The organism is Butyrivibrio proteoclasticus (genome assembly GCF_900115735.1).
Classification (GTDB): Bacteria; Bacillota; Clostridia; order Lachnospirales; family Lachnospiraceae; genus Butyrivibrio; species Butyrivibrio proteoclasticus_B.
Window position 1 is genome coordinate 1 of the sequence record NZ_FOXO01000019.1, and the last position, 81,668, is coordinate 81,668.

An 81,668-nucleotide genomic window follows, 5' to 3' on the forward strand; every position below is an offset into this window, starting at 1 on the left:
AAAGCTGCTTCTCCAGATCCGCATCAGTTGTGCCTTCAGGTAGCGGCCAGGAGATTCCTTTTTCTTCTGCGCTTTTTACAACCTTGGACACAGTGTTTCGCGAACATGGAACCGATAGAGCAATGTTCCGTTCGCTGAATCCCAGACTTTTAAGTCTTAGGATTTCTCGATATTTGGTCATAAACTTGACCCTCCTTAAAATGAATTTACGCAATAACGCGCATATATTCATTTTAGTTAGATCAAGATAGTGGCTCAATGACACCGGTAGAGTGGCTCATCCCAAAACGGAATGATGGCTCATTTTCACCGGACAGGCGGCTCAAATAGCCCCAGATTATTCAGATAAGATGACCGGTAGAATATTACTCTTTAAAATGCAGAATACCTGCTATGATTCGGTAAATGCGATAGTGGATTCTTTGGCATTGGAACTGAATCATAGAGGAATTTTGTGTGATGAGATAAACGTTTCACAAGATAGAGAAAAAGTCCTTGAGCAGATGAATGTTATTGAACAGGGAAAATATGATGTTGCAATTTGAGCATCTGAAGGAGAAGTGCTGTTTATGGATATACCACTATCAATAACTTCGACATCAAGCTGTTGGTTAAGCATTGCCCATAACAAGTCGTTATAAACTATTTCATTTACATATAATAATGCAAATTTCATATAACCTCCGTAGATGCTAATGGATACTTGTAAAGATATTAAAGCATTTCAACAAAGTGCAATGTGTCTTTATCAAATTGCTCTTTTTCTCCTGCTATAAAATCTCTATAGGATGAAAAAGCTTGCTGATGTGATGAGAAATTGTCGCAAATATCATGCAGTAGAGCATCTAATTCATCAAGGCTATTAGCCGGATCATTAAATTTATATTTTTCAGGGATGGGCACATCTTTATCAAAAGCTGCAGACCCATTTTTGTTAGTGATGACGCAGCACCCATCGGCAGCGGCTTCTCTGGGAATCCTGTCTTTGCCTGGATGATTCCCGAAATCAACATAAATTTTGGATGCTTCCATTAGCAGTACCATTTGTGAAATGTCAAGATTGACCAATGGTATCCACTTAATCCAATTTGCTTTTTTGATAAGAGGCTTTATATCAGCTAATCCTTTTGCAGGATTGTACAGAGCATAATCTTTTCTAAATTCAGGTGGATATATGAATTTACCGTGTTCTTCATTTATGTAGTCCGATAGATAGATGCCATATGCGCCAGGTAAAACTCTTTGCACATAATCAAGAGAATAGTAGGACTGGTATAAGTGAAGGAAAATAGATTCTTTGATTAAAGGAAGGTTCAATTCATTGGTTGATTCAATATAGTTGTCAACACTCATCCACCACAGAACTTTTCTCGCATGTTTTATTTGAGGAATGCTGTAAGTTAGTCCTTCCGGGAAAACTACAACATTTTCAGGTCTATCAATCTCGTTTATATCAGTGCATGAAGGGGTATTGTATTTTTCGTATATGTCAGGAGTCTTAGCTTCAACAGCAATTGTGTATGGGAAGTCCAAATCGGCATAGCACATATATGCTGGTATGTCAGTCAATCTGTTTATAGCATTGCAAAACTGATGGTTAAGCTCTGCCCCACCGCTTTTTCTGTTTTTTGGGGAAATAATATATATTTTCATGACTACGCCACCTTTTTGTAAAAAAATAAGCAATCAGGATTGATAAAATTTCAAGCATTTTCTTTGAGTTTTAAAATGTTTGTCATTTATGTATATTATAATATATAGTAAATAAAAAAACGAATAAAGAATTTATTGATGGCGATATGTATTTTTACTGAGGCTACTAGTATGAAAATATTATATTTGGATATTCCGATTTTTTTTGCAAATATGGATATGCTCGATGCTCTGGATAACTACAGGGACGATAATGGGAAGGTACTTGAAGTTGTTAGATATCATTATGACTATGATGAAAAGAAAGCCAGAAATGATGAGAATTTTGAAAAGAATTTTTCTGATACCTTAAGGCAGAATTCTCCGGATTTTGTTTTCTCTTTTAATTTTCTTCCTGTGGTTTCTAAAGTTTGTAATAAAGAGGGAGTTATTTACGTTTCGTGGATTTATGATAATCCTGAAAATCTGCTGTATTCTTATCAAGTTATAAATAAGTGCAATATTGTGTTGATGTTTGATTCGAAAGAATATGAGATATTTAGGAATGGGCGAATTGATACAGTGGAATATTTACCACTTGCTGCATCAACAAGGCGGTTGGACTCGCTTGTACCAAGTGAAGAAATAAAAAGAAAATATGAAGCAGATATAGCTTTTGTAGGATCACTTTATACTGAACGAAAGCAATATTATGATGAAATTGCGCCTAAGCTCAATCCTTATACACTAGGGTATATTGATGGTCTTGTAAGAGCGCAGCTTCAGGTTGACGGTATGAATTTTATAGAAGAGTGTCTCTCGAAAGAAGTAGTGAAAGATATGCAGAGGGCAAGTAATCTGTATCCTTACCCGGATAGTGCGGAGACTTTGGAATGGCTGTTTGCAAATTATATTATTAACAGGCGGGCAACAATTTTGGAGCGAAAAGAACTTTTGACCATGATCGGGGAGAGGTTTGGTGTTAGGTTGTATACGTATGGACAAAACTGCTCTTTTAACCCGAAAGGGGTTGAAAACATGGGACCGGCAGATTACTTTGAAGAAATGCCATATATTTTTAAGCTGAGTAAGATTAACTTGAACATTACTCTAAGAAGTATCAGACATGCTATTCCATTAAGGGGGTTTGACATTCTTGGAGCAGGAGGGTTTCTTTTATCAAATTATCAGGTGGATCTTGCAAGACATTTTGTGCCGGGAGAAGATTTTGTTTATTACGAAGATAGGAATGACTTAATGGACAAGATTGATTATTATCTGAACCATGAAGATGAACGGAATGCAATAGCCAATAATGCTCATGAAAAGATTAAGAAGGAGCATACATTTGATGTGAGAGTTGGGCAGATACTTGATCTGGTAAAAGCAAGAAGGTACTAATTGGAACTTGTGATGATCTTGAATATTTCCAGAACTCTGTTTAATACCCGGCCATTTGCACATACTTCTTCAAAGCCTCTTTGCGCAATTGTTTCACGCTCTTGAGCGTGTTCAAGGTAGTAGTGGATCTTGTCAATAAGTTCAGTGTAGTTATGATATGTAATCAGATGCTCGCCGTCCTTGAAATAAAGATCGATTTCAGGCTGATAGTTAGTGATGAGGAATCCCTTGCATGCTAAAACATCCCAGATACGCTGAGAAAGCCCGGATGTTATGGATCTTGTTGTGATGTTAAGATTTATTTTGCTCTGCCTGAATACAAAAGGCATTTCTTTTAAGGAATCAACGCCGCCATGTATCATCATCTTATCAGATAAAGTTTTTGTGTTACTTTGAGTAAAAAGATGGAGTTTATAACCATTGGCAGAATAATTGTTTTCTGCAATCATATTCAGAATTTTGACGCGTTCTAAATAAGTCGCATGAGGGCATAGATAGTCATTTAATGTAACATATTCTGAAATATCAAAAACGCTCATGTTAGATGGATAAAAATCCGGGTCTGCATTTTTTATATCTGATAGAACATTAGAGGTCAGTGATTCTTTTATTCTTTTATATCCAAATACTTCACTTTCAAGCTGAGAATTGATGGCAGCAGCAAATTGTTCTTTCACAGAGAAAGGTAAAGAGTTTTTAACAAGTAATTTTTCCAGAGGATCTTTTTCGTTATAAAGGGAACCTACAAAAGAGATATCATACCTATAATCAGATGTATTTCCAAGAAGTGTGCTTAATCTGGTACATGCTGCGCCCAGTGGCATATGGAAAATACAATCCGGGTTCTCATCATGAATTAAATTGTATTGTTCCTTGTCAAAAAGAAATAAGCGGTTAAACTTGCTCCTGACAGAGGTGTTGAAAATTTCAAAGACGGGACAATCAACAGTTACAGCCACATAAAATACATGCAGTTTTTCGCAGAGCATAGCGATAAAAGGGTAATAGTTGATTGAAAAGACAAAAAGAGGGTGGTTAGCTGCAATAAGGTTTCCAAGGTGAATGATTTTTTCATCAAGAGTAACGCTTGGAGACATTCCCTGGATATCCTCGATGACATCAATACCAAGAACTTTGAATGCATCTATAAAATCCGGTTCGCATATGCTTTTGTATCTATAAAAAATTATGTTCATGCGTTTCCTCGTTTTGTCATGAATGTATTTAATAGTATAATATAAGTATACTATTATTTCGGTAATTAGTAATGAGAAAACAGATTATCTTTTGATGTTGAATAATATGTCCAATGGTTTTGGAGAAAATGAATGAAGAAAGTAAGTGTAGTAATACCGGCGTATAATGCACATAATACTTTGGCAAGATGTCTTGGAAGTCTTGTTAATCAGACAATGCAGGATATCGAGATTGTTGTGATCAACGATGCATCTACAGATGATACATGGGAAATAATGAAAAGGTGTGAAGCACAGTTTCCTGACAAGATGGTGATCATAAACAGTGATGTTAATACCGGCTGCGGAGGTGCCAGAAGCATCGGACTTGATGCTGCAAGTGGTGAGTATATTGGTATGGCAGATGCAGATGATTACGTTGCACCAACTATGTATGAAAAGCTTTATGCCAGAGCAGTGGAGACCGGAGCAGATATAATAGACTCAGGTTTTTATAAGGAGGCTACAGATCAGGCACTTCTAAGTACAGGTGATGATACAGTAGGAATGCTTGATGATAATAAAAGGTCAAAACTCATTGCGGGAAGTGGCTATCTTGTAACCAAGATTTTTAAGAATGAACTTTTTAATGATCCACCGGTAAGAATGCAGTCCAATATGGCGGCACTTGAAGATCTTGAGATTTTAATATATATGTTCCTTAGATCAAAGAGTATTGCTACGGTAAAAGAGATTTTTTATAACTACTGTGATACAGAAGGCTCTAACACAAAAATGATGGATATGGACAGATATTTTGATGCAGTCTATAGAGCGATGCAGGGAACATATGATAAATGTCACAATATGCCGGCATATAATGGGTGCCGTAAGGCAGTAGAATTCATGATAGCGAATATCTACTCTTATGGAATAAATCGCTGCATATATGACCAAATTGTAAGGTATGGAGCAAGTGAAAAAAATATAAAAAAGTATTTTGATTGTGCAGGTTTGAAAGAGAAAGCTTTATTAAAAAAACTCTCTGAACTAAAAAAGAGCGTAATCGAGGTACCTTATAAAGAGAACTCTTATATAACAGATAGAATAACAAATCTTGACCTTATGATAATGGAAGAATGTGATAAAAGATTTTAAATTATTTCTATCTTTTTTCCTGTACTTTTAAAAAGTTCCATTGTACCACATGAAGCGCCGATATACTTATCGCTCAGTATTATCGCAGGAGTGGGAGTAGGAGTTTCGTCTAAAATACCTGTACTATTGTTTTTATAATAGGAAATTATTTCTTTATATTCTTCAACCAGTTCAGGTCGCAACCTGATCAGTACATTGATTATTTCTTTATGCGGACGCCATATAAGGAGGAACTCATTTTTAACAGACTGATAGTGCTTGATTGTGGTAAAAAGCTCTTTTAAAAAAGTGCGATTTCCTTCCAAAACATTAAAAATTGAAGTACACAATAGATGAGTTTCCTTTTTTGCGTATAGAAATTCATCCCATTCCAAAGGGTGAGGAACAGTTTCTTTAGTATATTTTTTTAATATATTAGTTCTTGGGAAGTCTTTCCATGTAATCTTTTTGTCCCATTCATTATAAAGATCGATATTTAGTCCAGCTATGCACTTTAGATACAATTGCTTAATTGACTCGGATTGGACTATTATGTGATCTATATTCATTATGTTTAATGGAATCAAAAATGCTTTTTTTTCTTCGATTTCTTCTTTACTGTCAATGTATGACTCGGGATGACAGTCGTAGGGAACATAAACAAGATTATCAGTGTATTGTCTTAGGTTTCCGGTAAAAAAGAAGGGGTTGACAAGGAAGGCACGGCAACCCAGATCCTGAGCATTTTGAATGTAAATGGTATCAGGATGTTCTTCCTGAAAATTAAAGGCATTTACATCGGTGATTTCTACTTCATCAGGGTAACCCGAGAGTGTATACTCTGTATCTGTTATGTTCCCGCTTGAATCTCTTTTATATGTTGGAACAGGGATGACCGTAACTACATTGTTTTTATTTTTTTTTGCTTCATCCCATAAGGTTTCAAAACCCTCCCACATATTTGGGGAGAGAGGTAAAAATACTATTTTTTTCATGTTCAATAAATGTCTCCCATTTGTCCAATCTTATTATGAAAAAGGATTTTCTTTTCCTGGAGCTTGAAATAAGGATAATCGTGACTTGCTGACCCTTTAATTGGCGTCATATAGCTGTTTCCATATTGCATTTTCAGAACTTCTTCATATCCGATGGGGATAGGAACCTTTATCATCTCAAACTCTACCCAGATTGTATCCGAATAAGCATCAAGCGATCGTTTGCGGTTATTGCCATACATGCCAAATTCGGGATACCATGTTACAAATCCTGCTTCATCTTTTTGAGTCATCATGGCAACGGCATCTGCAACTTTCCAGATTGAGCTTAGCATTTTATCGCCTTTTTCAATGGAAGTGTTTAAGGTGGTTTCGATTTGGTGCACAGATTCTTCTAGTTCACCGATATTTTTGTATTCATCAAAGTTAATTCCAAGGTAATACACTGCCTTGTATATTTCCATTAGCTGATTCCAATAGTCATCATCTTTTGGAATGAAATCCATGGGGAAAATGTCAATACCACAGCAGTAGGGGCAGCCCCACATTTTTTTTGTAAGTTCTTTTTCTTGCTCATCAAAGCCAACGTCTATATTTTCCCTATTTGATACGTAGGCCTGTGGCAGAGGGTAATCTTTTTGTGTATAAAAGCTCCTTACCATGCAGTCTTTAGGAAGTTCGTCTTGCAGTATAAAAAGTAATTTCATGTAGTCTTCCCTTAAAAGGCATAGGTCAATGTCATCATCCCATGGAATATAACCTCCATGTCGAACAGCACCAAGAAGAGAGCCATATTCCATCCAAATCGGAATATTGTGTCTTTGAGCAATTGTTAAAATGTCATTTAGCAATGTAAGCTGAATGGCCCAGGATCTTTTCATAGCTTCCGAAATAGTAAAGCCAAGTCGGACTTCTTCTTTAAAAAAAGTATCATCTATAGTAATCATATTTTCCTTTTACTCAATCATTCAATTGTTGCAGACCTGATCATGACGGGCTTTTTCATATCAGCGAATTTTAGAACAAGCGGAGATGAATCTCCATAGTATGCATCTATTTTATCAAGGAACTCTTTGCATGATATTCCGGTAACAACATTTCTTCCAAAGAGCAGTTTGTCGATTTTTGAGAAAGCATCATTATTTACGTTAGCCCATTGCTTTATATCTTCGGGGAAAAAGCAGATGAAAAGCTGAATTTTGTCGTTACTCTCATCAAATGTTTTCAGATTCGAGATAAGTTTATTTATCCCGGAATTTTCCATTTCAACAAGTGAACTGGCTCCCAGGCAAAGAAGAATGTGCTTTTTGCCTTTTTCAAAAATGAAATTCTCCATCAGTTCGTTATTGGTATTGTCATGGATAAACATATCATGACCATAATCATATAATATCCATGGGAATTCCTGATGCGGAACCAATGACCTAAGTCCTTTTTTGGCTAATTCCAAAGAGTGTATTGAACAAGTAAATTCATCATTGCACTCTATTTCTTCATTCCATCTGGTGTCAATGTTTGTTGCAACTATTGCGCTATGAATAAAAGAGGCATAGAAGTCTTTTCCAAGGTCCTCGCCACAGATGAAAGTTTCGCTTTCACCTGCAACAGAAAGTGTCCCATAACAATCAACATCCTCCATGATGCCATTCGCAGGAATATATTTACTTCCTATAAAACCAATCATAGCTACATCTGAGGCATTTTCAAATCTGTTAATTATGTTAAATAAAAAATAGGGATTTAATATCCTTACTCCTTCCCGTACATATACTTTGTATTTTGCCTGGGATGCTTCCATAGCCTCATTGTAAGCTGATGAAAGCTTGGACACACCGGTGACCTGCAGTGAACTTATGGTAATGTTTCGGGGAATATAGAGATTATTTATCCATTCCATGATCCTTGCATATTCTACTTCATCATCACTGCAGACTATAAAACATACCTCGGCAGCCTCTCTGTTTTTTTCTATGGTTTGATTTTCTGGAATTGTGAATAGGTTTTGTATCTCTTTTCCCTCGATACGGTCAAAAACTCTGTCAGCATTTATTGCAAATCTGCTTATAGCCAGAGACATATCATCCATGGAAATACTGTTTTCTTCCATGATAGTAATAAGATCTGCGGGATTGAAACTATCCAGGAACTCGGCACATTGAATTTGGTATCTGAGGAACTTCGTATCCATAATATACTCACCATGCAAATATAAATGTTATAATGTTAATAAGTTACCATTATTTTAACATAACTGTAATATATATTACAAAAAACAGATAAACTTTATGAAGGTAATTATGGAACAACGGATGCCATTGAACAAAATATCGTTCGCTAAAACTTTTTTTCAAGATGAAGTGAGAGAAGGCTTTCTCGTCATGACTATGATGAAAAGGTATTGGGCTGCTCAGTTAAAGGTATTGTCAGAAATCGTAAAAGTTTGTGAAAATCATGATATAAGGTGGTATGTGGATTGTGGAACGCTGATAGGTGCTGTCAGACATGGAGGATATGTTCCGTGGGATGATGACCTTGATATCTGCATGCTTAGAAGCGACTGGGTAAGATTTTTTGACGTGGCAAAAGAGGAACTTCCAAAAGAATATAAAGTTTTATCTTTGAAGACTGAACCTGAATATAGGGGCGAGATTGGAAGAATAGTGAGCAGTCATGCAATAGATTATTCTGAGGAGCATATGGCGGAATTCTACGGATGCCCGTATACGGTTGGGATAGACATTTTTCCGCTCGATAACATTTTTGATGATCCGGTGCTGGAAAAGGAAAGAGTTATAAGGGCTAAAAGAGCTATCGAGGCATACAAAAATTCGACGGATGAAAAGAAATCCAATAAACTTTTGCTGGAAATTGAAAAAACATATATGGAATGTCCGGACGAACAGGCATCTAAAGTAGCACTTATGCCTTTTTATATTCCTCAAGGAAACCATATTTATGATAGAGATTTTTTTTCAAAATGGGTAGATGTTCCATTTGAGAATACTTTTGTAAGGGTACCTTCAGCGTACAATAAAGTTCTCGAAATTGAGTATGGAGACTACCTCAGGGTGGTAAAAGGAGGAGGAGAGCATGGCTATCCTGTCTATGCTGAACAGGAAAATATACTTAGAAATGCTATCAAAAGAAATCCTTACAGATACACTTTTAATCCACAAGACTTTGAGTTGGCACTTAACAGATGCAGAGAAAAAAAGTTTGTAGAAGATAATGAAAAACGGCATAAAAAGGCAGTGTTTCTCCCCTGCAGAGCTATGTGGTGGAATTCTATGGAGGGGCTTTGGAAGAAGTTTAATGACAATCCGAATTATGAAGTTCATGTGATGCCTATAGCATATTATGATTGTGATTATAACGGGAATGTGCTTGATAAACATGAGGAAACAATGAATTTTCCAAAGTATCTGAACATAGAGAGTGTTTATAGATATGATTTTGAGAAAGAAAAACCGGATATTATAGTTATTCAAGTGCCTTATGACGAATGTAATAGTGCTATGACAGTACATGAATATTTCTATTCGAGAAATTTACTGCAATTTACAAAGGAACTTGTTTATATTCCTTATTTTGAAACGGATGATCCTGTAAGTTTTGAAGATAAGATAAGTTTTGCCATTTCTACACTGATTGAGCAGCCAGCTGTGATATACGCAGATAAAATAGTTCTAAAAACCAGGAAAGTGAGGGATTTATATCTAAAGAAACTTGATGATCTTTCATATGGGAAAAATAAAGACTATTGGCATCAAAAAATAATACTTGAAGAAGATTTTTAAATTATGTGATAAAATAGACGTATATACGTTTATTAAATCACTGAATCAACCAGAGGAATCATACATGGAAAATATTTTTACGCTATCAGCATCTATGATGTGCGCAGACTTTGGAAATATTGAAAAAGAAGTGCGAGAGCTTGAGAAAGCTGGAATAGATGCTTTTCATATTGATATCATGGATGGACGATATGTTAACAATTTTGCAATGTCGCTCTATGATATGAACTGTATTGCCCAGCTAACCAATAGGCCTTTGGAAGTTCACCTTATGATTGAACATCCGCGAAATAACATAGATCTTTTTTTAAAAGGTTTGCGTCGCGGTGATACTGTATATATTCATCCTGAAGCTGAATATCATCCATCCACTACTTTGCAGAAAATTATAGATGCAGGACTGCATCCGGGGATAGCGATTAATCCCGGCACAAGTGTTGAGACTGTAAAAGAAATGCTGCGACTTGCGGATCATGTTCTTGTAATGGCGGTTAATCCAGGAAATGCAAGCCAGATGTTTTTACCATATGTCGGAGAGAAGGTTGATCAACTTATTTCACTCAAGGAAAAAATGGGATTTAAGCTGTTTTGGGATGGTGCCTGCAGTGCAGAGAGGATAAAAACATACTATCCTAAGGGAATTGATGGCTTTGTTTTAGGAACAACGCTTTTGTTTGGAAAAGAAGTTGCGTATAGCGAGATTATCAGTGCTATACGTAAGTTAAATTTTGATTATTATTAATAAATGCTGACAGTGCTCGTTTTAGTAAAGATCGGGCACTGTTTTTATTTTTGCATTCCAATATTCTTTGGTGTCATCGCCTGAAAAATCTATTAGTTTTTTGGCATACTGTAACCTGATATTATCATATTGGACCCATACTTCATCAGCATGAAAAAGAGCCGGCATGGTAACGTAAAACTTTAGCACAATGTTTTCTACTTCATCTCTATCAGAAAAGTCTGCTGTTTGGGCGATTGGTATGTAAACAATCCTTGGTGCGAATTTTTGTAGATTGCCGGAATAGAAATACTCAGGTACAGTAAGAAGTGGATTCATATTATCATATGGATTTTGTATGTAGATGATATCGGGAGAAAGCTTTCCAATATCAGTATCTGCCCAACTAAGCAAATTAAGATTTTGAGGATATTCATATATTTTTGAGGCAGCGACAATTTCTTGGTCTGTCATGGTTATTCTGCCGAAATAATCTTTGAAGAGAAGGGGGAGTGGCATTACAAAAACATCTGCATCATTGGATGCAGATTCTTTTTCATATGTATTTTTAAAGCCTTTCCATTCTTTTGGCCCAATTGGAAGAAAAAGAATGGTTCTGCGTATTTTGCGGGATGTAGGTTTATTAGTGCAACAGTTTCGTTTTAGTAAGTCCTTAGAAAATGTGAAGGCAGGAAGCTTTTTGCCGGTGGCTTCTTCAAATGTAATTCGCTGATTATCAAAAGACGGATAACCGTGCCCGGCGACACCTTTGTGAATCTCATTGTAATTGCCGTATCGTTTTGATAAAAGCTCATGATAATGTGAAGGAACCGGGATGGTTGTATCTTCAAAGGGAATTCTTATGGCTGGCTCGTAACAGGCTTTAGGTTCTCCCTGCTGTCCTTTTAAGATCCAGGGAAAAATCTGTCCGATAGTATTAGAGTCATTTTTGTTGACACGTCCCATTATCTGCTCAGCTTTTTTGTAAAGCTCTATTGCTTTTTTCCTTTCGCCTTTATTTATGTGATTCTCGGCGATTACAAGGATGTGCATTATTTCTTGGCAACGTTCCTTTTCTTTTTGATAGTCATCATATAGATAATCTTTGACGAAAATATCTACGCTGGCAAGCCATGGGAAATTGTAATGTCTGTTAAGAAAATCTTCTGTAAATCCGTAGTGAGCATTGTTTACGATCCTGGACAAGAAAAGCCAGTGATCTTCATGTCTCTCATAGTCGTGAATTACATATTCAGAAGGCAACTCATCATCTGCGACAGCTCGAAATTTAATATAGTCATCTCTCTTCATGCATATATCAATATCATCATCCCAGGGAATGATTCCGCCATGTCTAACAGCGCCAAGGAGTGTTCCCCAGTCTGCGTAGTAATTGATATCGTGAGTTGTGCAGATTCGGTCGATTTCAGCTAAAACGTCAAGACAACAAGCCCAGGACTGTTTAACAGCCGTAGGAATGTAAAAACCGTTTCTTACTTCGTCTCTGAAAAAATCTATGCTGTGCATGAGTGTTATCCTTTGAATTTGATGAAGTGACAATATTGTGTTGTTACACTATTATTATTTTATCAGAATATAGTATGGTATAAAACGGCAATTTATCAACATTATTAGCTGTGATAAAATTGACATATAGGATGATTGGTGCAAAATAGGTTAAAAAGAATGAGGCGAGTATGAATATTCTTCTTTATGATTTTCTGAATTCTTATATTCAATATGATCTGGTATTTTTTCTGCAAAAAATGGGTCACAAGTGTAATAATGTGTCCTATCGTAAGAGCGTTGATAAATATAGCGATGATACATTTACAGAGCGCATGGAAGCAGATCTGTCATCCGGGAAATATGATCTTGTTCTTACAACAAATTTTTGGCCTGTGGTTTCAAAGGTGTGTAAAAAGCACGATATTAAATATGTTTCATGGTTTTTTGACAGTCCTCCAAATCTTCCAACAGCGGAGTGTATGGAATACTCATGCAATAAGATATATTTTTTTTCAAGGGCGGATTATGAGGAATATAGGGCAAAAGGACTCGATAATGTTTTTTATCTTCCCCTTGCGGTTAATACCGGGAGACTTCAAGGGATTATTACCGATAAAAAGAAATATGAAAGCGAGATTTCATTTGTGGGAAAACTCTATGAATCTATGCTGCCGGCACTAATGTCTCATATGACTGATTATCAGAAAGGCTATATAGATGGACTTGTAAAGGTACAGCTTCAGCTGTATGGAACATATATTGTGGATAATGTTGTAACAGAAGAATTTACGGAAGGAGTCAGAAAACGATACAAAGAGCTTTCAGAAAAAGCCATTCAGGTGACTAGAAAAGAATTATCCTGGGCGGTAGCCTCTTATATTACGCATCTTGAGAGGATGACACTTTTAAGCGTCCTATCCGGAAAACATCAGGTGAAGCTGTATACTTATGAACTTTCTGATGATGAAAAGAGAATGCTTCCCAATGTAGATTTTTGTGGACCGGTTGATTATCTTATTGATATGCCACAAGTTTTTAGCGCAAGCAAGGTGAATCTGTGCCCGGTTCTAAAGGCAAACAGATCAGGAATACCTTTAAGGGCACTTGATATAATGGGGTGCGGTGGGTTTCTGTTGGCAGGCTATCAACCGGAACTATACGAATATTTTGTCTATGGAAAGGAATGTGTGATGTATTCGTCTTTGGAGGACGCTGTTGCAAAGGCTGATTTTTATCTTTCACACGAAGAAGAAAGAAAGAAAATAGCAGGCGCAGGGCTTGAAAAGATCATACGTGATTTTAACTATGAAGACAGAATAAAGGTACTGCTCCAGTGAAGGGGGGAACGCTGAAGTAAAAGAATAAAAACGTTTAGTTGGATTGTGCTTGAAAGAAAGATGGAAGAGAGTATAAAATTAACTTTAATAGACTGCTAGGGGATAATTATGGGAATATATCTGAATCCGGGTAATGAAAATTTTAGAAGAGCGACAGTTGCCGATATATACGTTGATAAGACTATGCTCATCTCTGAGATGAATCGTTTTATAGATAAAGCAAATAATTATGTATGTGTGTCCAGACCAAGACGTTTTGGCAAGACGATTACCGGTAATATGCTTGCGGCATATTATTCAAAGGGATGCGATTCGAGAGCTCTTTTTTCAAAATATAAAATTGCCGGTACAGAGGATTTTGATAATAAACTTAATCAGTTCAATGTTATTCAAATAGATGTTAACAGTGAATATCAGAATACTAATGATAAGGACAATCTGGTAAGGATTCTTTCTGAAAAGATTATTGATGAGCTAAAGCAGGAATACAAGAGTGTAAAGATCAAAGATGAATATACTCTTGGAGAGGCTATCCTTGCCATATATGCGGCTACACAGGATACTTTTATCCTGCTTATAGATGAATATGATGTTCTGGTGCGTGAAAAAGTATCTAAAAAGCTGTTTGATGATTATTTAAGTTTTCTAAACGGACTCTTTAAAAGTAATACATTGCGCCCGGCTATATCTCTTGCTTATATTACCGGAATTTTTCCTGTTGTAAGGGATAAAATCCAGTCTAGGCTTAATAATTTCAGAGAATATACATTTATAAATTCGTCTAATTTAACAGAGTATATAGGTTTTACATCTAGTGAGGTAAAAAAGTTATGCGATATATACCAGGTTGATTATGAGGAATGTAAAGTTTGGTATGATGGTTATAAGCAGCGTGACATAGAAATATATAATCCGGAATCAGTTGTTAAATGTCTTGAAGATAAACAGTTTGAAGGTTATTGGAGTAAGACATCTTCTTACCAGGTAATTTCAGACAGGTTAAGCCAAAACTTCCAAGGCACAAAGGACGATGTCATAAAAATGTTAGCTGGAGAAAAGGTTGATGTTAATGTAACAGGATTCCTGAATACTTTGGATGCATTTGTTACTAAAGATGACGTGTTCACATATCTGATACATTTAGGATACCTGGCATATGACGTTGATGAAAAAATGTGCAGTATACCTAATAGAGAAGTCAGACAGGAATGGCTGAATGCGCTTGCAAGTCTTGATGATTATACTATTACCAATCAGATAATCAATAATTCGAAGCAGCTATTGCAAAAAACACTCGAGGAAGATGCAAAAGCAGTTGAGGATGCTCTTGATGTAAGTCATATACATGTGACCTCCAACAGAAGCTATAATAACGAAGATGCTTTACAGAGTGCGATATATCTTGCCTACATTTATGCACTTAACAAATACACTGTTATAAGAGAAATGACAGCAGGAAAAGGCTTTGCAGATGTGGTGTTTATTCCAAGAGACACCGATGATCCGGTTTTGATAATAGAGCTAAAGAGGAACAAAACAGCAGAAAGTGCACTTGATCAGATAAAAGATAAGAGATATTTTGAAAGCTTGGAACTTTATAAAGGAAAACTGTTATTTGTTGGCATTAACTATGATGAGACTAGTAAAAAACATAGTTGCGTGATTGAGCAGTTCATTAAGGAATAAAAGCTTCACATCTCATAGTTCGAGATCATCACAGGCTTTTTGTGCTCCGCAAATACTGGAACCAGAGGCGATGCGCTTCCATAGTAAGCATCAAAACTCATGGCAATTTCGTCAAGGTCGTTTCCTGAATACCAGAAGGGAAATGGAGATGTTGAAGTTAAAGTCAGAATGCTTAATATAAATTATGGGCATAACAAAAGGCTTATTCAGGAATGCTCTCCATTAAAGGAGTACTCGTGGTTAATTGACAGGATTAGAAAGTATAATTCTGAACTTGGAATAGAGAAGGCTACGATTAGAGCAATCAGGGAAATGCCATCGTCTTTTGAAATCAAGAATTTTTTAGTTTCACATATGTCGGAGGTAGCAGATATGATGTTAGCTGAAGATCAAGAAATTAATGCTTTAGAACTTGTAGGAAATGCAAGAGAAAAAAGGGGCATAGAGAAAGGAATAGAGAAAGGAATAGAACAAGGGATAAAACAAGGAATAGAAGCCTTTATTGAAGATAAGTTGGAAGATGGTATTTCTACTGACATAATAAAAAGAAAATTGTGTAAAAGGTTTGAAATCTCAGAAGAAAAGGCAGATGAGTATATAAACAAAGTAGTCAATAAAACAAAATAATAATGATTAACTCCCAATGTAAGGTGTAAAGTCTTATGTTGGGAGTTTTTTAGTAGATTATTTATAAAAACGGCGAGAAGTACATATGAAGGAAAAGACATTGACTCAGAAAAGATTTTTGTTACCAAGTAAGCGTTCAATGGTTTGAAATATGAAGCGTTATATTCAGTTTTTATATCAAGATAGGGCATGCCAAGATCATTGGACATGCCTACACCTCGTTATTGTTATATATAATAATCATTATAACGAATAATAGTGTATAATTAAATGGTAAATAGATGGGAATGGAGGGGTATATGAAAATATACATACTATGTCCGACAAAAAGAGTTACTGGCGGCGTTGAACTGGCTCATCAGCTCTGTTGCGCTTTAAATACATTGACGGAAATTGAAGCAAAAATGTGGTACACGGATATAGATGATACAAGGCTGGAAACCTTGGTTGTAAACGAGAAAGCACCGGTAGAGTATGCACTTTATCATACTGAATGCATAAGCGATTATTCAGTGGTAGATAAAACCGAAAATATTGTTGTTATTCCAGAAGGGCTTACCGGATATATCGATTTGGTCGATAAAGCCAGAATAGTATTATGGTGGATGAGCGTAGATAATTATATAAGTTCTACAAATGAGGCAAATCTTGATACGATTAAGAATAAAGTTGTTCTCCATTTATACCAGTCATATTACTCAAAAGATTATGTCGAAAAAAAGATTACTGGTGCGAGAGGTATTTTTTTATCGGATTATATCAATGATGAGCATGGCAAATTCATTCTTCCAACAGAATTTAGACGTAACATGGCTTTGTATAATCCATGGAAAGGATATAGCGAAATAAAGCCTCTTATAGATAAAACAAAGTGGATTGAGTGGGTTCCTCTTATTGGAATGGAAAGAGAAAAAATGATATTGGTCATGCAAATGGCTAAGATTTATGTAGATTTTGGAAATCATCCCGGAAAAGACAGAATTCCAAGAGAAGCGGCAGTTAATGGATGCTGTGTGATCACAAATAAAAAGGGTTCTGCTGCGTTTAGTGAGGATGTACCAATTCCTGAAGATTATAAATTTACGGAACCAAATGATATGCTAGATGAAATCGAGGCGTTATTGCGAGATATTTGTGATAATTTTGATGTGCATAAAAAGGATTTTGATAATTATAGAAAAACAATTAAGTCAGAAAAAGAAAAGTTCAATAATGATGTATTACGTTTTGTAGAATTCATGGACCGTTTTTGATTAAGTGTTGAAAGGAAAAAAATGGATAAACTTGCTATTTGTGTGCCAACTTATATGCACAAAGATGTCGTGGAAGAAGTTTTGCTTTATAGTCTAAGTTTCCTAAAAAAGTATGGTGTTGACATCTACTATTATGATTCAAGTGGGGATAATGAAGTGAAAGAACTAATAGGACATAAGAATGGGTCCGGGTTCGACAATGTTCACTTCGTATCTGTGCCGACAAGCTATCTGTATGGAGATAAGATTGACCTCATCTTTTCAAAAGAGGGGTTGACAAAAGAATACAATTACATTTGGCCCATCAAGGATCGTAGCATTCCAAATGAAACAATGCTTAAGGCAGTTTTGGATAGATGTGATGATAAATCAGATGTGATTATTTCACTTGGATTGGGAGACATTTATGATGGCGACAGATTTGATTTGAGGAGTCCAGAGAATCTATATAAGCTATTTTCAAAGCAGATAACTTCTCTTGAGACAGTGATTTATAATACCAGAACAATGCTTGAAGATTATCGGTTTGGTGGGAGCAATAACTGCTCTAAGGCTCAAAATGATTTTTGGCATTATTGGTTTTTGTTTGATAAATTAGCCCAAATTGATAATCCTAAAATTGCACTTGTAAGTAAAAAAGGTGCATACAATATGGTGAGTTCAGTTCAGACTGCCAACAATTGGAGAAAACGTATATTTGAAGTTTGGATAGATGAATTTATTGAAGTCAATTATTTATTACCGGATATTTATTCTCCATACAAAACTCAGGCTATCAAAGAAACAGTTTCGATTGGAGAACTTTTGGGAGAAGAAAGGACATTTATAGAATTGTACAAAGAAGGCATCTTAACAAAAGAGGTGTATGAAAAATATAGAGACTTCTGGGAATTTGTAACATGTGTTCCTTCGGATACTATCAGGCGTATTGCTTATGGAGAGGTGTAAAAGATACTATCAATTTGACTATGAAGGTTTGTAAGGCTTCGGATTATGAGAATTTTTTAGTTTTGCATATGTCGGAGGTAGCAGATATGATGTTAGCTGAAGATCAAGAAATTAATGCTTTAGAACTTGTAGGAAATGCAAGAGAAAAAAGGGCATAGAGAAAGGAATAGAGAAGGAAAATATGTCTTCTGAATTACCAATATTAGTATTTAAAGGTGATAGTTCGCTTTGTTATGGAATACTTACTTCTTTTAGTGAACAATTGCGAGATGCCCTAATTTCACTTGGCGAAGATGTAATATATGTAGATCCTGCAAAAGCTTCTATAGATGAGCTGATAGGAAAAAAATATAAGGCTATCATCGCTTTTATGGAGAACACTTTTTACAGTGTTCTTGATGATGGAAGCTTTTTATTTGATTCTTTTTACGGACCGAAGTTCAACTATTGGACTGATTATCCTGCGTTCTATTACAGATATGTTCAAAAAGTTCCAAAGGATTATTACATTCTGACACAGGATAGAAATTATGTTAATTTTATAAACAGATACTATAGGAATTTGAAAGCTTTTTTTCTTCCGCCGGGAGGCAGAAAAGCTGATAGGATTATACCATTTAATGCTAGAGAGTATGATCTGTCATTTGCTGGTTCATTCCTTAATTGGGAGGACTGCGTCAAAGGCTTTAATTCGGATGATGAAACCACAAAAATAATAGTGGATAACTATCTGGAATTTTTGGTTACAGAACCGGATTACACAACAGAAGAAGCTTTCAGAATAGTTCTTGAAAGGCTTGGGGCGCATCTATCAGATGATCAGTTTGTGCAGGAATTGTCCAAAGTGCACAGACTTGCCGACAGAGGTGCCGCAAGGTTATATCGTCAGGAAATAATTCAAACCATATTAAACAGTGGGATAACACTTGACGTATTTGGTGATAGTTGGAAAAATTCGCCTTTTGCAGACAATGAGTATTTACGGATTCATCCGGAGGTTTCTGCGGGTAGTGTTAGTTCCATATATGAAAACTCCAAAATGAGTCTTAATATCATGACCTGGCACAAAGATAGTATCACTGAGAGGGTGCTTGATGCCATGATGGCAGGAAGTATAGCTATTTCAGATTATACCCCTGCGCTGGATGAAAGTTTTGAGAATAGTAATGAAATTCTATTGTTTTCATTAAAAAATATTAACATGGTGCCTGATATAATTCAGAATAATATAGATAATGCGCTTGTGGCGCAAAATGGATGTAAGAAGGCTATGGAACAATACTCTTGGGATGGCTTTGCAAAACGATTTTTATATATACTTAATAATCTTTAGAAAGAAGTATTTATGGCATACTAAGTGGAGTAGAATTAAACTCCCATCTTTGACAGTCTAAATGCGAGGAACCGCAGTAATTATGCGGAAACCTCGCATTAGTTTTAGGGTAAAAGTGTAGCTATATATTATTACTTTTTCTTGGATTCACGGATGACTTTCTTCATGCTCAGGTCAGTCAGAATCTCATAGTCTGTGCGAAATCCAGCGGTCTCATGAAGCGCATCTGTCAGGTCTGTTCTTGTGTATGATGGGATATATCCGCGTTTTTCTCCAGGACGGTACATGTTCATGTCCCTGAGGGTGTGGACTATATCTTCGCAGGTATATTGTTTGCCCAATCTTTTTTCAAGCAGTCTGTATATGAAGAGTGATATAAAGCAGGTCAGGAAATGTGCTTTTATCCTGTTTTCCCGTTGAAGGTAAACGGGTCTTGCCTTGAACTCGGTTTTCATTATCCGGAAGCATTCTTCTATTTCCCAGCGTTTCTTATTGATGTGTATCACTTCAGCAACATTCATGTCATCAAGATTGGTACAAACTGCGTAGAATCCATCATATTTTTCTTCTTCAGCTATGATGTCTGTCTTGAGATATGGAACTTCTTTTGTACATGCCTCGCCATCTTCAGTCATGACTTCCTTTCCGATAAATCTGTGTGGATCATTCTGATTCTTGGGACGCTGTTTATATTTTCCGCTGTTGATAATAGCTGTTGCCCTGTCTACTTGCCCCTGCCTGATCTTACGCTGATAGATTTTGTATTTGGGAGAGTAGGAGACTATAAGGTGCTGCTCTAGAGGCTTTGCCCCCTGTCTTATTTTTCTTCCTGAAAGATCTTCTTTTATCCATCTGTCTTTGTAGAAAATCTTATCGTAGAACTCAGACTCATCAATCTCTTCGATGTTGTAAATAGTAGCGTCTCCAATGATGTGCCAACCGGAAGGGTCAAGAGCAAACTCCTTGAGGTGTTCAGGAAGCTGCTTGACAGACTGTGTTGTAATAAAGCTTCTCAGGCGCTCACCGTTGATGGATTTGTCATTGAATTTTCGATTGCTTTTGGAGGACAGTCCAGCATCTGTGCAAACAATGATCTGATCAAGTCCATAGTCCTTAAGAATCTTCTTTTCAAGAGGCTTTAGAGTAGGTTGCTCATTCTTATTTCCGGGATATATGTCAAATGCAAGAGGAATTCCATCATAATCCATAAACAGTCCCATTCCGACGATTGGCAGTGGCTGATGCTGCTTGGATTTGCCATATTTCCTTAAATCGTCAGCTTCTTCCAGCTCAAAGAAATAGTTTGTGCAGTCGTAATACAGTACGTCACTTCTGCGTTCTAATACTTTCTGGCTGTTCTTGTAGAGCTCAGCCTGTATAAAGTCGTTCTCCTCGGCGAGGATGGAAAGAGCACGGTAAATATCATGAAGTTCAAATGATGGCTGTTCAATGAATGATGCTGCAAGCTTGTTGGATGACAGCTTTGATGACGGGAAGATCACTCTTGCGTATACAAGTTTGGAAAGTATGTCGTTTAGATCATACTCAAAAAGGTGACGAGAAGATATCTTACTGCAAATCTTATCAAGGCCCAGGCTGTAGTAGATGTCCTGGAGGAAGAGATATCCGCAGTTGAATGTTTTCTGCTCGTTCTTTTTGATGAGTTTGGAAGGTGCATAGCTGAGGATTATTTCCTTCTGTTCTTCATACTCCTTGCGGTTTAGTTCGTTGACGTATTCCTGTGCCCAGGCGTAAGGATCCTGCCCTTTGGCTTTTGCCTTTACTTCATCAAGGTTGCCAAGCTTTTCTACGGTAACAGTTGTGACAGAGCCGTTTGACTTTCGGATAGTTTTCTGAACATAGAATGATGCAGAGTTTTTGGATTTGCTTACTGTTAGTTTCATACTAATATCCTCCAACCCTTATTATATCATATATGGCTACATATAGCTACATATAAAGTGACAAAATTTGACAAAAAATAAGACTGAAATATCAGTCTTTATGCGGGCTTGGGGGTATTATGAACTAAGATTTATGAGGCTGGACTGTCAAACTTTCGGAATGATTCATAGTCGGTAATCTCCTATGAAATTATTGTAACATTATTAACGAAATTAAACATATTTAAAGAATAGAACTATATTCGCTCAATTAGAGACGTAATACCACAATGAAGTGCAGAAGAGAAAAGAAAGGTGTAGAAAAAATAGAAAATCATAAAATATGAGATAAAAGGCTTGAACTATGATGTAAAATAGTGTATGCAATAGGATATTGCAGTATGATGTCTTAAAATATAAGATTATGTATTAAAATTCTTTGGCTAATATTGTATAATATAGAAAAACGGAAAGGAAGTAGGCAAATGACTTTATTTATTGAAAATTACAATTCATATATAGACTACTATAAAATAAAGCAAGTATATATTAGCAAGATGAGTGGAATTGATAAAAATAAGCTTTCAAGAATCTTAAAAGGTGCGCAGGACGAAACGGGAGCTGATATGGAAAAAATGGCCGGCGCACTTGGCAAAGGAATAGATTTTTTTGTGTCAAATGATTTTTCTATTCCTGAAGCGAGTAGCCGTACATTTGATAGTGTTGCATTTTACGCAGGTGAACCTACTGACCATCAGAAGGATATCGCGGAGAATTTGATAGAGATGATGGATAATATTGACCAGGTTCTCGGTGCAAAAAGCAGATTTATTGATATTGCAGGTATTTGATATATGGATATTAAAAAGTTTAGGAAGATTATTAAGTTTAGTACAGAAAATAGCGCTGATGTGAGCGTAAAAGTCAGGAAGTTCAGAACACTTGCAGGGATAGAGAATGACGCTGATGTTTTAGATATTTTTCAAATAGCAAGACCTGTATTGTGGAGAGCAGGGTATCAATTGTTTGAGATACCGCTTGTAGATAATGAGATTGGCGCACTCTGCTATAAGAAAAGTAAACAGGGCTATGTTGTCATCAACTCATCTCTACCAAGAGTTAATATCAATTTTGCACTTGCCCATGAATTGTATCATGTGCTGTTTCTTAGTGAAGAATATGTTACTGCATTGGACTTTACTGAAGAGTACTATGAGTCAGAAGAAGAGTTTGCTGCAAATCTGTTTGCCGGGATTTTACTTATGCCTGAACTAAACTTTACCAAGATGTTTAGAATGTTTATGCAGGAGTCAGATCAGAATATCAATGATGCCATATATAAACTAATGGCATATTATAAAGTGCCATATATGGCTGCTTTAATAAGATGTTATGAATTAGGATTGTGTAAGGCAAATACGATAGATACGGCTAAACTCAGTATATCAAGACAAGTATTAAAAATAGAGCTAATGAGATTATGGCTTGATGAGACAATTATTGATAGTCCTCTCAGGGACGATAGTGAGCGTATTATACAGATGGTAAAAGATCTTGGTGAAAAATACGTTGAAGATGAGTTCCTTGATCAAAGAACACTTGATAAAAATCTTGCGAATATTAAAAAGCTAAGCTGTATGGTCAAGGGGGAATAAAGATGCCTACGGCGTATTTTAAAGAGCCAAAAAACTGGGGTGAAATAGAAAACTTTGCGAATATTGATATTGGATTGATTAAACATGATTTTTGGTTATATGAAAAAATATTTTTTTATGATACATGTTCATTTAGATATCATGCTAATCTGTCAGATGATACAGTGAGGATATTGTTGGATTATTTTAAGAGTTGTAATGCTATTGTGGTAATAACCAGGGTAATACTGATGGAATTGTCATCTATAAGCGGTTTACTAGAAATGAATTACATTAATTATTTGAGACAAATTACAAATAATGGAATACCTGTTCATATACTAAATGAAGAAGATATATATGACATGATGTCAGAATGTTTTGCTTCTGCAAGTGCAATTAATAGCTATTTGTCATGGGCTGTAAGATATGTAAAGATGCCGGTAAGTACGATTACAACAGTGCTTATGAGAGATAAGTTCTTACAACAGGCTTTGATCAAAGGTACGGATCAGGATTCGACAGCTATATACAAATGCTTTTTTGCCACGTTGCGTGATAATAAAGAGAGTGGTGATAACCTTGGAGAGGAAATACTAGCCATTTGTATGCATCTTTTATCACATATTCCGGGAATTCAAGATGGGAAGCTAAACGTTATAACAGATGATAAAGGTGGAGCAGGTAAAATAGCATCTTTGATGAAAAAGACCAAATCTCACTATACGGGTTCTAGAATAATCGTATATAGCACCCCGAAACTTATACAAACCATGTATAAGTCAGGAATTAAGATGGATGAGAAATGTATAGTATCAATCCTATCAACTATCTCTACAAAACAGTTAAAAATAGTTGGGACTACAGAATATGATCTTGAAGTAGATGATTGTATAAGCGTAGATTCAAGAGAACTTGCGAAGTGGATAATGGAGCCCAATAAGATAAACATACTGTTTTAAGCATAACACTATATTCACGATGGTGTAGCCAATGCACGGTTTAAAGGAGTATTCGTGGTTAATTGACAGAATTAGAAAATATAATGCTGAACTTGGAATAGAGAAAGGAAGATGGTATTTCTACTGACATAATAAAAAGAAAATTGTGTAAAAGATTTGAAATCTCAGAAGAAAAGGCAAATGAGTATATAGATAAAGTGCTCAGTAAAACGGAATAATAATGATAATGACTCCCAATGTAAGGTGTGAAATCTCATGTTGGGAGTTTTTGTTTGCAAATTGTTGACATTACATGGTGCCAATGTTGCGATATCTTAGTAATTAGTGCGTGCTCAATAATTAATAACCACTGATATTCACTGACTATGCGGGCAATTCGTGAGATAATAGATGCAAGAAATATTTATGGCATACTAAGTGGAGTAGAATTAAACTTTTTCTTGAATCATGTTAGAATAAAACAAACTACACTTTGAGAAGGTATAAACAGTATGGGAATTTATTTAAACCCAAATAATGAAAATTTTAGAATGACTCTGGCAACCGGCGAATATGTTGATAAAACAGGGATGCTTTCTGTAACTAACAAATTTATTGATAAAGCAAATAACTATGTTTGTGTGTCAAGGCCACGGAGATTTGGGAAAACCATTGCCGGGAATATGATGGTAGCCTATTATTCTAAAGGGTGTGATTCGAGGGAATTATTTGATGATTTAGAGATTTCCAGTAGTTATGACTACTTAGAAAAGCTAAATAAGTATAATGTTATACAGATTGATATGAACAGTGAGTATCAAAACACTGAAGATAAAGAAAAACTAATTAAAATACTTTCGGCAAAAATAAATAGAGAGTTAAAAAACGAATTTTCTCAATCAGGGATAGATGATGATGAATCATTAGGAAATGCAATATTGAAAGTCTATTCTACTACCGGAGAGAAATTTATTATCATCATGGATGAATACGATGTGCTTGTAAGAGAACAGGTATCTGAGAGACTCTTTAACACTTATCTGGGTTTTTTGAATGGGCTTTTCAAGAGCAATACTCTTCGCCCGGCGATTGCGCTTGCTTATCTTACCGGTATATTACCAATTGTAAGGGATAAAGTTCAATCTAAATTGAATAACTTTAAAGAATATACTTTCCTCGATTCAAAGGAATTTACTGAGTATGTAGGATTTACTGAAAAAGAAGTAAGAGCATTGTGTGATAAGCATAAAATGGATTTTGATGAATGTAGAAACTGGTATGACGGATATCATCAGAATGGATATGAAATCTACAACCCGGAATCGGTTGTATGCTGTATGCATGACAGAAAGTTTGAGGGGTATTGGGGAAAAACTTCTTCATATCAGGTGATTTCAGATAGAATTGCTCAGAATTTTGCCGGGACAAAAGAGGCTGTTATCAGCATGCTTGCTGGTGAAGATGTTGATGTTAATGTTACCAGATATATGAATACCATGGATTCTTTTCATTCGAGAAATGATATTTTCACATATCTTATACATCTTGGGTATCTTTCTTATGATTACAATGAGAAGACATGTCGTATTCCAAATGGAGAGGTCAGACAAGAGTGGTTGAATGCGATTGAAACTGCAGATGGATATTCTACCACAAACCAAATAATAAGTGCTTCGAAACAATTGTTGGATGATACATTGCGAGGTGATGAAGAGGCGGTAGCCAAGGCACTTGATCTGAGCCATATACATGTGACTTCAAATCGTAGCTATAATAATGAAGATTCCTTGCAAAGCGCAATTTATTTAGCGTACATATACGCTTTGAACAAATATACTGTAGTGAAAGAAATGACCACAGGAAAAGGATTTGCGGATGTAGTTTACATTCCATATGTGCCGGATATTCCAGCTTTGATAATAGAATTGAAAAAGAATAAAACAGTTGAAAGCGCTATAGAACAGATAAAACAAAAACAATATTTTGACAGCTTATCTATGTACTATGGAAATATCCTCTTTGTAGGAATTAACTACGATGATAATACCAAAATCCATACCTGTAAAATTGAGGAGTACTATAAATAAGCAAGCATTTCCTGAACGCGTGTCATGAAGTTTTAGAGCATCGGTGATGATATCCTGATGCTCTTTAATTTCATACGGACAGATGCAGAATAAGACTTTTTTGAAATCGGGATATAAACAATTTTGGATGTAAATTGCTGCAAATAGTGAATTAGATTTAGTTATTGACTGCGTTGCTCATAAGGATTAGAATATGTAAAGGTCAAATACCGTAAGGTGTCCGGAGCATATCGCTCATTTTTCCATGTATTGTTTGTACGACAGTTGGGATTAGACTATAATGATATTAGGATTTTTTTTGAATTTTTGTGATTCTTTATTTCTGTATTAGTCTTGATGTTACCTTTATGGCATTTGATTAAAAACATAAAGGAGGACAAGGACTTGTCAGAAAAAGAAAAAGTAATAATTAACAGACAGCACAAGGACAGGCTATTTAATTTTATTTTTGGAAGTGAAGAGAATAAGAGGTGGACATTATCTCTTTATAATGCTGTGAATGGCTCAAATTACGAGGATGAGTCACTGATTGTATTCAATACATTACAAAATTACTTATATGTTAGTATGAAAAATGATACTTCATTTATCATAGCGGATACAATGAGTCTATATGAGCATCAGTCAACATTTAATCCAAATATGCCGCTTAGAATGTTAAGGTATTTGAGCAATTTGTATTCTAAGTATGTTAAAGAAAATGCACTGGATGTATTTGGCAAGGATATCATTGAATTGCCAGTGCCAAAGCTGGTAACGTTCTATAATGGTCTTGATGATGTAGAAGATGAGATTATACTTAAGCTGAGTGATTCATTTCCTGAATACCAGAAGGGAAATGGAGATGTTGAAGTTAAAGTCAGAATGCTTAATATAAATTATGGGCATAACAAAAGGCTTATTCAAGGATGTTCCCCATTAAAAGAGTACTCGTGGTTAATCGACAGGATTAGAAAATATAATGCTGAACTTGGAATAGAGAAGGCTACGATTAGAGCAATCAGGGAAATGCCATCATCTTTTGAAATCAAGATTTTTTTAGTTTCACATATGTCGGAGGTAGCAGATATGATGTTAGCTGAAGATCAAGAAATTAATGCTTTAGAACTTGTAGGAAACGCAAGGGAAAAGAAGGGTGTAGAGAAAGGAATAGAACAAGGAATAGAGAAAGGAATAGAGAAAGGAATAGAGAAAGGAACAATCAGCACTATTAAATTATTAAGAGGTATGGAGATTGAAGATGCCATAATAATAGATAGAATTAGTAAAGAGTTTGATGTTACTAAAGAGTATGTAAGGAATTTAATGAAAAAAGTTTGATTACCCAGTCTTTAAGAATGTGGCCGATGCACTTTTGAATGTGCATCGGCCTTTTAACGGAAAAACGAACTTAAATGATTGAATGAGTGCACAAAGAGCGATATAATAGAATATATACATATTTTAGTTAAAAGAAGTGCGAAGTAATGGTGAACCTTGACAAGTTCATACTTTACATCTGGGAGGGGATATACTGAATCCTTATATGTTTTTTACTTTGAGAGAAAACTTCCGGTAATTAATTGCAACGAAGCTCAAATTGACGACTTACTTGGAATTTATGAAAAGATTTTTCTGAGATTGAAGCAAGAGCAAGAAGCCAGCGACTTGTCAGCACTTTCCTATGATGCTATCATAAGGTTAACATATAGAGTTGCGTACAAACTAACGATGAAACAGGACAATGTTCAGAAGAAAGTGGGTGACGTTATGGGTGGAAAAGTATTAGATCTACCATGCTTCAGAGCATATGATCAAGGATTAGAAGAAGGTATAGAACAAGGCATAGAAGCCTTTATCGAAGATAAGTTGGAAGATGGTATTTCTATTGATATAATAAAAAGCAAACTGTGTAAGAGATTTGAAATCTCAGAAGAAAAAGCAGATGAGTATATAGATAAAGTGCTCAGTAAAACAGAATAATAATGATAATGACTCCAAATGTAAGGTGTGAAATCTTATGTTGGGAGTTTTTGTTTGCAAAATTGTTGACATTACATGGTTCCAATGTTGCGATATCTTAGTAATTAGTGCGTGCTCAAAAATTAATAACCACTGATATTTACTGACTTTGCGGGCAATCCGTGAGATAATAGATGCAAGGAAATCATTACTATTGTTTCAAAAACCTTGCACCTTTCGCGGAGAATCCCATGTACAAAAAGAATCAAAATCGTCAAATAACACTCAAGGATTTTGATCAGCCACTTTGCTTGAAGCTAAATCCTGAGAACAAATGGATAAAGAAAGCTGCCATGATATCATGGGATGACATCGAAGAAGAATACGCTGATCTGTTCCCATCAGGTTGTGGGATGCCGTCAAAGCCTTTGAGGATGGCTCTTGGTGCACTTCTCATTCAGAAGAAATATGATTATTCCGACAGAGAGTTTGTAGAGCAGATCCAGGAGAATCCGTATTATCAGTATTTCAACTACCGGGATTCCATCTAGAGCAGCCATTTGCACCATCACTGCTTGTTGAGTTCCGTAAACGCCTTACTGATGAAAAGCTTGCCGAGATCAATGAAATGATCATCAAGAACAATAAACATGACGATGACAACACTCCATCTGGTAGTAATGGAGATAACCCGGATAATCATGACGATGCAGGCAATGGCAATGATGGAACACTCATCATTGATGCCAGCTGCGCTCCACAGAAAATAGCCTTTCCTCAGGATGTTAATCTTCTGAATGAAACCAAGAGAAAATCTTGAAGGAATTATCGAATCTGTCTGATATGAGTACAATCTCAAAAAAACAAGGATGTACAAGGAAAAAGCCAGAAAGGACTATCTTGCTCTGGCAAAGAGCAAGAAGAGATCTTCAAAGAAGATCCGTAAGTCAATAAAGAAGCAACTCCAGTACATACGCCGAGACAGGAATTACATCAACTGGCTCTCAAGCTATGGATACTATCCTGATGAAAAATAGCTGGAACACCTTGAGGTACTGGATAAGCTTGTTGAACAGCAACAGTACATGTACAACAAGACTCATACAGTAGAGAACAGGATTGCCAGTATATTCCAGCCATACATCAGACCTATTGTCAGAGGAAAGAGCAAGGCGCCTGTTGAGTTTGGCGCAAAGCTTGACCTAAGTGTAGAGAATGGTCTTGGCAGGATAGAAAAGATATCCTTTGAAGCTTACAACGAAAGCGAAGTGCTGATTCCAGCAATAGAGAACTACTACAAGCGTAATGGACATTATCCCGAAAGAGTTCTTGCAGATAAGATATACAGAAACAGAGTCAATCTTGCGTACTGCAAAGAGCATGGGATAAGGCTTGCTGGTCCAGCTCTTGGAAGGCCTGGCAAGGATACAGTCATCGATAAGCATACAGAGTACATTGATAGCGTAGACAGGATCGAAGTTGAGCGTAAATTTGGATTATCAAAGCACAGTCATGGACTGGGCTTGATCATGACAAAGCGCGAGGATACTACACGCAGCTCAATAGTGCTGTCGATCATCTCAATGAACCTGGATAGCCTGTTAAGGCTTTCTTTGTTCCAAAAACTGATTTTGATATTTTCAAGGTACAATTGTTGTTATTTTTTATGCAAAAGCATCGGCTGAAAAAACAGCTGGTTGCTGAGCATACACTAATTCAAAGACGGGCGAAAGATGCCACGCACAGTTTCCTGAAGGATATGTCAATGACGTAAACTATGGCGGCAGTGTCAAAGCACTTGCATTCATCCTTGATAATGAATGCTGTGTTTCTATAGACAAGACCATAAAGCTTATTTCAGATCTCACTGACGGAAAACTGAGTATTTCAAAAGGCATGGTCAATGGTCTTTCCAAAGAATTCTCCATGAAAACGGATAAGGAAAAGAAAGAGCTTTTTGTATCACTGATGCAGAAGCCTGTACTCCATACAGATAACACCAATGCCAGAAGCAATGGAAGCAGCCGATTTGTATTTATTGTTGCTGCTCCGGATGGGACCGCCCAGTATTACTTCAGGGAAAACAAAGGCCATGCAGGAATAAAAGATACCCCTGTCGACCTTAACCAGTCAGCGATATTTATACATGACCATGACACCACCTTTTATAATTATGGCAGTGGCCATCATGAATGTATCGCTCATATCCTGAGATACTGTAAAGACAGCATACAGAATGAACCTGACCGGAAATGGAATAAGAAGATGTATAAACTTCTGCGGGAAATGGTTCATTACCGGAACGGTATTGGTGAAACTACGGGATTTGATGAAAAAACTGTCATGGCATTTGAAGAAAGATATGACAGCATCCTGGAAGAAGCCCGAGAAGAATACGAATACATTCCACCCAGTAAATATTATAGAGAAGGCTATAACTTATACAGACGTATGAAGAAGTATAGGTCCAGCCATCTGCTATTTTTACATGATATAAGAGTTCCGCACAACAATAACATGGCGGAACGCCTTTGGCTTGCCTATAAACGAAAGCAGCATCAAGTCATGAGTTTCCGCTCGGATGCGAGCATTGATTACCTCTGTCAGAGCATGCTTCTATCATTAAGGCAGGATCCAGAATCCAGCGTGTATGACAGCGTATCGAAGATCTTCGATAGACAAAAGGCCGGTAGATTGACTTGATGAATCAAGTGTAGTCTACCGGTCTTCTTATCTCAAGCTAGGGTATGAACTGTAATGATAAACGGTATTGCATATATGGTTGTTCGTGGTAATGTTGACACTATAAAAAAATATGTGTTAACATATTTTTAGAATAAATTTTCGGACAAAATTAATTTTACGAAATATTGTTTGAAATTTTTTTCTTTATGAAGCATTGTCATGCATTAGGCGGTGAGTACCGATTTTGATGAAATGTGGACATATTGAATTTTTTTCACATCTGTATGTGAAGTGGCGAAGCTCGGTCAAAATCAGTGTACATATATAGAGTAATGTTTTTTTCATAATTCTAAACGTTGGAGCAAACTATGTGGTATGTAATTCAGTCAAAAACAGGTGATGAAAATAAAATCAAGCTTCTCTTGGAAGAACTCTTGGATAAAAGCTGTTATAAAAGGTGTTTTGTCCCGCTTTATGAATCTGTAAGACATAGACAGGAAAAAAGTCTGATTATGATGAAAAAGCTACTTCCCGGATACTTGTTTGTGGAAACTGATTATCCGGAAAAAGTTCATCATGTACTAAGAAGCCTGCCTGATTATGCGGATGTACTTGGTGCCAGGGAAAATCGTGAAAAAGAAAAGTGCTTTGTTCCAGTTGGTAAAGAAGATGAGAGCTTTTTTGACAGTATACTTGAAGACGGAATAATGCATGTCAGCTACGTTCATTTGTCAAAGGCAAACAGGATAGATAAAGTTGTCGGACCCTTAAAACAGTACAGAAATTATATTACCAAGATGGAATTCAGGCATAGATATGCTACTGTTGAGACAGAAATTTTCGGTAAAAGAAGAAAGCTTCAATTTGGATTATGGTCAGACCAGGATCCCAAGATGCCCTGGCTGGAAGAACAAAAGGAAAAAGAAAACATTAATACAGTCAACGGGAACATTATTAACAGTCACACTTTTAATATAGGAATCAATCCCGGTGATAAAGTTGAATACCCTGAAATATATGGGGATACGGTGTTTGTGGTTGATCGCGTGGATCCTGCAAAGAGAATCCTTCATACAACTATAGATTTATTTGGTAGTGCGAGAAGCATTGAAATGTATGTGGATGATGTGAAGAAAATAGGATAGGAACTGTAAAGCTGCTGTTTGGTGAAACGGCAGCTTTATTAAATTTATTAAACGGAACTTTATTGTGTGGTTTCGTAGAATATGGAATCTGAGAAAATGTATGTCAGAATGCATGATCTTAAGGATTTTGGTATACATAACGAGGAAGTGACAGCATCTGTTGGAGCTGATGGGAAGATGAATGAGTTTTCTGCGATTATGGGATTGTGTAATCGGAGACATTTAGGTAATGCTATAAATGCGAGAGAACAAGCGTTTAAAAGATATGTAGAGGAATAGGACGGAGAAAAGGAGTACATCATAAACCCGGAGGTTCCTCGAAAAATGGGATGTGAGAGTGGAAAGATGGAACACTTGAAATCCGCAATTTATAATACTTTGACGAATGAAGGGAGATGAATTCATATTGCATCTGTATAGTTGCAGAGAGGAATGTTGGAAAGATGGAACGGGAACGGGAACGGGTAATGTAAACCGCGGAATAGAGGCATTTTAGAGCTATACCGCCGCATTTTTCCGTTCTATACCTACGAGTAGGTTAGAGGGATGAAACGGAGACGGACGTCTCTTGGTTCAGTGTTTATAAGGGTTGGCGAGGCTTCAAGGTCCAAACTCCCAAAGGCTCCCAACTGAGGTTTTAAGAATGGCTTATCAGTGAAGTCTACAAAACAGTCCAAACTTCCAAAGATCCCTAACTGAGGTTTTGAGAGCAGTTTATCAGCGAAGTCCTTAAAACCGATCCAGAACTTCCAAAGGATCCCAACTGAGGTTTTGGAGAGGGTTTATTAGGGAAGTCCTTAAAGCAGCCCAAGGGAGATATGTCAATATCGCTAGATGTATTGTATCATCTGGTTGAACCCAACGTTTATGAAAACTATATGAATAATCTGTTTGGGAGTAGCAACAAATGGGTCGGAATATATTCTTACGATGGAAAATTAGATTTGCCTATGGCAAGTCATGTCTTATATAGGGAGCATAATGATTATATAAAAGAGCACTTTAAGAATTTTCGTCTAGTGGAAATTATAAAGAATCAGTATAAAAGAACATTATCATCGGATCCAGAAACAACGTCGTGGTGTGATTTTTTCTTTTATGAGAGCGTATGAGAATATTTAGTTGCCGCATTCGAAATTTAGATTATATTGGAGCTTCCCATATGCTTAGTTTCCTAGTTTTGATTAACTCGGTGTATTGCAAAAATCTTGTTTTATGACAAGTGCAAGGACAGTTAGAAATGAGGTCCGCCGGAATAGAAAATAATAGTGATAAAGGAAAAAAGATGATAACTGAAGATTATTTGTTGAATTTTCAAGAAGCAGAAATTATTGGTGACCGAATTATTTTTTGGGCGCTAAATTCAAATGGTATTTTCTCATATGATTTGAAAAACAAAACATTGGATTGTTTGTCTAAAACTGAGAAATATGATAATGCAGAGTTTTTATTTAATGGCTGTGCAGCTTATAATTCAAAGATATTTTTTTCACCTTTTAATAGCAGCTCGATCTGCATTTATGAAACTGAAACTGATGAAATAGAATATATTAAACTAGAAAAGAAGGGGCTTTTTTCAAGTGTATTTGTTTACGGAGATAAGATATATTTTTGGGGATTTGGAAAGAATAATGTAAAGGTTATGCTTTATCCAAGTCATATATTACAAGACTTGGATGAGCTCACAGATGTCAGTATCACATCTAAGCCGTTAATTGTGGAGAATAAAGTGTACTTTACAATAGATGAAATGGGCGGGTTTTGTGAATATGATTTGAGTGATGGATCAAAGTTTAGAGTGCATAAATTGGAAAGTGATTGTAAATTTAATACCATTTCATACGCAGGAGATTGTCTTTGGTTTTCAGGCGATAAGAAGAAAATTATTGCATGGAATACTATAGATAATGAGGTGCAGAGTTATCCGTTGACGCTAACAAATGTGAACCAAGATATAACATGGAATGAGTTCTTTTTTGATAATAGCTTTGTTATGGGAAAGTACGTATATTATCTTCCTAAAAAAACAAATGAAATAATTCGAATTAGAATTGATAGCGGAACTATTGAAATTGTTTATGTAATTGATGGAGCAAATGGAGGGAATTTTATAAGAATTAGTGATGAATATGGCTTGATAGTTGTTGAAGGCGGTAATCATGATGCGATTTGCGATATTTTTGTTGAAAAAAGGGGTACGTTAGTCCGAAATGACGAAATTAAGGTTCCGAAGGGATCTGAACTTGAAAAGTATATCTGTTGGGGGAGTTTAGAATCTAGATTCAACACACTAAACAGATTTATTCGTTCTCTGACACAGACAAATTTGAGGTGAAATATTGATGAAGGTATACAATACAAGACATATTCGACGGATATTTTTGTGCTTCTTTCCAGTCTCTGTGGTGTTTATTATCAGTGTGGTTGTGATTCGAAAGTTGCTGAATTATATATCAAAAGTAAATATAGATATAGAAAAGAAGATTTGTTATATCAATCTATACAACATGTGGATTAGTCAATATATACAGCAAAAGAAAATCTCAGATTTTGTTGTAAAAAATGGATATAAAAATATTGCTATATATGGATGGGGGGATTTGGGAAAAAGATTATATGATGAATTGATACAGAACAGCGAAATTAATCTTAGATATATTGTTGATAGAGCTGATATTAAGGAAATAAATAGCTTGTGTAAATGTGTAAAAAATGCCAATGACATAAATGAAAAGATAGACTTATTAATAATCACACCATTTATTGAATTCGATACTATCAAAGATAGTATTAATAATGACAAAATCATGCAGATATTCTCTCTAGAAGATTTAGTATATGAAATGTAAGGATGATTGGTGGACTGTATGATATGTTTTTTACAAATGTTAGATTACTTCCTATACAAATTATGTAGGAAGTATTTTAAATATAGTTATGATAGGTATTCTGCATGTTTATTGAAGTTCGTGAAAATATGGATAGGGATAACAAGAAATATATCATGGGGAAAAAAAGGTAATAACCCGTTAAAAAAACGGTTGATAGTGAGCATGACAACAATTCCAGAAAGAATCGATACTGTTCATTGGTCAATTGAAAGTCTTTTGAGGCAACGGATTAAGCCTGACAAAATAATAATATATATTTCTGAGAAAGAGTTTGACGGGGTAAGAATACCAGATGAGATAAAGGAAAGAGAAGAAGTTGAGATAAAATATGTTGATAATTTACTGTCACATAAAAAATATTATTATACCATGAGGGATTATCCTGAAGATTTTACAATTACGGTTGATGATGACATTATTTACTCGGAACAATTGATAGGTAATTTGCTGGATGCGTATCAAAAAAATGTGAACTCTATTATTTGTAGCAGAAGTAATATTATTAGACGTTTTAATGGCATCCCTGTAAAATATGCTAGGTGGAAAGGCTTTGAAGAGTATGGAATAAACTTTCAACCACACCCTAGTAATGTTTTTTTTACGACAGGTGGGGGAACTTTGATACCTAATTGGCTTATGCCAAGAGAAACGTTAAATATTGATTCTTTTATGAATATATGTCCTACAGCTGATGATGTTTGGTTGAATTATATGGCAAGACTTGGCGGGGTCAAGATTGTTAATACTTGTTCGTATGATTGTCATTGCTTGTTTGAAATCAATAATGATGGAAAGAATTTGTCTGATATTAATATATATGACGGAGTAAACGATAAGTGTATAAAGGAAATGGCTCGAGTGTACAGAATAAACCTATAAATTAACTGATTAAAATAGTTTATGGTCTGGTTATGTGATGGTTGAATATGAATGAATTGAAGTTTAAATCACAAGATAAAATACTAATTGTAGCTCCCCATCCGGATGATGAAATTATTGGTTGCGGTGGCTTGATATTAAGTTATCCAAAACAATGCGATGTTTTGTTATTAACGGATGGAAGTAAGGGACATAGGCTGTGGAGCCCATCTCGAACGGCTAGAATAAGAAAAAGAGAATTTGAGTCAGTTATGAAAAAATGCAACGTTTCTCATTATGTTTCACTAGGATTCAATGATCGAACGTTAAGCAGAATCGTTAATTGTTATCATGGACAGAATTTAGATAAGTATGATTATGTGTTTGTTCCAAATAAATGTGAGACACATACTGATCATAGGGCATCTTTTTATCAGTTAGTATTAAACAGATTTATTAGTTGTAGTAGATATAAAGTGTTTCAGTACGAGGTTTGGTCTCCGCTTTCTAACCCAACTCATATTCTTGATATTACAAGTTGTATGAATAATAAATTGGAAGTATTGGAGTTGTATCAAAGTCAAATTAATGAACTAAACTACATTGGAGCAGTAAAGGGGCTTAATCAGTATAGGGGGTTATTGAATCATTTTTCGTTTGCGGAGTGTTATCGCGAAGGGGTTCTATAATGAAAAAAAAAGACATACAAAATTATGATTTGTTAATAAAAGAGCTTTTGGAGAGAACCGGTATATATTTTGTAGATGCTGATATTGAATGTATCAATGATTTTTTAAAAAATATTGTTGATATATTGACTGAATTGTTTAGATGTATATGCAAAGCCGAAGTAGTTATTAGGGGTGGTGGCGAAGAAACTAAATTCATATTGGAAACTCTTTACAGTGTAGATAAGTCTGTTTTGTCCAATATAACAGGTGTAATTGATAATTATTCGAATAAAAAAGAAATGTACGGTATTCCAGTATTTGATATAAACGGTGTCTCGTTAGATGGCATTAATAAATGCATAATATGCAGTTTTAATTATAGATATGAGATGCGATGTGAGCTGGAAAGCAAATATCCTAGTATTGAGATAATAGATATTTATGATGTGTTGGCAAGCGAAGGATTCTTTTTTGACTCATCATTTTTTAATAGAATTGACCCAAGATGTTTTTACTTGAAAATAAACTATTTTCGGAAACTATCTGAAAGCCAAGAGGGCGAAAACCCTTTATTTCTTAAAAAACTAATTTGCGCTTATATAAGCATTAGAGATTTTTATAATGCAATTAAGTATATAGATAAGTATAATAGATTGTTTTGCGATGGATTATTATTGTTTCGCAATGAGTTACAAGAATTGATGAATAGGTTGAAGGAGGATATTCTCAATATTGAAGGGGAACATATAGTTTGGCTATGGTTGGATCAACTAAGGTATTGTGATTTAGACCATATGGAGTATACGAATTCATTAAAAAATGAGTGTGTATCATTTGAAAAGTGCTACACCGAGAATTTGCAAACGTCAACAACTTTTAAAATGATGTTTTCGGGAAAGGATGTATTGGATGGAAAAGCGTATGAAATAGATACTATTAATTCTGATAATAGTCCCTTATACAATTACTTAAAGCAAAAAGGATATGACTTTAGATATATTGGGTGGGGGAAGAATAACATCTATTTTGATGGGATAAGTTCATATTCTCTAGAAAAAGATAATTGTATAATCTCACTGAATATCTGGAAAATGTTAATGGATATGCTTCGGAATAATACAGGAAAATCCTTGTATCTATTACATAGTTTTGAGTCTCATGAACATCACTATTGCGGAATGATGACACAATCATTATATAATGTGTGGGATTCATCATTTGAAGCATTTTGTGATCGTTATTATGAATGCATTCAATATATAGATGCTCAACTTATGTTTTATATGCCAATAATTAAGAAGAGGTTTTCTTTTATTCTTATGAGTGACCACGGTCAGGAATTGGAAAACGTTTATAAGTTCGATGAGAATGTAAATCCATTAAAGGAAAAGTACGTTATTGGTAGATGGAGTGAAAATTCATTGCATACTGTAATGATTGTGAAAAGTAAGTATTTCGGCCATAGAAAGTTTATGAGTTTATTTTCACTGGTTGATTTTCTACAGATAGTTAGAAGTATTATAGATGAAAAATGGATGGTTGAAGAAAAAGAATACATAAAAATACAGTCTATGCCGTTCTATAACGAGGGAGGACTGAAGAAAATAAAAGAAGCGAAAGATTACAAATTTGCAATGCTTGTGAAAGGGATATTAAAAGGAACGGGAAAATATTTAAAATATGCTTCCGGTGAAGAGGAATACTATGTTAATGGCGATGACTACTCAAATGAAATAAATGAGCAAAAGTATAAGGAAGAGATAGATTGCTGTAGAAAACTATGTGGTGAAATCGATTATACGATTTTTGATGAGGATAAGTATTGCAACGCGTTTCGATTGCTAAAGGAATATGAAAAATTACGAGTTTACAATGAAAAGGGTGGTCAATAGATGAAAAAGCCTTTTCTTTTGTATTTGATAGGCACCAGTGGAAGCGGAAAGACGACCATTGGAACTAGATTAAATGAATATTTTAAGACTAATGATGACAGAAAAGTCCAATTCATTGATGGTGATGACATCAGAGCTAGGTTTGGTGGCATGTTCGGGTATACCAAGGAAGAACGTATGAAATGCAATCAGGCTACAAGGACGGTTGCGGAATATCTTCTTGAAAATGGTATTTCGGTAATCCTAACTGGTGTTGTAGCTTATGAGGAGATGAGGAATCAAATCAGGCAACAGTTTGGTGATAAATATATTCAATGTTATGTCAAATGTTCCTTAGAGGAATGCATGCGACGTGATCCCAAAGGATACTATAAGAAGTTTAAAGAAGGCCACATGAGCAATTTGAACGGAGCTAATGATACATATGAAACTCCGTTACAAAATGAAATAGTAGTTGATACTGAAGAATTATCAGTGGAAGAATCAATGAATCATATACTGAATTATCTGTCAAAGTGGTGAAAAGTATGAAGGCACTTATACTTAACTCTGGCATGGGTACTCGGATGGGAGTACTAACATCAGAACAACCTAAATGCATGACAGAGGTTTCTAATCACGAAACCATATTGTCGAGACAATTGAATACATTATCTCAGGTTGGGATAGATGATGTAATTATCACAACAGGATATTATGACGGCGTATTGGTTAATTATGTCCAGAGCCTTGAACTCCCGTTGAATATCACATTTGTAAAGAATGAGAAATACGATAGTACCAATTACATTTATTCAATTTATTGTGCCAGGGACTATTTGGATGATGACATTATTCTAATGCACGGTGATATGGTATTTGAGAATTCCGTGTTGAATGATGTTGTGGCCTCAAATGCTTCTTGTATGGCAGTAAGCAGTTCGGTTGCTCTGCCTGAGAAGGACTTTAAGGCTGTACTTAAAGATGGACGTATCAAGGAAATAGGTATTGAGTTTTTCAGCGAAGCTGTGGCTGCCCAACCGTTATATAAGATTAATAAAGCTGATTGGAAGGTGTGGCTGGATAGGATTACTGATTACATCGAATCCGGAGAAGAAAATAAGCAGAAATGCTATGCCGAGAATGCATTTAATGAGGTAAGCAAAGAGTGTATCATCACACCGCTTGATGTACAAAACCGTCTTTGCAATGAGGTTGATACTACTGAAGATTTAGCTGTGGTATCAAGTCGTCTTCATGAAATTGAAAATAGAACAGTCTATATGTGCTTCAGCACAGATATGTTACATGGTGGTCATATCAGTATTATCCGAAAAGCGCAAAAATTGGGTAAATTAATCATCGGTGTGATGTCTGATGAAGCAGTAGCAAGTTATAAACGATATCCTTTGATTCCTTATGAGGATCGTAAGGCAATGTTTAGTTCTATAGCTGGAGTATGGAAAGTTGTAAAGCAGGACAGCTTGAGCTACAAGACAAATATAGAGAAATATCAGCCGGATTATGTTGTACATGGGGATGATTGGCAGTGTGGATTTCAGAAGCCTGTACGAGATGAAGTAGTATCAGAATTGGCTGTTTATGGTGGGCGATTAGTTGAATTCCCATATAGTTCAGAGCAGAAATATAAGGATTTAGAAGCAAGAACGAAGACGGAACTATCTATGCCACATGTCAGAAGGGGCAGATTAAAGAGGAGTATGGAGCTACAAGGGCTTATCACAGCTATGGAAGCTCATGATGGACTTACTGGATTGATAGTGGAAAATACCATTGTTCATGACAAGGGTGAAGCTCATCAGTTTGATGCTATGTGGGTTAGCTCTTTATGCGATTCTACGGCTAAAGGGAAACCGGACATAGAGCTTGTAGACATGACAAGTAGATTCCGCACTATTGAAGATTTAATGGAGGTAACGACAAAACCTATTATCTTTGATGGTGATACTGGCGGAAGGAGAGAACACTTCACTTATACAGTAAGAAGCCTTGAGCGTCTTGGAGTTTCGATGGTAATCATCGAAGATAAAACCGGTCTAAAAAAGAATAGCTTATTTGGAACGGAAGTTGAGCAAACTCAGGATAGTATAGAGAACTTTTCGGCTAAAATCAGGGCAGGAAAAGCTGCTCAACAAACGAAAGAGTTTATGATCTGTGCCAGGATTGAGAGCTTGATACTTGAAAAAGGCCTTGATGATGCGCTGAATCGAGCCAGGGCGTATGTAGAGGCTGGAGCGGATGCAATAATGATCCACAGCAGAAAGAAAGAGCCTGATGAGATTTTTGAATTCATTGATCAATTCAGAAGCGTAGATAAGAGCACGTTTCTTGTTGTTGTTCCGACAAGTTTTAACACGGTAACGGAAGAAGAATTCAAGGATAGAGGCGTAAATGTGGTCATTTATGCAAATCAGCTGATGAGAGCTACGGTTCCGGCGATTCAGAAGGCGGCGGAAACAGTTCTTATAAACCATCGCGCAAAAGAATGTGATGATTTCCTAATGCCTTTTTCTGAGATTATACGGCTTATCCCTGAGGAGGTATAAAACTGGAACAGAAGATCTTACATGCCACAGAAGATTATCAAGAGTTGGATAAGTACGTTAAAGAGAAGAATATACAATCGATATTTCTTGTTTGTGGCGATTCATTACAATATTTGAAAATCAACGATTATATTAGTGATCTATCAAAAAGAATTAAAATAGTTAAATTTTCAGATTTTAAGCCTAACCCGTTATATGAGTCTGTTGTTGAAGGAGTGAGAAAATACAGAGAATCAGGATGTGATTTTCTTATGGCTGTTGGCGGTGGGAGTGCCATTGATGTAGCAAAATGTATAAAGCTTTATGCTAAGCTCCCAGGAGATGGGAAAAATGGTTCTTGGTTGCAGAGTGACGGAGAAGTGAACAACACAGAACTTCTTGTGATACCTACAACAGCGGGAACAGGTTCGGAAGCAACACGATATGCGGTTGTGTATTATGGTGGCAATAAGCAATCGATTACATCAGATACTATCATTCCTGATGCGGTTTTATTTGATCCGAGAGTTCTGGATTCATTACCTGACTATCAAAAGAAGAGCACAGTAATGGATGCTCTTTGCCATGCAGTAGAGTCATTTTGGTCTGTTAACAGTACTAATGATAGCAAGGAATATTCGAGAACGGCTATAGAATTGATTATTGAAAATATCGATGAGTTTGTAGTTGGTGATAACAGCAAGAATTCAATAATGCAGAAAGCAGCATTTATAGCTGGAAAAGCAATCAACATAACTCAAACTACGGCTGGTCATGCAATGTGTTATGGATTAACAAGCAAATATGGGATTAGTCATGGTCATGCAGCTGCACTTTGTGTGCGGGAGTTATGGCCTTGGATGCTAAAGGCATCTGAAGAAGCGTGCATTGATAAGCGTGGTAATAAATACCTTAAGGAAACGTTTATAGAACTCGCTGAAGCATTTGGAGAAAATGATCTAATGGATGGGTGCATGAAATTCCAGAATATCGTTGATAGATTAGAACTGATGCATCTGGTTGGAAATAAAGAAGATATAGAAGAACTTAGCAGGAATGTAAATCCTGTGCGGCTTTCAAATAATCCGGTAAAACTTAATGAGGATGATATAACGAATCTCTATAAGGAGATTGTGAGGTAGCATTTAAGGAATGAAAGTAGAAGATTTTGTAAAGATTATAAATTCTGACTTTTATACGGGAGTGCCTGATAGCCAGTTAAGACCTCTCTGTGACTATCTTTATAACACATACGGCATTGAAGGTAAGCACCATATTATTGCAGCAAATGAAGGAAATGCTGTGGGCATAGCTGCAGGATATCATCTTGCAACGGGGAAAGTGCCTGTTGTGTATATGCAGAATAGTGGTGAAGGAAATGCAATCAACCCGATGGTAAGCCTTCTAAACGAGAAGGTTTACGGCATCCCAGTTGTGTTTGTCATAGGTTGGCGCGGAGAACCGGGTGTTCATGATGAACCTCAACATATCTATCAGGGAGAAGTAACACTAAGATTGCTTGATGATATGAAGGTTAAGTCATTTGTGATTCATGCGGACACATCAGATTATGAAGTGGCTGATACAATGAGGAAATTTAAGCATATTCTCTTATCTGGTAACTCAGTGGCTTTTGTGATTGGAAAAGGTGCTTTGACAGATGCTCCAAAGGTGAGATTTAGCAATGAGAACAGCATGATTCGAGAGGAGATTATTCGACATATTATTGCTGTTACTGATGGAGATCCGATTATTAGTACTACAGGTAAAGCGTCGCGTGAATTATATGAAATTCGTGAGATAAATAAACACTCTCATAAGTATGACTTTTTAACAGTAGGCTCTATGGGGCATAGTAGTTCTATTGCTTTAGGTGTTGCATTAAATAAGACCAACGAAAGAATTTGGTGCATTGATGGTGATGGTGCAGTGCTTATGCACCTAGGGGCAATGGCGGTTATTGGTGATAATAGACCAAGAAACATGATTCACATAGTTATTAATAATGGTGCACATGAATCTGTAGGTGGGATGCCTACAGTTGCAAGAAATATTGACTTGATAAGTATAGCAAAAGCCTGTGGGTATCCTTATGCTGTTTCTATAAACAACTATGAAAAACTAGATAGGGAACTTGAAAAAGCAAAGACTGGTGATGAACTTAGGTTCTTGGAGGTTAGAAGTTCTATCGAATCAAGAAAAGAATTAGGTAGACCAAAAACAATGCCATTAGAAAATAAGAAAAGGTTTATGGAATATTTAGTATCATTGTGACATGACAAAGTATGTTAATATTTGGTTTACACACCACGAAAATAGGGAGTTTTGACATATGAGAGTATTAGGAATTTCAGCACTATACCATGATTCTTCAGCTGCTTTATTAGAAGATGGAAAGATTATAGCGGCAGTTCAAGAAGAAAGATATACGAGGATAAAACATGATCCATCTTTGCCGAAAAATAGCATCAAGTATTGCCTAAATGAAGGAAAGTGTAGATTAGAAGATCTTGATGCAATAGTATTTTATGACAATCCCTTTTTAACATTAAATCGCTTCATTTCAAATTGTTTATTTGTGGGGCATGATTGTCAAGATTTATTAAACCACTCTTTAGATTCGTTACTATTAAAAAAAATTTGGGTTGAAGACGATTTAAGAGAATTACTTGGGACAAATGCGTTGGGGAAAAATGATAAATTGTTTTTTTCTAAACATCACATATCACATGCGTCATCAGCATTTTACCCTTCGCCATACCCAAATGCTGCTATTATAACTGTAGATGGTGTTGGAGAATGGACAACTACTGCAATTGGATATGGAAATAATGAAACTATACTATTAGATCAAGTGATAGAATATCCGCATTCTATAGGGTTGTTGTATAGTGCTTTTACATATTTTACAGGTTTCAGAGTGAATTATGGGGATTATAAGTTAATGGGGTTAGCGCCATATGGAGAACCCACGTATTATAAATTAATTAAAGAAAATTTGATAGATATAAAGGATGATGGATCGTATCGCTTAAATCTTGACTATTTTGGATATATGTATGGTAGGGAAATGACAAATGAATCGTTTGAAAGACTATTTAATGGTAAAAGACGCAAGCCTGAAAGTGAGATTACAAAAAGAGAGGCAGATATGGCTGCTTCAATCCAGAAAGTTGTTGAGGAAGTCATCGTAAAAATGGCAATACATGCAAAGAAAAAATATGGAGCTGTTACGGATAATTTGGTTATGGCAGGAGGTGTTGCACTTAATTGTGTAGCAAATGGTGTTCTTAAACGCGAGAATATATTTAATAATATTTGGGTCCAACCTGCTGCTGGTGATGCAGGTGGAGCGTTAGGGGCAGCTTACTATTATTATTATACCAATTCAAATATAAAGCGAGTATGTGATGGGGTTAATAGTATTCAAAAAGGATCATTTTGGGGACCATCATATGATGATGATTGTATTAAAAGATATCTAGATGAAAAAGGATATAAATATTATAAATATGATGACGGACAGCTAATAAAAACAATAGCAGATTTTCTTGATGAGGAAATGGTAATTGGATTAGCTAGGGGAAGAATGGAGTATGGTCCAAGAGCGTTAGGAAATAGAAGTATAATTGCAGACCCACGTTCAGAAAGTATGCAGAAAAAATTGAACCTAAAAATAAAGCATAGAGAGTCATTTAGGCCGTTTGCACCGGCTGTATTATCATATCGAGAAAAAGATTATTTTACTGATACTGTAAATAATCCATATATGCTGTTTTGTACGTATATAAGAGATGAAATAAAGAATGATTTTTGCTTAAAAGAAGAAATGGAAAAAAATCATGAAAATATGATTCCTGTTATTGAAATGAAACGTTCATCTGTACCAGCGGTAACTCATGTAGATTATTCAGCAAGGGTTCAAACCGTGGATAAAGCAATAAATCCGTTCTTTTATGAATTGATAAAAAAGTTTGAAGAAAAAACTGGGTGTGGAATGGTTGTAAATACATCATTTAATGTTAGAGGTGAACCTATTGTTCTTACGCCTAAAGATGCGTGCATATGCTTCATGTCTACAGATATGGATGTTTTAGTGCTTGGAAATTATCTTTTGATAAAAGAAGAACAAGATGTGAAAATAGAGGAGTCGGCAATATATGAGCTTGATTAATGAAAATGATTTGACGGTTATTATAAATTACATCAATAGGGTGGAGAAAAAGGAAATTTTCAAGCAGATTGATAAAAATGCAGAGAGTTATTATCAAGAATGTAAATCAGATAATAATCTCGTTTATATTGAAGAAAAAACAATAGATTGTTTCAAACAAATGGTTACTAGTGATAGAGATGAAGATAATCTGGAATTAGTCAACATCCTATTAAAAATAAGCTTTAAATATCATTTATCGAAAGAACATAGTTCTTTTAATAGAATGGATTCTAACACAAAAGGGAAAATGCCGGATTATATATACGCGATGTAATCTGAGCAATTATTATAGATAAACAGAAACCATATTTTATACTGCGCTTCTTTACCACGATAAGCTTAGTATGATCAACAAAGGAGTTCTATGTTAAGGTTATTACACGATGTTGATGAAAAATACAAAAAAAAGCATATTTATATTTGGCATACAAATAAGGAATCATTAGATGTTCTTGCAAAGCTTGTGCTGAGCAGAATAAAAGTAGTCGGTTTCGTAACGGAAGAATCCGAATATGTGGGTAAAACTATTCTATGCATTCCTGTTTTCTCACTAAATGAATGTATAAATGATCCTCAATGCGTGGTAATCGTAAATGAGTTTTATAAAAGCGTTTTAAAATATAAGGATACAATTTGTATAGTTCAATTAAAAGACATATATTCATTTCGCTTAAGTGGGAAAAAAGTGCATATTTTCGGTGCTGGTGATTACTCGGATATAGTATTAAGGCAGTTAAACCTGAACAATGTGGATATAGATTCTTATATAGTTAGTTCAGATAATGAAAAAAAGATAAAAAACGATAAGATGGTTAATGTTTATAAAAGAGAGAACTATTCTGAAGATGATGTAATAGTAATTGGTGTAAAAAAAGAGGAGGCTTTATCTGAAATATATGAGGTTTTAGATGATTGTATTTGCGACATATATACAGATATTATATGGACAGATGCTGGAATTCATAATGGAAATTTGATGCTTGTAATAGAAAAAGCTTTGAAAGAAGAAAGAAAAGTATATTTATGTGCTAATAATAGTATTCATTCTCAATATATTAAAGCAGTTTTTGAAGAATTTGGTATTGTAATGAATCAAATCAATGTAGAAGGTGATTGTGGGATATCTAGTATATGGGATGTTGATGAGATTAAAGATTCTACGGTAATTGTTGATGAATTTGATAAGCAGAGACGATGGTATTTTTTAGAAATCTTATATTCTTTAGGTTTTAAATTAAAGGATTTGAATTTTGCAGCTATACAAGAGTACACATTGGGAAAAGATTTTTTTAATGGAAAAATTCGTTATGTAGCTGACCCCCTCATATCATACAGTTATGTTTTTCATGATACAACAAATTCTCTTTGGTCGATTTGCGGTGATGAGAATGATTCATCATACAAAATTATGGTATTAGGCGGATCTACAACTCATGATGGATATTATAGTATTAAAAGCTGGGCACGCCGTCTGTGGGAACGATTAAATAATAAAAATAAAAAATGTACTTTTTATATTGGCGCCCAAAGTGGAGCAAAAGTAGCTGATGAATTATTTATTTTGTTAAGAGATGGTTACTATATCAAACCGGATTTAGTAATATCTTTTAGTGGAACAAATGATATGTTAGATACCGATTTAAATAGATTTAATGAGTGGAGATGGTATGAGTTTTTAAGAAATGAAATGGAAGAAAAAGAAATAAATACAGGGCTCGTAAGAGATGAAGGGGCATATCACTATTGGAAAAGAATCCAGAAAATTATCAAGGATTATTCTGAATCAATTGGTGCAAAATATTTGGGGATATTACAACCTAATAATTTTTATATGGAAAATATGAGTTTGTCGGAAAAAATGATGTTCGAGAGAGAAATATATTTAGAATCCTCAAAAGATTTTTTTATTAAATCCCAAAATGATATGGAAATGATACTTAATTTATTTAGTATATTCCACCATGTAAACGGAATGTATATAGATTTTTGTCATTATTCTGAAGATGGAGTCGATAGAATTCTTGATTCTGTGGAAGAAAAAGTGTTAATGATGCTGTTTGAACAGTTTTAACAAAAAAGAGGCTTTCTGTAGATAATTACTTACAATCAATGTTAAATATAGCGCCATACTGATTATGGTATTATTACTTAGAAAAACATAAAAAACTGTATAGCGCCACACTAATGAAAAATGGCATCAAGAGTTTGAAAAATTATTGTAAAAATTTGAGAACAAATAATGACAGCAGATGATGCTATTTATTGCGTTTTGTTTATCACATCCTTTCGATAAGTGGAATAAGAGCAGATAAAGAGAGTTAATTACAGAAGGAAGGGGTAAGGGAAAGCTAAAAGATAAATTGAGCTAATCCCATAAAGAACATGAAATATAATAAGACACCGGTAGTGATCTTTTGCTATTCCAGAGAAGATAAGTTACGAAGATTGATAGAATCTCTCAAAGAATGTAATCATTCGACGTATTATGATGTTTTTTTCTTCTGTGATGCACCGAGTTATAAAAGACCAGACGATCAAAAAAAAGTATACGCAGTTCAAGAATATATAAAGATTGTTGAGAGAGAAAAGTTTTTCCACTCCGTAACACATTTCTTTTCAGAGGAACATTTGGGCTGCAGAAAGTCAGTGATAAATGGCGTTAGTAAGATTATTGGGCAATATGGTAAGGTTATAGATTTAGAAGATGATTTGATTGTTTCAAAGGACTTTTTGGACTATATGGAGGAAGGACTAAGAGTTTTTGAAAATAACAAAGAAGTTTGGTCCATTTCAGGATTAACTTTTCCTTTAAAATCTTTAGGGTTATTAAAAACGGATTTCTATTTACATGGTCGTGGTAATTCCTGTGGCTTTGCAACGTGGAAAGATAGATGGGAGCTAGTAGATTGGGATTTGAAGGACTATGATAGCTTTAAGGGTGATTATTCTCTTCAAGATAGATTTAGTGAACGCGGATATGACATGCCGTATCTTTTAAAACAGCAAAAGGAAGGATTTTTAGATTCGTGGGCTATTGAGTGGGATTATTGTCAGTTTAAGCATGAAATGAAAACGGTCTATCCGGTTAAGAGCAGAGTATATCATTGTGGGGAAGACGGAACACATGTGTCAGAAGATATTCCCCAGCAGGCCATAGATTTATCAGAGGCGGTTTACTCGTTTGAGAGTATCACAGAAAACAAAGAGATTGATGAGGAATATAGGGAGTTGTTCTGGAAACTAAAAGATTATGAGAATTTCAAAAATCTAAGTCCAGAAAATTCTAAATGGCATGAATATTACAAGATTTTAAACAATTGGATGATTCTAAAGGAAAAAGAAATATCTATATGTCAGTACTTCAAAGCAAACAGAATGAAAAGAATTGCGATATATGGTGCAGGCGATCTTGCAAAGCATCTTATCCATGAGATTCGAAAAGAGGGACTAGATGTAGTATGCTTAATTGACAAGAATAAGAAAAATCCCATAGATGGAGTTTATATTATTGCGCCAAGTGATATTATTCCGGAGTGTGATGTAATTGTGATTACGCCTGTTATGGATTTTTATGATATAAGTAGGAGTATTGCAAAGCAAGCGACTGTTCCGGTGATTTCAATAGCAGAACTTGTTTGATGGAAGAACGATGAGAATAAAGTATGAGTGAGATTTTAACATTATATTATCATAGAGTAAACGATCTAAAAAATGATTACAATCTTTTGGCAGTTATAAAGGAAAACTTCAAGCAACAAATGCTGTATTTGAAGAAAAATTATAATATTGTTCGAGCAGATGATGATTGGGAATCTATTGATATTAATTCTGTATGTATAACATTTGATGACGGTTACAGGGATTTCTATTTAAATGTAATTCCAATTATCAATGAAATAGAGATACCTGTAAGTATCTTTGTTACTGGTGGGATTGTTGAAGAAATACATGAGTTTTGGTGGGATGAATTGGAAGACTATATATTCTGTAACAATGAAAACAGTCATAGGTTCGAGTTGATTGATGATGAATATGGTTACACTTTTGACATGAGTAGTTACGCACACCAAAAAGATAGCTATAATTCTATTCATTTCATGATGAAGAACCTGATTGATAGCAAAAAGAGGAGTCGATGGCTTGAGCAATTAAGGACATGGAGTAAAGCAGAACATAGAGTGGACGAGATTATGAATGTAGGAGAATTACAAGAAATAAGTCATAACCCTCTTATTACAATTGGCGCACATACAATGACACACCCATCATTAAAGACATTAAGTGGAGAAGAGCAGAGAAGTGAGATTTATAGATCAATAGAAACCATAGGGGATATTATTCAAAGAGAAGTATGTGTTTTTTCGTATCCATTCGGTCAGAAAGAGTTTGATTTTGATACAAATACGATAGCAATAGTTCGTGAACATGGGGTAGAGAAAGCGTTCAGCACTAATAGTGGTACATGGACTGCTGGAGAAGGAATGTATGACATTCCAAGGATATGTGTTCGCGATTGGGGATTGTGGGAATTCAAGGAGAAAATGAATGAGTTATGGGGCAAACGACAATGAATTGATTTATAGAATTAAAAAAATGCAGACATCTCCGGTGAGTAGAGTATTTGGACTAGATAGGGGAACGGCAATTGATCGAATATACATAGAATCATTTCTTGATGAATGCAGAGAAAAAATATTCGGTGACTGTCTGGAAATAGCAGAGGATACATACACTCGTAGGTATGGTGGAGACAAGGTGACGCATAGTATGAAACTTCATTATACTGACGATAAGAACGCTATAAGAGGAGATTTAGTCTCTGGGGATGGTATAGAAGAGTGTATTGTTGATTGTGCAATAATTACTCAGACAATGATGTTTGTCAAAGATGTAAGAAAATGTGTAACTAATATATACCGCATGTTAAAGCCAGGAGGGCATGCTTTGCTAACTGTGTCCGGTATTTCTCAGGTTTCTACTTATGATCGAGATAGATGGGGACATTTTTATGGCTTTTACGAAGATGGAATTCATGAGCTGTTTGATTCGGTCTTTGGAAGAGATAATGTCAATGTCAAGACCTACGGAAATGTTAAGACAGCAATTGCCTTTTTATATGGGTTATGTGCCGAGGATTTAAGTGCCGAGGATTTTAAGTTTATCGATAAAGATTATCCTGTTATTTATGGAATAGATGCTAAGAAAGTGAATAGTTTATGATACACATTGGCGATATAGTATATGACATTGAAAAAATGAAAAAGGCTGATAGTCTCCTGATATACGGAGCAGGAAAGACAGGTATTCTGATATTGGATTATCTAAAAGTGAATGATTTATCGGATAGGGTTAAAGGGTTTATTGATAATTACCGATACGGTAGTTGTGTTTCGGGATATAAGATATATTCATTGAGCGATGCTGAAAAGATGTTTCCAAGTGGAGAAATACTTGTTGGAGGGGGCTATGCTCGAGAAATGTATTTGTCATTGGATTATAACGCAAGGCTAAGATCTCATTTGATTATTGTTTGATTTAGGGGTAAGAATAATGGATACATCAATAATCAGTCTCTTGGAAAGGCAAGTTGTGAAGCTGGCAGTTGTAGGAATGGGGTATGTTGGGCTGCCAATGGCTTACGCTTTTGCAAAAAAAGATTAAAGTAGGGGCCTCAATGTTGAGGTTATAGCTTAAGAAGGGAATATACCGTGTAAAATGATTAGAGCAATATGGATATGTACAATTATTATTCCTGAGTTTGCGGATGTATTTAATGTAAAAAAGGGCATCATTGAGGGATGGCTAAGTGGTATGTTTACCATTCTTAAGTCTAGTGATGATATGGTCATTGTACCAGGTCAAATTAAAGAGCTTTCAGGTGATTCCGTCGATTGGACTAGCAATGGACATTGGTAGAGAAGGCGGGGGAACTAATTCAAAACATAAGCATCATCGGTATACTTCATTTGATGATGAAAGGATAGCTGAATATAAGCTTCCACAAGAGGTTATCTTAGATCGGCGAATTGTCGAAGATACATTAGCCGTATTAAATGTTACAACGCAAAATGAATTGTACAAGTTTTATGATGGTCTTTACTACAATTGGATTAAAGCTGTTGTTACAGGCAATAGATTAGTTGATTATTTTAAGAATAATCATTATGAAAGTGTTTATATATACGGAACAGCACATGCTGGCGAATTATTATATGAACAGATTTCTTCGAATATTGACGTGAAAGGATTTGTTGTAGAGACAAAAGACAAAAGATAGTTTCTGTGATTTGAAAGTGTATGGTGTAGAAGAGGATTTATTAGATAAAGCTGTTCCTATTGTTATAACACCTGAACATGCTATGAAATACATTAGGCATTTATTTAGGAGATTAGATATACGTAATCATATAATTCCCATAACACATATAGTTGAGGAGAGTATAGAAAAGCATGAAACTTGATAGAGTTCGAGAGAAGTTGCTTAAAGAAAATTATATATCATTTACTACGGATTTGGATTGGGCACCGGAATGTGCTATAAAGGACACACTAGAAATGTTCGTTGGGAATAAAATCAGACCAACTGTATTTATCACCCATACATCTGCTGAAGTCAAGAAATTTACTGAAGCAATAGATGTAGGTATTCATCCAAATCTTATAATGCCGAGTAGCCAAGGTAATAATCAGGAAGAGATTCTTGATTTCTGTTGTGGTTTAGTTTCCGATACAAAGGTTTTCAGGTGTCACAGATGGTATGCGAGCAATGATGTATACAAGTATCTATGGAACAAGGGATATAGATATGAGTCCAATCTATGTACAAACATGGATGTTGTTGGACCTTTTGCGCATCGGTCTGGTATGATTAGTTTCCCAGTTTTTTTTGAAGACGGTGCGCATATTGAACACAATAAAGAGCTGCAATATTCTCATTTTAAGGATTATTTTCGTAGAAACGGTTTGAAAGTGATTAATATCCATCCAATGCATTATGCACTTAATACTCCGTATTTTTCATATACAAGAGGTATTAAAGATAGATTGTCAAGAGAAGAGTGGAACGGAATGGATGAAAGTCGGTTAAAAGAGTTGAAGTATGATGGGTTAGGAATTAGAGATTTTATAAATGACATGATTGAAGATGCTTTAAGTAATGGTGCGAAGGTTATTAGCCTTCTCGATGCCTATAAAATGTGTTTGGAGGGACAGGATGTACAACCTTCTTTATGATTTTTTTTAAAGGAGAAAGTTAAACGAAGGACACCAGCAATATGGGGGATTGGTTCGAATTCTTCAGTCGTTAGAGATATGCTTATTGAAATGGGCATAGATGACTGGGTATGGATTGACAAAAAGGCGGAAGGATTATCGCAATTTGAGGGAAAATCATTAATTGGACCAGAACGAGTTAATCCGGATTATTATGTATTTATTTCATCGCACTTTATTGATGAGATAGGCTCTTTCCTTGAAAATAAAAAAATGTATGAATGGGATGATTGGATTTATGCTATCGAGAGAGCGTATTACGAAGGTTTGCTTGAACATCCAAACGATCCACTCGTTCCGGAATTATTAATGGAAGACCTAAACGGAATAGAGGATGACTTAAAAGAAGTCGTTAAAGTGATTCCGTATGAAATAGAGAAAAAAGAATTAGAAGCTTTTGCAAAGAGTTTGAACTTTGAAGATGTGTATCGAATTAATTCAAACAAAAGATATAGAAGAAAGATAATGGAATACTTTATAACTGAGAAGCTTCATGATCTTTCTTCGTTTAATGAAAATGACGTGTTCTTGGATTTGGGAGCGGCAGGAAGTCCGTTTGCTAAATTTTTGCATGATAAAAGGAATATTTCTGCGTTTGCTTTAGATTTGGAAGAAGGGGAATTCTCGCAGGAGTCATACTATCTATGCGAGGATGCGACTCGTACGCATTTTAAGGATAATAGCGTTTCAGGTGCGTCTATGCATTCTTCGTTTGAAATGTTTCTTTACAATGCAGATACTGCGCTGATTCAAGAGATGGCGCGTGTCTTAAAAAAGGATTCTAAACTGGTAATCGCACCGTTGTATATGCATAAACAGTATTTGTCAACGTGTTCACCGAACAATTATGGCAAAGGTTATGCAGATGATGAGTCGTTAGAATGTATTCGTACTGACTGCTGGTCTTGGATTCCGTTAGCAAGATTCTATGATGTCAGAGCTTTAGAGAAACGTGTCCTTACTCCGGCAAGGGAACATGGCCTTATGCCAACAGTATATAGTTTGCCCGATGATGAGGTGGAGAAGGATGAATTTGTTTATTTGAAATTCATATTGGAATTAAAAAAACAATGATCAGTGTTAAATTGCTATGGTGTGGAAAAAGGAAGTTCATCATATACAGATAATATGAGATACGAAATGAGTGAAGAACGATACCTTAATTTAACAGTTTTATATTTTTTGGATTATGGTCAGGAATACGGTGGGGCTGTTCATACACTGGTTCATCAGGCTTTGCTAGCAAAACGGCACGGGGTAAAATTATTTTTTTTCTTATCAAGTCATAGCGGAAAGAATATATCAAGTCAGTTTACAGATTTGTTTTACAAGTACAATCTTGAATTTGAAGTGTTTGATTTCTCAATTTCTTCACAGCCAGAAGATATAGATATTATATGCATAGATGAAAACTATGATGTGATAAAGAAACGTATTTCTGAAATCAAGCCTGACTTAATTCACTCCGTTCAATTAAATATTATTGCTGAGTTAGCAGGAAGAGAATTGGGAATTCCGCACATTATGAATATATATCCTCTTACAAATGATTTTTTTGCTACCGAGTATGTGGATGTTTTTCCACATTATATGATTTGCGATTCTTATTATTGGGGTGAACAGTGGAAAGAGCATATAGGTGTACAGTACACATGTATTAGAACTGTGGTTGAGAAGATTTCTAAGAAGAAAAAGCCATTCAATCCTGGCAATATGAAGTGCGTTATAGTTGGTTCAATATATTCGCTAAAGAATCAATTGGAGGTGATTAAGGGATTTGCGGAAGCTATAAACAGGGGAGTTGTAGGAACCCTTGATGTTTATGGAGATGATGGTAACACTTATGCCACTATATGCAAAGAATTTGTTAAAGAGTATGGGTATTCAGATTATATAAGATTTAATGGATTTTGCAATGAAATGGAGAAAGTATATGATGATGCTGATGTATTAATATGTGGAAGTGTTCGAGAATCATATCCTAATGTCATTTCTGAGGCTATGTCTCATGGATTGATAATTATTTCTACTTCAGTAGGTGGAATTCCTGAAATAATTGATGATGAAAATAATGGATATTTGACTACTGGATTTTCATGTGAATGCTTTTCTGAAATATTACTAAAAGTTAAAAAAACGATAGAAGAAGGAAAAGCCGAAGATATTAGCAGAAATGCTGTTTATACAGCCGAAGAAAACCATTCTTGGAAAAGAATACAGAAAAAACTATTGGATTATTATTATTTCGTCCTGACCGATAGAGTTAAGGATGTAAAAAAACATCGCTATTCGATTTATGATCTTAGGAAGGATTTCTTTGAAATAATTACAGTTTATAAAGAGAATAAGTATAGGTTTACTGAGCCAAGAGTGGCAAGTTCTAAAGTTTGGTATATCGCATATTATAGACAAAGAATAAATAGAGCAATTTCTGAAGGTAAGCGCTTCTACGTGTGGGGGGCGGGAAGATATGGGAAAACAACGATAGAGCTGATTAATGTATTCTTTCCGACTCTTATCATTACAGGCATCATAGATACTTTTGTTAACGGCACATTCTGTGGATTCGAAATCTTTAGACCGGATTCGTGTTTTCATGATGATGAATGTATTGTTTTTATAGGACTAGCAAATGGGCAGTGGGATGTAGTTGATAAGTTGAAAAAATCAGGCAAGGTATATGGTGCTGATTTTTTTGTATTAGCTCCACGTGAGTGGTAATAATATGCTAGATAATGATGGATAGAATTGATAAAGATGTGTTAAATGATACCCCAAAGATAGATATCAGTGTGATAACGGTAACATATAATTGTGTAGATACGATAGAACGCTGTATAAAATCTGTGATAAATCAGAACCATGCTGAATATGAGTATATCATAATAGACGGAGGGTCTACTGATGGAACAGTAGAAATAATAGAAAAATATAGAGAGTACTTATCATATTATGTCAGCGAATGCGATGGTGGTATTTATGATGCCATGAATAAGGGGATAAAAAAGGCCTGTGGAAAGTATATTCATTTTCTTAACGGCGATGATTGGTATACAAATGATATTCTTGAAGTGGTCAGTGACTATTTGAATTGTGAGATAGATATTTTATATGGGAAAGTGGTTACTGTAAACGGAGGTAAATTCAGTTCGCTGTCGCCAGAACCTATAGAATGCATTGATTGGAAAATGCCAATGTGTCATCAGGCTATTTTTATGAAAAATGTAGGGCAACAATTTGATACAACATATAGGATAGCAGCTGATTATAAAATGATAAATGAGTGGTACAACGAAAAAAGGAGTTTTCAATTCATTCCATACAATATTGCTTATTACAATTGCGGAGGGGTTTCAAGTATATCAGTTAAAACAAAACTCGAGATTACTCAAATTGCTTTTTTAGCTGCTATAAAGTATGGCAAGATTAGTGAACCGATGCTAAACACTTTGACAGAGAATGCATTAGATGCAGTTAATCGTATACTTTTTGCCGAAAATGAAAACATATATCAAGTGATATCGTTTTTAATAGAGATGATAAAAAAAACGGATAATGTTATTGTATTTGGTTGTGGGAAAATAGCAGAGACTTTGATTCCGGTTATAGAAAAAGCTGGATTGAAGATAACAACAATTGTCAGTAATAATTTAAATGATGAGACGAGAAGACTTTACAGTTGGAGTGTTAATTCTCCTAGAGTATTAAATGATGTGGTTAATTCATCTATACTTGTTTTGACTGAAAGCTATTGTGATGAGATTGTTGGGCAGATAGATTTAATGTGTTTAGATGAAAGTAATGATGTTTACACTTTTGATGAACTAAATAGGAATTATATCCGTAATCATTGTTCTGAATTGATAAGAATTGCTAATGAGAGATTTGGTTTTAGCTTGAAAAGTATTGATTCAGAATAACGGGTATTTCGTAGATGCGTTGAAAGGGTAAAAATAGGAATCAAGTGTATTTTTAGAATTGTTTTATGAAAGTTATATTTTGACGAGGAATATAAAATGACGGATGATTATCCAATGGTTAGTGTCCTTGTGCCTGCTTTCAATACTGGAGAATATTTAGAGAAATGTATCAATAGCATTCTCCTTCAATCTTATAAAAACATAGAGATTATTATTGTTGATGACGGCTCAACAGATGAGACATGGAACATATGTAATAATTTGCAAGCGCTACATCATAATGTTTTTGCATATCGCCAAGATAATAAAGGAGCTTTGGAAGCTCGTAATTATGCACTAAAAAAAGCTTCTGGTGAATATATAGTTTGGGTAGATTCTGATGATTACATTGAAGATGATTATATTGAAGCATTAGTTCAAACTATGATTTGTGACCAGTCAGATATAGTGTGTTGCCAATTAACATACAGTATAGGTGACGATGATAGGAAGATTTCAGGAACAATTCCACCAGGTATTTATAATACAGAGCAAATAAAAAATGGAGTTTTATTTTCCGGAGTTTTTTTTGAACATGGTATTTTACCCCATGGTGTAACTAAATTATACAAAAGATCTTTGCTGGAGAAGTTTACTTTTAGTGTGGATCCGGATATTAGGATAGGTGAGGATGCAGCAGTTATTTATCCATATATACTTAATTGTAATAAGGTTAGTATTATAGATACATATGGATATCATTATATTCAGCGTCAAACATCTGCAATGAAGGCAGTTGGAAATAATAACGTTGAAGGGGTTAAAAAATTGACGTCTTATCTTAGAAAGTGGTTTTCGGAGGATAAAACGATACAGAATCAAATTGATTTGTACAGTAATTATTTGATGATGTTAAAAAATATAGCTTATTTCGATAAGGCGAATCTGCTCGGATTGTATGGAGGAATTAAAAAAAACAGTAAGCTTATTATATACGGTGCAGGTGGCTTTGGGCAGAATATTTACAACTACTGTATTGGTCATAGAGTTGATGTAGTTGCTTGGATAGATAAAAATTCGCTTTATTACAAACAACAAGGGCTGAATGTAATTTCCTTAGAAGAATGTAAGCGATTGAATATTGATTACGATTATCTAGTGGTGGCTGTTTTGAATGAGAAAATTTCAGACGCAATAATAGTAGATTTGATTCAGGAAAAAATGGATAGAAAAAAAATAATATATATATCGCCTCAATATATATCACTCGAAAAAGGCAATTTATGATTAATAGAGAAAAGAATTGAAAGATGAAAAAAATTCTCTTATGCGCTTCAACGCGCCCAGAAATGATAAAAATGGCTCCGCTGTATTTGGAACTTAAGCACCGCCCAGCCTTCAATCCTTTGCTCCTCTCCACAGGCCAGCACAAGGAGATGCTGTATCAGGTCTGCGAAACATTCGGTATCCAGCCGGATTATGATATGCAGATCATGAAGGAAAGGCAGGATCTTTTTGATATAACCACGGCTATCCTGTCGAAAGCGAAAGAACTTCTCATCTCCATCCATCCAGACCTTGTTCTCGTCCACGGTGATACGACCAGTAGTTTTGTATTATCCCTCTCCTGCTTCTACCTTCAGATTCCAGTAGGACATGTTGAGGCAGGACTAAGGACTTATAATCTCTATTCTCCTTACCCAGAGGAGTACAATCGCTAGGCTGTGGACATCGTATCAGAGTACTCTTTCGCACCGACTCCACTAAGCCGTGAGAATCTGATAAGGGAAGGAAAGAGTGAGAGATCCATCTATGTCACAGGCAATACGGTAATCGATGCAATGCAGCACACGGTACGCTCCGATTATACACATCCAGAATTGGATTGGGTGGGGGATGACCGCATGATCTTCATCACAGCACATAGACGTGAGAACCTGGGTGCTCCTATGCATCAGATGTTTCGGGCGATAAGGCGAGTGCTTGAAGAGCATGATGATGTGAAAGCGGTTTATCCGATACATATGAATCCTGCTGTCAGAGAAGCGGCGAAGGAAGAGCTTGAAGGCTGTGAGAGCATTCATCTGATTGAGCCGATAGGAGTTTTTGATTGCCACAATTTCGAGAGTCGAAGTTATCTGTGCTTAACAGACTCGGGGGGGATTCAGGAAGAGTGTCCTAGCTATGGTGTGCCAGTGCTAGTGATGAGGGATACAACTGAGAGACCGGAAGGAGTGAAGGCCGGGACTTTAAGGCTTGTGGGCACTGAAGAAGAAGTGATTTATAGAGCTTTTTCAGAGTTGTTAGATGAACAAGAAGCATATGAGAAAATGGCGAAAGCTGTGAATCCTTACGGGGATGGGCAAGCATGTAAAAGAATAGCTGATATATTAGATGGAAAAGAGTATAGGGAATGGAATCCTTGAGATATCTATTTTATTTTAGAAGTAATAGTAAAACTTTATGATGTTTTTTAAATCAAAAGAAAAATATTACGAATAATGACTATAAACAAGAAAAGCACAGCACTAATCACAGGTGTTACAGGTCAGGATGGCAGTTTCCTGTCAGAATTATTATTAGAGAAGGGGTATGACGTTCACGGTATCATCCGCAGGTCAAGTGTGGATTATCGTGAGCGGATTGCCCATTTAGAAGGGCATGAACGCTTTCATCTTCATTATGGTGATCTTTCGGACTCTATGTCCTTGGTGAAGGTTATTGGATTGGTTCGCCCTGCTGAAATATATAATCTTGCTGCACAAAGTCATGTGCAGGTTTCTTTTGATGTGCCGGAGTTTACGGCAAACGTGGATGCTACAGGGGTGCTTCGTGTTTTGGAGGCTGTTAGAGTCACGGGATTAGCTGATACGTGCAGGATATATCAGGCGAGCACTTCTGAACTCTACGGAAAAGTAGAAGAGGTTCCTCAGTCGGAGACTACGCCGTTCCATCCTTACAGCCCTTATGCTGTGGCAAAGCAATATGGATTTTGGATTACCAAAGAATATCGGGAAGCATACAATATGTTCGCCTGCTCGGGAATCCTTTTCAATCATGAATCTGAGAGGCGAGGAGAGACTTTCGTTACAAGAAAGATTACGTTGGCAGCTTCTCGTATCGCACATGGTAAACAGGATAAGCTTTATCTCGGTAATCTCAGTTCACTGCGTGACTGGGGGTATGCAAAGGATTATGTTGAATGTATGTGGCTGATGCTACAACAAGACAAGCCGGATGATTACGTTATAGCTACAGGTGTTCAGCATACTGTTCGTGAGTTCTGTACTCTGGCTTTCCATTATGCTGGAATTGAATTGGAATGGAAGGGTGAAGGGCTTGATGAAAAGGGCATTGACCCTGCTACAGGTCGGGAACTTGTTGAGGTCAGCGAGGATTTCTACCGCCCCACCGATGTGGTAAATCTGTTGGGGGATCCGAGTAAGGCTAAGAATGAACTTGGCTGGAATCCTATAAAAACCTCATTTGAAGATTTGGTAAAGCTCATGGTCGAACACGATATGGAGCTTGTCGCAAAAGAGCGTGCTTATGAGAGCATGAGCCATATAAACCTTGCAGAGTATCTGGAGAAGGGCGTAGTGAAGTGATGGAAAAGAATTCAAAGATTTATGTGGCAGGACAATATGAAGAGATAATAAGGAAATATATTTTTGTGCGAGAGTAATAGATTTATAAAGGCTATTGCAAAAGGTAAGCTGCAAACAAAAGGCGTATATAAAAAGCTGCACCAAATTGATAGAATTTGATTGGAGTACTATCAGTTTAGTGCAGTTTATTTTTGAAGTCAGGAAAAATAGGAGCTTTCTGTATGATTTTACAGTGCATGGACTTTACGAAGTTTTGTAAAAAAATAAAATCATTAAATAAAAAAATCATTATGTTTGGTGCTGGTGCCATTGGTCAGGTCATAACGCCAGAGATATTGAAAAATCTAGGACTTCTCCAATGGCTTGATTGCTACATTGATAACAATCAGTTTATTTGGGGACAAAAGATTTCTGTTTGTGGAAGAGATTATGATATTAAATCACCACAGTTTCTAAATGAATGTCCTATAAATATAGTGATTCTTTTAAATATTAGCCGATTTTCAGATGTTTTAGAGCAGCTTGAAAGTATGGATTGTACCAAAGACATGGAGTGCTACATAATGCCTATGATGCTGATTCACAATTTTTGCTCTGATAAATCGCAGGGTACTCCTTTAGTATCAAAAACGCCTTTAATACCTAGGAAACTTCACTATATGTGGCTAGGCGGGAATTCCATACCAAATAGTCTGAAAAAGTGTATCGACAGTTGGAGGTTATATTGCCCTGATTATGAAATAATTGAGTGGAATGAGAAAAACTATGATATAGAGAAGAATTCATATATGAAGCAGGCGTATAAGGCTAAGGCGTATGGATTTGTGCCAGATTATGCGCGTCTGGATATCCTTTATAACGAGGGAGGGCTATATCTTGATGTAGATGTTGAGATTAAGAGGAACATCGATGATTTACTATATCAGGAGGCTTTTTGTGGAGTTGAAAAGTGGCAAGTAATAAACTTCGGAGGATTAAGTGGAGCAGTAAAAGGTCATCCAATGGTGAAAAAGTTCCTTGATGCTAGGAAAGAAATAAAGTTTATTGATCAAGAGGGAAGACATAACAGGAACACCTGCGGTTATTATGATACAAGAGTTGCAATTGAAGCAGGGTATAGAATAGTTGGAACTACGCAAAGTGTGAATGGTATGAACATTTACTCGTATGATTTTTTTCATCCGTACGATTATATGTCAGGACTTTTAAACGAGACGGAAAATACATATTCCATACATTGGTTTAATGGTGGTTGGCTGGATGAGAAGATGAAAAAAATGAATGAGGAGTCTAGGAATAGATATTTGGAATTATATAAAAAATCAATTGTAAGTAAATAAAAGCCTAGGTGGTATAGCAGTTAGTAGGTACGAAGAGAAATCACTGGATGAAAAAATGTTAGAACTAATAAATAAGGTACAAATTCTTGATGAAGATTTTTTGGCATTGAAAGTGGAAGACCCTTTTTTTGGGAGAATGACGGATGTTAAAGATGTGATAGGATAATAATAAAATCAAAAACCGATGTACTAATAAGAGTATGTATCAGTAATACAGAACATAAAATAGAGAGGGCTGTCATGCTCTCTCTATTTTACATGTATGATGTTTATAATCTGCACTTTCAGGAGGGGCATCTTTATCATAATTAATTCCTATGAGTAAGATTTCTTTACTATAGCCCTTGAGGACACTGTGATAATTTTTGTTCTTTATCTGGGAAATGGCCCCTTCTGCAGATTTGTTCCACTTTAGTTCTATTACAAGAACCGGGTAGTTAGAAGTTTTCTTTGGTAGGTAGACAATGTCTGCATATCCCTTACCTGACGGTAATTCTTCAAATTTGATGTAATTGCCTTAATATGTATAGTAAGCAAGTTTTATAACATTGCGTAGACTTTCTTCGCTGTTGTAGTTGATAGGAGCAGTTTCTTCGACATGTATTTTTTCAATTTGGGCTGCGACAGCGTTTTCGTTACAATGGATTATATCATTAAAAAGTCTGTCACATTCGCTGATTCTGTCAAGGGTGGCGGAGTGATTGACCTCTCTTATTGTCTTTGAAAATTCCCTTTTTATTTCTTCATTTGGTATATATACACATTCTTTTTCAGAGTCATATGCCAAGTAGCCTAGATGAACCAGAAGGGTCAGAACGTCGTCTTTTCCAATAATTATCAAGATGGTAAAAAGTTGTTTGAAAATCTGGATATATGGAAAAGTAAGGAATATCATGCTCTTCTTGGTAAGTATCCTGTTATATTTATTTCATTGCCAATGTTAAAGAACCTGACTATGAGGGAGCAATACGGAGTATATGCTCAATAATATCTGCAAACATGCGCTGGAAGGAAAGATGCTGATAGCATTTGTTGCACTCATCATCAGAAACCGCATGTACACAAAGCTCAAGGATGCAGAGGAAGAAATGCTGGAGAAGCCTAATTTGTGAACTTCCGCGATAATTAACTCTCGGCAGCCAAATTGAGAGGCGAAAAAATCGGAAAAACCCAGATTTTATGCGGATTTCGCTTGATTTTGAGTGGGAAACATGGTAATATAATAGAGAAGTAATTACATCTCTATGGAGGTTGCCATGTATATGAATTTCCTTGTGAAGATACCGACTGGGGAAAACGGTATCAGAATAAAAAATATCAAGGGAACTACCTACGTGTACTATGCGTATGAGAGAAAGTATGACCCTGACAAGAAGTATTCCGTTCCCAAGACCACATCTATCGGAAGACGTGATGATGAGCACCTTGACATGATGTATCCTAATGCTAACTGCATGAAGTTCTTTCCGGATATAGAGATCCCTGAAGAACTGGAAGGGGATACCAGCCGCAGCAGTTGCCTGAATGTTGGAGCATTTTTTGTAATCAGGAAGATCATTGCCAGCTATCATATCGACGAGATGGTTAATCGTATTGTTGGCAAGGATGCCGGACTGTTTCTTGATCTTGCTGCATATAGCATTCTAACTGAGAACAATGCTGGTCAGTATTATCCTGACTATGCTTATAAACATCCTCTCTTTACAAAAGGGATGCATGTCTATAGTGATTCAAAGATTTCAGACTTCCTTGGCCAGGACATGACTGATGCAAGGATTGCTTTCCTTAATGAATGGAATAAGAACCGGGATCACAGATCAAAGATTTATGTTTCTTATGATTCAACCAATAAGCACTGCCAGGCAGGTGATATAGATTTTGCTGAGATAGGACATGAAAAGGATAAGCAGGGTAAGCCAATCTTCAATTATGCTGTGGCTTATGACAGGAATAACAATGAGCCCCTTTTCTATGAGGACTATCCGGGTAGCATCAATGACGTGTCACAGCTTCAGTACATGCTGGAAAAGGTGGAAGGCTATGGCTATAAAAATATAGGATTCATCCTCGACAGGGGATATTTCAGTGAGGCAAACATTCACTACATGGATCACCACGGCTACGGCTTTGTAATCATGGTCAAGGGCATGAAGGACCTTGTGAGTGATCTTGTTTTAAAACATAGAGGCAGCTTTGAGCAGAGCAGGGCAACCAGCATAAGATTCTATAAAGTCAATGGAATGACAGTTAAGATGCAGCTGTTTCCTTCGGATGAAAAGGACAGATATTTCCACATATACTACAATGACAGAAAACATGCAGCAGAACGCGAGAATGTAGAGAGAAAGATAGACAGGATAGTCGAGTTCCTGGAAAAGAACAGGGGCAAGAAGATACCCCCAAGTCCAAACATTGAGAAATACTTCAAGCTTGAGATTTACAATAAGGGCAAGGAAGATGAACGACTCCTTGCATGGCGCGAACGCACTAATGTCATAGACAGGGAGATTGCACTCTGTGGATACTTTGTACTTATCACATCAGAGTCCATGACAGCGGAAGAAGCAATAAACCTGTATAAGAGCAGGGATGTTTCCGAAAAACTGTTCCGCGGAGATAAATCATATATGGGAGCAAGGGCAGAAAGGGTTTATGGAAATGAATCTCTGGAGACCAAGCTTTTCATAGAGTTCATAGCTCTTATCATACGTAATAAGATATATACATGCCTTAAGGATGAAGTAAAGGAGAGTGGACAGAAAGAGAATTACATGACAGTTCCTGATGCACTTAAGGAACTTGAAAAGATAGAGATGATAAAGTCCTCTGACAATACATACAGGATAGATCACGCAGTAAGTGCTACTCAGAAAGCAATACTGAAGGCATTCGGGATGAATGCAGCAGACATAAAGACGCTGGGAAGAGCACTCGGAGAAGATCTAAAGAATGTAACTGTTAAGGCAAATGCAGAGAGGGAGGACTGATATCATGGCAAGAACAAGTTTAGACGATAGAATCAAGAAGCAGGAAGAGGCAGTATTTAAGGCAAAAGACAGATATGAAGCAGAGCTTAAAGAACTGGACAAGCTCATAACAAAGCGCAGGGAACTTGAGAGCAAGGAACTGGTGAAGGCTTTCGAGAAGAGCAAGAAGTCACTTAAAGAGATCATAGAATTCATGAAAGGGGACGCTGATGAGGAGAATTAAAAATTAAAAATCATCAACCCTGCATTAAGAGATTTTTAGAGGAAATCTACCGGAAGTGACGACGAGAGTTAAAAAGATAGGAAGTTAACAATTTTCTATAAATAACAATGAATGATCTAAATATATCAGTGTTTATACATAACATAATTAGATTTTTTGTTCTTTGACAATTAAATACTTAAATCATATTATGATAGCTTTTCTATACTTGATAAAAATAAAGTAATATGATATCCTTTCAAAGTTGCGCTTCGCGCAGAGTCTTATCCATTCGGAAATGGCAATGTTTTCTGCATATGCCTTTTTCACAGGAATTAGAATTTTGAAAGGATTATTTGCTTATGAATAATGAACAAGAAGAACAAAGGTATGGCAGATGCAAGGATACATGTATTGATCATACCTATATATCTGGCGGAGAATTTAGAAAGAAGTTTGACCAAATATCTGATTCACCGGAATTAAATAAGCTATTGTATAACTTGGCAAAAAAGATGCTATTTCATAGAAGCGGGACAAACTATGAAGATATGTATTGGATAGATGCGGAAAGCGTTGAAGTTGTAGCTCAAGTTACGGATTCGATAGAGGAATCCAGAGTAATTTATCCACATAACATTGTAAATTTCTTAAAGATGCATTCTGGATTAGTAACCATTCATTCGCATCCAGCAGGATTACCGCCAAGTATTGAGGATTTTAATTCGAATTATATATATGGTTATAATTTAGGAATAGTTATTGGGCATAATGGTAAATTATATCTATATAACAGTAATGAGGAAATTGATAAATTATATTTTGAGTTAAAAGTTGAATTATATAGATCGCTTGGATATAATGAAAGTGAATCTAGAGAAAAAGCAATAAAGTTTTGCATGGAGAAGTTCGATATTAACTATAAGGAGGTGACAATAGATGAATAAGTATAACGAATATGAATCAGTATATGAAGATGATAGAAATATTATTCCTGATTGTGTTTTTTCGATGTCACCTGAGGAAAGAGAGGCTGAGGAACAGAGATTGTTCCGTGAAATGAAAGAGCATCCCTGTAAAAAGAAAAAGCCAGCATGCAGTGTGCAATTTAATATTTGATTAGAAAGATTGGCTGAGATAATTCGATTATTAAACTTCCCGCACTTTTTACAATGTGGGAAGTTTTATATCAGTAATTATAACCACGCACAATAATGTGGACACCACCATAGAGGAATGCATAGAAAGTCTCTGGAATGGAATAATCAATGAAATCGAAGTCATTGCGGTAGACGTTAATTCCACAGACGGCATAAAGGCTGTTTTATCAGAGATGCAGCTGAGGATGACCAGATAAGCCCTACTGAGTTGCTTGCCGAAAGCATTTCAGCAGGGCTTTGATTTTGAGTGGTAAAATGACTGGAAGTTAAGAATAATCTTTTAGTTCCGGAGGACATAGAGTGGGAGAAACTTTAACATTATCCACACTTCCAATGGGAGAGGGCTGTAAGACAACAAAATCTCTTTTCACCTGTATTATTTACAACAAAAACTCTATCTCATCCAAAATAGGCTTGAAATCAATCTGGAGTCTTCCGTCATATAATCCTACTGGCACTTTGTCCTTGAAACCATAAATGGATACATCAAAGTCGTGGGCGAAGTCATAAACTATGATCTTAAGTTTGTCCGGATCTACCATCCAATATTCTTTTACACCGGCTTTTTCATATTTGGCGAGTTTGAGAGACATGTCTTTTCTTCTGGTTGTAGAAGATAAAACCTCTACAATAAAGTCCGGGCATCCAAATATATTTTTCTTAACTATCTTATCTTTTTGGCAGATGATCATGACGTCTGGCTGGACCATGGTCTTATCATCCATATCTAATTGCACATCACATGGAGCTATAAAAACCATGCAGTTGCCCTTATTTTCATCGATGAATTTTTTTATCTGAATGGATATGTTCAGTGATATTATCTGATGAATCGTAGATGGGGCACTCATGTCATAGAAAACACCATCAATCAGCTCTACTCTCTGATCGTCAGGAAGAGCGTAGTAATCATCAAGAGTGTATTCCCCGGGCTTTTATCCACAGATGCTCCTAATGGATAAATAGCAATTAAATTGCTATTTTTATACACGTAAAATTGCAATATTGCTATTTTTACCTTATAATTGCTATATAAGAGGAGAATTTTTATGAGCAATATTGAAATAAAGGAACTGCAACAGTTAAAAAAAGAGTCCAAACTAACATATTCAGATATAGCATCTATGGCAGAATTGCCACTTAGTACTGTTCAAAAAGTCCTTGGGGGGAAAATAAAATCTCCGAGACCAGCAACTTTGGAAGCAATAGAAGATGCACTTCATAGATCAAATCCTGTAATTGGCGATCACAGAGAGATATCGATAGGCAATCAGGATTTTGCTTCAATTATCGAGAATAACTATTTTTATATAGATAAGACATCCTTTATCAGGGAATGGTGGGATAAAGGAGATGTTGTGACGCTTATCACAAGACCGAGAAGATTTGGTAAAACACTGAATTTAAGCATGGTTAACTATTTCTTTTCCAATAAGTATCAAGATGGTAAAAAGTGGTTTGAAAATCTGGATATATGGAAAAACAAGGAATATCATGCTCTTCTTGGTAAGTATCCTGTTATTTTTATTTCTTTTGCCAATGTTAAAGAACCTGACTATGATGGAGCAATACGGAGTATATGTTCAATAATATCTGAATTATTCAGGGGATTCAGGGAAATAGTCAGAAATGAGAGTTTACTTGAAGCAGATATAGAATATTTCAATGGCATTATGGAAGAATGTAAGGAAGAACAAGCATCGGGAGCAATCAATAGATTGAGTCGTCTCCTCTTTGAATGCTATGGAGAAAAAGTTCTAATATTATTAGATGAATACGATACTCCGATGCAAGAAGCCTATGTGAATGGGTATTGGGATAAAATCTCTTCATTTATCAGGAACTTGTTCAATTCGACTTTTAAGACTAATCCATATATGCTTCGTGGATTGATGAGCGGTATAACGAGAATATCAAAGGAATCAATCTTTTCTGATCTTAATAACCTCAGGGTTATTACAACAACTTCAGAAACGTATGCAGATAAATTCGGATTTACTCAAGAGGAAGTGGATCATGCTCTTGAAGCATTTGGTATTAAGGAAAAAGAAGAAGTAAAAAAATGGTATGACGGTTTCCATTTTGGAAACGTATGTGAGATGTACAACCCATGGTCAGTCCTTTCGTTTCTCGATGAAAAAAGAATCGCAACATATTGGGCGAATACCAGTAGTAACAGTCTGGTAAGCAAATTGATCCGTGAAGGCGACAGGGGGATAAAAAGTGATTTTGAATGTCTCCTAAATGATGGAATAATTGAAAAAGAATTAGATGAAGAGATAGTGTATAGCAATCTTGATTCTGCAGCGGACGGAATATGGAGTCTTTTACTTGCAAGTGGCTATTTAAAAGCAACAGAGATAATTGCTGATGAAAATGGATTGTACTATGGCAAGTACAAATTAAGACTTACTAATCAGGAAGTAAAAACCATGTTTCAAAAGATGGTAAGCAGCTGGTTTAAAGCTTGTGGCTCGAATTACAATGATTTAATTAAGGCACTATTGGTAAAAGATATCAAAGCAATGAATTACTATATGAATCAGGTGGCTTTGTCTACCTTTAGCTTTTTTGACACCGGGAAAAATGTTTCCGGATCGTCACCTGAGCGATTTTATCATGGATTTATTCTGGGACTCCTTGTGGATCTGCGAGATGAGTATATCGTAAAGTCCAACAGAGAGTCAGGCTTTGGAAGATACGATGTAGTTATTGAACCCAAGAATAAGTCAAAAGATGCATTTATACTGGAGTTTAAAGTTCATGATGCAGATGAAGAGAGTACCATGGAAGATACAGTTATTGCGGCTAAGAAACAGATAGCAGAGAAACAGTATTCGGTAGACTTGGAGAATGCAGGCGTTAAAAAGAAGAATATCTACAGTTATGGATTTGCATTTGAAGGAAAGAAAGTTTTGATTGGTTAACGATATTAAGCAGATTTATTACTAAGAAGTATATAAGAGTATATAATTGAAATGTAAGTATATAAAAGTAAATAAGAAAGCGAGGCGCCTATGAATATAGCAATTATTCTTGCCGGCGGGATCGGCAGCAGGATTGGATCGGAAGTACCAAAGCAGTTTGTGGAGTTGTCTGGACAGATGATGATCATGCATAGCATGGCGCCCTTTGGCAGATCTATGTATGTCAACAATATTCTGATCGTGGCTGCTGAGGAGTGGCGCGACAGGATTGAAGATGCTGTTGCGGACGAGCCGAATATAAGTGAGAAGATCCTGGGATTTTCTGATCCGGGGGATAACAGGCAGCTTTCTATCTATAATGCGTTAAAAGAAATAGAGAAAATGGAACTTGGTGACATGGTGGACAATGTTATTATCCATGATGCAGCGCGGCCTTTTGTTACAGAAGAGATGATAGAGGAGTGTTTTAAGGCACTTGAAAAACATGATGGTGCGATGCCTGTTCTTCCTATGAATGATACTGTGTATTTCAGCAGGACAGGGGCCCGTGTGGACGAGCTGCTTAACCGCAATACTATTTTTGCCGGGCAGGCGCCGGAAGCTTTTAATTATAAGAAGTATTTAGAGGGTAATGAAGCTCTTTTGCCCGATAAGATCAGAATGATAAAGGGCTCCACAGAACCTGCTGTAATGGCGGGGATGGACGTTGCCATGATTCCGGGAGATCAGAGGAACTTCAAGGTGACAACACAGGTGGATCTTGACAGAGCAGAAGAGATTATGAGGGAAAACTATCTATGAAAGCGCAAGTTCTTTATGGAATAGATAATATGAAGTACGTGGAAGTTAATGACCCGAGGCCCAAGGCAGGTGAGGCGCTTATCAAGGTGCGCAAGTGCGGTATTTGCGGCTCTGACGTACCGCGCGTTTTTAAGACCGGCGCCCACAATATGCCAATTGTTCCGGGGCATGAATTCATGGGAATTGTGGAAAAGTGTGACGATAATCCTGAAATTGTGGGTAAAAGAGTTGGAGTTTTTCCGCTTATTCCCTGCATGAAATGCAGGCAGTGCAAATCTCGGCATTATGAGATGTGTGAAAACTATAATTATCTGGGTTCAAGGTGTGACGGTGGATTTGGAGAGTATGTCTGCGCGCCCTTGTGGAATCTTTTACCCATCCCTGATGAAGTGACAGATGACGAGGCTGCTATGCTTGAGCCAATGTGCGTTGCAGTGCATGCGCTGAGGAAACTTGGACTTGTCGGAGATGGATTTGAAGCGGAAACAGAAAAAAATATCGTAATCTGCGGCCTTGGGACCATTGGACTTCTTGTTGCAATGCTCCTAAAAGATGCAGGATACCGAAATGTCTTTTTCATAGGAAATAAGAATGTTCAAAAAGAGATGATAAAGCAGGTTGGTTATAGTGAGGATCACTTCTGCGATGTGAGATATGGTGCGCCTTCATCTTTTGTAAATGAAAAGACGGATGGTAATGGTGCGGACTACTACCTTGAGTGCATCGGAAGGTCGGAAAGCTACGCTCAGGCAGTTAATCTGACGTCTCCCCTTGGAAAGGTTATGCTTGTTGGCAATCCTGCCTCAGACATGGAACTGCCAAGGAATGTTTACTGGAAGATATTGAGAAACCAAATGACCTTGATGGGAACATGGAATTCTTCGTATCCTGACGACTGGAATTATGCATTAGAGCGACTTGCGACTTGGCATAAGAGTGAGCAGGCTTTTTCTCCGACAATGCTTATAACTCACAGGTTTGATCTTGAGCACATGCAGGAAGGGCTTCAGATCATGAGAAAAAAATCAGAAGAATACATCAAGATTATGGTGGATGTAGGGTGAAGTAAAAAACGAAAATTACTGACTAAGCATAATGCTGAATCAATGGGAAAAAGTGCAATTCCAAGCGAAAAACAAACACTTGTTCGCAGAGAACATATGTGCTATATTATTTCTACAAGTAAAGCAAACGGAGTAGTGTAATACAAATGGAAACAAATATAGCGCAGGCGATTGATATTACTTGTCAGAGAGCCAGGTATGATGAGAATGTAAAAGAGTTGCTGGCAGATAAACAGATTTTGGCTAGGATTCTTAAGTACACATTAGATGAATTTAAGGATACTGATATTCAGACGATAATAAGCAATATTGATGAACCGGAAATATCTAAGGTCAGAGTGGAACCAGGGCATACCAATGCTGATAAGATCAAAAAGTGCTCTGAAGAAGATAACGTACCGAGTGAAGGGAAGATTTATTTTGATATAAGATTTTCTGTTTATTGCGGAGTGCAGCTCATTAAGATACTGATTAACATTGAGGCGCAGAAGAGTTCTAAAGTAACAAAACTTGGTTACCACTTGGATAACAGAGTTGTTTTTTATTTGGGAAGAATGATTTCTGCTCAGAAGGAAGTAGAATTTACAAATTCAGATTACGATAGTCTGAAGGCTGTTCGCAGTATATGGATATGTATGGATGCTGGCGATGATGAGGACTCAATTAATCGAATCTCTCTGAGTCAAGAGGTTTTATTTGGCAAGAAAATGAATTTGCCAAACATTGATAAGCTACAAGGTGTTATAATCAGATTGAGAAGTAATGAGAACCTAGAGAAGTCTAAAAATATTTTGATAGCGATGCTGGAGACACTCTTAAAAAAAGAAGATTCTGAGATGAAAAAGAAAAAGCTGTCAGGTGAGTATGGGATAGAAGTTAGTAGAGACACTGAGCGGAGGCTTAATGATATGTGTAATTTGAGTGATGTTATACTTGAAAATGGATTAAAAGAAGGAATAGAACAAGGAATAGAACAAGGAATAGAACAAGGAATAGAAGCATTCATCGTTGATAAAATTGAAGATGGAGTCGAGAAAGCGACGATTATTGAAAAGTTAGTAAAACGATTCAAGATTACCAGAGAAAAAGCAGAAGAGTATTATAATCGATTTTCTGCATGATTAACGGACTATACCAGTAAATAGTATAGTCTTTTTAATTATAAAGAGTTATGATAACTTCTAGAATTTAAATGAAAGGTTGTGAAAAAATATGCGATTTTGGGCACATAGAGGATGCAGTCAGATGTATCCGGAAAATACACTTACATCTTTTGGAAAGGCAATGGAAATTGACGGCCTTGCGGGAGTTGAGCTGGACATTCAGCTGACTAAGGATGGAGAACTTGTAGTTATCCACGATGAACGTGTGGATAGAACAACAGATGGATTTGGATTTGTGAGAGATTTTACTCTTGAGGAGCTTAAGGCTCTTCATATTTTTGCCGGCAAGGGTGTTCCTGCGGAGAAGATCCCTACAATGCGTGAAGTCATTGAGCTTTTGATGCCAAAACTGAAAGTTTACTGCGATGCCGTTAAAAGGGGTATACCTGAAGATGAGATAAAGGATGGCATGCGCATCAACATTGAGCTTAAAACATCAGTTTATAACTATCCGGGAATTGAGGAAAAGATAGTTAAGCTTGTGGATGAAATGGGAGTTAAGGAGGCAATTGTTTATTCAAGCTTTTACCCTGAATCTCTTTACAAGATCCATGAGTTTGAGCCAACAGCAAAGCTCGGCGTTTTGGATGATCTTTTGTCAAATTGTCTGTACAAGGCAATTGGCCTGGAATCCTTATGGGAAGACGTTCCGAGCGGCAGCATTGCCCTTCACCCTTGGGGACTTCACATGGATCTTCCAGTGGAGAAGATTCAGGGAAGGACAGTTCGTGCCTGGTACACCGGACATCTTTATCCTGAAGTTCCAACAGGCAATAGGATGAATCTTGATGAATATGCCGCAAAAGGCGTCACAGACGTATTCTTCAACGAACCTGAAAAGTACCTGTAGTGTGATTTCTTGTTAAAACAAACAACTTGGTTTATATTATAAAGGTTAAAAAGTGATTGTAAAAATGAAAGGCATTTAAATGAAAGTAGTAATTTTAGCCGGTGGTTTCGGAACACGTATCAGTGAAGAGAGCCACTTGCGTCCAAAGCCAATGATAGAGATTGGCGGCAAACCAATTCTTTGGCATATCATGAAAGAGTATTCCCACTATGGATTCAACGAATTCATTATCTGTGCAGGATACAAGCAGGAAGTGATCAAGGAGTATTTCAACAACTATTACCTCCACAACTGCGATGTAACCTTCGATTTTGCCAATAGCAATAAAAAGACATTCCATTCTCAGAAGGCAGAACCATGGAAAGTTACAATAGTTGATACCGGATACAGCACTATGACAGGTGGACGTATCAAGAGGATAAAAGAGCATGTGGGTAACGAAACATTCTTCATGACCTACGGTGATGGAGTCTGCGACCTTGATATGAAAAAACTTCTTGAGTTCCATAAGAGCCATGGCAAGATTGCTACAGTTACAGCTATTCTTGCAGGACAGAGATTTGGTGTGTTCGACATAGATTCTGACGATTCATCAGTTGTTAAGGACTTTAGGGAAAAAGCTAACATCGACGGAGCCCGCATCAATGGCGGATATATGGTACTTGAGCCCGGAGTTTTCGATTACATCGAGGGCGATAGCACATTCTTTGAAAAAGAGCCAATGCATAACCTTGTAAGAGACGGTGAGCTTGCAGCATATAAGTATGACGGCTTTTGGAAGTGCATGGATACAGCAAGAGAAAGAGATGAACTCTCTGATCTCATCGAGACAGGCAGAGCTCCTTGGATCAAGTGGTGAGGTTTTATGAAACTATCAGATTATATAGTAGATTTTTTGATAAAAAAAGGTGTCACTGACTGCTTTACAGTTGTAGGTGGTGGTGCAATGCACCTTAATAATTCATTTGGACATACAAAGGGCATGCACTGCACCCATTTCCATCATGAGCAGGGCGCAGCAATTGCTGCAGAGAGCTACTCAAGATACGGAGAAAAAGTTGCAGCACTTTGCGTGACTTCCGGCCCTGGCGGAACCAATGCCATCACCGGAGTTCTCGGCGGATGGCTTGATTCTCTTCCGATGTTTGTTGTAAGTGGACAGGTCAGATACGACACCACAGTCAGATATATGGAAGGAAACACTGAGTACGGGCTCTCTAAAAGAGGCTGCAGCGCAGATATTAAGGAAAACTCTGATTCAGAGAGCCCAATCATAAGCCATGAATTTATAAACGATTCAGGCCTTCCTCGTTCAATAGGAGACCAGGAATACGATATCACCCAGATGACCAAACACATGTGTAAGTACGCAGTCATGCTTGAGGCACCGGAAGACATCAGATATGTTATGGAAAAGGCCTGGCACCTCATGAGCACCGGCCGCCCCGGACCTGTATGGGTAGACGTTCCTGTGAATTACCAGGCAAAAGAAATTAATCCAGCTGAGCTTCGCAGCTTTGATGAAGAGTATAGACAAGAGCATTCTTGCATGTGCCCGGATGTGGAAAAAGATAATACATCTGCTTCACAGCCTATGAATCACAATGAACTTCTGGCAGCGTCACAGATGATCCTTGATGAGATCAAAAAGGCTAAAAGACCTGTTATCTACGCGGGCGGCGGAATCCGCATTTCAAAGGGATTTGAAGCTTTCAGAAAGATGGTGGACAAACTTGGAGTTCCAGTTTGTACTTACTGGAATTCAATTGACCTCATAGAAGGTGAGAACCCGCTCTACTGTGGCCGTGGCGGTTATATGGGCGACAGAGCAGGAAACTTTGCAGTTCAGAATTCAGATCTTTTGCTGGTTATCGGATCCAGAATATCAATCAGACAGACCGGTTATACCTGGAGTTCTTGGGCGAGAGCAGCCAAGGTGATAATGGTGGATATTGATCCTGCTGAAATGGAAAAACACACAATCCATGTGGATAAAAAGATATATGCAGATGCCGGATTGTTCATGGAAGCCATGAATGAGACACTGGATGAGATAAAGGAGTGGAAAAACTTAAGGAATGATGATCAGTCATACTTTGCACCATGCGAAGACTGGCGTTCCCAGTGCATTAAATGGAAAGAAAAATACCCTGTTGTGTCTGATAAGCAGCGCAATACCGGCGATGAACCAGTTAATGTCTATGGCTTTATCAGAACTCTTTCAGATAAGGCTGTTGAAGGGAGCCTTACAGCAGTCAGCAATGGCGCCTGCTGCGTAGCAGGTTCTCAAGGCTGGCATATCAAGAAAGGCAGCAGATTCATTATCAACAATGCTGTAGCAAGTATGGGCTATGGACTTCCTGCTGCAATCGGACTATGCATAGCATCCGGTAAAAAAGAAACTATCTGCCTTGAAGGTGATGGCAGCATTATGATGAATCTGCAGGAGCTGCAGACTATAATTACAAATAAGCTCCCTATAAAGCTCTTTCTGATAAATAATGATGGCTATCATTCAATCAGACTTACTCAGAGCACTCATTTCAGTGATTATTCCAAGTTTGGAATCGGACCTGAAAGCGGAGATCTTGCTTTTCCTGAATTTGGAAAGCTTGCAGAAGTATTTGGCTACAACTACGTTTCAATCAGGAACGGGAGCGACCTTGAGAGTGGGATTGATAGAGCGCTGGCATCGGATACTCCCGTGTTCTGTGAAGTGTTTACAGACACAGTTCAGCCATGGGAGCCTAAGTCATCAGTGAAAAAAGAAGCTGACGGCAGTCTTACAAGTGCTCCGTTAGAGGATCTTGCTCCATTTCTTCCTAGAGAAGAACTTGAAGAAAATATGTATATATAAAGAAATTTCTAAATAAAAAATAAAGCTCATGTTTGAAGCGGGCTTAATCGTTTCAGACATGGGCTTTATCGATCTATAATCCACGAAATTTAATAAAAACTTTATGGATTTCTTTCTTATTTCATGGGAAAACAACAAAAAAACAAACGATTATGATTAAAAATATGATAGCTCTTTGCTTACAATATATGCAATTGGGTAAGAAATAATTATTCATGATTACCTGAAAAGGGGGAAGTATGAAAACAATTGATGCCAAGCAGACATTTATCGTAAAAATCACAGATTGTCAAAATGGTACCTGGCAAGGAAAAATCGTCTGGGCAGAGGAAAACAGATCCATCCACTTTAGGAGCATGATGGAAATGTTAAGGCTAATGGATGAAGCGGCATCGGCAACAATTAGACTTACTCATTACAAAGCAGCAGTTAACGGATAAAAAAGAGAATAAAATATTCTTTGTGTAATGCGGGGCTGTCGCACTATAAGTGCGCCGGCTCCGTATTCTTTTTTGGAAAAAATTTTACCATTTCCAATCTATATCTAGTGCCTGAAAAATCGCTGAATACGACCTATTGCGATTTATGATTTATTAATATACATTTTATAAAAATTTCATATAGTTCCTATTTCGCATATGTGAAATATTATTTAGAATTCTGTGTATAAAGTGTGAAATTAAATTCAAAAATGTAACTAATTATGATGGGTTTTATGATAACCATTTTCCTATAATTAGTCATTAGGGGATAGTTATGAGTAAAACAGATATGAATAATAATTGTAAAAACAATTACAAAATGGGAGACACGTTCATTATAAAAGTTGACCATTACCAAAACAGATCTTGGCAAGGTGAACTTGTTTGGGCGAATGAAAAAAAGAGTGTCAGATTTAGAAGTACTTTGGAAATGTTACGGCTAATGGATGAGGCCATTAAAAGCGGTAATAACATGAGCGGTATGAAAACGGTCCATACCGTTTCATGATTTTTGCGATTTTTTTATAAGAGGGAGGTATAAAGTTATGTCAAGTAAGTGTAACAGATTTTTGGCATTCCTACTGACACTTGCGCTTGTAACAACTACTTTTAGTAGTGATTATGCAAGCACAAGGTCTTTTGCTGTAGGAAGCGAAGAAGAACTTGAACAGATCTCAGAAGATTCCAATGAAGAGTCTTCAGAACTCGAGTGGGAGGACATCGATAATGATGAAGAAACTCCTGCTGAAATTGAGGGAAACGAGTCTGAAGAGGTTGTTGAGCCAGTAGCGGAAGCTTCTGAGGAGACACCTGTGGATCAGGCTACAGAAGGCGCTGTCGATGAGGCAGACGCTGACATTACTAATGGAGGAAATGATGTAGAAGAGCCTGCAACAACTTCAGCAACTGCAGAAGCTACTGCTTCTGTAGCAGAGGCTGCATCCAAAGCTACTTCTGCCGCTATGGAAAGTGTAGAGTCTGCAACAAAAGCTTCTTCCAGTATGGAAAGTGCAGAGGCTGCATCCAAAGCTTCTTCTGCCAGCACGAGAAGTGCAGAGGCTGCATCAGAAGCTTCTTCTGCAAAAATAAATAGCGCAGAGGCTGCTTCAGCTGCAACATCAGCTTCTATGGAAGTGGCAGCCGATGCAGCAAGCTCAGCTTCTACTGTTATAGAGGAAAAAGAGCAGAAGCTTGTAACTGTTACGTATAAGACTTCTATGGGCGGACGTGTTTCTGTAAAGGAAGAAACCGTTGACATTAACGATAAAGAAGCTAAGTTCGAAGGTTCTGAGGCAATAGCCTGGGATAGATATCAGTTCACAGAATGGGTAGACGAGGATGGCAACTATGTAACCAATGAAGCCTTGCTCGTTCCTTCTGATGTGGAAAAAGATACAACATTCACAGCCAAGTTCATGAAACTTGAGGCAATGCCTGAAATTTCGGAAAGCAAAACAACTGGCGGAATGGATGTATCTGTAAGTGCAGATGAAGGTCTTTTCCCTGAGGGGACAACTGTATCAATTGAGGCTATTCCAGAAACTCAGGCCCTTGAAACAGCTCAGGATACTCTTGGCGATAACGTAAAAGAGGCTAAGGGTGTTGACATTAAGTTCATATACAACGAAGACGAAATCCAGCCTGCAGATGCGCAGTACGTTCATGTATCAATTTCACTTGTTGAAAAGATCGAAGGTACAGACTTCACTGTGCTCCATGAGCATGAAGGCGAAGTAAAAGAAATCGAGGCTTCAGTCGCTACAGAAGAAAAGAACGCAGATCCTGAGGACGAGACAAAGGTTGCAACAAGTGTTGAATTTGATTCAAACGAGTTCTCTGTATTCATTTTTGCAGGTGAAGACGCAAATAGTGAAAAGAAAGTTGTAACTTATAAGTTTTATGAAGATCCTGATAAGACAACAGTATTCAACACTCAGGCAGTCAAAAATGGCGATACCTTGCTAAATCCTGGTGTTCCGAAAACTGGTGACAATGAATCTTTTGTTAAGTGGCAGAAGATTGTTGATGATGAACAGGTAGATATAGAGTTTGATACAATTAGCGATATCACAAAGGAGAGCCCAACAACAATTGAAGTTGTCCCTCTTCTTAAGAAGAATTACTATATCACATTCCGTGGAGAAAATGGTGAAATTTTCCATGTTGAGACGATTGAAGTAACTGGAAATCAGAGACCAGCAGTAGATCTTTCAAGCATTCCTGAATATATCCCTGAGGAAGATATCAAGGCATGTATTGGATGGTCTACAAGTAAGGCTAATGCTAATGCTGGAATAGTAATAAGTGATACAACTGTATATGCGGATACTACACCTGAACTGTGGGCATCTGTAACAAAGGCATATTGGGTACGCTTTGATAAGAATGGTAACGGAGCAACATTCACTGGTGCTCAGCGTGTTAAAGATGGCGCAAAACTTAGCACAATTCAGGACAAAGTTATAGGTGATAACGCTCCTAAGCGTACAGGTTACACATTCAAGGGCTGGTCAACAGATAGTGGTGAAGATAACACCGTTAATGTTAACTGGAATAGTGTAATTAATGATGTTATTGATGAAGAGACTAATGAATATCAGTTATATGCTGTTTGGGAAGAAAATTCAAACACCACATATACTGTTATTTTCTGGACTCAGAATGTTAATGATGTTTATGATCAGGATGGAAATCCAAATAACAATAATTTAGATGGAAACTATACATGGGATTACAGCGAGGCTGTAAGACTCACAGGAAGAACAGGAGATGAACTTACTGAGAGTAGTGTTAATGATGCACTAAGACAAAAGGCTAGAAGCGATAGCGATTGGTCAATTTCCAGCATGAATGGGGCCAATTATACAGGCTTCCAGTATCTTAAGAATGATGTTGCAGGAAAAACTATCAGTAGAAATGGTGATACGGTTGTTAATGTTTACTATACACGTAATGTAATAACATATTCATTCACATATCAAGTTGATGAAGTAACAACAAGTTATGAGAAATGTAATAATGAAAAGAATAGACCGTCAAATGATTATTCATACTATGCGGATAATGAGGGAAACCAGGAACTTACTTTTGAAAAGAATACTACGATTGTTTTCTCAAGGAATGGTACTCCTTATACCGGAACAGTATATTATAGGAAACGAGTTGGCATGGGGCGTTATAACTATTATGAGATAGATCCTCAAGATACTGTTCAGAGTACCACATACTATGGCTGGTTATATGAAGATGATGGTTGGCTTTTTGAAAACTACCAATGGGATTATAGAACCTTAAGGCGTGATATATCAACTACTGTTACATGGTATTTGAATGGAGAAGAATATACAGGAGATATTTATAAGCAGAAGAACACTACTGATCATCAAACGGTAACAGATACATTTAAAGGTTTATATGGTCAGACATTAGCACAGAATAATTATGAATGGCCTACAGCAGCTGCTGATGGGAAGTACTATTTGTGGAAAAGAGCATCAGGAACAAGCTATGAAGAGTTTTTAGATGCATTTACTACAAGTGAGTCATTTATTAATGAGGAAAGCAATCTTCCTCTGACTATAGAGTTTTATAAAGAAACAGACGTAAAAGGAACGTATGAACTTGCCAATACTGTCCCTGTTTTTAATGATTACACATATTATTTTGAGGACGATAAATATATTGGTTTCGAATTATCATGGTATAGCCTAAATGGAATTGAACATCACAACGTATCTGATGGTGATGAAATCTATGGAGGTAATGGTGACTTAAAGATTTATTATGACAGAAAAGAATATGATTTGTCATTTGTTGATGTTAGCCCATTGCCAGAAGATAATCATGTACAGAATACTGTGAAGACAGTTAAAGTAAGGTATGGCACATCACTAGAACAATATGAAAAGACGGTTGATACTTTTGATTATTCTGACTTTGGATACATCTTTAATACATGGTGCTATGATGTTGCAGGTGAAAGCGCATATAACTTTACAAATACTATGCCTGCATCTAATCTTGCAATCTATGGTTCATGGAAGGCTGTAACTTATCAATTAAGATTTAACCCTAATACCGGAACATTTGGTTCTGGCATACAGAGTAAGGTAGATGCGCAAACAGGATATGCTGTATTGAATCAGAGTCCTGGAGAGCCTATAGACAAGACTGAGCTTACATCTACAAGTTTTATTGATAAGGATGGTTGGAAACTTGTTGGTTGGTTCTATCAGAATGAAGATGGAACAGCAGGCGAGCCATTCCCTTATGAACCTATCAAGGAAGACACTACACTCATTGCTAAGTGGCGTTTTGAACACAATGTTTCTGTAGTATTTGACGGAGCAGATTATACAACAGGAGAACAGCACGGAACATTTGCAGGAGAGAAAACATATTCTGATGATAAAGATTACGCAAGTGATGCTGCATTTAAGGCAGCAGCTGCACCTGACCAGGTAGAAAAGGGATATACATTTATCGGTTGGAAAGTAGTTGGTGACGGTACATTGCATTATCCAAACGATATTATTCAGATTACTGAGTACATGATCGATACTGAAAATGAGCAGGTTCTTGTAAAGGCTGTTTATCAGAAGAATGGTACTGCAAATCCTGGAGAAGAGCCTATCTTTATCAGATATCATAAGAACTTTGGAACAGAAACCGATGCTGACGTTGTTACAGTAACAACAGATGATGATGACAAGCCACTTATAGTTAATCATCCTGTAACAGCTCCAACGTATAATGATCTATTTGGTGAAGTACCTGATGCTCACTATGATTTCCTTGGCTGGAGTGCATCTTCAACAGCAACTGTAGCTTGGCTGAAAGCTGAAGAAACATATCAGATTTTTGCAGATACAACTGGAGCAACTACATCATTAGATGCAGATGGCAATAAGGTATATTCAGGTAATGATCTCTATGCCGTTTGGGCACCAAATAAATACACCGTTTCATTTAATCTTGATGGTGGAACAGCTAAAGAGCCTACAGAAGGACAGGTAGGAACTGGTAATCAGACAGTTGTATATCAGGGCAAGGCAAAAGAGCCAACAGTTGAGATTACAAAAGAGTACTATAGATTAGAAGGTTGGTTACTTAATGGCGAAGCATATGATTTTGATAAACCTGTAGAAGCTGACATTACTCTAAAAGCTAATTGGGTAAGAGTTACTTATAAGTACAACATTGAGTACTATAAGGGAGAAAGTGTTGCTTCAGGTGAAATGTTCAAAGAAACACGCTTTGTAAACGAAATCGATGCAGCTGTTTATGAGGATGCAGGCATTGTATTAGGAATTGAAGCACTCAAAGCCAATAAGCCAACTGACGATGACGGTAATATTATTGAAGGCTATGATGATGGAACTCAGCTAGATACTATTAAAAATAATGATGGTACACTTACAGTTCAGGTTCTCTATAAGCCAATTCATCTGACAATTACTATTACTACCAAGCAGGAAACACCAACTTATGATGGTGAGGAACATACTGCAGTAGTTACAGCAACAAGCAGTAAGTCAATTGATCAGAGCAAGATTACTTATAATAATCAGCCATTGTCATCAACAACAGCTACAGCTACAAATGTAAGTGATAATGGTTCAGCTACAGCTAAGAAGATACTGGATGCACAAAAATTCGCATACAACAAAGGAGCTTATGTTGCTGAATTCGTATTTGCTAATAACAATAACGAGAACTCAGTTACTATCCAAAAGAGAGCGATCGAACTAACAGCAAACAGCAATACAGACTTTGTATATGATGGAACAGAAAAGAAAGTAACAGGAGTAACAGTAACATCAGGAAGCCTTGCAAAGGAAAGCCACAAGGCAGATGCAACCCTTAGCGGAAACAAGAGAACAGATGTGGGAACCCAGAGCGTAACAGCCAGCAATGGTGTAGTTAAGGATGGAAACACAGATGTGACAGGAAACTATGCTATCACATATAAGCCAGGAACCCTTACAATCAAAAAGGCAGATGGAGATGCTCTTGGACTTGATGCAAAAGGCTTTGATGTAACATATGATGCAGAGTCACATAAGGTAACAGCAAGCACAACAGTAACAGAGGGAACAACAATCTCTTACAAGGTAGGAAATGGTGAGTGGAAAAC

74 protein-coding genes and 3 pseudogenes are annotated in these 81,668 nt (G+C 36.4%); 66 read left to right on the forward strand and 11 right to left on the reverse strand.

The genetic code is table 11. The features are described 5' to 3' along the window. Window positions 1–181: pseudogene (locus tag BM146_RS11895) on the reverse strand (IS21 family transposase); the annotation flags it as partial. Between the two features lie 196 nt (window positions 182–377). On the opposite strand from BM146_RS11895, the gene BM146_RS11900 reads away from it, so the two are divergent. Then, on the forward strand, window positions 378–545 hold the full coding sequence (locus tag BM146_RS11900) for a hypothetical protein (protein ID WP_177201649.1): 168 nt from the start codon (window positions 378–380) through the stop codon (window positions 543–545). A gap of 169 nt (window positions 546–714) precedes the next feature. On the opposite strand, the gene BM146_RS11905 is transcribed toward BM146_RS11900, so the two are convergent. Further along, window positions 715–1,653, reverse strand: a complete 939-nt coding sequence (locus BM146_RS11905) for a hypothetical protein (protein WP_074889184.1) — start codon at window positions 1,651–1,653, stop codon at window positions 715–717. Between the two features lie 171 nt (window positions 1,654–1,824). Here BM146_RS11905 and BM146_RS11910 point away from each other — a divergent pair, with 171 nt between their 5' ends. After that, window positions 1,825–3,033 carry a CgeB family protein gene (locus tag BM146_RS11910; protein ID WP_074889188.1) on the forward strand — a complete coding sequence of 403 codons (1,209 nt, stop codon included), beginning with the start codon at window positions 1,825–1,827 and terminating at the stop codon, window positions 3,031–3,033. On the opposite strand, the gene BM146_RS11915 is transcribed toward BM146_RS11910, so the two are convergent. Further along, on the reverse strand, window positions 3,030–4,229 hold the full coding sequence (locus BM146_RS11915; protein ID WP_074889191.1) for a glycosyltransferase family protein: 1,200 nt from the start codon (window positions 4,227–4,229) through the stop codon (window positions 3,030–3,032). The genes BM146_RS11910 and BM146_RS11915 overlap by 4 nt on opposite strands. 132 nt (window positions 4,230–4,361) lie before the next feature. On the opposite strand from BM146_RS11915, the gene BM146_RS11920 reads away from it, so the two are divergent. After that, the gene (locus BM146_RS11920; RefSeq protein ID WP_074889194.1) at window positions 4,362–5,366 is read left to right on the forward strand and encodes a glycosyltransferase family 2 protein; all 1,005 of its coding nucleotides are present in this window, start codon (window positions 4,362–4,364) and stop codon (window positions 5,364–5,366) included. Here BM146_RS11920 and BM146_RS11925 read toward each other — a convergent pair. From BM146_RS11925 to BM146_RS11935, 3 genes are read right to left on the reverse strand one after another with little or no spacing between them, the layout of a single operon-like run. Then, window positions 5,363–6,340, reverse strand: a complete 978-nt coding sequence (locus tag BM146_RS11925) for a hypothetical protein (protein ID WP_074889196.1) — start codon at window positions 6,338–6,340, stop codon at window positions 5,363–5,365. The two genes, BM146_RS11920 and BM146_RS11925, sit on opposite strands and share 4 nt — an antisense overlap. Before the next feature lie 2 nt (window positions 6,341–6,342). Beyond that, the gene (locus tag BM146_RS11930; RefSeq protein WP_074889199.1) at window positions 6,343–7,287 is read right to left on the reverse strand and encodes a LicD family protein; all 945 of its coding nucleotides are present in this window, start codon (window positions 7,285–7,287) and stop codon (window positions 6,343–6,345) included. Between the two features lie 17 nt (window positions 7,288–7,304). Further along, window positions 7,305–8,528, reverse strand: coding sequence for a glycosyltransferase (locus BM146_RS11935; RefSeq protein ID WP_074889201.1), 1,224 nt, complete (start codon window positions 8,526–8,528; stop codon window positions 7,305–7,307). Between the two features lie 190 nt (window positions 8,529–8,718). Here BM146_RS11935 and BM146_RS11940 point away from each other — a divergent pair, with 190 nt between their 5' ends. Further along, complete coding sequence (locus BM146_RS11940; RefSeq protein ID WP_074889204.1) at window positions 8,719–10,137, forward strand: LicD family protein; 1,419 nt, start codon at window positions 8,719–8,721, stop codon at window positions 10,135–10,137. A 64-nt stretch (window positions 10,138–10,201) separates the two neighbouring features. Further along, window positions 10,202–10,879, forward strand: coding sequence for a ribulose-phosphate 3-epimerase (locus BM146_RS11945; protein ID WP_074889208.1), 678 nt, complete (start codon window positions 10,202–10,204; stop codon window positions 10,877–10,879). Window positions 10,880–10,900: 21 nt separating this feature from the next. Here the strand turns inward: BM146_RS11945 and BM146_RS11950 are convergent, their stop codons facing one another. After that, complete coding sequence (locus tag BM146_RS11950; protein ID WP_074889211.1) at window positions 10,901–12,385, reverse strand: LicD family protein; 1,485 nt, start codon at window positions 12,383–12,385, stop codon at window positions 10,901–10,903. Between the two features lie 170 nt (window positions 12,386–12,555). On the opposite strand from BM146_RS11950, the gene BM146_RS11955 reads away from it, so the two are divergent. The 7 genes from BM146_RS11955 to BM146_RS11980 all read left to right on the forward strand — a co-directional run bounded on the left by BM146_RS11955 (window position 12,556) and on the right by BM146_RS11980 (window position 19,551). Further along, window positions 12,556–13,704, forward strand: coding sequence for a CgeB family protein (locus BM146_RS11955; protein ID WP_074889213.1), 1,149 nt, complete (start codon window positions 12,556–12,558; stop codon window positions 13,702–13,704). A gap of 108 nt (window positions 13,705–13,812) precedes the next feature. Next, window positions 13,813–15,390 (forward strand): AAA family ATPase, encoded by a 1,578-nt coding sequence (locus tag BM146_RS11960; RefSeq protein WP_074889217.1) that lies wholly within the window; start codon window positions 13,813–13,815, stop codon window positions 15,388–15,390. Between the two features lie 99 nt (window positions 15,391–15,489). Further along, window positions 15,490–16,017 (forward strand): RpnC/YadD family protein, encoded by a 528-nt coding sequence (locus BM146_RS11965; protein WP_074889220.1) that lies wholly within the window; start codon window positions 15,490–15,492, stop codon window positions 16,015–16,017. A 299-nt stretch (window positions 16,018–16,316) separates the two neighbouring features. Further along, window positions 16,317–17,270: a hypothetical protein gene (locus BM146_RS11970; RefSeq protein ID WP_074889222.1), complete on the forward strand. Its 954-nt coding sequence runs from the start codon at window positions 16,317–16,319 to the stop codon at window positions 17,268–17,270. Between the two features lie 54 nt (window positions 17,271–17,324). Further along, window positions 17,325–18,218, forward strand: a complete 894-nt coding sequence (locus BM146_RS11975; RefSeq protein ID WP_207649922.1) for a hypothetical protein — start codon at window positions 17,325–17,327, stop codon at window positions 18,216–18,218. A 20-nt stretch (window positions 18,219–18,238) separates the two neighbouring features. Beyond that, entirely contained in the window at window positions 18,239–18,376 is a 138-nt protein-coding gene (locus tag BM146_RS19505) for a hypothetical protein (RefSeq protein WP_177201650.1), read from the forward strand. A gap of 23 nt (window positions 18,377–18,399) precedes the next feature. Then, complete coding sequence (locus tag BM146_RS11980) at window positions 18,400–19,551, forward strand: glycosyltransferase family protein (protein WP_074889228.1); 1,152 nt, start codon at window positions 18,400–18,402, stop codon at window positions 19,549–19,551. A 131-nt stretch (window positions 19,552–19,682) separates the two neighbouring features. Here the strand turns inward: BM146_RS11980 and BM146_RS11985 are convergent, their stop codons facing one another. Beyond that, window positions 19,683–21,455, reverse strand: coding sequence for an IS1634 family transposase (locus BM146_RS11985; protein WP_074889233.1), 1,773 nt, complete (start codon window positions 21,453–21,455; stop codon window positions 19,683–19,685). Between the two features lie 464 nt (window positions 21,456–21,919). Between BM146_RS11985 and BM146_RS11990 the strand changes: the two genes are divergently transcribed. The 37 genes and pseudogenes from BM146_RS11990 to BM146_RS19015 all read left to right on the forward strand — a co-directional run bounded on the left by BM146_RS11990 (window position 21,920) and on the right by BM146_RS19015 (window position 61,039). Then, window positions 21,920–22,285: a helix-turn-helix domain-containing protein gene (locus BM146_RS11990; protein WP_074889235.1), complete on the forward strand. Its 366-nt coding sequence runs from the start codon at window positions 21,920–21,922 to the stop codon at window positions 22,283–22,285. 3 nt (window positions 22,286–22,288) lie between these two features. Continuing rightward, complete coding sequence (locus BM146_RS11995) at window positions 22,289–23,089, forward strand: ImmA/IrrE family metallo-endopeptidase (RefSeq protein ID WP_074889239.1); 801 nt, start codon at window positions 22,289–22,291, stop codon at window positions 23,087–23,089. 2 nt (window positions 23,090–23,091) lie between these two features. After that, the gene (locus BM146_RS12000) at window positions 23,092–24,030 is read left to right on the forward strand and encodes a hypothetical protein (protein WP_074889243.1); all 939 of its coding nucleotides are present in this window, start codon (window positions 23,092–23,094) and stop codon (window positions 24,028–24,030) included. Window positions 24,031–24,521: 491 nt separating this feature from the next. After that, complete coding sequence (locus tag BM146_RS12005) at window positions 24,522–26,096, forward strand: AAA family ATPase (RefSeq protein WP_074889246.1); 1,575 nt, start codon at window positions 24,522–24,524, stop codon at window positions 26,094–26,096. Window positions 26,097–26,480: 384 nt separating this feature from the next. Continuing rightward, complete coding sequence (locus tag BM146_RS12010) at window positions 26,481–27,416, forward strand: RpnC/YadD family protein (RefSeq protein ID WP_242949393.1); 936 nt, start codon at window positions 26,481–26,483, stop codon at window positions 27,414–27,416. 300 nt (window positions 27,417–27,716) lie between these two features. Further along, window positions 27,717–28,058 carry a hypothetical protein gene (locus BM146_RS12015; RefSeq protein WP_207649923.1) on the forward strand — a complete coding sequence of 114 codons (342 nt, stop codon included), beginning with the start codon at window positions 27,717–27,719 and terminating at the stop codon, window positions 28,056–28,058. A gap of 230 nt (window positions 28,059–28,288) precedes the next feature. After that, window positions 28,289–29,722 (forward strand): annotated as a pseudogene (locus BM146_RS12020) (IS5 family transposase). Between the two features lie 199 nt (window positions 29,723–29,921). Then, entirely contained in the window at window positions 29,922–30,740 is an 819-nt protein-coding gene (locus tag BM146_RS12025; protein ID WP_330391826.1) for an IS66 family transposase, read from the forward strand. A gap of 350 nt (window positions 30,741–31,090) precedes the next feature. Continuing rightward, the gene (locus BM146_RS12030; protein WP_074889255.1) at window positions 31,091–31,867 is read left to right on the forward strand and encodes a transcription termination/antitermination NusG family protein; all 777 of its coding nucleotides are present in this window, start codon (window positions 31,091–31,093) and stop codon (window positions 31,865–31,867) included. An 81-nt stretch (window positions 31,868–31,948) separates the two neighbouring features. Continuing rightward, window positions 31,949–32,146, forward strand: a complete 198-nt coding sequence (locus BM146_RS12035) for a DegT/DnrJ/EryC1/StrS family aminotransferase (RefSeq protein ID WP_143087475.1) — start codon at window positions 31,949–31,951, stop codon at window positions 32,144–32,146. Window positions 32,147–33,089: 943 nt separating this feature from the next. Further along, window positions 33,090–34,202 (forward strand): hypothetical protein, encoded by a 1,113-nt coding sequence (locus tag BM146_RS12045; protein ID WP_177201651.1) that lies wholly within the window; start codon window positions 33,090–33,092, stop codon window positions 34,200–34,202. Window positions 34,203–34,374: 172 nt separating this feature from the next. Next, complete coding sequence (locus BM146_RS12050) at window positions 34,375–34,716, forward strand: hypothetical protein (protein ID WP_177201652.1); 342 nt, start codon at window positions 34,375–34,377, stop codon at window positions 34,714–34,716. 204 nt (window positions 34,717–34,920) lie between these two features. After that, window positions 34,921–35,637: a hypothetical protein gene (locus BM146_RS12055; protein ID WP_143087477.1), complete on the forward strand. Its 717-nt coding sequence runs from the start codon at window positions 34,921–34,923 to the stop codon at window positions 35,635–35,637. A 47-nt stretch (window positions 35,638–35,684) separates the two neighbouring features. Beyond that, entirely contained in the window at window positions 35,685–36,305 is a 621-nt protein-coding gene (locus BM146_RS12060) for a PIG-L deacetylase family protein (RefSeq protein ID WP_074889275.1), read from the forward strand. Then, the gene (locus BM146_RS12065) at window positions 36,305–38,179 is read left to right on the forward strand and encodes a sulfatase-like hydrolase/transferase (RefSeq protein ID WP_074889278.1); all 1,875 of its coding nucleotides are present in this window, start codon (window positions 36,305–36,307) and stop codon (window positions 38,177–38,179) included. The genes BM146_RS12060 and BM146_RS12065 overlap by 1 nt, the downstream gene beginning before the upstream one ends. Then, window positions 38,180–38,701, forward strand: a complete 522-nt coding sequence (locus BM146_RS12070; protein ID WP_074889281.1) for an adenylyl-sulfate kinase — start codon at window positions 38,180–38,182, stop codon at window positions 38,699–38,701. It abuts the gene before it with no gap. A gap of 5 nt (window positions 38,702–38,706) precedes the next feature. Next, window positions 38,707–40,725: a phosphoenolpyruvate mutase gene (gene aepX / locus BM146_RS12075; RefSeq protein WP_074889284.1), complete on the forward strand. Its 2,019-nt coding sequence runs from the start codon at window positions 38,707–38,709 to the stop codon at window positions 40,723–40,725. A 14-nt stretch (window positions 40,726–40,739) separates the two neighbouring features. Continuing rightward, a complete protein-coding gene (locus tag BM146_RS12080) occupies window positions 40,740–41,846 on the forward strand; it encodes a phosphonoacetaldehyde reductase (RefSeq protein ID WP_278308511.1) in 1,107 nt (368 codons plus the stop codon). 10 nt (window positions 41,847–41,856) lie between these two features. Beyond that, window positions 41,857–42,978: a phosphonopyruvate decarboxylase gene (gene aepY / locus BM146_RS12085; RefSeq protein WP_074889291.1), complete on the forward strand. Its 1,122-nt coding sequence runs from the start codon at window positions 41,857–41,859 to the stop codon at window positions 42,976–42,978. A gap of 58 nt (window positions 42,979–43,036) precedes the next feature. Beyond that, window positions 43,037–44,878, forward strand: coding sequence for a carbamoyltransferase family protein (locus BM146_RS12090; RefSeq protein ID WP_074889295.1), 1,842 nt, complete (start codon window positions 43,037–43,039; stop codon window positions 44,876–44,878). Beyond that, window positions 44,865–45,194, forward strand: a complete 330-nt coding sequence (locus BM146_RS12095; RefSeq protein ID WP_074889298.1) for a hypothetical protein — start codon at window positions 44,865–44,867, stop codon at window positions 45,192–45,194. The genes BM146_RS12090 and BM146_RS12095 overlap by 14 nt, the downstream gene beginning before the upstream one ends. Window positions 45,195–45,284: 90 nt before the next feature. Further along, window positions 45,285–46,991: an SGNH/GDSL hydrolase family protein gene (locus BM146_RS12100; RefSeq protein WP_074889301.1), complete on the forward strand. Its 1,707-nt coding sequence runs from the start codon at window positions 45,285–45,287 to the stop codon at window positions 46,989–46,991. Between the two features lie 311 nt (window positions 46,992–47,302). Next, entirely contained in the window at window positions 47,303–48,559 is a 1,257-nt protein-coding gene (locus tag BM146_RS12105; protein ID WP_074889303.1) for a glycosyltransferase family protein, read from the forward strand. Between the two features lie 23 nt (window positions 48,560–48,582). Next, a complete protein-coding gene (locus BM146_RS12110; RefSeq protein WP_074889307.1) occupies window positions 48,583–49,491 on the forward strand; it encodes a polysaccharide deacetylase family protein in 909 nt (302 codons plus the stop codon). Then, window positions 49,466–50,140: a methyltransferase domain-containing protein gene (locus BM146_RS12115; protein WP_074889311.1), complete on the forward strand. Its 675-nt coding sequence runs from the start codon at window positions 49,466–49,468 to the stop codon at window positions 50,138–50,140. The genes BM146_RS12110 and BM146_RS12115 overlap by 26 nt, the downstream gene beginning before the upstream one ends. After that, complete coding sequence (locus tag BM146_RS12120) at window positions 50,137–50,454, forward strand: hypothetical protein (protein WP_074889315.1); 318 nt, start codon at window positions 50,137–50,139, stop codon at window positions 50,452–50,454. Before BM146_RS12115 ends, BM146_RS12120 begins: the two co-directional genes overlap by 4 nt. 181 nt (window positions 50,455–50,635) lie before the next feature. After that, window positions 50,636–50,836: a hypothetical protein gene (locus BM146_RS12125; RefSeq protein WP_074889319.1), complete on the forward strand. Its 201-nt coding sequence runs from the start codon at window positions 50,636–50,638 to the stop codon at window positions 50,834–50,836. Continuing rightward, window positions 50,823–51,197, forward strand: coding sequence for a hypothetical protein (locus BM146_RS12130; protein ID WP_074889322.1), 375 nt, complete (start codon window positions 50,823–50,825; stop codon window positions 51,195–51,197). The genes BM146_RS12125 and BM146_RS12130 overlap by 14 nt, the downstream gene beginning before the upstream one ends. Before the next feature lie 16 nt (window positions 51,198–51,213). Then, complete coding sequence (locus tag BM146_RS19855) at window positions 51,214–51,381, forward strand: hypothetical protein (protein WP_207649924.1); 168 nt, start codon at window positions 51,214–51,216, stop codon at window positions 51,379–51,381. Further along, window positions 51,371–52,153 (forward strand): polysaccharide deacetylase WbmS family protein, encoded by a 783-nt coding sequence (locus BM146_RS12135; protein ID WP_074889325.1) that lies wholly within the window; start codon window positions 51,371–51,373, stop codon window positions 52,151–52,153. The genes BM146_RS19855 and BM146_RS12135 overlap by 11 nt, the downstream gene beginning before the upstream one ends. A 78-nt stretch (window positions 52,154–52,231) precedes the next feature. After that, a complete protein-coding gene (locus BM146_RS12140; RefSeq protein ID WP_074889328.1) occupies window positions 52,232–53,266 on the forward strand; it encodes a methyltransferase domain-containing protein in 1,035 nt (344 codons plus the stop codon). A 21-nt stretch (window positions 53,267–53,287) separates the two neighbouring features. Continuing rightward, a complete protein-coding gene (locus tag BM146_RS12145) occupies window positions 53,288–54,913 on the forward strand; it encodes a glycosyltransferase family 4 protein (protein ID WP_177201653.1) in 1,626 nt (541 codons plus the stop codon). A 14-nt stretch (window positions 54,914–54,927) separates the two neighbouring features. Further along, window positions 54,928–56,112, forward strand: coding sequence for a glycosyltransferase family 2 protein (locus BM146_RS12150; RefSeq protein WP_074889334.1), 1,185 nt, complete (start codon window positions 54,928–54,930; stop codon window positions 56,110–56,112). Window positions 56,113–56,208: 96 nt separating this feature from the next. After that, complete coding sequence (locus tag BM146_RS12155; protein WP_074889337.1) at window positions 56,209–57,378, forward strand: glycosyltransferase; 1,170 nt, start codon at window positions 56,209–56,211, stop codon at window positions 57,376–57,378. 23 nt (window positions 57,379–57,401) lie between these two features. Beyond that, window positions 57,402–58,517, forward strand: a pseudogene (wecB, locus tag BM146_RS12160) (non-hydrolyzing UDP-N-acetylglucosamine 2-epimerase). Between the two features lie 75 nt (window positions 58,518–58,592). Beyond that, a complete protein-coding gene (gene gmd / locus BM146_RS12165; protein WP_074889340.1) occupies window positions 58,593–59,699 on the forward strand; it encodes a GDP-mannose 4,6-dehydratase in 1,107 nt (368 codons plus the stop codon). Between the two features lie 221 nt (window positions 59,700–59,920). Next, window positions 59,921–61,039 (forward strand): glycosyltransferase family 32 protein, encoded by a 1,119-nt coding sequence (locus tag BM146_RS19015; RefSeq protein WP_083413526.1) that lies wholly within the window; start codon window positions 59,921–59,923, stop codon window positions 61,037–61,039. A gap of 238 nt (window positions 61,040–61,277) precedes the next feature. Here BM146_RS19015 and BM146_RS20415 read toward each other — a convergent pair whose 3' ends face one another. Next, a complete protein-coding gene (locus BM146_RS20415) occupies window positions 61,278–61,547 on the reverse strand; it encodes a PD-(D/E)XK nuclease domain-containing protein (protein ID WP_083413530.1) in 270 nt (89 codons plus the stop codon). A gap of 9 nt (window positions 61,548–61,556) precedes the next feature. Beyond that, a complete protein-coding gene (locus BM146_RS12180) occupies window positions 61,557–61,880 on the reverse strand; it encodes a hypothetical protein (RefSeq protein WP_207649925.1) in 324 nt (107 codons plus the stop codon). Window positions 61,881–62,016: 136 nt separating this feature from the next. On the opposite strand from BM146_RS12180, the gene BM146_RS20180 reads away from it, so the two are divergent. The 6 genes from BM146_RS20180 to BM146_RS12205 all read left to right on the forward strand — a co-directional run bounded on the left by BM146_RS20180 (window position 62,017) and on the right by BM146_RS12205 (window position 65,585). Further along, window positions 62,017–62,151, forward strand: a complete 135-nt coding sequence (locus BM146_RS20180) for a hypothetical protein (protein WP_278308509.1) — start codon at window positions 62,017–62,019, stop codon at window positions 62,149–62,151. 144 nt (window positions 62,152–62,295) lie between these two features. Beyond that, window positions 62,296–64,026, forward strand: a complete 1,731-nt coding sequence (locus BM146_RS12185) for an IS1634 family transposase (protein ID WP_074889346.1) — start codon at window positions 62,296–62,298, stop codon at window positions 64,024–64,026. Between the two features lie 4 nt (window positions 64,027–64,030). Further along, window positions 64,031–64,249, forward strand: a complete 219-nt coding sequence (locus BM146_RS12190; protein ID WP_074889349.1) for a hypothetical protein — start codon at window positions 64,031–64,033, stop codon at window positions 64,247–64,249. 341 nt (window positions 64,250–64,590) lie between these two features. Beyond that, window positions 64,591–65,175 (forward strand): hypothetical protein, encoded by a 585-nt coding sequence (locus tag BM146_RS12195; RefSeq protein WP_074889351.1) that lies wholly within the window; start codon window positions 64,591–64,593, stop codon window positions 65,173–65,175. After that, entirely contained in the window at window positions 65,168–65,347 is a 180-nt protein-coding gene (locus BM146_RS12200) for a hypothetical protein (protein WP_074889355.1), read from the forward strand. The genes BM146_RS12195 and BM146_RS12200 overlap by 8 nt, the downstream gene beginning before the upstream one ends. 55 nt (window positions 65,348–65,402) lie before the next feature. Then, entirely contained in the window at window positions 65,403–65,585 is a 183-nt protein-coding gene (locus tag BM146_RS12205) for a glycosyltransferase (RefSeq protein ID WP_074889359.1), read from the forward strand. 183 nt (window positions 65,586–65,768) lie between these two features. Here the strand turns inward: BM146_RS12205 and BM146_RS12210 are convergent, their stop codons facing one another. Next, complete coding sequence (locus BM146_RS12210; protein ID WP_083413527.1) at window positions 65,769–66,263, reverse strand: Uma2 family endonuclease; 495 nt, start codon at window positions 66,261–66,263, stop codon at window positions 65,769–65,771. On the opposite strand from BM146_RS12210, the gene BM146_RS20185 reads away from it, so the two are divergent. The 11 genes from BM146_RS20185 to BM146_RS12260 all read left to right on the forward strand — a co-directional run. Then, window positions 66,216–66,350, forward strand: coding sequence for a hypothetical protein (locus BM146_RS20185; protein WP_278308510.1), 135 nt, complete (start codon window positions 66,216–66,218; stop codon window positions 66,348–66,350). The two genes, BM146_RS12210 and BM146_RS20185, sit on opposite strands and share 48 nt — an antisense overlap. A gap of 87 nt (window positions 66,351–66,437) precedes the next feature. Then, window positions 66,438–68,315: an AAA family ATPase gene (locus BM146_RS12215; RefSeq protein ID WP_242949395.1), complete on the forward strand. Its 1,878-nt coding sequence runs from the start codon at window positions 66,438–66,440 to the stop codon at window positions 68,313–68,315. A gap of 90 nt (window positions 68,316–68,405) precedes the next feature. Beyond that, complete coding sequence (locus BM146_RS12220; protein ID WP_074889365.1) at window positions 68,406–69,116, forward strand: IspD/TarI family cytidylyltransferase; 711 nt, start codon at window positions 68,406–68,408, stop codon at window positions 69,114–69,116. Further along, the gene (locus tag BM146_RS12225; RefSeq protein WP_074889368.1) at window positions 69,113–70,180 is read left to right on the forward strand and encodes a galactitol-1-phosphate 5-dehydrogenase; all 1,068 of its coding nucleotides are present in this window, start codon (window positions 69,113–69,115) and stop codon (window positions 70,178–70,180) included. Before BM146_RS12220 ends, BM146_RS12225 begins: the two co-directional genes overlap by 4 nt. 146 nt (window positions 70,181–70,326) lie before the next feature. Then, window positions 70,327–71,301 carry a hypothetical protein gene (locus tag BM146_RS12230; RefSeq protein WP_074889371.1) on the forward strand — a complete coding sequence of 325 codons (975 nt, stop codon included), beginning with the start codon at window positions 70,327–70,329 and terminating at the stop codon, window positions 71,299–71,301. 91 nt (window positions 71,302–71,392) lie between these two features. Continuing rightward, window positions 71,393–72,193 (forward strand): glycerophosphodiester phosphodiesterase family protein, encoded by an 801-nt coding sequence (locus BM146_RS12235; protein WP_074889373.1) that lies wholly within the window; start codon window positions 71,393–71,395, stop codon window positions 72,191–72,193. 79 nt (window positions 72,194–72,272) lie between these two features. After that, window positions 72,273–73,052 (forward strand): glucose-1-phosphate cytidylyltransferase, encoded by a 780-nt coding sequence (gene rfbF / locus BM146_RS12240; RefSeq protein WP_074889376.1) that lies wholly within the window; start codon window positions 72,273–72,275, stop codon window positions 73,050–73,052. A gap of 6 nt (window positions 73,053–73,058) precedes the next feature. Next, window positions 73,059–75,050 (forward strand): thiamine pyrophosphate-binding protein, encoded by a 1,992-nt coding sequence (locus BM146_RS12245; protein ID WP_074889381.1) that lies wholly within the window; start codon window positions 73,059–73,061, stop codon window positions 75,048–75,050. 239 nt (window positions 75,051–75,289) lie between these two features. Beyond that, window positions 75,290–75,490, forward strand: coding sequence for a hypothetical protein (locus tag BM146_RS12250; RefSeq protein WP_074889384.1), 201 nt, complete (start codon window positions 75,290–75,292; stop codon window positions 75,488–75,490). A 316-nt stretch (window positions 75,491–75,806) separates the two neighbouring features. Next, a complete protein-coding gene (locus BM146_RS12255; protein ID WP_074889400.1) occupies window positions 75,807–76,040 on the forward strand; it encodes a hypothetical protein in 234 nt (77 codons plus the stop codon). Window positions 76,041–76,077: 37 nt separating this feature from the next. Then, window positions 76,078–81,668, forward strand: a 5,591-nt coding sequence (locus tag BM146_RS12260; RefSeq protein ID WP_083413528.1) for an InlB B-repeat-containing protein, incomplete at its 3' end; no start/stop codon positions are given.

Coding starts and splice junctions, on each gene's coding strand:
- BM146_RS11900 (WP_177201649.1), top strand. CDS start 378: ATGCAGAATACCTGCTATGATTCGGTAAATGCGATAGTGGATTCTTTG.
- BM146_RS11905 (WP_074889184.1), bottom strand. CDS start 1,653: ATGAAAATATATATTATTTCCCCAAAAAACAGAAAAAGCGGTGGGGCA.
- BM146_RS11910 (WP_074889188.1), top strand. CDS start 1,825: ATGAAAATATTATATTTGGATATTCCGATTTTTTTTGCAAATATGGAT.
- BM146_RS11915 (WP_074889191.1), bottom strand. CDS start 4,229: ATGAACATAATTTTTTATAGATACAAAAGCATATGCGAACCGGATTTT.
- BM146_RS11920 (WP_074889194.1), top strand. CDS start 4,362: ATGAAGAAAGTAAGTGTAGTAATACCGGCGTATAATGCACATAATACT.
- BM146_RS11925 (WP_074889196.1), bottom strand. CDS start 6,340: ATGAAAAAAATAGTATTTTTACCTCTCTCCCCAAATATGTGGGAGGGT.
- BM146_RS11930 (WP_074889199.1), bottom strand. CDS start 7,287: ATGATTACTATAGATGATACTTTTTTTAAAGAAGAAGTCCGACTTGGC.
- BM146_RS11935 (WP_074889201.1), bottom strand. CDS start 8,528: ATGGATACGAAGTTCCTCAGATACCAAATTCAATGTGCCGAGTTCCTG.
- BM146_RS11940 (WP_074889204.1), top strand. CDS start 8,719: ATGACTATGATGAAAAGGTATTGGGCTGCTCAGTTAAAGGTATTGTCA.
- BM146_RS11945 (WP_074889208.1), top strand. CDS start 10,202: ATGGAAAATATTTTTACGCTATCAGCATCTATGATGTGCGCAGACTTT.
- BM146_RS11950 (WP_074889211.1), bottom strand. CDS start 12,385: ATGCACAGCATAGATTTTTTCAGAGACGAAGTAAGAAACGGTTTTTAC.
- BM146_RS11955 (WP_074889213.1), top strand. CDS start 12,556: ATGAATATTCTTCTTTATGATTTTCTGAATTCTTATATTCAATATGAT.
- BM146_RS11960 (WP_074889217.1), top strand. CDS start 13,813: ATGGGAATATATCTGAATCCGGGTAATGAAAATTTTAGAAGAGCGACA.
- BM146_RS11965 (WP_074889220.1), top strand. CDS start 15,490: ATGGCAATTTCGTCAAGGTCGTTTCCTGAATACCAGAAGGGAAATGGA.
- BM146_RS11970 (WP_074889222.1), top strand. CDS start 16,317: ATGAAAATATACATACTATGTCCGACAAAAAGAGTTACTGGCGGCGTT.
- BM146_RS11975 (WP_207649922.1), top strand. CDS start 17,325: ATGCACAAAGATGTCGTGGAAGAAGTTTTGCTTTATAGTCTAAGTTTC.
- BM146_RS19505 (WP_177201650.1), top strand. CDS start 18,239: ATGAAGGTTTGTAAGGCTTCGGATTATGAGAATTTTTTAGTTTTGCAT.
- BM146_RS11980 (WP_074889228.1), top strand. CDS start 18,400: ATGTCTTCTGAATTACCAATATTAGTATTTAAAGGTGATAGTTCGCTT.
- BM146_RS11985 (WP_074889233.1), bottom strand. CDS start 21,455: ATGAAACTAACAGTAAGCAAATCCAAAAACTCTGCATCATTCTATGTT.
- BM146_RS11990 (WP_074889235.1), top strand. CDS start 21,920: ATGACTTTATTTATTGAAAATTACAATTCATATATAGACTACTATAAA.
- BM146_RS11995 (WP_074889239.1), top strand. CDS start 22,289: ATGGATATTAAAAAGTTTAGGAAGATTATTAAGTTTAGTACAGAAAAT.
- BM146_RS12000 (WP_074889243.1), top strand. CDS start 23,092: ATGCCTACGGCGTATTTTAAAGAGCCAAAAAACTGGGGTGAAATAGAA.
- BM146_RS12005 (WP_074889246.1), top strand. CDS start 24,522: ATGGGAATTTATTTAAACCCAAATAATGAAAATTTTAGAATGACTCTG.
- BM146_RS12030 (WP_074889255.1), top strand. CDS start 31,091: ATGTGGTATGTAATTCAGTCAAAAACAGGTGATGAAAATAAAATCAAG.
- BM146_RS12035 (WP_143087475.1), top strand. CDS start 31,949: ATGGAATCTGAGAAAATGTATGTCAGAATGCATGATCTTAAGGATTTT.
- BM146_RS12050 (WP_177201652.1), top strand. CDS start 34,375: ATGTGGATTAGTCAATATATACAGCAAAAGAAAATCTCAGATTTTGTT.
- BM146_RS12055 (WP_143087477.1), top strand. CDS start 34,921: ATGACAACAATTCCAGAAAGAATCGATACTGTTCATTGGTCAATTGAA.
- BM146_RS12060 (WP_074889275.1), top strand. CDS start 35,685: ATGAATGAATTGAAGTTTAAATCACAAGATAAAATACTAATTGTAGCT.
- BM146_RS12065 (WP_074889278.1), top strand. CDS start 36,305: ATGAAAAAAAAAGACATACAAAATTATGATTTGTTAATAAAAGAGCTT.
- BM146_RS12070 (WP_074889281.1), top strand. CDS start 38,180: ATGAAAAAGCCTTTTCTTTTGTATTTGATAGGCACCAGTGGAAGCGGA.
- aepX (WP_074889284.1), top strand. CDS start 38,707: ATGAAGGCACTTATACTTAACTCTGGCATGGGTACTCGGATGGGAGTA.
- aepY (WP_074889291.1), top strand. CDS start 41,857: ATGAAAGTAGAAGATTTTGTAAAGATTATAAATTCTGACTTTTATACG.
- BM146_RS12090 (WP_074889295.1), top strand. CDS start 43,037: ATGAGAGTATTAGGAATTTCAGCACTATACCATGATTCTTCAGCTGCT.
- BM146_RS12095 (WP_074889298.1), top strand. CDS start 44,865: ATGAGCTTGATTAATGAAAATGATTTGACGGTTATTATAAATTACATC.
- BM146_RS12100 (WP_074889301.1), top strand. CDS start 45,285: ATGTTAAGGTTATTACACGATGTTGATGAAAAATACAAAAAAAAGCAT.
- BM146_RS12105 (WP_074889303.1), top strand. CDS start 47,303: ATGAAATATAATAAGACACCGGTAGTGATCTTTTGCTATTCCAGAGAA.
- BM146_RS12110 (WP_074889307.1), top strand. CDS start 48,583: ATGAGTGAGATTTTAACATTATATTATCATAGAGTAAACGATCTAAAA.
- BM146_RS12115 (WP_074889311.1), top strand. CDS start 49,466: ATGAGTTATGGGGCAAACGACAATGAATTGATTTATAGAATTAAAAAA.
- BM146_RS12120 (WP_074889315.1), top strand. CDS start 50,137: ATGATACACATTGGCGATATAGTATATGACATTGAAAAAATGAAAAAG.
- BM146_RS12125 (WP_074889319.1), top strand. CDS start 50,636: ATGATTAGAGCAATATGGATATGTACAATTATTATTCCTGAGTTTGCG.
- BM146_RS12130 (WP_074889322.1), top strand. CDS start 50,823: ATGGACATTGGTAGAGAAGGCGGGGGAACTAATTCAAAACATAAGCAT.
- BM146_RS12135 (WP_074889325.1), top strand. CDS start 51,371: ATGAAACTTGATAGAGTTCGAGAGAAGTTGCTTAAAGAAAATTATATA.
- BM146_RS12140 (WP_074889328.1), top strand. CDS start 52,232: ATGCTTATTGAAATGGGCATAGATGACTGGGTATGGATTGACAAAAAG.
- BM146_RS12150 (WP_074889334.1), top strand. CDS start 54,928: ATGATGGATAGAATTGATAAAGATGTGTTAAATGATACCCCAAAGATA.
- BM146_RS12155 (WP_074889337.1), top strand. CDS start 56,209: ATGACGGATGATTATCCAATGGTTAGTGTCCTTGTGCCTGCTTTCAAT.
- gmd (WP_074889340.1), top strand. CDS start 58,593: ATGACTATAAACAAGAAAAGCACAGCACTAATCACAGGTGTTACAGGT.
- BM146_RS19015 (WP_083413526.1), top strand. CDS start 59,921: ATGATTTTACAGTGCATGGACTTTACGAAGTTTTGTAAAAAAATAAAA.
- BM146_RS20180 (WP_278308509.1), top strand. CDS start 62,017: ATGCTCAATAATATCTGCAAACATGCGCTGGAAGGAAAGATGCTGATA.
- BM146_RS12185 (WP_074889346.1), top strand. CDS start 62,296: ATGTATATGAATTTCCTTGTGAAGATACCGACTGGGGAAAACGGTATC.
- BM146_RS12190 (WP_074889349.1), top strand. CDS start 64,031: ATGGCAAGAACAAGTTTAGACGATAGAATCAAGAAGCAGGAAGAGGCA.
- BM146_RS12195 (WP_074889351.1), top strand. CDS start 64,591: ATGAATAATGAACAAGAAGAACAAAGGTATGGCAGATGCAAGGATACA.
- BM146_RS12200 (WP_074889355.1), top strand. CDS start 65,168: ATGAATAAGTATAACGAATATGAATCAGTATATGAAGATGATAGAAAT.
- BM146_RS20185 (WP_278308510.1), top strand. CDS start 66,216: ATGAATCGTAGATGGGGCACTCATGTCATAGAAAACACCATCAATCAG.
- BM146_RS12215 (WP_242949395.1), top strand. CDS start 66,438: ATGAGCAATATTGAAATAAAGGAACTGCAACAGTTAAAAAAAGAGTCC.
- BM146_RS12220 (WP_074889365.1), top strand. CDS start 68,406: ATGAATATAGCAATTATTCTTGCCGGCGGGATCGGCAGCAGGATTGGA.
- BM146_RS12225 (WP_074889368.1), top strand. CDS start 69,113: ATGAAAGCGCAAGTTCTTTATGGAATAGATAATATGAAGTACGTGGAA.
- BM146_RS12230 (WP_074889371.1), top strand. CDS start 70,327: ATGGAAACAAATATAGCGCAGGCGATTGATATTACTTGTCAGAGAGCC.
- BM146_RS12235 (WP_074889373.1), top strand. CDS start 71,393: ATGCGATTTTGGGCACATAGAGGATGCAGTCAGATGTATCCGGAAAAT.
- rfbF (WP_074889376.1), top strand. CDS start 72,273: ATGAAAGTAGTAATTTTAGCCGGTGGTTTCGGAACACGTATCAGTGAA.
- BM146_RS12245 (WP_074889381.1), top strand. CDS start 73,059: ATGAAACTATCAGATTATATAGTAGATTTTTTGATAAAAAAAGGTGTC.
- BM146_RS12250 (WP_074889384.1), top strand. CDS start 75,290: ATGAAAACAATTGATGCCAAGCAGACATTTATCGTAAAAATCACAGAT.
- BM146_RS12255 (WP_074889400.1), top strand. CDS start 75,807: ATGAGTAAAACAGATATGAATAATAATTGTAAAAACAATTACAAAATG.